Raw genomic sequence first — 109,758 nt, forward strand, 5'->3', positions numbered from 1 at the left:
CGGACCTGCTCCGCGAGCGCGGCCAGCAGCGCGTCCAGATCGTCGACGTGGTGCAGGGAGAGGCAGGCGACCACCGCGTCGAACGGCAGGTCGGCGTCCTCGGGCCGGTAGTCCTCGTAGCGGTCGCGGACGAAGCCGGGCTCCTCGGGCGCCTCCGGGTCGACGCCGACGGCGTGGTACCCCTCGGCGCGCAGCCGCGGCACGAAGCCACCCAGCGCGCCGCAGCCGATCTCCAGCACCGAACCGGGCGAGGCGGGCAGCGCGTCCCGCACGAACGGCCACACGTCCTCGATCCGCCGCCGGTCCCCCGGCCGCGGCGCGACGAACGAGGGGCCCTCACCGTCCGCGTACCCGGACCCGTGCCCGTGCTGGTGGTGCTGGTGGCCGTGGCCGTGGCCGTGGCCGTGTTCGTGGCCGTGCTGGTGCGCGCCGTGCGCCATACCGCGCCGTCCCTCGTCCGTGGGGTTCGGTTGTCGGGCTCAGCCTGCCACAGCGGCCGGCCGGCCACGGGACTACTGCGCGGTGCGCGCGATGCCGCGCAGTACCTGCGCGCAGCGCCGGGCGTAGAGGCGCTGCATCGGCGGGACCAGCGCGCCGAGGGGTCGCAGCATCCGGATACCGGGACGGCTGAACGCGGTGACGTCCAACCAGACCGCGCCGTCGTCGTCCCGGGTGAGCAGAAAGGCCTCCTCGCCGCACTCCGGGTGGCCGGGGAGGGTGCCGTAGGCCCAGGCGTAGCGGCCGGGCTCGTCGATGACGCGGACGATGCGGCACGGCGCGTGGATGCCGGCCAGCGAGACGCGCACGTCGACGCCGGGCTCGGCGCGGGCCGCCGAGGTGCGGATACCGACGGGGATGCCGCGGTGCATCCGGAAGGTCGCGAGGGCGTCGGCGGCGGCGCGGAAGGCGGCCTCCCCCTGGCCGACTCGGGACCGGTGGTGCAGGTACCAGTAGCCCCGAGGCAGGGGATCGGCGTCGAGTGTCGCGCCGACCTCCGGATAGGTGAACTCCCTCGTCATGTCGTCTCCCCCTCGTCCTCGTCCACGTCCTCATCCGCAGCCGATCGCTCGTCCGCTTCCAGCTCCGTCACGGCGGAGTCGACGCGGCGCAGCCAGTCCGTCCAGAAGCGCTCCATCTCGATCCCCGCCTCCAGCACCAGGTGCTGCAGCCGGGTCTCCGCCGTCCCCGGGCGGTCCGGCGGGAACTGACGGGTCTCCATCTCGCGGTAGGCGTCCAGCTGGGCCGCGTGCTGTTCCAGGTGCCGGCGAACCTCAGCGCCGACGTCCCCGAGGCCGACGACGCCGGCCGCGCGCAGCCGCAGTGCCAGCGGGTCCCGGAGCTGGCGGGGCGGATCGCTGCGGGAGACCCAGGCGGCCAGCTCCTCGCGGCCCTCGGGCAGCACCTCGTACTCCTTGCGCCGTCCCTGGGCGGGCGGCCCGGGGATGGCCCGGATCAACCCGGCCTGTTCCAGCTTGCCGAGCTCCCGGTAGATCTGCTGGTGCGTGGCGGCCCAGAAGAAGCCGATGGACCGGTCGAACCGCCGCGTCAGCTCCAGCCCGGAGGACGGCCTCTCCAGCAGGGCGGTGAGGATGGCGTGCGGCAGCGACATGCCCCGATCCTAGGTGGACCGGGGCATGCCGCCCGCCGTCGCGGGGTGCCGCTCACACGTCGCGGAGTGCCGCTCACACGTCGCGGCGGCGGACGATCCAGACGGCGGCGGCCACTGCCAGGACCGGCCAGGCCAGGTAGACCGGCCAGGACTCGGCGACCGTCGCCGGGTAGTAGCCGGGCTGTGCCTGTGCCGTCCAGATCTCCGTGAGGCGCTGGAAGGCGGAGACGGGGAACAGGTGCCGGATGTCGGCGGACCACTGCTTGTCCAACGAGAAGAACTGCGGCAGCAACAGCACCACGAAGGTCAGGATCCCGATCGCCCCGCCCGCGTGGCGGACCAGGGCGCCGATGCCGAGGCCGATCAGCGCGCAGACCGGCGCGATCATCGCCGCCGCGACCAGGGCCCGAGGAACGCCGGAGTAGCCGAGCGAAATCGTGGCGTGGCGTCCGCTGAGGATCCACTGCGCGATCCCGTAGGAGCCGAGCGCGGTGATCCAGCCGACCACCGTCCACACCCCCGCCTGTACGACGGCCTTGGCCAGCACCACGGAGCCACGCGCCGGGACGGCGACGGTCGTGGTGCGGATCAGCCCGCTCCCGTACTCGCCCGCCAGGGCCAGCGCGCCGAGCGCGCCGGCGGCCAGCATGATGACGAGGTAACCCTCCAGCGGCCAGGAGTCGTGGACGGCGAAGAGGTGCGGCGCCGCCTGCTGACGCGGGCCGTAGTTCGGCCAGTTGTCGTAGTCGGCCGTCGCGGCGGCCGCCGCCGCGCCCCAGGGGACCAAGATCGCGACGACCGCGGTCCACCAGGTCGAACGCAGCGACCAGAGCTTGATCCACTCGGCGGCCACCAGGTCGGTGAACCGGCTGCGGGTGCCGGCGGCCGCGGCGCCGGCCGTCGCGGCCGCGGCGCGGGACGGGAGGGAGGTGACGGTGCTCATCGACTCTGCCCTGCCAGGTACTCGACGCGGTCGGCGGTCAGTTCCATGAAGGCCTCCTCCAACGAAGCGGATCGGGTGGTCAGTTCGTGCAGCATCACGCGGTTGTCGAAGGCCAGCGCACCGATCCGCTCGGCGGCGAGCCCGGTGACCGACAGGCCCTCGCTGCCCGCGTGCCCGTCCGGCTCGACCTCGGCGCCCGCAGCGACCAGCACGGCCGTCAGCTCCGCCGCCTGCGGCGTACGGACCAGCACGCTACGGCGCGTGGAGCGGGCGGCGAACTCCCGCACCGGCTCGGCGGCCACCAGTTGGCCCCGGCCGATGACGACGAGCTGGTCGGCGGTGTTCTCCATCTCGGTCATCAGATGGCTGGAGAGGAAGACCGTGCGTCCCTCGGCGGCCAGGCGGCGGAAGAGCCGCCGCACCCACATCACGCCCTCCGGGTCCATCCCGTTGATCGGCTCGTCGAACATCAGCACCGGCGGATCGCCGAGCAGCGCGGTCGCGATACCCAGGCGCTGCTTCATGCCGAGCGAGAAGCCCCCGACCCGGCGCCGCGCGGCCTCGGTCAGACCGACCTCCTCCAGCACCTCGCCGACCCTGCGCGCCGCGATGCCGTTGCTGCGGGCCAGCGCCCGCAGGTGCGCCTCGGCGCTGCGGCCCGGGTGGACGTGGTGCGCGTCCAGCAGCGCCCCGACGTGCCGCAGACCGCGCGGGTGGTCGGCGAATCGGACCCCGCTGACCGTCGCCGCACCCGAGGTGGGCGTGTCCAGACCGAGGATCAGCCGCAGGGTGGTGGTCTTGCCGGCGCCGTTGGGCCCCAGGAAACCCGTCACCTGCCCGGGACGGACGGTGAAGGAGAGGCCGTCGACAGCGGTCTTGTCGCCGTAGCGCTTCGTCAGCTCGTGGACTTCGATCATGCCTCCACGGTGCCGGTCGGACCGCGTCATCCACATCCGGCCCACGACGACAACCGGCGGCCCCCGCACTAGCCCGTAGACGTAAGCCCGCAGGTCGATGCCGGGTCGGAGAACGGCCGTTAGGCTCGACGCCATGACCGCCGCGCCTCGCCCCCCGCTGCTCTCCCGCGTCCCACCGGGGGCCTGGACCGGCCTCGCCCAGGCAGTGGTGACGCTGATGGTCACCCTCTACGTGGTGAACGTGGGCCAGGGTGCGCTCAGCACGCGCAACGGCGTGGAGCACCAGGGCCCGATGTCGGTGTTCCTCGCGATCGCCGTCGGCTCGCTGCTGCTGCGCCGCTACCCGCGCACGAGCATGGCGATGCTGCTCGGCCTCGCCCTCTACACCGCGTCGCAGGCCGGCTACCCCCTCGAGATCCTCGGCCTGGAGAACCTGCTGCCTGCCCAGGTGGCGCTCTGCTACATCTGCGCCACCCAGCCGCGGCAGGTGGCGGTGCCGTCCGCCGTCATGGGCTACGCCACGGTGCTCTGCTACGAGATCGGCCGCCTCGGGGCGGGCCTGGCGCCCGACCGTTTCTACAACCTCACGCCGATGCTGCTGGTCTTCCTGCTCGCCCAGCTGATCGGCAACTCGATCCACACCCGGCGCATCTTCGCCGCCGCCAGCCGGGTGCAGGCCACCGAGCAGGCCATCACCGAGGAGCGGCTGCGGATCGCCCGCGAGCTGCACGACATGGTGGCGCACAGCATCGGCATCATCGCCATCCAGGCGGGCGTCGGCAGCCGCGTCCTGGACAGCCAGCCGGAGGAGGCCCGCGCCGCGCTCCAGGCCATCGAGGCGACCAGCCGGGAGACCCTCTCCGGGCTGCGCCGCACGCTGGTGGCACTGCGTCAGGCGGATCCCGAGCCCGGCAGCCTGCTCGCCCCGCTCGCCCCCGCGCCCGGCCTCGACGACATCGAACGGCTCGCCGCGACGACGACGGAGGCGGGCGTCCGCGTCGACATCACCCGGCGCGGCGAGCGCCGCCCGCTGCCCAACGACATCGACCTCTCCGCCTACCGCATCGTGCAGGAGGCGGTCACCAACGTGGTCCGGCACTCCGGCGCGCGCTCCTGCCGCGTGCTGGTCGACCACGGCGTGGACGTCCTGGCCCTGGAGGTCGTGGACGACGGGGCGCACGGGCCGGAGAAGAGCCTGCACGGGCAGCACGGCTCCGGCTTCGGGATCACCGGCATGCGCGAGCGGGTCAGCCTGCTGCACGGCGAGTTCGGCGCGGGTCCGCGCCCCGAGGGCGGCTTCCGGGTCACCGCCCGCCTCCCGCTCCCGCCCGTGAAGGCGTCCGCCTCCGCTACGACCTCCGCGTCCGCCTCCGCTACGACCTCCGCGTCCGCCTCCGCAACGGCCGAAACCACCGTGTGAGGCCCCGGCAGCTGACATGATCAACATCCCGCAGTTCGACATCGACGCCGCTACAACTGAGGACGGTATGAGCGACGCCCCAGACACCCCAGCGCAGATCCGGATCCTGCTCGCCGACGACCAGCCGCTGGTCCGCTCGGGCCTGCGCGTGCTGATCAACGACAACGCCGACCTCCGCGTCGTCGCCGAGGCCGGCAACGGCGGCGAGGCCGTCGCCCTGGCGGCGCAGGTCAAGCCCGACGTCGCTGTGCTGGACATCCGCATGCCCGGCATGGACGGCATAGAGGCGGCCCGCCGCATCGTCGAGGCACAGGACGCTCCGCGCGTGCTGATGCTGACCACCTTCGACGACGACGACTACGTCTACGGCGCGCTGCGCGCGGGCGCCTCGGGCTTCCTGGTCAAGGACATGGCCCTGGAGGAGATCCTCGGCGCGATCCGCGTCGTCGCCGCGGGCGACGCGTTGATCGCCCCGAGCGTCACCCGCCGCCTCATCGCGGAGTTCGCCAGCCGCCCCGACCACGGGGCGCCCGCAGGCGGCCCGACCCGGAAGCTGGACGGTGTCATCACCGAGCGCGAGGTGGAGGTCCTGACCCTGGTGGGGCGCGGGCTGAGCAACAGTGAGATCGCGGCGACGCTCGTCATCAGCGTGGCGACGGCGAAGTCGCACGTGGCCCGGCTGCTGACCAAGCTGGACGCCCGCGACCGGGTCCAGCTGGTCATCCTCGCCTACGAGGCGGGACTCGTCTCGACCCGCGGGTAGCGGTCGGGGCCGGGTCGGGGCCGGGTAGCGGTCGGGGCCGGGTCGAGGTCGCGTCGGGGTAGCGGTCGGGTCGGGAGGTCACCCTTGCGGGGTGACCTCGCGCAGGCCCTTCCACACCGGCTGCCGCAGGATGCCGCCCGCCGTGAGCTCCTGGTACTCCACCTCTGCGGCCAGGGCGGGCGAGGCCCAGTGGACGGTGGAGTCAGGCCGGCCGAGATCCGACGGCGTGCCCAGGAACGGGGAGACCTCCGTCTCCAGGTGCCGCAGCAGCGCCAGCAGGTCCTCGCCCTCGTGCACACCGATGCCCGAGCCCACGGCACCGAGGTAGCGCAGTCCCTCGCGCTCCGACAGGCCCACCAGCACGCTACGCAGCCGGCCCGTGGCGGGCTCGGCCAGCCATCCGCCGAGACGGACGTCCATGCTCTGGCGGTGCTTGTGCTTGATCCACGCCCGCGAGCGGCGTCCGGGCTCGTAGAGGGAGTCGAGCCGCTTGGCGACAATGCCCTCGATGCCGTAGGCCTCCGTCCACTCCACCGCGGACCGCAGATCGCCGAGCCAGGCCGGTGGCGTGCGGACGGCGCCATGCTCGTGGTCGAGCGCCAGCTCCTGCAACTGGGCGCGGCGGGAGGCGTAGGGGAGACGGGTCAGGTCGCGCCCGTCGCGGTTCAGCAGGTCGAAGACCATCAGCGTGACGGGCGTGGCGTGCCGCGCGGCCTGGATCTGGGACGGACGGCGCAGACTCATCCGTTCCTGCAACGCGCCGAAGCTGGGCGCGCCGTTCACGCCGAGGGCGACCACCTCCCCGTCCAGGACGGCGGCCCTGTCCCCCAACGCCTCGGCGACGGCGACAAGTTCGGGGAACCGCTCGGTGGCCTCCCCGCCGGTGCGGGAACGGACGTGGACGCTGCCGTCACCGGGCACGTAGACGAGGACGCGCATCCCGTCCCACTTCACCTCCGCCGCCCAGTGCGCCTCGTCGCGCGGGAGCGGCGCCGTCGTCGCGAGCATCGGGGAGTAGACGGGGAGGGCGGTCGGAGTGTGGGCACGGGACATGACGGACCGTCCGATCAGGACGCGCGCCGCGGCGCGCTCTTGCGGGCGGCCGGAGTCGCCGTCTTCTTGGCCGCGGCCTTCTTCGCGGTCGACTTCTTCGCACCCGTCTCCTTGGCGGCGGTCTCCTTGGCCGCCGTCTCCCGGCTCCCGGCCCTCGCCGTCACCTTGCCGGTGGCCGTCCTCGCCGGTGCCGCGCGCTTGCGCGCCTTCGGCGGCGCGGACTCCGCGTCGGCCCCGCCGGCCTCAGCACCCTCGCCGTCCTCGCCGTTCTCGGCGTCGTCCGGGACGGCCTCGCCGCGCTGCGCCTTCGCCGCCGCGACGCTGGAACGCAGCGCCGCCATCAGGTCGATGACCTCCGCGCCGCCCTCCGCCATCGGGACGGGCGCCGGGGTGGCGCCGTGGGACTTGGCCTCCAGCAGCGCGTCCAGCGCGACCACGTAGCCGTCCTTCTCGGAGTCCAGGTCGAACCCCTCGGAGAGGGTGTCCATCAGCGAGCGGGCCATGGCCAGCTCCTGCGGGCGCAGCGTGCTGTCCTCCTCCGGCGCCAGGCCCTCCGCCGAGCGGATCTCGTCCGGCCATCGCATGGTCTGCAGCACGAGCAGGTCGTCCTGGACCCGCAGCACGGCCAGCGACTCGCGCGAGCGCATGGTGATCTTGGTGACGGCCACCTGCCCGGAGTCGCGCAGGGCCTCGCGCAGCAGCGCGTAGGGCTTGGCGGGGGCCTTGTCGCCGAGACCCACGTAGTAGGGGCTGTCCCAGCGCAGCGGATCGATCTGCTCGGCGGGGACGAAGGCCACCACGTCGATGATCTTCTTGCTGGGCACCGGGAGCGTGGCGAGGTCCTCGTCGGTCAGCACGACCACGCCGCCGTCGGGCGCGTCCCAGCCCTTGGCGATCTCGCCGTACTCGACCTCCCGGTCCTCCGCCTCGCAGTAGCGCTTGAGCCGGACGCGTGAACCGTCCTCCCGGTGCACCTGGTGGAGCACCGGACCGGAGTGCGTCTCGGTGGCCGGGTAGAGCTTGACCGGTACGGCGACCAGGCCGAACGTGATGCTGCCCGTCCAGACGCTGCGAGGCATGGGCCGAACCTTTCGCGCCGAACTGTCACGGGATCCGCAGGGTGTTCCTCACGGTATGTCCGTTTCCCCGCGACCTCCACCCGTGCGGGGCCCGCACCCGGGTACCGCGCGGCCCAGGGGTGACCCGGGGGCGGCCCGACCGGTGGCCCGGGGGCGGCCCCCGGGCGGAACTGCCAGGCTGGAGGCATGCCCGGTACGAAGGTTCCCGTGCAGGTCGGCGGGCACGCGATCCTCCTCTCCCACCTGGACAAGCTGCTCTGGTCCGCCTGGTCCAAGGCGGAGATGCTCGACTACTACGCCCGGGTCGCCGACGCGATGGTGCCGCACCTGCGCGACCGCCCCGCGTCTTTCCTGCGCGGCCCCGAGGGCATGACGGGCCCGCTCTTCGTCGCCAAGAACCCCCCGCCGCGCACACCCGAGTGGGTCCGGATCGAGGTGATCGAGGCCAAGGAAGGCCCCCGCCCGCACCTGGTCCTGGACGACCCGGCGAGCCTGATCGCGGCCGCGAACCTGTACTGCCTGGAGATCCACGTCCCGCAGTGGACCGTCGGCTCCGGGCGGGACGGCCACGACCGGCTTGTCGTCGACCTGGACCCGGGCGAGGGGACCACCGTCGTCGAGTGCTGCGCCGCCGCCCTGCTGGTCCGCGAGGCGCTCGCCGCGGACGGCCTGCCCTGCTGGCCGGTCACCTCCGGCAACAAGGGCCTCCACCTCTACACCCCGCTGCACCCGAGCCCGGCCGACGCGACCGTCGACTACGCCCGCCGTGTCGCCGAGCGCCTCGCCGCCGCCCACCCGTCCCTGCTGGTGGCCCGGATGACCAAAGCGCTGCGCACCGGCCGGGTCTTCCTGGACTGGTCGCAGAACTCCACCTCGAAGACCACCTCCGCCCCCTACACCCTGCGCGCCACCAGGACCCCCGTCCCCGGCGTCTCCGCGCCGCTGACCTGGGCGGAGGTCGAAGCCTGCCGCTCCCCGGCCGACCTGGCCCTCCCCCCGGCCGACGTGGCCGCCCGGGTCGCGGAACTGGGCGACCTCGCCGCCCCGTTGTGCGCCCCGGAGCAGGCCCACGCCCTGCCCTCGTGACGTCGCCGGCCCACATAGCGCCCCCAGTTCGCATAGCGCCCCCAGTCCACATGACGTCCCCCGTCCACGTGACGTCGGCAGCCCGCGCGACCCCGGCGGCGCGCCGTCACAGGTGGTCGAGCACATGCCGCAGCTCCGCGATCAGCGCCGTCGCCCCCGCCTGCGCGAGGCGGTCGGCCGGCATCAGCGCGGTGTAGCCGATGACGTCCAAGCCGAGCTCGGTCAGGTAGCCGGAGAGGACCGTGTGCGCCGTGGTCTCGCTCTCGACCAGCGTGCCGTCGTTGTCGAAGATCACCAACTCGTATGCCATTCGCACTGGACTACCACCGCGACCGCCGCACGGCCAACCCCGCGCCGTGCCGCGCAGCGCTGTGCCGTACCGCGGCGTGGCTCACGAGCAACCGGGCACGGCCTTGCCGCCGTTGCTGAGTGCCACCAAGGCGCAGAGGGTCGTGTCGGAGACCTTCCAGGTGCCGTTCTCCAGCACCGCCTGCCCCTTGGCGTTCGGCAACGCCGGGGTCCCGCTCTGGCACAGGTTGTAGGTGACCTGGGCGGTGGTCGGGCTCGTGAACTGGACGGCGGTCACGGTCACGCTCGCCTTGGCCGCGAGCGGGTTCCCGGCGAAGCCCTGCAGCACGGTGGTGAGGTGCTGGCCGTTCTGCAGCAACCCGACCTTCTCACCGGCGGGGGTGGCGGGGCTGAAGAACTTGCTGAAGTCCTGGGCGACGCTGCGGCCCGCCGCCGCGGTGTCGCTGGGCCCCGTCCCGCTGACGGCGGGCGCCGCCCCGGTGGCGCACGCCTGCGCGACTGCCCCACCACTGGCCCCACCACTGGCCGCGGTGCTGCTCGCGGGCGCGCTCGACATCGAGGCCGAGGGTGAACTCGCGCTGGTACTCGTACTCGTACTGGGACTCGAACTACTGCTGCAGGCGGCCGCGACGAGCATCAGACCTGCCACCACCCCGGTCACGAGCACGGGGTGGCGCCGCTGACCGGCTGGGTTCGGGAGCATTCTCTCCACCACCTGACACCTGGTACCGACGTACATCCATCCCTATGGTCACCCCGTCGCCGGGCCGCGGCACGCCCGAAATAAAGATTTCTTAAGGACGGCCGGTGAGGGTGACGATCCGCGAGTCCCAGTCCATCCCGTGCGGGACGAGCGCGGTCAGCACCACGTCCGTGTGATGCGTCCACGCGTCCACGTCCGCCTGCACGTTCTCCCCGCAGACCTTGGCGATCGAGTCCCCACCCACGTACGTGCCCAGGTGCATGTTGACGGCCTTGAGCTCGACGCAGCCCTTCACCGACTCGACGTAGCCGCGCAGCCGGTAGCCGCCGCTCTCGCGGGTGACCGTCAGGTCCGACACCCCGTCGGCGGAGTCGTCCCCGGCGGTGGCCTGCAGGTAGATCCCTTGCTGCGGCAGCAGGTCCCGCTGCGCCCCGGGCGCCGCGACCGCTCCCCCGGCGAGGGTGAGGGCAGCGACGAAGGCATAGGCGAGATGGCGCACGACGGGACTCCTCGACTGGCGACGTGGTCGATGACTCGGTAACTCAGTGACTCAGGGGACATCGGTGGCTCAGGGGGACCGCTGTCCTAACGCCCCGACCTGCGACAACGGCCACCGGCCGGACGGGTGATCTTGATCGGAGGCGCATCTCCTTCACCCGAACGGCCCCCGCCACGCGGTGCGGCAGGGCGCACCCGGGGGACGGTTCCGTTTACTGGGACTCACCGTCTCCATCCCACCCGTCTTCACCCGTACCACCCTTCCCCCTCCTCTTTCCCGGAGGTCCGCCGGATGGCGACACCCGCGACGCCGCCGCCCGAGCGACCGTTCGGGCCCGCGTCCGCGCGTTCCCGGCACCCTCGCTCGGCCCGCCACCGGCGCCTGCAGCTCACCGCCCGCAACCAGGCCGTCGCGCTCTGCATCATCGCTGCGGGCACGCTGCTGGGCTGGGCCGTGCCGAACTCGGAGTCCTGGCTGCCCAAGGTCGGCCTGACCTACGACGCCGGCACCGCGCAGGCCGCGCTCGCAGCGATCGCGGGAGCGATGATCACCCTCTCCGGCTTCGTGATCACGGCGCTGACGCTCGTCCTGCAGACCGTGCAGAGCATGTCCCCACGTCTGGTGGGCGCGTTGCGGCACATGGGGCGCTACCTCGCCCTCTTCGCGCTGCTCGTCGCGACCGCCCTGTACGCGCTCGTCGCGCTGAGCCAGCTCGGTGGCGACACGGTCCCCCGGCTGACGGTCACCTGCGCCGTCGCCCTGGTGCTGATCGACGCGGTCGCCGTCCTCTACACGCTCGCCTCGCTGCGTTTCGCCGTGACCGGCGGCGGCCTCGCCCGCGCGGTCGGGGAACGGCTGCGCCTGGTCGTCGACGCCAGCTTCCCGACCCCGGTCGACGAACCGCCCGCCTCCGGCCCCGCCCCCGCGTCACCCGGCCTGCCCACCGAACCGCTGACCTGGCTCGACGTCCCTGGCCCCAGCCGTCCGGGCGTCCTGCAGAGCTTCGACGAACGCCGCCTCGTCCGGCTCCTTACCGAGGCCGACGCGCGGCTGGAACTGACCGTCGCCGTCGGCGAGTTCGTCAGCACCCGGACCACTCTGGGCCGCCTGGGCCTCACCGGGGCCGAAGTCCCGTCCCTCACGCTGCCCGGACTGGTCGCTGCCTGCGCCCGCTACGGACCCACCCGCACCGTCGAGCAGGACCCCTCCTACGGCTTCCGGCTGCTGGCCGACATCTCCATCCGCGCCCTGTCCCCGGCCGTCAACGACCCGACGACGGCGGTCCAGGCCCTCGACCAGATCGAGGAGGGCCTGCTCCGTGTCTGCACACGCGCGCTCGGCCCGGCCCTGCTGCTGGACACCAACGACGTCCCCCGCGTCGCCTACCCAGCTCCCGAGTGGCCGGACCTGGTGGCCCTCGCCCTCGACGAGACACTCCTCTACGGCGCGGGCAGCCCCCAAGTCGCCCGTCGCGCCCACGCCCTCCTTGACCGGGTCGAGGCAGTGGCCCCTCCCGCGCGCCGCGCCGCCCTCTCCGACCGCCGCGACCTGCTCACCCGCCTCAGCGCCGCCGCGCTGCCGGATCCCTTCCTGCGGACCCTCGCCTCCACCCCGGACCCCTTCGGCCTCGGCGGCCCGCCGAACTGATCTCCCCTACGTCCGACACGCGCGAGGGGCGCGCGGCCACTCCCCGGCCACACGCCCCTCACCTGCTCGCCCGTCCTCCGCCGGAAAGCGGACCCCGCCAAGGTTCCGCCCGGCAGGGCGGCACATCCGGCCCGTTCAGCTCCCCACAGAACCCCCGGGCCGGCCCCCTACGACGATCAAGCTAGCCCTTCCCACCTCGCGTACCGGGCCGCCCTGACGCCTCCTTGGCGTCCGTCCCGGCAACCCTGACGCCTCCTTGACGATCAACCGCCTCCGGCGGACAACTCCCCCACCACCCGCTCGGCGCGCGCGACCCGCACCGCCGCGGTCCTGGCCTTCAGCACCGGCAACATCAGCTGATACCGGGCGGTCCGTCCCATCGCCTCGAACCTCGCGGCCGCCTCCGGCCACCGGGCGAGTGCCTCCGCCAGCTCGACCGGCACCTCCGCCTCCCGTTGCCCGGCGTACGCGGCCTCCCACCGCCCGTCCGCCCGCGCGGCCTCGACCTCGGCCATCCCGGCCTCCGCCATCCGCCCGTCGGCGATCAACACCCGAGCCCGCTCGACATTCGCCGCCGACCAGGGACTCCGGGGACCGCGAGGCGAGTACCGCTGGAGATAGCTGCCGGCATCGTGAGCCCACCGCACACTGTCGATCCACCCGTAGCAGAGGGCCACCTGCAACGCGTCCTCTATCGCCAGGGCCGCGACGCGGGAGCCCCTCTTCGCGATCAGCAACCATGCCTCCGCCTCACTCCCGTGATGCGCGGCCAGCCACCCCTCCCACGCCCGGGCATCCTCGAAGTGCAGCATCCTCTCCCCGCCTTCCTCCCCTACCCACCTCACCAGTCTCCGCCCCTCCCCACCCCTCCGCGAGGCCCCCACCCACTTACCCGCAGCAAGCCCAGCCAGGAACCAGGTACTCTTAGCCCTTGTCCCGGCCCACACCGGGACTCCCGGGGCATGCCCCGAGGGCGCATAGCTCAGCGGTAGAGCGCTGCTCTTACAAAGCAGATGTCGGCGGTTCGAATCCGTCTGTGCCCACCAGCCAAAAGGCCCCGCAGCGATCAAGCTGCGGGGCCTTTGACATCCAGATCCGACATCACCGGGTACGGTGCCGCCGCTTCAACAGGCGGTCCATGTTGCCCATCGCTTCGCGGGACGTGTCCGTCGTGACGTGCGCGTACACGTTCATCGTGACCGCGATCTGGGAGTGCCCCAGGACCTCCATCACGACACGGGCAGGGACACCCGCGGCGATGAGCAGCGTGGCGCAGCCGTGCCGGGTGTCGTGCAGGCGGATCCGGCGGAGGCCGGCGTCCGAGGAGATCCGGGCGAAGGAGCGGGCCAGGTTCGTCGGCTCGACCGAGTGACCCGTCCGGGTCGTGAACACGTAGTCGCTCGCGTGCCAGGAGGCGCCGGCCGCGGTCCGCTGCTCCGCCTGGCGGATGCGCTGCCACCGGAGCGGGGCGATGCACATGAGCGGCAGCGGGATCATCCGGGTGCGTCGGTTCTTGGTCGAGTCCTCGTACAGCTCCCCGCCGACGCGCTGGATCTGGTTGCGGACGGTGAGGGTGCGGGCGTCAAGGTCAATGTCCGACCAGCGGAGTCCGACGATCTCACCGCGCCGCAGGCCCAGCGCCACGGCGAGGACGAAGGCCGTGTAGAGCGGGTCCGTGCGCGCGGCTTCCAGGAAGTCGAGCGTCTCATCCAGCTTCCAGGGGCGAGCCTCGCGCACCTGAACGCGCGGGGCGGGCACGAGCTTGGCGACGTTGCGCGTGATCAGTTCCTCTCGACAAGCGGCCGACAACGCGGTCCGCAGGACGCGGTGGGATTCCTTGGCGGTGGCGGTCGAAGCCGAGCGCGTCACCGCGGCGACCATCTGCCGGACGTCCCGGACGCTCAGCGACTCCAGGCTCTTGGTCCCGATGTTGGGCACCAGGTAGCGCCGGATGTGCGTCTCGTACTTCGCGTAGGTGGTCCGTTTCCGCTCAGGCCGGATGTACTGCTCGACCCAGTAAGGCAGCCACTCCGACAACTTGGCCGACCGGGTGGGCGTCGGGACGCCCTCCCGGTTGCGGGCAACCAGCTCCGCACGCTTCCGGTCGCACTCGTCCCAGGTCTTCCCGTAGACGTACTTGCGGGCCCGGGTGCCGTCCGGCTGGAGCACATACACGGCCGCCTGATACCTGCCGTCCGCGCGCTTGGTGACCGTACCTGCGCCGTTGGGGTTGCGCTTCTTGGCCATCAGACCGCCTCTGCCAGTTGCTCGGCGAGGTAGCTGTTCAGGCTGGCGGCGGGGATGCGACGGCAGCGGCCGATCTTGATGGACTTCAACCGGCGCGAGCGAATGAGGTCGTACACCGTGGAGCGGCCGACCTTGAGGCGGGCCATCACCTCCGGCACGGTGAGCACTTCATCGGACATGGGTGGGATCTCCTTCCAGTTGGGCGAGTTCTTCGCGGGCGGTGCGACGGTTCTCGGCGATGTCGCGGGCGATGGTCTGGGCGAGCAGGGATTCGCCGGGGCTGAGTCCTTGGCCGGCGTAGATCCAGTGCGCGAGGACGAGCGTTTCGGACTCTTCCTCCATCTCCTCCAGGTCGATGCCGGCGTCGAGGAGGCGAGTCCGTAGCTCGGCGTGGGCCTGTTCGGCGCGGTAGTCGGCACGTGCCTGCCGGAGTGCTCCGAGGGTGGTGGAGTAGGTCGGGGATTTAGACGAGAAGTGCCCCCGGAAGCCGAGCATGTGAGACCACTGCGCGAGCCGGCGGCCTGGATAGGCGCGGTCTAGCTCCCAGCAGGTCTCGATCAGACGGCGGGTGTGGTCGGGCAAGTCGTGAACGTCCAGGTCTTCGACCGCGTGGAGTCGCCGGTCCACGCTCTGCGTGGCTTCGGCCGCTTTGGTGGCGTACTTGGCCACGTAGGAGGCCACCGCCTGCTCGGTGATCTCGGAGCCGTCCCCGAATGCGCGGATCGGCCGAACGTCGACCTGCTCGCCCCACTCCAGGTCCCGGGCGGGCTGGGCGGGGACAGCGGGGATGCGCTTGGCGCCCTCACGGCGGGCCGGCTTGGCGTCGACCGGATCCAGGGACACGGTGACGCGGCGAACCGCTGCACGGATGGCACGCTCCAGCAGGGCGACTGTCGCCCAACGGGGCGGGGTGGTGCCGGGGCCGGCCCAGCCATCGAGGCGGATCACGGCGTGGAAGTGGACCGCACCGCGCTTTTGGTACTCGGCGACTTTGCCGAACGCCAGCTTGGCCGTGGCCTTGAACTCCTTCTGCGTGAGCCCCGACATGCGTGCCATGACCCGGAACAGGTAGATCGTGAAGCGGCGCCACAGCTCGGGGGCGTAGTTGTTCCACAGCACGGCGCCCGCGTAGTCGTACCGGTCGGGGTCGAGCGGGGTACCTAGCAGCGCGTCACCCTCGGGGTGCTGACGCCCGCAGCGGCACCGACCGTGCTCGGGGCGGTTGTGGACCGGTCCGAACGACGGCGCCGTCAGGGTGGCGAAGACGCGGGGGCAGTCCCGGACCGTGGCGGACACGTCCTTCGAATCGTCGCCCACGAGGCCGGCGCGGATGAGGTGGTAGGTGTCGGCGGAGTAGGTGCGTGAGCAGGCGGGGCAGCGGGAGGCGCGGCGGTTGCCGCAGGCGACCTTGAGCTGATGGCCCGGCTCGTCGTGGGTGCTGTAGGTGGAGAGGACCTGTCCGCCCTTGCGGTTGATCAGGGTCTTGGTGCCTTGCAGGTGGATGGGGTTGGCGCAGCCTCCGGTGCGGTGGAGCTGCTCCATCAGGCGGGGCAGGTCCCCACGTGCGGCGAGGCGGGCGAGGTCGAGGACGGCGGCGCGGTCCCGCTCGCTCCCAAAGGTGGGGGCGGGCGGGACCTGGGTCGGGGCGAACATCAGGAGCGCTCACCCTCGGGGCGGTCGGTGGCGTGCCGGTCGTTCCAGTCCTCCGCGCACACCTTGTGGACGGGCTTGCCACGGTCGGCGCGCAGGTTGGTGGGCTTGTCGCAGAGCACGCAGTCCTCGGCGGTCTTGGACCAGTGGCTGGAGTCGCGCCAGTTGAGGAGGGCCATGGCGGTCACCGGTCCTCGTGGCTGGACTGGTGGGTGAGGTACTCGCTGACCAGGGCCTTGACCTCGGTGGTGCCGGTGGCGGTGCCGGTCTGGCCGCAGTGGCAGGCGTAGTCGGCGAGCGGGAGCGGGGCCCAGGCGTCGGGGTTCATCCGGTCGGAGGGGTTGTAGGGGGCGGAGACGTGGATGCCGGGGTTGTTCTGGCTCGGCTTGGCCATCACGTCACCGCCCGACCGGGGCGAGCACGGGGGCCGGGCGGACGGTGGTACGGGTGCCGGTGCCGGCGCAGTCGAGGCAGACCACGGCGAGCGTGGGCAGGGTGCCGTCCGTCTGGCGGGCGCCGATGGAGACGGAGACGACGGGGAAGCCGTCGCAGGTCGGGCAGACGCGCGTGAGGAGCTGGTGGGCGTGCATGATGGTGGGACTCCTGTCCTGTCGGTTGATGGCGGGGCGGGGTGCTCGGGGCGACCGGTCTTCCTGCCAGGGATTCGGGCGGTCGCCCCGAGGTGGAGCTAGCGGCGCGGGCGGTTCTGGACGTCGTTCAGCAGGGACTTGAGGACGGCGGCGACGACCGCGAGGGCGAGCGCGGAGAGCGCGAACGCGAGCAGCAGCCCGATCGCGATGGCGCCGACGGTGACCACGGCGACGACGGCACCGATGCCGCCGGCGACGTAGGGGGCGATCGAGGGGCTCTGTGCGGGCGCCGAGGCGGGCGCGTAGTAGACCGGCGCGGCGGGGGTGTTGCCGTGGTCGGGGCAGGTGCATACCTGCTGGTGGGCGGGCGGGGCGACGGGGACCGGCTGGTAGGGCTGGACCGTGTAGGTCTGGTTCGAGCCGGGCGCGTAGGTCGGGCGGATTCCCATGACGGATCGTTTCCTTCCTGGTCAGTGGCGGTTGTTGACGACGCTGACGCCGGTCTTGGTGGTCTGGTCGACGGCGGGGCCGAACATGGTGTGGTTGAGGTAGAAGCCGAAGAGGATCAGGACGACGACGATCCAGGCGCGCAGCCGCAGGAACTTGACGATCACCAGGACGGCGAGGCCGAGCAGGACCACGAGCGGGACGTTGACGTTCATGCCGGGACTCCTTCGAGCTGAGCGAGGACATCGGCGGCGACCGCCGGGGGGAGGTTGAGGCGGGCCCGGAGGGTGTCTGCGTCGAGCGCGGTGCCGGTGCGGGTGTGGTGGTCGGCGGCGAGCTTGCGGGCCATGTCGAGCAGTGCGGCCGGCACGGACATGGGCGGGGCCGCGGGCGGGACCGGCGGCAGGGCAGGGGCCGGTTCCGGCTCGGGCAGTTCCGGCGCGGCGTCCACGGCGGTGGGCGGGGTGTCGTCGCGCTCCATGGCGACCACCGGGGCCGGGGCCCGGCGCTCGGGCGGTGCCGCGGGGGCGTCGGTGCGGGGGAGCGAGATGCGGCCGTGGGCGAGGAGGGTGCCGCCGAGGAACGCGGCGGCGGGCCAGCCGGCGACGAGCATCCGCAGCCAGGCGGGGGCGTTGTGCATGTCGAGGAAGCCGGCGGTGGCCACGTTCGCGCCGAGCGAGGCGGTCAGGGCGATGGCGAACCAGGCCCAGGCCAGGCGGGCGGTGCGATCGGCGCTCAGGCGTCGCCAGGCGGCGACCATGAGCAGGTCCACCGAGATGGGGTAGGCCCAGCCCTTCCAGCCGGTCTGACCGGCGGACACGGCCACGTCGTGCAGGTGGGCGAAGGACAGCGCGGCGGCGATCACGGCCTGCACGAGGACCGCGTCCACGCGGGGCAGGAGACGGCGTTTCATCGGAGGTTTCTCCGTTCGGAGTTGGTGCCGGAGGCGGGCGGGGTGCTTGGCCGTCCGCCCGGCTCCGGGGATTGGCGGAGTTGCTCAGAACGGGGCGAGGTAGCTGCCGGTGCCGAGGCAGTCCATGCAGACCGCCTCTTGGAGCGCGACCTTGTGGCGAGTGCGGCCGGTGAACATGGGGCGCGTGATCTGTCCGGTACCGGCGCAGCCCTCGCAGTTCACGAGCACGGGAGCGGGCTTCGGGGCGGACACGGCCGGCGGGCGCCTGCGGGTCGTGGCCACGGTCACGCCACCTCGGTCGAATCGGCCGTCTGCGCGGCGGCGTAGGTCTCCATCGCGGTGACGTAGCGGGCGGTGGCGTCGGCGAGCTGGCGAGCGAAGGCCAGGTGATCGGTCAAGGGCAGGTCTCCGCACGCGCTGATCATCAGGTGCTGGCCGATGTTGGTCAGGCCCAGGATCGGGGTGCGCTCGGTGCCGTAGGCGTGCAGGTCAACCCAGGTGTCAGCGTCGACGTGGTAGCTCATCGAGACGTGCACGGGGAGCCTCTTTCGGATGGTTTGGGGCATGGCTCGGGTAGGGACTTGGCGCTCAGGTGCGCCGACCAGGGGCGTTCGAGGATTGGCCGCTACGAGGCGGAGTCGGCCGGGAGGTACACCGGCAGGTCTTCCAACTCGGCGTCGATCACGGGTAGCACGGGGCGGAAGCCGTTCAGGACGGGCAGGTCCGGCACCAGGTGCGCGGTGTCGGCGCAGCGCTTGGCCGTCTCCGTGAGGGAGCGCTTGGGGGTGCGGATGCGCTGCCAGTGCCCGGAGGTGTCGCCGGCGATGGCGTAGCCGGGCAGGTCGGGGCTGATGTTCGTGGCCTGCGCGGCGGCCTCTTCGGACACGTCGCCCAAGCCCATGCGGGCCGATTCGGAGTCATTCACGCGGTGCACGACTCGGTTGGTGAGCTGCGACCGCAGCAGCGTGGCGCCCTTGCCCAGTTCCGCGCCGAAGCGCTGGCCGTTGACCTCCAGGTACATGCCGGCGGCGCGGGCGAGCTGCGCGAAGCGGACCAGCAGCGTGACGCACTGTTCGACGCGGAGCTTGTCCGTGCGGGAGGAGCCGAGGAACAGTTCCGCGATCTCGTCCACGATCAGGACCAGCGGCACGGGGCGGATGTGCTCCGGGAGTCCCCAGATGTCGGCGGTGATCTCCCCGTCCAGGACGGTGCCGGGGATGCCGAGGTAGGAGCGGACGAGCTCGTAGCGCTCGGCCATGACCTGATTGACCAGGAGGCGCAGCAGGTCCAGCGCGGCGTCCGGCTCGGTCGCCAGGGCGGACAGGCGGGGGCCGAACGGGATCTGTTCGACGCCCTTCTTGCAGTCGATTCCGCACACGGCGACGTGCTGACCGGCCAGGCCGTGGACCAGGTTGCGGGCGAACATCGACTTGCCCGACTGGTTCGCGCCCAGGTTCAGGCCGTGCGGCTTGGCCTTGTAGTCGCGCACGTAGACGGTGCCGTCGTCCGCCATCGCCACCGGTATCCGCATCTCGCCGGCGGCCCTGGCGGCGAGCCGGTCCGGCATGACCACCTTGCGGAGCACGTCGAAACCGGTGATCCGCAGATCCACGATGCCGGGCCGCACCTCGGTGACGTGCACCGAGTGGACCTGCCAGGCGTGCCGCAGCGCATCCGCCGCGCGAACGGCGGTGTCGGTCGTCATGCCCTTGGCCAGCCGCACCCGGATCCGGAGGCCACGGGTCGAGGGGCGGAGGCCGCGCACCTTCGGCGGAGCCGGACGCACCAGCGCGTCACGCTCACCGGCCCGAGCGGCGAAGACCTTCCACATCGGCGGCTCAGCCGACAGCCCGCACGCCTCCATCGTGCCCGCCCAGTCCCGGCTCATCCGGAACGCTGCGGCCGGCATCCCGACCGACGACCAGTACAGGCGCGGCGCGTGCTGGCGGGCGTAGAGAGCGCCACCCGTCGCGGTGACCGCTATCGGACCACCCGCCTCGATCAGCGGCATCAGGCCGGTCACCGCAGTCAGCCCTTGGCCGGCGCGGCGAGGGAGGTGATGGCCATGGCGCGGAACGCGATCCCGTGCCGCTTCTCCCCGTTGAACTCGTTCTCCCAGTCACGGGCCTTGAGCCCGGTCACCGCCACCGGGGTACCCACCGGGAGGCCAGCCGCCGGGATACCGGAGTCGGGGACCGTCACCGTCAGCAGGTTCCCCTCACCCTCGTCCGAGACGATCAGGCCCACCGTCGCCAGCGTCTCCCCGGTCTGGGAATCGGCCGCGAGCTCCTGGGTCTTCTTGTTCTTGTACTTCGGTGCCGGGGCGACCGCCACGAACACCATCGCGGTGGAAAGGTCGATCTTGAAGGAAGGCATCTGCCTACTCCTTGAGTCGATGCTTGAAGCACTTAGTACTTCATCTTGATTCGAGAGTGCACCTGTCCTACTTGGTATGTCAAGTGGCTTGGCGCGATTGGCTGTCGACTCGCGTCGTCCCCATGTGGTCCACTTGTTGCAACAAGTGCGGAGAGGGGACATGGCACAGTTCAGCGGGCGTGCGGCCTACCTGCAGATCGCCGACGAGATCAAGGTTCAGATCCGGAACGGCGGTCTGGAGCCGGGAGCGAAGCTCCCGTCCGAGTCCGAGATCATGCAGCTCCATGACGTGTCCCGGACTGTTGCTCGGCAGGCGATCTCTCGCCTTCGAGAGGACGGCTACGCCTATTCGCACCAGGGCAAGGGGAGCTTTGCGGCTCTGCCCGACGCCGCGAACGCCGCCAAGCACAGTCCGGAGTACGAGCAGATCAACGAAACCCTGCTCACCGTGCTGGGCGAGGTGCGTCGCCTTGCTGAGCGGCTTGACGAACTTGAGGCGGTCGTCCGTTCGGAGCCACTGCCGAAGTAGCAATCTCATCCGCGCGACGGGCCAGGTCGCGCAGCAGCTCGGCAGTGTTGTTGATCCGCAGTACGAGGTCCAGCCGTTCAGCCGGGGTCAGTGCCATCTTTCCCCCTTGACACGGTGCCAGTTCCGCTCAACCCCTTTGGGGTTGAGGAAAACGCTAGGTCCGGCCGGAACAACCACCCCGGAAAATCCTTCCGGGGTGCCGAGGATGAGCGGGGGCAGCCTCTTCACATGCGAGGAATGACGACGAATCTCACCATCGGTGAGCGCGTGGCCTGGTACCGGCGACGCCGTGGCATGTCCCAAGAGGTCTTGGCCGGCCTGGTGGGCAGGACCGTTGACTGGCTCAGCAAGGCCGAGAACAACCGGATCGAGCTTGACCGCCTCTCGGTCATCAAGTCCCTGGCCGACGCCTTGGACGTCTCCCTGGGTGACCTGCTCGCCGAGCCGAGCTTGCTGGAGTGGACCCCGGACAGCGGACAGCGGACGGTCCCCGCCCTCCGATCCGCCCTGATGAACTACCGCCAGCTCACTCCGCTGCTCGGAGTCCCGACCGAGGGCGAGCCGTCCCCACTCAGCGAACTCCGCACCAACGTCGCCGAAGTCTGGGACGCCTACCAGGAATCCAGGTACGGCTTCGCTACCCGCCGACTGCCTCTCCTGCTCGCTGACGTTCTCATCGCAGCCCAGGCGTACGAGGGACGCGACCGGGAGCGCGCGCACGAGCTGATGGCGATGACCTACCAAGGCGCGGCCATGGTCCTTACCAAGTTGGGCGAGGTCGACCTCGCGTGGATCGCGGCGGATCGTGGGCTGGCAGCCGCGCAGCAGTCGGGCAATGGCGTCGTGATCGGCTCCCTCTTCCGCTCGGTCACGCACTGCCTGCTGTCCAACGGTCGCTACGACTCGGCCATCCAACTCGTGAACGATGCCGGCGGCTACCTGCAATCGGGACTAGGCGACGCGAGCGCCGAGTACCTGTCCATCTACGGCACGCTCTTCCTGACTGGGGCCATGGCCGCCGCGCGGGCCGAAGATCGAGCCACAGCGCGAACCTTCCTCGACGAGGCGGACACGACCGCACGACGCCTCGGCGGAGACGCCAACCACATGTGGACCGCCTTCGGCCCGACCAACGTCGCGATCCACAGGGTGGCCACGGCCGGCGAACTCGGCGACATGCAGGTGGCCATCGATCTGGGCCCGCAGGTGGACACCAGTGGCCTCCCCACCGAGCGCCGGACTCGCCACAACCTGGAGATGGCCCGTGCGTTCAGCGCCAGGAACCGGATAGACGAAGCACTGGAGATGATCCTCCAGGCCGAGACATGGGCACCCGAGCAGGTCAGGAGCCACTACCTCGCGCGTGAACTCGTCCTGGGATGGGTCCGGAACCAGCGCGGTCGACCGAGCCGGCCCATGGCCGACCTGGCGCAACGGCTGCACGTCGTCTGACCGGGATAGTCTCGGGGTATGTCAGCGAACACGTCTCCGGCAGAGAGCAAGATGGCGCACCCGCGGATGGCAGCGGGTGCGCTTTTCTTTGACCCGGAGGGGCGCGTCCTCATGGTCCAGCCGTCCTACAAGGACTACTGGGAGATCCCTGGCGGGTACATCGAGACCGGCGAGTCTCCCCTACGGGCATGTGAGCGCGAGGTGTGGGAGGAACTGAGGATCACGCCTCGAATCGGTGCCTTGCTCGCGGTCGACTGGGCCCCCAGCGAGAGCGAGGGGGACAAGGTCTTGTACATCTTCGACGGCGGCGAGCTCGGGTCTGACGAGTTGGATCGGATCCAACTCCAGCCCGAGGAGCTGATCACCTTTCGGTTCGTCGAGCCGGGACGAGCGGGTGAGCTAACCATCCCCCGATTGGCAAGGCGGATCGCCGCGGCTGCGGCGGCTCGGCAGGCGGGCGAGACGGTGTATCTGGAACACGGCCAGGTTCCCGGCAGCATCGCGGCGTAGCCGCCCTCGGCGAGAGCTGTGATGACTTTCTCTACTGAGTCAAGGCGCTCGCTCCGCTCGCGCGTCACCCCTCCCCCGCTTGCCTGAGGGTTCCCGCGGAAGGCCGCAGCCAATGACCGCCGACCTACCGAGAGCGCTGCCCCGCGCGCCCAGGACGCTGCTTCGAGCCTGCCCCGTCCCGCCACGATCGGCGCCCTCTCCCCGGAGCGCTGCCGCAGCTGCGAGTAACGGAACAGATGGGTGGGCAAGCAGCGGCAGGGCACATCAGCGCGGGCAAGGTTGCCGCTCAACGATTCCCGGAACTCACGGGAGGGCGTTCAACTACGCAGAACGTGTCGCGCAGAGCGCGGGCGTCGGCCCCTCGCCGACGCCCGCCCGCCCCCATATGTCTTCGCCGGGGCGGGCGAACGCCGGCGGTGGCCGTGCCCCGCAGGAGCGGGGGCGTAAAGCAGTCCGGGGCTGGGAGCGAAGCTCACCGATAGATTTGATCAACCACACCCACCGTCCGGGCCGGCGGGGGCACGTCCAGGGCGCCGGTCGCACCGGGGCGGGACAGGCCCGGAGCCACTACCAGGGACAGGCCGAGCAACGCGTTCAGCGGGTGGACGGCCATGGGGCTCTGCCCCATACCCCGGCCCTCTCAAGGAGCCATCTGCATTAGCCAGAGTGAGTGATGAGCTGGGAGTTGCGGCCCGTTCTCCTCGATCAGGCCCCGGAGGCGTACTGGGAACCTCCCAGGGCCGCCAGGCCAAGCCCAAGGGTCACACAGTGAGCCTGGCGGCCCTGGGAGAACCCCAGTTCGGCAAAGCTGCCCGATCGAGGAGAACACGCCTTACGTCTGAGCTCTGTCAGCGCGATTGCGCTCCAATACGGCAAGCCCCATGCCCAAGCCTCCAAGCAAGAGCCCGATCGCCGCCGAGCAAGCAGCACAGAATGCGAGATTGGAGATAACGAGATTTCCATATCGCTTCGAATCCGCGGCGATACCAATCGTAGAGACAACCAGCACTATCAGCAGCATTAGACTTGACGAGAGAAAGGTGCCAATCACATTCATTCGCGCATTGGCTAGATCTTCCTCTCGCCTCTTCGCAGCTTGACCCTCAACGCTTCGCTGCCCAAAGACGGCCAAGATTGCAACCGCAGCAAGGGCAAAGCCAAGCAACCCGCTGGACGAGCCAGTTAGGGACGAGTACACCTGCTGCCTTACGTCCGGCTCAGAGTGCTCCAACAACCCCCGCCAGTGAGCAAAGCGGCGAAGCGAAATCATGACGACTTCGAAAAACAGAAACACGAAGAACGGCATGAGCCACAAATGGTGATCGCACCATTTGATTGCCCGTTTCGGTAGCGACAACACGGTACCAAGCTGCATCTTCCCCCCTAGTCGCCCCGCAACAGCTGAGCGTGAACAGAGCGCTCCAGAATGCCCGTGTTTCGAAAGTTTTTATAGGCACTTTCGATAGCACCGAAGACGTCCGCGCTGCGGGGCGCGGATGGCATTGCCGGATTCGGAGTGAACTGCGCATCCGTATGCAGTCGCTCGCTAAGGAGGTTCACCTCCTCCACGCGATTGCTCGCAGGATTCTTCCCCCGAATCACCAGCTTTTCAATTAGATCGTTGCTATTCTCCGCGAGTTCAAATACGGCATCATCAACAGCCTGGTCGAGGAACCTGTCTCGCGGCCCCGTCTTGCCCATGCTCAGCGCAAGCCGGACAATCGGCACCTTCTCGCGTAGCGCCTGAGGCCAGAGGACACCGATCGTTCCACCGGAACTCGGCGAATATTCAGCGCGAGTGAATGCAATCTCGGCACTTCGAAGCCGGCCCTTCAGCGGCTTCATTCTCTCGATCATATTCGGCGTGAATAGCGGCTCGAAGCTAATATTCTCGTGCAGCTTCTTCCTCAGAAAATGCGATAGGCGGCCCGGTCGAGGCGCGTTTCCATGGGCATCCTGCGCCGCGTACCCATCAGGGAAGATCATGACGTGAGTAAGGTCAACCGGATACTGGTCGTCATCCATCTGGATTGCAGTCACAGGCTGCCCCGGGGACCACTGCAGCGGTCGATTCTCCGGCAACCTCAGGGCATAGAGGTTGATGCGCGTGGGCTTGTCCGAGTCTCCAACTTCTAGGACCTCTACCGCCGTTGCAAAGTCACCCTGCTCCAGAACGGCAAAGTTGCTATCCGCCGCAATCTGACCGGCCAGCTCAGCCATGACGCGATGGAGATCAAAGCTCGCCTGGGCGTCCGCGGCGAGCCAACGATAGAAGATGATCTTACGCTGCAGCATGATCGCATAATACTCGCAGGTCGCGGCGCCGGTCGGTCGATCCCGCCGAAAACCTATGAAACCAGAACCGAGCGCGACACTCGCAATCGAACTGTAGAACTACTCTCATCCAGTTGCATGCCCCCACCGTAGAGCACGCCACTGACACTGCGGGCAGACGTCATGCGCTCCGTCGCACCTCGGGAAGCGGCAGCGGCTCGTGATGATGCCAAATCAACTGTCGGTCCTCCGTCCGCAGCTCAGCAGTACCCCACTCCAGACGCATCAAGCCGTGCTCCATGGAGCAGGCGTAGGCGACGAGCACCAAGCCGACGTCGGGGTCAAGCTGACTCAGGTCCCGGTGGACATCCCCGGTATCGGCTTCGAGCTCCAGGCCAAGGTCCAACTCTCCCTGCATGGGCTCGGGGCCGTGCCGGCGGATGAGTTCAGCCCGCAAACCCGTCGCTCGTCGCAACCGTGCAGCCGTGACCGGGACATTGCTCTTGGCGTAGCGAATCGGGTAGAGCACCTGGTTCCGAATCACCATCACCGTGCGGGCTTGGAGGCGTACAGGCGTCGCGTCAGGCAACGTCTCCAATCCAGCTGCGAGTTCCTCGTACTGGACCGCATGGAGGCCGTGGCCGTACGCCTCCAAGGTCAACGTGTGAACGCCCTGGTGCCCCTCTCGTGCTCGCTCGTGAGCCCGTGCGAGGCAGCCGGGCACGAGGCGACAGAGTGGCTCTGCCAGGTCGCCAAATGTCCCCCGCGCCCATGATGAGATCGGCTGTGCTCCCCCCACGTTCGTCCTCCCCATGTCCGTTACGCTGAGGCAGACTTCCTCGAACGACGGTGAGGTCTCACGTCATGTTCTGCAAGGGGGCATGACAGGCGCAGACGGCGCACTCCATCGATGGCTCGACCTGACATCCCTCGTTGACATCAACGCTCGGACACACACGCGGTCTGCTGCGCCCTGCTGCAGCCAGTCGTTCACCCGCAGGTCCGGGATGGACTCACGTTCCAGACAGGCTCGGTCGAGCTTACAAAGCAGATGTCGGCGGTTCGAATCCGTCTGTGCCCACCAGCTCTGAACAGCAGCGGAGCCCCACACCATGATCGGCGTGAGGCTCCGCGTGCCACTTACGTGCCAGATGGGCCCGCGTCCGGCGGACCGGCTTCCCTGGCTTCTTTGATCACCTGCCCGAGCTTGTCCGCGATGAAGCGATCCCGACCGGCGGTGAACCGCTCCGGGCGTCGGTGCGGCCGTGACTGCTCAGGCAAAGCGGCTCCCGGAGGGTACTCAGTCACCCAGGCCCGTTCCGATCTGCAGGCACAGCGGCTTCCAGCAACGCCGCACGACACCGCTCGGCCTCTGCGGTCACGATCTCCATGAATCTGGCCAGGACCGCCAACGGGAGGTCGAGCTCCTTCGCATCGAAGTGAATGGTGGGCTCAAGCGAGAGATCCTCATCCGGCACGAGCGCGAAGACCACGGCGTTGCCTGGCAGCCACCCCTGCGTTGTCTGCGGATCAGGGCGCGCACGGCTCAGCTCGAAGCACCAGGCATCATCCGGCAGCGAGTAGATCGACTGAATCGCATAGCGGACCCCGCCGTGATCCCAGTAGTCAGCCATGGCCCGATGCTCCCACACCGCGCCGCGCCATCCGCGTGCCAGAAGGGGCGGGGAGCAGCAGGACATGGCGGAGATCACCGGGGGCTGAACATGCGGAAGGCCCCGGACCGACTTTGCTGGTCACAGGGCCTACCGGCTTCCACGTGGCGGGTGCAGGGTTCGAACCTGCGTAGCTTGCGCGGCAGACTTACAGCCTTTGCGGCGACTCTCAGTGCACGACGACACCCGGCATCAGGGCCACGAGTCCAGACAGGAAGCTCCCGACCGCAGCCAAGGTCACAAGACTCGCCTTGCCGTCCGAGAAGAGCCCGCTGCAGAACTCCCGCACGTGGCGACGGAGGATCAACATCTTCAACTTCTGCCACCGGTGCTGGCGTATGTGACATCCGAGCAGCAGTCCCGATGCGTTGTTTCGGCAGCCGTCTGCCCGTCCCCTCACGGGTGCACCGCAAGTCACTGGGGCCTGAAGGAGGCTCCACACCAGGCAGAGCACCGACAGGCCCACGATCACGGCCGGGCCGGCAGCCGAGTTGATCCACGCTGCGATGAGCAGCGCCGCAGACATGACGCCCCACCACTTTCCAAGGCCACCGAAAGCCCCACCCCGCCCAGTCGTCATGGGCCGATGCATGCCACGTGAGTCTCATGCTCATGCCGCCTGGCCGAACGCTTGGCTGAATGACATCCCCAGCTGTCCAAGGACCAAGCGCCGTGGAGGCCCTCTGAGCCTCTCGTACGCCCCGACACCCCCCCAGGACTCTCAGGGACGTCTGTTGGTCTCTACGGTGCGCTCCAGGCCCGCGCAAGAGGCTGGCCGCCGTGCCCCTGGCGTGCCCGTTGCAGAGGGAAGCCAAGGGAAGCAGCGGGGAATCAAGGTCAGCCTCATGAGAATGCCCACTTCAGCGGGTTGCCAGGTAGGCGGCCAGGCCGAAGCCGGGACTTCCAAACTAGGGCCCCGACGGGGAATGAGACCCGAAGCGGTGCTGCCGCCGCGAGCTACACGGGCACGTTCGTCGTGTCGACCGGCTGAGGATGATTGGAGGTGAGCTGGGCGACCGCGAGTGGCACCAAGGCGGCGACGGCGTCGTTGTCGGCCGGGTATACCGGGACCATGGGGCTGATCACGACCAGCGCGTCACCGACTCGCACGACTATTGCGTCGCTACGCTGAGCGACCCCAGGGAACCGGCTGTAGTGGGTCACCGTACGGATGACCAGGCTCTCGTCACCGAGATGCGGTCCGTCAACCGACGTAAAGGTGGAGGTATCCGTGTGGGTCCCCGAGCCTGAAAGGATCACCGTCGTGCAGTGCGTGGCGTCCGCGCGCATGGCCTGCATGGCACGATGTGCGCCGCCCGTGCGGAACGAGTAGAGCGCCTCCTCGCCGCCGCTTCCCCCACGGGCGTTGCGGGGGCCGGTGAGTTCAGCGGAGGCGGAGCCGACGGCACCGGTGGTTGTGGCGTCCACGAGGTCCTGCCCCACCATGAAGTGGCACTCCGGGGAGGAGTCAGGTCCGCCGACGAAGCCCTCCGGGAACGGCTGAGCAGTCCAGCCGTTGGCCATGCTGAAGGGGAGTAGATGCGTGCGCAGCTCCGCGTCCGATGCTGGCGGCTTGGCAGGGGCCGGCTGCTTGTCCCCGGCCTGCACGCCGCACGCGGTCACGGCAACCAGCATCGCCACGCCGGTCGACAGGGGGAGCACCCCTCTGCGCCGCACGAACACACGTCCTCCCCGATGGGTTGCATAGCGATCAAGGCGGGAACGCTAGCAGACGACTTCCGGTCAGGGCGCGCCATATGTACAGCACGGAAGTACAGCAACCGAGTCGACCACAGCCGACCGGCCCCGACCGCAGAAGCGTGCTTGACCTGGGCGGGAGTCCTCAGCGACCGAACTGCCGGTAGTTTGCATTGAGGGGGTCAGCTCTGCTGCCCAACCGGAGGGGTCCCGCGGATATCACGTGGACGCTCACCCAGGGGTCTGGCTACCTTCACTGCATGGAGCAGGAGCACCCCCTCGTGCGCGACGTCTTCCCGGAACTCATCAGCGAGCTGATGGCCCTCTTGGAGGACGAAGGGGAACGCGAACTGTCAATCTGCGCGTGGGATCTGCGCTTGTTCGGCGAGTGCGGCTGCGGTGATGACTTCTGTCAGAGCATCCGGACTTCGGACCACCCACAGGGACAGCCCTACGGAGCCGGCCATCGGTGTGTTCCCCTCTCCCCCTCCACGGGCATGCTGATCCTGGACGTCGTGGATCATCGCATCGTGTACGTGGAGGTTCTCCAGCGGCCCACCATGCGTCGGCAAGACCTCAAGTCCTGAGGTTGTCCCGGGCGCGTGCCAGAACCGTGCCAGGACGGCGGGCGGCCGGCGGGGAACAGCGGGCAGTCACGGGAACGCGCACTGCGAGAGCGCAGCTCAGAGCTTCGCAGGTCGGACGGGACCTGCCCGGGGGGCTTACAAAGCAGATGTCGGCGGTTCGAATCTCTCCGTGCCCACCAGCTCTGAACAGCAGGGGAGCTGCACGCCATGATCGGCGTGAGGCTCCGCGTGCCACTTGCGTGCCTTCGTTCCTCGAGTCGGATGACGCGGGTCGACACAGGGGCAGCCGACCTGCGGCCTCGATGTGCAGCTCTCGCACCGGAGCGGGGCCATCCGGCATCTCAAGTGATGTCTCGTCAGCTAATTGCCCGTTGTGCCGTGTAACCACTGCCGCTGACGTCGTGTCACCTCTAGCATCCGACTATGCGAACCCCCAGGACCCTCGCAGTCGCCATGGTCGTCCTCGCGCTCCCGCTCGCCGCCTGTTCCAGCGGCGGCGGCAGTGGCAGTGGTGGCACGGAGACGAGCAACCTTCCGGCGGCCGCCCAGCTGCTGAGCAGCGGTGCGACGGCGATGACAGCGGTGCAGTCGTTGCGGTTCTCCATCGACGCGAGCGGGCAGATCGCGGGGCTGGCCTTGCGCAGCGCCACCGGGCAGCTGACCCGGGCCGGGAACGCGCAGGGCCATGCCTCGGTGTCGGAGAGCGGTGCGCTGGTGGAGATCGACTTCGTCATCATCGGCTCCACCGCCTACATCAAGGGTGCGACCGGCGGGTACAGCAAGGTCCCGCTCGCGGTCGCCGCCTCGCTCTACAACCCCGCGGCGATCCTGGACCCGGACAAGGGCGTCGTGAAACTGCTCCAGACGGCGACCGCCGCGCGGACGGTGGACCGGGAGACGCTGGACGGGCAGGCGGTCTACCACGTGAAGGCGCTGCTGGCGCAGCCGGTGCTGGCCACGCTGGTGCCCGGCGACTCGCAGAGCGAGCAGGGCGACTTGTGGCTGACGGTCTCCTCCTCTCAGCTCGTGAAGGTCTCCTTCCCGGTGCAGACGGCATCGGGGGGCAGCGGCTCGGTGACGGCCTCGTTCTCCGACTTCGACGCGCCGGCCGCGATCACCGCGCCGTCGTCGTGACGGACGTCGACGGCGACGGCAACGGCAACGGCAACGGCAACGGCAACGGCAACGGCAACGGCAACGACGGCAACGCAGGGAGGGCGGCCGCCCGGCGACACGTCGTTCTGGGTGTCACCGCCGTCGTCACGCTCCTCGGGTCGCTGGACGCGTACGTCATCGTCACCCTGCTGAACCCGATCACCGATGAGCTGGGCATCCCGCTCAACCATCTGGAACGGGCCACGGCGATCGTCACCGCCTACCTGCTCGGCTACGTCGCCGCCATGCCGGTGCTGGGGCAGACCGCCGACCGGTTCGGGCCGCGGCGAGTACTGCAGTGGTGCCTCGTCGTCTTCGCGGTCGGCTCGGTGCTCACCGCGAGCGCGCACAGCCTGCCGTTGCTGATCGCGGGACGGCTGGTGCAGGGCGTCGCCGCGGGCGGGCTGCTGCCGGTCGCGCTCGCGCTGGCCGGGCGTCTGTTCCGCGGCCAGGCCAGGCCGGTGGCGCTCGGCTCCGTCGGCGCCGCGCAGGAGCTCGGGAGCGTGCTCGGCCCGCTGTACGGGGCGGGTGTCGCGGCACTGACGAACTGGCGAGGGGTGTTCTGGGTCAACGTCCCTCTCGCGCTGGTGGCGGCGGTGGTGACCTGGTTCACCGTGCCCGCCGAGGCCGCTCCCAAGCCGGGCGGGCTGGACGGACCGACCGAGCCGGACGGGAGTCGACGCGGGGACCTGGTCGGCGGGCTGCTGCTGGCGCTGGCACTCGGGCTGCTGGTAACGGCCCTGGACAACCAGGACCCGCAGCGGTCGGTGCTGCCGAGCTGGGGCCCGCCCATGCTGCTCGGCAGTGCGGTGGCGCTGGTGCTCTTCGTGCTGTGGGAGCGCCGCAGCCAGAACCGCCTGATCGACACCCGGCGGCTCCGGCGCCGCCCCTTCGCTGCCGCGCTGGTGATCAGCTTCTGCGCCGGCGTGGCGTTGCTGGTCACGCTGGTGGACGGGGAGTTCGTGGCGCAGTCGCTGCTGGGCCTGAGCTCGGTGGGCGGCGCGCTGCTGCTGATGTGGTTCCTGACGGCCCTGCCGGTGGGTGCCGTCCTCGGCGGGTTGGCCGGGCGCCGGCTGGGGCACTCGGTCGTGGCCGCGGTCGGCATGGCGATCGCGGCCGTTGGCTACGTCCTGATCGCGGCCTGGCCGCTGGCGGCGTTGAGCGCTCACGTCGGCCCGCTCCCGCTGGCGCAGACCGACCTCGTGATCGCGGGCCTGGGCCTGGGCCTGGTCATCGCGCCGACGGCGGGCGCGGTGCTGGACTCGACGGACCCGGGGCAGCACACCACGGCCTCCGCCGCGGCGGTCGTCGCCCGGACCGTCGGCATGCTGGTCGGCGTGGCCGCGCTGTCGGCGTGGGGGCTGCACCGCTTCCAGACGCTGACGGCCCACCTCGACATGCCCGTCCCGGGCACGGCCGGCTTCGGGCGGGCGTGGCCGGCCTACCAGCACGCGCTGCACGTGGCTCTGCACACCGAGTACAGCGACATCTTCCGGGCGACGGCCGTGGTCTGCGCGATCGGCGCGGCGTGCGCGCTGGGACTCGCCGGGCGGGCGTCTGCCGAGACGTCGCGGTGACTCGTCGGACACAATGAGCCTGTGGAATTCAAGGGTTCACGTCCGGTCGCCCCGCGACTCCTCCTTGCCAAGCGCGTTGGGTGGTTCGAACTGGAGCAGCCCAGGTTCATCCCCGCCGGCTGTCGCTTCTGGACCGAGTCCGACGCACTGGTGGTCGAGGAGTCCACAGGCGAGCAGCGCAGGTATCCGGGCAGCGTGATTCGCTGACGCTGCATCCGCTTGACCTGCCGATCCCCTCGGACCGCACCCGTCGATCCGGAGGCGTGCGGTCAGGGGAGGATGCGCGATTCCTCACCGTCCACGACGAGGACCTGGCCGTCACGCAAGGTGCGGTGCGGGGTGTCGGTCGAGCGGTAGTGGGCGGCGACGCGGCCACAGGCTTCGGTTTCGAAGTGGCCCGGGGAATCGACGTGGGGGACGAAGGCGTGGGGAAGGATGCCGAGGCCGTCCCAGAGCGGTTCCGCACCCCAGGTCTTCGTGACGTCGTCCGGGAAGTCGCAGAGTTCCAGGCCGTGGAGGCTGGGGGCCAGGACGCAGGGGCCGGCGCTGTAGCCGGCGTAGACGAGGGTGTCCTCGCGCACGCGTGAGGTCAGGGCGGTGTCCGCGCCGCTGCGGGACATCGCGTAGCGGAGCATGAAGGCGTTGCCGCCGCGGACCCAGACCGCCGGGAAGTCGGCGAGGGCGTGCGCGAAGTGGTCGGCGGGGCGGTCGAAGAAGTCCCGGAGGTCGAGCTCCTGCGGGCTGAGGCCGAGCTCGGTCAGGGCGTCGGTCTCACGCTCGACGCCCGCGCGGCGGACGTCGGCCGGGGCGGTGTCCATGGCGTTGGCGATGACGGCGATCCGCCCCGCCTCCGAACCGAGGAGTTCGAGCAGCCGGTCGGGGTGGGAGCCGATGCGGAAGGACGACAGGTAGAGGCGCATCCCTGGAACCTAGACCAGGTCAGGCCGCGACCGTGTGGACGAAGCCCAGCGTGGTGAGACCCTCCGACTGGCACAGGCGGTCTGACGCACTGTCGAGTGGGGTCTGCGTCAGCTGGTAGTCCGCGCCGTTGTCCTGCCCCCAGTGCATCGCCGCGCGCCACAGGCGGCGGCCGTGGCCGTGGCCGCGGTGTTCGGGGAGGACAGCGAAGTGCTGGGGCAGGAGGCGGATCGCGCCTGCCGCGTCCTTCATCGTCTCCATCGGGCCGATCGCGCCGATGACCCGCTCGCCGGAGACGAGGGTGAGGATCGGGCCGACCACCAGAGTGCGGTCGCTGAACTGGCGCCATAGGAAGGCGAAGCCGTCTGCCGCCGTCTGGTTGGCGAAGACCTCGAAGCGGGCGCGGACCGGCTCGGGCAGCGACCGCAGGTCCTCGACCCCGTCGACGGGCTGGTCCTCCCCCGGGCGGAAGGTCTTCAGTTGGATCCGGGTCGCCGTGGCGTCGGGCCAGGAGGCGGGCCGATCAGGCGCGCACCACAGCACGCGGGCGCGGTCGACGTCTTCGCGGGCGGCGAGCCTGCGGGCGAGAACGAGCAGCTCGTCGACCGGGGCCTCGGCGTGGCCGTAGTAGTGGACCTTCACCAGGCCGCGTCCCCAGCGGCTGATCGTCGGGATCACGGTCCGCTCGGGGCCGTGCTCGACGTCGCGCAGCAGGACGCTCTCGTCCTTCAGCGCCGACCACCGGTGGTCGGGGTCGTACGGCAGGAACCGGGTGGTGCCGGCCAGCGACAGCACGTCGGCCAGCAGTTCCGAGCCGAGGACGTCCGGGTGGACAGGCCCGAGGGTCGGGACGTAGGGAACGCGCATCACGGGCCGCAGCCAGTCCCACAACAGGTCCATGGCCGCACCCTACTCACCTGCGGCGCGGGGCGCAGTCCCCGACGCGGAAGTCGGTCGGGAGCCCGTCCGGAACCGGACCAGGACCAGGACCGGGCCGGACCGGGGCCGGACCAGGACCGGACCGGGGCCGGACCGGGGCCGGTCGCGGCGGCCGGCGCGGCGGCCGGCGCGGCGGCCGGCGCGGCGGTCGGCGCGGCGGCGGGCGCGGCGGCGGTGGCCGCACTGTGTGATTCACCGGTTTCTGTCCTGGCTGCCTGGGTGATCCACCGATATCTGTGCTTTCTGCCGGACCGTTACAGTCCGTTGCCGCAAGCCCTGTTGGTGTCGTTTCGTTCCGCTTTCAGACTGGAGTCCCCGATGAAGACCACGTTCCCGCCGGTGGTGGGTGCCGCGTTGCTGGCCCTGGCGCTGGCCGCCGCCGTTCCCGGGGTGGCGTATGCGAACAGCGTGAGCGTGACCGTCCGGACCCCTGGCGCCACCGCAGGGCCCACCAGCACGTTCTCCGAGATATCGACCCACGCCGACTGTGCGAGCGGCCTGGTCTCCGGTGGCGGCCTTGACCAGGCGATCGGGACCGGGACGTCGTCCAACGGCAACCACGTGATGGGCACCGAGCCCAGCGCGGACGGCTCGACCGAGTACACCGGCAGCACCGGGGTCGTCGGCACCGACAACACGCACTGGCTCGGGATCGGCGGCAGCGGCGGCGCCGTGAACAGCTCGTTCTCCACGACGCCGTACGCCGTGTGCTTCACCAGCAGCCTGATCGACCACACCCAGATCGTCATGAACAAGGCCGCCGGCCCGACGTCCGCCGCGACGCCGGTGGCGGTCACCGCGACCTGCCCGGCCGACACCGTGCTGCTCGGTGGCGGGGCCCGGACCACTCCGGCGAGCGTCGGCAGCCTCAAGGTGATCTCGAGCTTCCCCACCTTCGAGAACGCCGCCCATGACAACGGGCTGAAGGCCGCGGCCGACGGTGAGACCAACCCGGACTCCTGGACGGCGGTCGGCTGGAACGGCGGCGGTGGCGGGACCACCAACGAGACGTACGCGTACGCGATCTGCAGCGGAAGCGGCATCGACGTCAGCGGCGTGACCGTGAAGGTCCACTACAGCGAGGTCAACACCTCCTCGTCCGCCGGCGCCGACACCCTCGCGACGGTGGGCTGCGGCTCCGACGGAAACCTCGTCGGCGGCGGCGCGGGCGCGAGCGGCGGCAACGTGACGACCACGGACTACTCCGGCCCCGGCTCCGGCGGCGACCACCTCAACGGCAGCTTCCCCAGCGACTCCGGCGGCAACCCCGTCAGCGACGGCACCACCACCGCCTCGTACTGGACCACCGACGCCCACGCGGGCGGCGCGGGCTCCAGCAACACCTACGCGGACGTCTGGGCCCTCTGCGCCAACGACGGCGTGTGACGCCCGCGGCGGACCGTCACGGACCGTCGCTGACCCGATCCCCACCCTTCACCATGCCCGGAGAGAAGAAGTTGTTCAGATCCAGAGCCGCGTCGTCGGCCGCAGTCGCCGTGCTCGTCGCCGTCGCGGCGGTGCCCCTCACCACGGCCGCCGCAACCAGCGCCGACCCGACGACCACCACCGCGACGAGCGCTACCGCGACGCCGTGCGGGACCGGGGGCCTCTTCGCCGCCGCGCCACAGCCCAGTTGCTCCTACAGCGCCGTGGGCAGCGACACCTTCACGGTCCCGGACGGTGTGACCGCCGTGACCGTCGACCTGTCCGGCGCCGAGGGCGGCAGCGCCGCCGGGTACATCGACCCGCACCCGGCGGGGCCCGGCGCGCCCGGCGGACTCGGGGGCGAGACCCGGGCGACCCTGCCGGTGACACCCGGACAGACGCTGCAGATCACCCTCGGCGCGGCCGGCGTTCCCGGCTCGTCCCGGCACGGGGAGTTCGCCCGGCCCGGTGGCCCCGGTCACGGGAGAGGGGGCGGTGGCGCGCACGGCGGTGGCGGGTCGGGCGGTGGCGGGTCGGACGTCCGGGTCGGCGCGTTCGGCGGCTCCGACCGGGTGCTGGTGGCCGGTGGTGGTGGCGGGGCCGGCAACGGCGGGCCCGAGCTGCAGGGCGGCGCCGGGGGCGGCGCGGTCGGTCTGGACGGTGGGCAGAGCGACGGCCCGCTCGGTTCCGGGCTCGCGGGCGGGGGCGCCAGCCAGACCGCGGCCGGGCACGGCAGTCCCAACACCCTGTACGGAGGCCCCGGCACCCCAGGCATCGACCTCGACCCGATCACCAGTGAGCCCGACCCGGGCAGCGGCGGTACCGGCGGCAACGGCGGAGCGGGCGGCCCGGGAGGCGGCGGCGGTGGCGGCGGCTGGCACGGCGGTGGCGGCGGATCGGGCGGCGGCAACCCGGGCTACTTCCCCGGCGCGGGCGGTGGCGGCGGCAGCAGCTACGCGGAGCCGTCGGCGACGGACGTGTCGCTGCTCCAAGGCGTCAACCACGGCAACGGCAGCGCCGTCGTCACCTTCCGGTACGGGACGTCGGTCACGCTCGCCGCGGACACCGCGACCCCGCTCTTCGGTCACCCGGTGAGCGTCACCGCCACAGTGGCTCCGGGCGCCCCCGGCGCGGGCACCCCGACCGGCTCCGTCACCTTCTCCGACGGGACCACCACCCTGGCGACCGTCCCGCTCGCCAACGGCCGGGCGACCTACACGACCGCCGAGCTCCAGCCCGGGGACCATCCCGTCACCGCCACCTACGGCGGCGACCCCGCCTTCACTCCGAGCGCCTCGGCTACGCCCGCCGATGTCACCGTCGGCTTCAGCGGGCCGTGCCTGACGCACCACGACGGCCCGCTGACGGTGGCCGCCGGTCAGTCCCTGTGCATCGCTCCCGGCGGCAGGCAGAACGGGCCGGTGCAGGTGCGGCCGGGCGGCGCGCTGGCGGTGTCGGGCGCGGAGATCGACGGACCGGTGGCGTCCGACGGCGCGCTCGCCGTCACCGTCTGCGAGTCGGTCCTCGACGCCCCGGTCTCCGTCACCGGGACCAGCGGCTTCGTCCTGCTGGGCGACGCGGAGGGAGCGGGCTGCGCGGGCGACGCCTTCCACGCCCCGCTGACACTGAACGGCAACACCGGCGGGCTGGAGGTCGGCGCCGGCACGATGTCCGCGCCTGTCGGCATCGACGGCAACAGCGGCAGCGGCCTGCTGCCCGAGGACCTCGTGCCGGAGTTCGAGGGCAACCAGGTGGCCGCGCCGCTGCGCTGCGCGGGCAACACCCCTGGCCTCCAGCTGTCGGGCAACACCCTGCACGGGCCGCACACCGGTCAGTGCAGGTAGCCGCTCACCTCTCCAGGGCCGCGAGGAGCAGCGCCACGTCGTCGGCGCGGTGGCTGTGCGGCAGGGCGTCCGCGAGCAGGCGGTCCGCGAGGTCCTCGAGGGAGGCGGTGTCCGCGTGCGCGAGGGAGGCACGCAGGCGGTCGATGCCGTGGTCGATCGGCGCCCGGGGCCGTTCGACCAGGCCGTCGGTGTAGAGGGCGAGGACCGAACCCCGGGTCAGGGTGAGGTCGGTGGCCGGGTAGGTGGCGGCGGGATCCACGCCCAGCAGGGTCCCGCCGCTCAGGTTCAGGGTCTCCGTGCGGCCGTCGGGGTGACGCAGGAGCGGGGGGAGGTGGCCGGCACGGACGCCGCAGGCCCGGCCGGAGGCGGGGTCGAACTCGATCAGGCAGCAGCTGGCCAGCAGCCCCGAGTCGAGGTCGGGCAGGAGGCGGTTGAGGTGGGCGAGGACCTCGCCCGGCGGGTGGCCGCTGGCGACGAAGGCGCGGACCGCGCTGCGTAGTTGGCCCATCAGCCCGGCCGCCGCCACGCTGTGGCCCTCGACGTCGCCGACGACCAGGCAGACGCCCCGGGCGGTGACGATCGCGTCGTACCAGTCCCCGCCGATCTCCATGCCTCGGGTGCCGGGCAGGTAGCGGGCCGCGATGCCGACGCCCGGGAGGCGCGGCAACGCGCTGGGGAGCAGGGCCTGTTGGAGGCCCCGGGCGAGCACGAACTCCGCGTCGTAGAGCCGGGCCCGCTCCAGCGCCTGGGCGATGAGGCCGCCGAGCGCGGTGAGGACGCCGCGCTCCTCGGAGGTGAACGTGTGCTGTTCGTCGAAGCCGAGGATGCAGCTGCCGACCGGACGGCCGGAGGCGATCAGCGGCAGGAACGCCCAGGCGCACATCTCGTCGAGCGGGATGCCCGGGTAGGCGGTGGCCAGCTCGTCGACGGAGGCGAAGAAGATCGGGGCGCCGCTGGTCAGCGCCTCCGCTCCCGGCAGCCGGGCGCGGATGTCGGTGCCCTCGAAGGGGTCCAGGAAGCCGTCCGGATAGCCGACCTGCAGGGCCAGGTGCAGCCGGTCCTCCTCGGCCACGTAGATCGCCAGCTCCTGGCCGCCGAACGCGGGCATGATCTGCTCCGCGACAACCTCGCACACCTCGCGCACGGACACCGCCTCGGCCAGGGCACTGGCCAACTGCAGCAGGTGGTAGAGGGCACCCGCACCCGCGCCGGGCCTGGGCGGGGTGTCCGGCCGCGCGGTGTAGGGGTCGGCGCTCTCGACCGGTGCACCGTCCCGTCCGCCCGGGTGCGACCCGGCGACGACGGTTCCCGTCATGCCGTGCGCGTCGGGATAGAGGCCGAAGACCAGCCAGCGGTCGGGCGGGCGGTGCGCGAGGAACGCGGTCGGCTGACGGGTCAGCACCGCCGCCCGGTGACGGTCCTCGTAGGCGGGGTCGGCGAGCCACGGGAGCACGTCCCACAGGCGCCGGCCGAGCAGGTCCTCACGCCGGATCGCCAGCAGCAGCTCGCTGCCGAGGTTGGCGTAGTCGACGCGTCCCTCGGGGTCGAGCGAGAACACGCCGCGGCGCAGCCGCTCCACGGCCTGGGCGGCGAACGGCGCGGTCCCGAGGTCCAGGACCGCGCCGACGAGGGCTCCGTCACGCACCTGCCCCCAGACCTGGACGGGCCGTGCCCGCTTCCCCTCCCCACCCCTGACCTGCACCCGCAACGGCGGGAACCGGCCGGTGGCGGCGGCGCGGCGCAGCGCGGTGCGGATCTTGGGAAGGTCGCCGGGGTCGATCGCGCCGAGCAGCGCCTTGGGCAGGGCGGTGTCAGGCTCGACCGTTTCGGGCTCGGCGGTGCCGGACCCGGCGGTGTCGGGCTCGGCGGTGCCAGGCTCGGCGGTACGGGACCCGGCGGCGGCGTCGGGCTCGGCGGTGCGGGACCCGGCGGTGTCGGGGTGGGCAGCAGCGTCCGAACGGGGTCCACCGGGGGCCTGCGGCAGGTCGAGGATCGCCCGGACCTCGTCGTCGACCGTCAGCGCGCGCGTCTCCAGATCGAGGCCGAAGAGCCCGAGCCGGACGGTGGGGCAGGGCGGCCAGGGCAGTTCCGCCACCACACGACGGCCCTCCACCACGCCGCCCCGCGCCGTCAGGCGGTCCAGCTCCGTGCCGAGCCTGCGCGCGGTCCGACGCAGGTGGCGGCGGGCGGCCGTCGGCACGCCGTCGGGCATGGCGGGCCACAGTGCGCACAGCACGCCGTAGGTCTCCGCGGCGCCGATCACCGGCGCGTAGGCCGACGCGAAGGCGTAGGGCAGGCCGACCAGCAGTTGCGGGAAGCGCCGCATGGTCTCCTCGGCGCCGGACAGGTGCACCGTCCGCCCGGACCGGTAGGCGACCGGCGCGGGCAGCGCCCCCTGCACGGAGATGCGCCGGAACGGCTCCAGCGCGACCACGGGGACCCCGGCGACGGTGCTGAGCACCAGGGACCTTCGATCGCGGGAGAGCAGATAGACCAGAGCCCCGTAGGCGCCGGATCCGGTGAGGGCGCGCTCCGCCGCGTCCGCCTGCAGATCGTCGCAGGCGCGCTCCGTGTCGGGCGCCGCGTCGCCGGCTCCGGCCGCTGCTACCGCCGCAGCCGCACGCTGCTGACCCTCTGGCCCACCTTGGCGCATTTCTTCTCTGTACGCCCGCCCACCCCACCTGTCAAGGCGAACCCGCAGGTCGCAGCCGCCCCTTGGGCATGTGAGCGGCGAAGCGCCTCATACCTCCGGGCGGGAGCGGCGGGCGTAGGCGCGGGCGGCGCGGGCGCGGTCGCCGCAGCGGGTGGAGCACCACTGGCGGCGGCCGTGGCGGAGCAGGTAGCGGGTGCAGGGTGGAGAGCCGCAGGCGGTGAGGCGGTCGGCGTCGGGGCCGGTGAGGAGCTCGGCGGCGTTGTCCGCGAGGGACGCGAGCGCGTGGTCGAGGATCTGCGTGGTCGGGTGGGAGGCGGCCCGGTAGGGCCCGGCGGTCTGGTCCCAGTGCAGCAGCGCGACGGCCGGCGTGCGAAGCAGCGCGTCGTTGACGGCCGCCAGGACCGCGGGTGGGACGGGCAGTCCGTCCACGCGCGCCGCGAGGAGCACCCGGATCTGTTCGCGCATCGACCGCAGCTGGGCCGCGCACAGCTCCCTGATGCCGGCGTCGGCGGGCGCGAGGCCGTGCGCGGTGAGCCACTCGTTGGCGCTCTGCGGAGTGCCGAGCAGGTCGAGGACGTGGCCGCCCGGAAGCGCGAGGGCGCTGTTGGCGAAGTCCAGTGCCAGATAGGCGTCGGCCCCCGGCGCGGGCTCCGGCACGGCCCCGGATGCGGCCTCGGGCACCGCCGCGAGCGCGGGTTCGACCAGGAGGGACTCTTCCATGGTTCTCATGGTAGCGCTTGCGTCATCCGTGAGAACACGCCTACGATCAACTCACGGATAGAACGAATCCATCCATGAGAGTGGTGTGCCATGGCTTCCTCCCACAGCGACGACCAGCAGCTCTCCGTGCGCGTGCTCGGCGGCCCGACGGCCTACTTCGACTACGGCGGCCTCCGTTTCCTCACCGATCCGACCTTCGACGAGCCCGGCGAGTACCAGAACCCGGGCCGCCCGCTGCTGACCAAGACGGCCCCCGCCGCCGCGCAGGCGGCGGAGCTCGGCCGGATCGACGTCGTCCTGCTCTCCCACGACGAGCACGCCGACAACCTCGACCGTGGCGGCCGAAGCCTGCTCGCCGAGGTCCCGCTGACGCTCACCACCACCGGCGGCGCGCAGCGCCTCGGCGGGACGGCGCAGGGCCTGGGCGACTGGGAGCAGGTCACGCTCGACCGCCCCGACAGCGGCACGGTCACCGTCACCGGCGTCCCGGCGATCCACGGCCCCGGCAAGCGGGAGGAGGTCGAGCCCTTCTCCGGGCAGGTCACCGGCTTCGTGCTGACCGGGGAGGGCCTGCCGACGGTCTACGTCAGCGGCGACAACGCCTCCCTCGACGCGGTCGGCGAGATCGCCGCCCGGTTCGCGCCGGTGGACACCGCCGTGCTGTTCGCGGGCGCGCCCCGGATCCCCGTGCTGTTCGGCGGTGAGCCGCTGGTGCTGGACAGCACGCAGGCCGCGGAGGCGGCACGGGTGCTCGACGCGCGCCGGGTCGTCACCGTCCACCACGACAGCTGGGCGCACTTCACCGAGGGACGTGACGAACTCGTCGCCGCCTTCGAGGCCGCCGGGCTGGCCGACCGCCTGGTCTGACACCCCCCGCGTCGGCCCGCCCCTCCCCCGGTATCTCGTTCCGGCGACGCCTGGCGTCGCACCGGGGGGCGGGTGAGAGGATGGGCGGCATGCCTCGCTATGACTACCGCTGCCGCACCTGCGGCGCCACGTTCGAGCTGAACCGCCCGATGTCGCAGGCCAACGCGCCGGCGGTGTGCCCCGCCGGGCACGACGACGTCGCGAAGCTGATGTCGATGGTGGCCGTCACCGGTTCCGCCTCGGCCGGTGGCGCCGCGCCGCAGGCCGGGGGCGGCGGCGGATGCTGCGGGGGCGGCTGCTGCGGCTGAGGCTGAGCCGCCGGCCGCCGGCCGCCGACAGCCCGCCGGGGAATCGCGCAGGGGAGTCACGCAGGGCCGAAACGTTGCACGTGGTCGGCGTGTTGCACGTGGTCGGGCCGGGCCGGACGATGGAAGCCGGATTGCCGTCCCGCCCACGTGCACCCCTCAGGGAGGCGGCCATGAAACTCCAGGATCACCTGCCGGTCGACCACCGGCTCGGCCAGGTCTACCGGTACAGCGCCGGTGCGGTCGGCCTGTTCCTGATCGTCTTCGGCGTCCTCGGCTTCACCAACAACGTCGGGTTCTTCTCCACCACCGGTGACCACGTCGCCGGGATGACCACCAACGGCGCCCTCAGCCTGCTCTCCGTGCTGTTCGGCGCGCTGCTCGTCGGCGGCGCCGTGGTCGGCGGGAACACCGCGTCGACGCTGAACATCGGCGTGGGCATCCTCTTCATCATCAGCGGGTTCGTGAACCTGGGGCTGATCGCCGGTCCGAACAACCTGCTCAACTTCCACATGCGGAACATCATCTTCAGCTTCGCGGTGGGGTTGGCCCTGCTGCTCTTCGGCATGTACGGACGGGTGACGCTGCACCTGCCGCACGACAACCCGTACTGGCGCAGCCGGCACCCCGACGCCGCACGCGCGAACCCGCTCCCACCGCGCGCGCTGCCGCACGGCTGAACCCGCCTCCCGGTTCCGCCGCCACGCGCACGTACGGCAGGATGAGGGCATGACCGAGGTCATGCCGAAGGGCTCGAACACACAGCTCCCCGCCGAAGTGGCGGCCGTGCGGGTGGTACTGCGCTGGCAGTTGCTGCCCGGGACGCCGGACGTGGACGTGTCGGCCCTGCTGCTGACCGCACAGGGCCGCGTCCGCGAGGACGCCGACTTCGTCTTCTACAACCAGCCCCGCCACCCCAGCGGCCTGGTCCGGCACCGGGCCAAGGCGCGCCGGCCCGGGGAGGCCAGCGACACCCTGGACGTCGACCTGGACCGGCTGCCCGGCTGGGTGGACCGGGTCGTGCTCGGCGCCAGCGTCGCGGACGGGCAGGACTTCGCCGCCGTCGGCGGACTGCAACTGCTCCTCTTCGACATCGCCGGTGGACCGGGCGCGCCCGCGCTGGCCAGGTTCGACCTGTTCGACGCCCGCCAGGCCGCCGCGCTGCTCTGCGGGGAGCTCTACCGGCGCTCGGGCGCCTGGAAGTTCCGCGCGATCGGCCACGGCTACCAGTCCGGCCTGGGCGCCCTCGCGCAGGACTTCGGCGTCACGGTGGACGAGGACGAGCCTGCGGGGACCGGGCCCGCCGAGCCTGCCGGGCCCGCGCCCGGCCCGACCCCCGTCCCAGCGACGTCAGCGGAGCCGGCGCCGGCGTCGGCTCCGGTCCAGGGCGACGTCCCCGACCTCGGCTCGGGCAGCACCGCGCCGCCGCCACCGCCCCTGGAGGAGCTGCTGCCGGAGCCGGTCGGGTTCGCGCTGCCACCGCAGGGGCCGCAGTTCGCCCGCTCGTGAGCGCGCGGGCGTGAGCGCGCGGGCGTGAGCGCGCGGGCGTGAGCGTGAGCGCTGGCGGGCAAGAACAGGACGTGCGGGACGTGCGGGATCAGGTGCCGGACGGCTTGAAGCCCCGCTGCCACTGGAGCCCCCACCCGTAGAGCCGGTCCAGCTCCGCCTGGAAGCCGTAGACGTAGCGGACCTCGCGGGTGATCACGAACTCGCCGCCCTTGTTCTCCATCAGCAGCACCGCGCACGAGCGGGCCTGGGCGGCGCGCTCCTCCAGCCGCACCTCGATGCGGGGCCCGGACGTCGGGAAGAGCGTCACCACCGCGTGGGTGCGGTCGAACGCGGGAGTGTCGTCGTAGATGTAGACGAAGATGAGCAGCCGCTTGAACTGCTCGCGCTTGTCCATGTCGATGTACATCATCTCGCCCGTCGGCGCGCCGGACCGGTCGTCGCGGCTGAGCCGGATGTACGGGGAATGGTGCAGATCACCCATGTAGGAGCCGAGCGGCTGGATGACGCCCTTGGTGCCGTCGGTCATCTCGTACAGGCAGCCGAGGTCGAGGTCGACGGCCAGCGGCTCGGTCGCGGCCTGACCGAGCGTCACCGGACGGAACGGGTTCGGGTTGAACAGGGCCTTGAACTGGTCCCGGGCGGAGCGCCGGGGCGGCTCGGCCTCACGGGCCGTCCAGTGCAGATTGACCTGCATCGTCCCCGAAAGCGCGCCTTGCTCGGTCAGCGACACCGTGCGGCGCTTGCGGTCCAAAGTGATCCGCTCGATGCCCATGTCCAGGCCGCGGTCGGCCTTCCGCAACAGGTCCAGCAGTCCGGCCATCCCCAGCGCCCCCTCAGTTCACCCAGCATGTGGACCGGTTCCCCTGCCATTTCCGTGCCCCTGCCTGCGGGTATACCCGCAGGAAAGGGACGCATGCGGCGCACCGTCGCCCTGGAGCCGGTGGCGTGCCGGGACTTGGCTCCACCCGGTCGATAACACACCTGGCTCACGCGTACGATACGGAGTCTCCTGCCACACACCCAAGCCGAGGCGCCCCCGTATGAACCTCTCCTCCATACAACTGGTCTGGCTGGTCGTCGGCTGCGCTTTCGCGCTCGTCGTCGCCGTCGTCATGAGCCTGCTGCGCACGAAGAAGCCCAAGCACGCCGCGTCCGAGGACTCCTGGGAGCGCAGCGAGGAGCGCCGCCGCCGCAAGGAGGCCATTTACGGGGGCGCCTCCTACGTGCTGCTGTTCTGCTGTGCGGCGGTCGCCGCCGCGCTGTCCTTCCACGGTCTGGTCGGCTTCGGCCGCCAGAACCTGGGCCTGGCCGGTGGCTGGGAGTACCTGGTTCCGTTCGGCCTGGACGGCGCCGCCATGTTCTGCTCGGTGCTCGCGGTGCGCGAGGCCAGCCACGGTGACGCCGCGACCGGCTCGCGCCTGCTGGTCTGGCTGTTCGCGGGTGCGTCGGCCTGGTTCAACTTCGTGCACGCGCCGCGCGGTGGCGACCACAACGGTGCCCCGCAGTTCTTCGCCGGCATGTCCCTCTCCGCGGCCGTCCTGTTCGACCGCGCGCTGAAGCAGACCCGCCGCGCCGCTCTGCGCGAGCAGGGCCTGGTGCCGCGTCCGCTGCCGCAGATCCGCATGGTCCGCTGGCTGCGCGCCCCCGTCGAGACCTACAAGGCCTGGTCGCTGATGCTGTTGGAGAACGTGCGCAGCCTGGACGAGGCGGTCGACGAGGTCCGCGAGGACAAGCGCCTGCGCGAGGCCAACGCCGCCGCGCAGCGCAGCGCGCAGCGGCGCGAGCGCGCCGAACTGAAGGCGATCGCGCGCTCCGCGCCGGTCAAGGAGCTGACGACGCTGGACGCGTCGGCGACCGCCGAGGGCGCGGGCGCCTCCGCGCTGGAGCCGGCCGCGCCGCGCGGCGTCCTCCCCCGCCGCCGCAACGCCAGCGCGCTGACCGGTGGCGCGCCGTCGGTCTCGGCGGGCCGTGAGGACGAGGAGGACTCGACGATGTCCCGCCTCGACTCGCTGGACCGCAAGCTCAAGGACCTGGAGCAGCAGTTCGGCTGAGGCCGCCGGGCCCACTCAGGCCCTCCCGCACCACCAGCACACCACCGGGCCCGCCCGGGCCGCTCCGTCGCCATGACGGGGTGCCCGGGCGGGCCTTCGGCATCCGGATACCTGCCGGGAGAGCGCCGGCCGAGGCGGCGGGACGGAACGGCACCCGGCAAGGCGGCTCCGGACGCAGGCACGGAACCCAGGCGCCGGACGCAGGCACGGAACCCAGGCGCCGGACGCAGGCGCGGAACCCAGGCTCCGGACGAGGCAGCGTCGGGCGGGACGGCACCGGGCGGGGCTGCGCCGCGCTGCGCCGGGCGAGGGGTCGGCACCGCGCGGCGCGCGGCGCGCGGTCGGCTGGCCGCCGCCGCCGGCCTGGGCCCGGGCCTGAGCCCAGGCGGGCCCTTCGGCCAAGTGGCCGGGTTCGGGCCGTTTTGGGTCCGCGCGCACGGCGACGAGCTGGGGAAATGCCCCGCGGGCCCGGTCGCGGCGCGGGCGCAGACCCTACAGTGTGACCATGCTCGCCACACCGTCCGGCCCCACCGGGGCTGCTGGGCCGAACGGCCCGTCCAAGCCGGCCACCTCCGCCACGCTGCGGGAGATCAACCTCCGTACGGTCTTCGACATGATCCGGGCTCAGGCACCGGTCTCGCGCGCCGAGGTGGCCCGCCAGACCGGCATCTCCAAGCCCACCGTCTCCGCGCTGCTGCAGGACCTGCTGGACCTGGGCCTGGTGGCCGAGACACCCCGCGGCGACGAGCGGCTCGGCCCCACCTACGGCGCGCTGTTCTTCGCCCCGCGCCCCGAGGCGGCGCACGTGCTGGCGCTCGACGTCGGCGCACGCCGCCTGCGCGGCGCTGTCGCCGATCTGGAGGGCCGCCAACTGGCGCGCGAGGACGCGGACGTGACCGGCCTCGACGCACCGACGATCGTGGCGGCGGCCACGGCGCTGGCCGACCGGCTCTGCGCGAGCGCGGACATCCCGCGCGACCGGCTCCAGCACGCCGCGATCGGCGTGCCCGGCGTGGTGGACCTGCGCGAGGGCCGGATCTGGCAGGCTCTCAACATCCCCTCGCTGGACGGCTTCCCTGCCCACGAGCGGTTCGGCGCGGCCCTCGGCTGCCCGCTGACCCTGGAGAACGACATCCACCTCGCCGCGCTCGGCGAGCAGCGGGCCGGGCGGGGCAGGGACGCGACGAGCTTCTGCTTCCTCTCCGTCGGGACCGGCGTCGGCGCCGGGCTGGTGCTGCGCGGCGAGCTGCACCGCGGCTTCGCCGGAGCGGCCGGGGAGCTGGACAACGTCTTCGACCCCGACGAGATCGACGACCGCGACCCGTGCGCGGAGGCGCTGCTGCGGCACGCGGCGACGCTCTTCCCCGCGGGGGCCGCGCCCGCCTCCACCGAGGAGCTGTTCGCGCTGGCCCGCGCGGGCGAGGCCGCGGCGGTCGCCGCGGTCGACGAGGAGGCCCGCCGGATCGTCGGTTACCTCGCCCCCGTGGCGGCGGTGGTCGACGTCGAACTCGCGGTCCTGGGCGGCGGCATCGGCCTGAACGCGGACCTGCTGCTGGAACGCGTCGCTGAACGGCTGGCCGAGCGGGTGCCGTACCCGCCCCGGGTGGAGGTCTCCGCGCTGGGCGAGGCGGCGGTCCTGAACGGCGCGATCTCGGTCGCGACGCGGGCGGCCCTCGAACAGATCCTCGCCGCCCGCTTCACGGCGGGCCACCGCCGACCGTAGGTTGCACCCAGTCCAGGAGCACGGGGAACTGGGGGAACTGCGCGAGCAACCACCGGCGTGCGGATGGCCCTGCTCGTTGAGCGACTCACCACTTTGTTGGCTTGTCGCGCAGTTCCCCGCGCCCCTCGACGTGCAACCACAGGCAGGAGCGTCAACTACCGCTTCGTCGCCACGGTGATGATGCTGCGGGAGGTGTCCGTCACCGGGCCGCCGGACCAGTCGCCGTGGCGGAGGTCCACGGTGAAGCCGGCCGCCGTGAGGAGGGCGTCCAGCTGGGCCTCGCCCAGGAAGCGGAGCGTCGCGCGGCCGACGTCGAGGACCGTGCCGTCCGGGCGGGCCGTGGTCTCGGTGAAGGTGACCCTGTCGTCCTCGACGGAGAGGACCTCGTGCCACTGGCGCAGGTCCCAGCCGCCGCCGGTGATCTCGTGGACGGTGGAGGGGATCCAGCTCTCCCACGCCCGCGCAGCGGGGTTGCGGGTCTCGAAGGCGAACCCGCCGCCAACGCGCAGCGCCCCGTGGATCGCGGCGAGCGAGACCTTCAGGTCCTCGTCGGTGACCAGGCACTGGAACGCGTTGCCGGCCATGGTCGCGAGCGCGAACTCCTCGCGCCAGCGGGACGCGTCGGAGGCGACACCCTCGACCCACTCGATGTCCGTACGCCGGCGGGCGCGCCGCAGCGAGGGGAGGTCGGGGTCGAGGCCGACCAGGCGGCCGGTGTGGCCCGCGTCGCGGGCCTGGTGGAGCATCATGCCGGTGCCGCAGCCGACGTCGAGGACGGCGTCGGCGTCGTGCACCAGTCGGTCGAAGAAGCGGTCCGAGGGGACGTTCACGCCGTCCCAGCGGTACATCTCGTCGTAGAGGGCCACAGCGTCGTCAGGAGTGAAATCCACCCCGGCACGCTAGAGGCCGATCGAGCGCGAAGCAACGGATATATGGCCGGATTCCCCGCCCTCGCCGTCGCTCTCGCCGCCACCACCGGTGATCGCGCGGCGGTTGCGCAGCTCCGAGCCGAGCAGTGCCAGGGCGATGAAGGCGACCCCGATCAGGCCGGTGACGACCTCGGGGATCGTGTACTTGATCGAGGCCATGAGGATCACGGCGAGGGCGCCGATCGCGTAGTGCGCGCCGTGCTCCAGGTAGACGTAGTCCTCCAGGGTGCCCTGACGGACCAGGTAGACGGTGAGCGAGCGGATGTAGACCGCGCCGATGCCGAGACCGAGGGCGATCTGGAAGATGTCCTGACTGATGGCGAACGCGCCGACGACGCCGTCGAAGGAGAAGGAGGCGTCGAGGATCTCCAGGTAGACGAAGAGCACGAAGGCGGCCTTGCCCGCGACCTGCACGGCGGACCTTCCGGACCGCTCCGCCGCCGACGCCGTCCCCGTCCCCGCCGACGCCGCCCCCGCCGACGCCGACGCCACGACGGGGGGCGCGTCCTCGTCCGGGACGCCGGCGGACTCGAAACGGTCCGCCAGGCCGGTCGCGACCAGGTAGGTGATCAGGCCCGCGATCCCAGCCAGGAGAACCGTCTCTGCACGGTCTCCGGCAAAGAAACGCGCGGCGAGCAGCAGCGCGACGAGCGAGATCACGATCGGCAGCCGGTCCATCCGGCCGGCCCGCTCCATGCAGCGCTCCAGCGGACTGATCCAGCGGATCTCCTTCTCCCCGCAGAGGAACTCCAGGAAGATCATCAGCAGGAAGACCGCCCCGAAGGCGGCGATGGCCGGATGCGCGGCGTCCAGGTGCTCGGCGTAGCTCTGGCCGTGGTAGGTCTTCGAGGAGTCGAGGGCCAGGTCCAGGACGGTCAGTGGGGCGATGTGCGCGGTGAGGGCGACGACCACGAGCGGGAAGACCAGCCGCATGCCGAAGACGGCGACGAGCACGCCGACAGTGAGGAAGATCCGCTGCCAGAACGGGCTCATCCGGCGCAGGACGGTCGCGTTGATGACGGCGTTGTCGAAGGAGAGCGAGACCTCCAGGACCGACAGGACCAGCACGATCCCGAAGCCGTCCGCTCCCCACAGGTACGCCGCAGCGGCCAGTCCCAGCAAGGTGATCCCGAAGGACCATCCGAAGGTGCGGAGGAACACCGCGCGCCCACCCCTTTCGCGACCGCCGTCCACCGACGCTCCGCGACTCATGACGACTTCTTACGAAACGTTCACCCCGAAGTCTAGAGCGATCCCGCGCAGTCCGGTCGCGTACCCCTGGCCGACGGCTCGGAACTTCCACTCGCCGTCGTAGCGGTAGAGCTCGCCGAAGATCACGGCGGTCTCGTCCGAGGCCTCCTCGGACAGGTCGAACCGGGCGAGCTCGGTCCCGTCGGCCTCGTTGACCACCCGGATGAAGGCGCCGCGAACCTGGCCGAAACTCTGCCTGCGGCTGTCGGCGTCGTAGATGGAGACCGGGAAGACGATCTTGTCGACCTGGGTGGGCACCAGGGCGAGCTGGACCGTGATGATCTCGTCGTCCTCGGCGCCGTTGCCGCCGCTGACGTCGTCCCCGTGGTGCTCGACCGAGCCCTCCGGGCTCTTGAGGCGGTTGTAGAAGACGAAGTACTCGTCCCCGAGGACCCGCCCGCCCGCGCAGAGCAGCGCGCTGGCATCGAGGTCGAAGGACTCCCCTGTGGTCGACCGGGCCTGCCAGCCGAGCCCGATCCGGACCGCCGTCAGATGCGGCGCCGCCTTGGAGAGTGAGACGTTACCGCCCTTGGTCAGCGTGACGCCCATGGCTGTTCCCTGCCCCTCGTGCGCGCCGATCGCCCTTTCCGGCCTCGATCGTAACGGCGCATCAGCAGTCAGCACAGGGCCCGCGGGCCCGGGCGAGCCGGGACACCGCGGGCCCTTGGCCGCGTCAGGCGGACGCTCAGATGGACTGCAGCGCCTTCAGGTACTCCTGCTGGTCGCGCGCGTCCGGCAGACCGTTGACGACGGTCCAGCGGACGATGCCCTGCTTGTCGATGACGAAGGTGCCGCGCACGGCGCAGCCCTTCTCCTCGTCGAAGACGCCGTAGGCGCGGGAGACCTCGCCGTGCGGCCAGAAGTCCGAGAGCAGCGGGTACTCCAGACCCTCCTTCTCGGAGAAGACGCGCAGCGTCGGCAGCGTGTCGTTGGAGACGGCCAGGATCTGCACGTCCTCGTTCTGGAACGACGGCAGCTCGCGCTCGAGGCTGCAGAGCTCGCCGGTGCAGACGCCGGTGAAGGCGAACGGGTAGAAGACCAGCACAACGTTCTTCTCGCCACGGAAGTCCGCGAGCGAGACGAGCTCGCCGTGCTGGTTCTTGAGCGAGAACTCGGGAGCCGGAGAACCGACCTCGATAGCCATGCGAAAACCCCTCATCGTCGTAGGCCGTGCCGAGGCCATCCTAGGCACACACGGAGCTCCCGCCCTCAGGGTGGCCGTCGCACGGAACCGTTTCAGCGGAAGCCCGGCAACCGGCCCAGCACGGAGACCGCGCCCACCGCGCGGCGCAGCAGGCTGCCGCCGGGGAGGTTGGGGACCTGGTCCACGAGGGGAGCGAGGGCCAGCAGCCCGCCGACCCGCCGGAGCCGGATCTCGCCGCGGGCGAGCATCGCCGGGACGGAGCCGGTGGAGACCAGGAGGTGGCGGGCCGCGGCCTCGACGCCGGGGAGGTCGTCGGACGGCTCGCGGCGCCGGGTGCGCCAGCCGTCCGCGTCGGCGGTGAAGACCCAGCCGAGGCCGGTCAGGCCGGTCGGGCTGGTCTCGGACGGCTCCCACAGGCCCGCCGCGGCGGGCAGCCGCTGGCGCCAGGCCAGCGCGCCGACGACGTCGACCATCGCGGCGAGGCCCGCGTCGGCGAGAGGCCGCGGGACGGAGCCGGTGACGGCCAGCACCGACTGGGCGGCCTCGTGGCCGAGGGCGTGGATCTGGGTCAGGACCGGCAGCGGGCCCAGCGGGGAGTCGACGATGCGGCGGCCCAGCTCGGGCGCGGCCAGCACCTCGTCCAACGCGGCGGCGACCCGGTCCCTGGCCTCGGCGAGCGCGGCGAGAACCTCCTCGCGCGCGGGGTCGAACGGCTTGGGGCGCCGCTCGGGCACCGGCCGCCCGTGCGCCGCGGCCATCACCGCCCCGAGCACCGGCCTCCCCGGCCACGACCCGAGCTCCGCCAGCGGCCTCAGGTCCGCGCCCGCGGCCGTGGCCTCCGCCGCGGCCAGGACCGCGTCCCAGCCGGCGAGGATGCGGGCGCGCAGAGGCTCCGGGGGCTCGTCGGCGACGCCGCGGGGCCCGTGGAGGACGGGTTGGTGATCTTCTCCCATGCCGCCATTCTGCCGCCGGGCCCACAAGCCCGGCATTTCGGCCGCCCGCCGGCCGGTTTCGCGCGAAGCGAAACGCGAGCGGGCCCGGACGGAGGGTCTCCGTCCGGGCCCGCTCCACGTCAGCTCGGGCTGGGGGTTCCCGGCAAGGGCGTCAGCGCTTGCCGGCCTTCGCGGCCTTCGGCGTGGCCAGGCGGACCGCCGACCACTCCTTGCTCACCGCGGCCGTGCTGGTCTGCGAGAGGCCCGCCGTCTGCGCGGCGTCCGCGATGTCATGGGCCTCGACGTGGCCGTCACGCCCGGTCTTCGGAGTCAGCAGCCAGACCAGGCCGCCCTCCACCAGGTACTCCTGGGCATCGACGAGGGAGTCGGTGAGATCTCCGTCTTCGCTGTCCTCGCGGAACCACATCAGCACGACGTCGGCGACGTCGTCGTAGTCCTCGTCGACGAGCTCGGTGCCGGTGAGGTCCTCGATGGACTCACGCAGGTCGTGGTCGACGTCGTCGTCGTAACCGAGCTCCTGGACCACCTGTCCGGTCTCAAGACCGAGCCGACGAGCCTGGCTGGTCTTGTCCTCCGCGGGGTCCGCGGTCGCGCTCACGGGAATTGCCTCCTATATCCGACCCTGAATCTGGAACCAGGGCTGTGCCGGTAGTCCACACGGGCGGGGCGCAGAGCGCAAGTACCCGGCAGCCGATCGGGCCCTGGTCACGGTGCGTCGCGGCGCGACACGCCGTCGGGAGTGACCGGGATCACGCCCTTTTGCCCCAGTATCTCCGCCGAGCGAGGTTCCGCGCAGCGGATTGCCCATCCCCTTACCCGCTGTAGGCGATCCTCACTCCCGGTAGGGGCCCGGGTGGTGTGACGTCTCAACAGTCGACCATGTGACCGACTAGTCCTTGACCAGGCGTAGAGTCTCCTGTTGGCCCTCCCCAGCCTGCCCACTCCACAACGTTGTGGGGAACGGTCGGGCCGCCTCGTCGTGCGACACCGCGCACCGGACGGGAACCGGGTCGATTGCCCCTAAGGGATTACTCCCAAAAGGGCGCGAATCGGTTACTCATGGGTAGAGATGACGTTTCTCCCCTTGCGGTCCACGATGGAGGCGGCGCGACACCCTCCCGCAACGACCGACAAGTGAAGGAACAGCGTGGCTTCCGGATCCGATCGCAACCCGATCATCATTGGCGGCCTGCCCAGTCAGGTCCCGGACTTCGATCCCGAGGAGACCAGCGAATGGCTGGACTCCCTCGACGCCGCCGTCGACGAGCGTGGCCGTGAGCGCGCCCGGTACCTCATGCTGCGGCTGATCGAGCGCGCCCGCGAGCGGCGCGTCGCCGTGCCGGAGATGCGCAGCACGGACTACGTCAACACCATCGCCACCAAGGACGAGCCGTTCTTCCCCGGCAACGAGGAGATCGAGCGCAAGGTCCTCAACGCGACCCGCTGGAACGCGGCCGTGATGGTGTCCCGTGCGCAGCGCCCGGGCATCGGCGTCGGCGGCCACATCGCCACCTTCGCCTCCTCCGCGTCGCTGTACGACGTGGGCTTCAACTACTTCTTCAAGGGCAAGGACGCCGACGGCGCCTCCGGCGACCAGATCTACTTCCAGGGTCACGCCTCCCCGGGCATCTACGCCCGCGCGTACCTGCTGGACCGACTGAGTGAGCAGCAGCTCGACAGCTTCCGCCAGGAGCACTCGCGCGCGCCGTTCGGCCTCTCCAGCTACCCGCACCCGCGCAACATGCCGGACTTCTGGGAGTTCCCGACCGTCTCCATGGGCCTCGGCCCCCTCGGTGCCATCTACCAGGCGCGGATGAACCGCTACCTGGAGAACCACGGCATCAAGGACACCTCGGACTCCCGCGTGTGGGCCTTCCTCGGCGACGGCGAGATGGACGAGGTCGAGTCGCTCGGCCAGCTCTCCATCGCCGCGCGCGAGGGCCTGGACAACCTGACCTTCGTCGTCAACTGCAACCTGCAGCGCCTCGACGGCCCGGTCCGCGGCAACGGCAAGATCATCCAGGAGCTGGAGTCGATCTTCCGCGGCAACGGCTGGAACGTGATCAAGCTCATCTGGGACCGCAGCTGGGACCCGCTGCTGGGCCAGGACCGCGACGGCGTGCTCGTCAACAAGATGAACACCACTCCGGACGGCCAGTTCCAGACCTACGCCACCGAGTCCGGCTCGTACATCCGCGAGCACTTCTTCGGCGGCGACCTGCGCCTGCGCGCCATGGTCGAGGGCATGACGGACGAGCAGATCCAGCACCTGGGCCGCGGCGGCCACGACCACAAGAAGGTCTACGCCGCGTTCAAGGCCGCGACCGAGCACAAGGGCCAGCCGACCGTCATCCTGGCCCAGACCGTCAAGGGCTGGACGCTCGGCCCGAACTTCGAGGGCCGCAACGCGACCCACCAGATGAAGAAGCTGACGGTCGAGGACCTCAAGCGCTTCCGTGACCGGCTGCACCTGCCGATCACCGACAAGCAGCTGGACGAGGGCTACCCGCCCTACTACCACCCGGGCAAGGACTCGGAGGAGATCCAGTACATGCACGACCGCCGTGCGGAGCTCGGCGGTTACATGCCGACCCGCAAGGTCCGGCCGCGCAAGCTGGAGCTCCCCGGCGACGACGCCTACAAGGTCCTGAAGAAGGGCTCCGGCCAGCAGTCGATCGCCACCACGATGGCCTTCGTCCGCCTGCTCAAGGACCTGATGCGGGACAAGAACATCGGCAAGCGCTTCGTGACGATCGCGCCGGACGAGTACCGCACCTTCGGTATGGACTCGCTCTTCCCGTCCGCGAAGATCTACGACCCGATGGGCCAGCAGTACGAGTCGGTCGACCGTGACCTGCTGCTCGCGTACAAGACCTCGCCGCAGGGCCAGATGATCCAGGACGGCATCACCGAGGCCGGCTCGACCGCCTCGCTGATCGCCGCGGGTTCGTCCTACGCCACCCACGGCGAGCCGCTGATCCCGGTCTACGTCTTCTACTCGATGTTCGGGTTCCAGCGCACCGGTGACCAGTTCTGGCAGATGGCCGACCAGCTGGCGCGCGGCTTCGTGCTCGGCGCGACGGCCGGCCGCACCACGCTGACCGGTGAGGGCCTGCAGCACGCCGACGGTCACAGCCAGCTGCTGGCCTCGACCAACCCGGCGGCCGTCAGCTACGACCCGGCCTACGGCTACGAGATCGCCCACATCGTGCAGGACGGTCTGCGCCGCATGTACGGCAGCAGCCCGGAGCACCCGCACGGCGAGGACGTCTTCTACTACCTCACCGTGTACAACGAGCCGATCCAGATGCCGGCCGAGCCCGAGAACGTGGACGTCGAGGGCATCCTCAAGGGCGTGCACAAGATCTCGGAGGGTCAGGGCGGCCAGGTCCCGGCGCAGATCCTCGCCTCCGGCGTGGCCGTGCCGTGGGCGCTCGAGGCCCAGCGCATCCTCGCCGAGGAGTGGAACGTCAAGGCCTCGGTGTGGTCGGTGACCTCCTGGAACGAGCTGCGCCGTGAGGCCGTGGACGTCGAGGAGTTCAACCTGCTGAACCCGGACGAGGAGCAGCGCGTCCCGTTCGTGCAGCGCAAGCTCGCCGGCAGCGAGGGCCCGTTCGTGGCCGTCTCCGACTGGATGCGCGCGGTGCCGGACCAGATCTCGCGCTGGGTCCCGGGCCAGTACCAGTCGCTGGGCGCCGACGGCTTCGGCTTCGCCGACACCCGTGGCGCGGCGCGCCGCTACTTCCACATCGACGCGCAGTCGATCGTGCTGGGTGTGCTGACCGAGCTGGCCAAGCAGGGCAAGATCGACCGCACCGCGCTGAAGGCGGCCATCGACCGCTACCAGTTGCTGGACGTCACGGCCGCCCACCCGGGCAACGCCGGCGGCGACGCGTGATCGCGCAATACCTGAACAGCTGAACAGCAGAACAACAGAGGCTCGGTGACGGTTCGTCACCGAGCCTCTGTGTTTGTTCTGACTTTTTTCTGTGGATTGCGGCAAACCACTCCCCCGTGGGGTGACAGCTCCTCTACCTTGGCGGAACGCCGACAACAGTCGGCCTTCTGTGCGAGAGGAGCCCCATGCGTACGACCCGTCGCGCCACCGCTCTGTCCGCCGCACTTCTGGCCACCCTCGGGACGGCCGCCCCCGCCGTCGCGGTCGCCGCCCCCGCGATCAGCAACGGCACCGTGCACAACCTGCACATCCACCTGCGCAACAGCTCCAGCTCCAACTGGTCCGGCTTCGCCGCGACCGGCGGCAGCTTCACCAGCATCTCCGCGAGCTGGGTCGAGCCGACCGGCAAGTGCAGCAGCGCCACCACCTACTCCAGCTTCTGGGTGGGCATCGACGGCGACGGCAGCAACAGCGTCGAGCAGACCGGTTCCGAGGTCGACTGCTCGGGCGGCTCGCCGCAGTACTACTCCTGGTACGAGATGTACCCCGCCTACCCCGTGAACTTCTCCAACACCGTGCGGCCGGGCGACCACTTCACCGGCTCGGTCACCTACAACGGCTCCGGCAAGTTCACGATGAAGATCAGCGACACCACCCAGGGGTGGAGCCGCTCGGTGAGCAAGACGTACTCGCCGGCCCAGCGCTACTCGGTCGAGGTCATCGCCGAGGCCCCGTCCAGTTCCACGGGCGTGCTGCCGCTGACCGACTTCGGCACCGTCAACTTCACCAATTCGCTCGCCAACGGGCAGGCGCTCGGCAACTACAGCCCGGACCAGATCAACATGGTCTCCGGCTCCACGACGAAGGCCACGACCTCGTCGCTGTCGGGCGGCGAGAACTTCTCGGTGACCTGGAAGCACTCCTGATAGTCGCGTAGCAACGGTGGGTGACGCCCTGAGGCGTCGCCCACCGTTGTCGTGTGAACGGCTCGTAAGAATCCGGCACGAGTCATGGTCGATTGACGGCCATTGTGATGGTTGTCGCAGTTTGATCCTGCTTCGTACAGCGTACGCAGCCGGACGATGCCCTTACGCTTGCGCAGAGCGTCTCGCATGGCGGGCAGGTGGTTTCGTCGCCCCCGCGACCCGCCACCCGCATTCCGTCAGACCTCCGGGCAGTTCGACACCGCCCGCACGACGGTCACCGGCATCCAAGGAGACTCCTGCATGCGGTTCAAGCGCACCCTGGTGGCAGCACTGGTCTCCTTCACCTGTCTCGCCGGCACGGGTGCCGCGGCCGCGGGAGCTGCCGTCTCCGCCGAGCAGATCGCCGTCACCACGCCGCCGACCGGGAGCGTCGCCTGGCTGCACGACCACTCGCTGGGCCTGACCATGCCGGACCCGGCGAGCGCGTCCGCGACCGAGGTCGCCACGTTCTTCGCCGAGCTCACCGCCGCGCAGGCGCAGCGGCTCGTCCAGACCTACCCGCTGGTCGTCGGCAACCTCGACGGCGCCCCGCTCGCGCTGCGCTACCAGGCCAACCAGCTCGCCATGCGGACCGAGCTGGACCGCCTCAAGCGGGAGGACCCGCAGGCCACCGCGCAGATCGCGATGCTGAGCACGCTGACGCAGCCCGGCCACCAGGTCATCGCCTTCGACCCGCGCAGCCGCGGCCTGGTCGCGGAGGTCTTCGGCGACCTGGCGACGGCCGACAAGGTCGCCGTCCTGGTCCCCGGCTCCGACATCGACCTCGCTCACTTCGGCAAGGTCCAGACCGCGGCGCAGGCGCTGCGCGGCGAGGAGCAGCAGGTCTCCCCCGGCACCTCGACGGCCGCCATAGCCTGGGCCGACTACGTCACCCCGGTCGGCCTCGGCGCGGACGCCGCGACCTCCCGCCTGGCGGACGCGGGCGCCCCGCGCCTGACCCGCTTCCTCTCCGGGCTCGCGCTCACCTCCCACCCGAGCTCGGCGCCGGCCCTGTTCTGCCACTCCTACGGGTCGGTGGTCTGCGGGGTGGCCGCGCCCACGCTGCACGCGACGGGCGAGGTGACGGACATGGTGGTCCTCGGCAGCCCCGGCATGGACATCGACAACGCCGCCGCGCTGGGTTCGGGCGTCCGCCTGTGGGCGACCGAGCGCAACGCGACCGACTGGATCGGCAACGTTCCCTACCTGGAGTTCGCCGGCCTCGGCCACGGCCAGGACCCGACGTCGGCCGGGTTCGGCAGCCACCTGGTCGCCTCGACGGGCGCCGCCGGCCACAACGGCTACTTCGTCGAGGGCACGGCGAGCCTGCGCAACTTCGCCGACATCGCGCTCGGCCACTACGACGACGTGACCGGCTGAGCCGACGGCCTGCGGGGACTGTCGGTCGCACCCGCTAGCGTGAGCCCCCGAACACTCGCTGATCAGGGGGAGGGCGCCGCCATGGGGAACACGGTCGTCGAGGTCTCGTACGGCATCGACTGGGACGTGCGTGAGGCTCTGTTCGCTCACCCCCTGTCCGAGGCGGCGGCCCGGGAGCGGCACCGGTCGGGCGAGCCGTACTCCGTGCTGCTCCGGACGGGGCGGACGCCGCGCGCCGTCTTCCGGTCCGCCCGCACGAACGGAATCGCGTCGCTCGACCTGTTCGGCACCGAGGGCCGCCGTGAGCGGAGCTACGACTTCCGCGAGATCTGGGCGGACCGCCTGCACCTGCTGCGACTGCGCGCATGGCCGTCGGAGCTGGCGGAGCCGGCGAAGCCGTCGAAGCCGTCGAAGCCGTCGAAGCCGTCGAAGCCGTCGGAGCCGGCGAAGCCGTCGGAGCCGGCGGGCGAGGAGGGCACGCCTCACTTCACGGCCGACATATCGGCCGACGGCCGTGCCCGGATCATTCGCCGGACAGCGGCGGGTGGCAGCCTCCACAGCCGGGCCGTGGTCCCCGGCGAGCACCGCACGGTGCCGCTTCCCGCTTTCGGCGACTGGAGCGCCCTGGTCGACGCCGCGTTGTCCGCGGTCGCCGAGCTGACGACCGCTCCGGCTCCCGAGCCCGCCCGAGGGTCCGGGGCCGGGCCCCGGCCTGCCTGGGCGGAGCCCGCCGGCCTGCGGCCCGGGAACCTGGCGGCCCTGTTCGCGGCCGGCTCCCGGCTACGGGCCCACTACGGCGTCACCGAGATCCTGGAACCCGAGGACGCGGGTCTGCTGCGGCTGCCGACCGGGCGGGTCATCGCCGCCGATCCCGGCACGCTCGGCGAGTCCGACGAGCCCTTCACCGTCGCCGTCGCGCCCGGCGCCTACCCGGTGCAGATCGCGCGGATGCGGTGGGAGGCGCACCCCTGGGGCGAGACCCCGGCGGCCCGGCTGGTGATCCGGGCCGACGTGCCCACCCTCAGCTGGGAGTTGGCGCTGCGCCCGGGCCAGGACGCACGGATGCTGAACGACGGCGAGTTCTTCGGCTTCGGCGTCGACTCCGGCACCGGCTGCTTCCTGGACCTCGCCACGCGGGAGGCCCTCGTCGCGGCCGTCCAGGGCGATCCGGCGGGGGCGGTCTTCTCCGCCGAGGAGGGCGACGGGTACGCCCGCTGGCAGGACCCGGCCACGGGCTTCAACGTGGTCGCGTACCCGAGCGGCTACGGCGACGGCAGCTACCCCGTCTGGATCGGCCGCGGCGAGGACGGCGAGGTCACCTGCCTGCTCGCCGACATGCTCGTACTCAACCGCGCCGAGGCGCTGGAACCGACGCCGGCGGACGAGGCGACGTTCCGGGCCCCGGCGCCGCAGCCCCTCCCGACCGCCGAGGCGCCGACGGCCGGGACACTCGGGGCTGCGACCGCGTACCTCCTGACCCTCGGTCACCGGGGCGGGTAGGCGCGGGGGGAGCGAGCAGGGGCCTGCTACTTCGAGATGCTGCTCATGTCCGCGTAGCGCTCGCCCGCGACCTGGGAGGCGATGGGCTCCAGGGTGGCGAGCTCGGCATCGGTGAGAGTCAGGGCGGTGGCGCCGGTGTTCTCCTCCAGGCGGGTGCGCTTGCGGGTGCCCGGGATCGGGATGACCGGGAGGCCGTGGACCTGGGCGCGCTGCTGGACCCAGGCGAGGGCCACCTGGGCCGCCGTCGCGCCGCGGTCGGCGGCGATCTTGTGGACGGGCGCCAGCAGCGCCGCGTTGTGCGCGGCGTTGTCGCCGGTGAAGCGCGGCTGGTAGTGGCGGAAGTCGCCCTGCGCGAGCTCGCTCGCGTTGCTGAAGGAGCCGGTCAGGAAGCCGCGGCCCAACGGCGAGTACGGGACGAACGCGACGCCCAGCTCGGCCGCCGCCGGCACGGCGCTGCGCTCCACGTCGCGGGAGAACAGTGACCACTCCGACTGGAGCGCCGCGATCGGGTGGACCGCGTGCGCCTCCCGCAGCTCCGCGCCGTTGACCTCGGACAGGCCCAGGTAGCGGACCTTGCCCGCGGCGACCAGCTCACCCATCGCGCCGACGGACTCCGCCAGCGGGACCTCGGGGTTGCGGCGGTGCATGTAGTAGAGGTCGATGTGGTCGACGCCCAGGCGGCGCAGGCTCGCGTCGACGGCCTGGTGGATGTAGGCCGCGTCGTTGCGGACCGCTCGGTGCGCCGGGTCGTCCTCGCGGCGCTCGATCGCGAACTTCGTCGCGAGCAGCACCCGGTCGCGGTGGGCCTGGACGAACGGGCCGACGAACTCCTCGTTGCGGCCGTAGCCGTACATGTCGGCGGTGTCGAAGAGGGTGACGCCCAGCTCCAGGGCGCGCTCCAGCGTGGCGCGGGACTCGGCCTCGCCGGTGTCGCCGAACTGGTCGCTGTAGAAGTCGCTCATGCCCATGCAGCCGAGGCCCTGCACCCCGACGGCCGGGCCGTTCGCACCGAGCGTGGTGGTCCCGATGGTGCTCATGTGACTCAGTCCTGCCTCTCGTCCTACTGACGGTCTTGGCCTTGGTGACAGTCCCGGCCGTACAAGTCGATCTTGTAGTCCAGGACCAGAAGGTTGGCCTGCAGGTCGCGGATGCGCGCCAGCACCTCCTCGCGGTGCTCGATCAGCAGCTCGCGCCGTTCGGCGCGGGTGTCGTCACCCGCGCGGACCAGCTCGGTGTAGCGCAGCATCGCCGCCACCGGCATGCCGGTGGCACGCAGGTTGCCCAGGAAGGCCAGCCAGCCGAGATCCGCGTCGCTGAAGCGGCGCTGGCCGTGGTGCGAGCGGGCGGGGTGGTCCAGCAGACCGATCCGCTCGTACCAGCGCAGCGTGTGCGCACTGAGGCCGGTGCGCTCGGCGACCTCGCCGATCGTGTAGCGCGCCTCGAACTCGCTTCCCGCCACCGCTGCCTGGGACGCTGCGTGGGACATTCTGGCGGCCCCCTTCCGATCGTGTCGTGCACGACGCTACTGACTTGGAGTGCACTCTAAGCAACCGGCACTCTCTAGACTCGCCGACATGGAGAGCCTGCGCCTGATCGAACAGTGGCCCGTCACCACCGCCGCCGCGGTCGTCGTCCGCGCGGACGGCAGCGTCGCCGGGAGCCACGGCCCCCAGCGGCACCCGTTCAAGCTGGCGTCCGTGACCAAGCCGCTGACCGCGTACGCGACGCTGGTCGCGGTCGAGGAGGGCGCCCTGGAGCTGGACGACCCGGCCGGCCCCGAGGGCTCGACCGTCCGCCACCTGCTCGCGCACACCTCCGGCCTCGCCTTCGACGAGCACAAGCCGATGGCCGCGCCCGGCACCCGCCGCCTCTACTCCAACGCGGGCTTCGACGTCCTGGCCGAGGCGGTCGCCAAGGCGACGGGCATGCCGTTCCCCCAGTACGCGAAGGAGGCGGTGTTCGCGCCGCTCGGCATGGAGCAGACCTGGCTCGACGCCGCGAGCAAGTCCCCGGCCGGGGCGGGTGGCGTCTCCACCGCCGCCGACCTCGCGCGCTTCGCCGCGGAGTTGCAGGCGCCGCGCGTCCTGCACCCCGAGACCGTCGCCGCGGCGACGTCGGTCGCCTATCCCGGCCTGAACGGTGTCCTGCCGGGCTACGGTCACCAGAAGCCGAACGACTGGGGCCTCGGCTTCGACATCCGCGACCACAAGTCCCCGCACTGGACCGGCCTGACCAGCTCCCCCTCGACGTTCGGCCACTTCGGCCAGTCCGGCACGTTCCTGTGGGTCGACCCGGCGGCGGGCGCGGCCTGCGTGGTGCTGACCGACCGCGACTTCGGGCCCTGGGCGGCGGAGGTCTGGACGCCGTTCACGGACGCGGTCCTCGCCGAGCTGCGGCCTCAGCCGTAGCCGACGGGCGACTCCATCGCCCACACCAGCAGCTCGACCCCGTCCGGCCCCGCGGTCGGTTCGACCAGGGTGTCGCCCTCGGTGCACCGCACCGCGTCGCCCGTCCGCAGTTCGCGGCCGCGGCCCTTCGGGCCGCCCCGCTCGCGGAAGCCCAGGTCGCCCCGGGCGACGTGCAGGTACAGGTAGGCGGCGCGCGGCAGCTCGGGGAGGGGCGTGTAGGCCGCCGCGCGCACCAGGTGCAGAGCGGCGTCCTCGCGGCGCAGCAGCCCCGGAGGGGTCAGCACCACGGACGGCGCCTCGGCGTCCACGTCCAGGACCGTATGGGCCGGCTCCGTCCCGAAGACGCCCGGCTGAAGCCAGAACTGCAGGAAGCGGACGGGCTGCTCCCCCGCGTTGACCTCGCTGTGGCTGACACCCGAGCCCGCGCTCAGGTACTGCACCTGCCCCGGCCGGACCTCGGCCGCGTGGCCGTGGTCGTCCTGGTGGGCCAGCACGCCCTCCAGGACCCAGGTGAGGATCTCGGTGTCCCGGTGCCGGTGCGCGGCGAATCCCGCGCCCGCCTCCAGGCACTCCTCGTTGCAGGCCAGCAGCGCGCCGAAGGAGACGTTGGCCGGGTCGTAGTGCGCGGCGAAGGAGAACGCGTGGGCGGTGACGACGCCCGGTTCCGGCTCCGAGCGGTAGCGGTGTCCTGCGCGGCGGATGCTGAGGGCCATGGGGAAACTGTAGGAGTTGTGATCCGTCTCTCCCGTGCCGGGGACCTCCCCGTGCACGCGAGGGGACGGTGATGGTGCACGCTTAGTCTGTGTCAGCCCCAGTCGCAAAGAACCCCGCGAACCAGCCCGCCGATACCGCACCGGTCGCCCCGGTCGACGCCGACGCGGGGAAAACGACGCGGCGCGGCTCACGGCGCGGCACCGCGTTCGAGCGCAAGACGGTGATGGCGACCGCCGAGCAGCACGCGCAGACGCTGAAGAACCTCGAGCGCGCCGCAGGGAAGATGGCCACCGCCGCCATCGCCCGGATGGACGACAGTCTCGCCTGGTACCGCAACATGCCGCCGGAGCACCGCTCCTGGATCGGGCTGGTGGCGCAGGCCGGTATCGCCGCGTTCACCGAGTGGTTCCGCCACCCGGACGCGCCGCAGGCGATCAGCACCGACGTCTTCGGCACCGCCCCGCGCGAGCTCACCCGGGCGGTCACGCTGCGGCAGACCGTCGAGATGATCCGGACCACCATCGAGGTCGTCGAGGAGGCGATCGAGGAGGTCGCCGCCCCGGGCGCGGAGGACGCGCTGCGCGAGGCCGTGCTGGTCTACGCCCGCGAGATCGCGTTCGCCACCGCACAGGTCTACGCCCAGGCGGCGGAGGCACGCGGTGCCTGGGACGCCCGCCTCGAGGCGCTGGTGGTCAACTCGCTCCTGTCCGGCGACGCGGACGAGGGCGTGCTGTCGCGCGCCGCCGCGCTCGGCTGGGGGCAGCCGGACCGGGTCATGGTCGTCATGGGCAGCGCGCCGGCCGGCGACAGCGAGCTCGTGGTCGAGGCGATCCGCCGGGCCGCCCGGCACGCCAAGCTGCACGTGCTCACCGGGGTGCTCGGCTCGCGGCTGGTCGTGGTCGTCGGCGAGAAGAAGCCGCGGAACGGCGAGCGTCTGTGGGACCCGGTGATCGCCGCCCGCGCGCTGATCGGGCAGTTCGCGGACGGTCCCGTCGTGATCGGCCCGACCGTCTCCGACCTGCTGTCCGCGACCCGCTCCGCGCAGGCCGCCGCCGCCGGGCTGCGGGCGTGCGGGGCCTGGCCGGACGCGCCGCGCCCGGTGCTGGCCGACGACCTGCTGCCCGAGCGGGCCCTGGCCGGGGACGTGCACGCGCGCACCCAGCTCGTCGAGGAGATCTACGCGCCGCTCGACGAGGCGGGCTCGGCGCTGCTGGACACCCTCTCGGTCTACCTGGAGCAGGCCTCCTCGCTGGAGGGCGCCGCCCGCATGCTGTTCGTCCACCCGAACACGGTCCGCTATCGACTGAGGCGTGTGACTGATATCACCGGCTACGCCCCGTCGGACGTGCGTTCGGCGTTCACCCTGCGCATCGCCCTGGCCCTGGGCCGATTGCAGTAGGGGTGAGCTGCGATGATGCACGGCTGTAGGGAACCCACAACTGGGCTCGCCGTTCTTCGTCGCGGTCCTCACCCGCGCCGCACCGGCCGGACAAGAGAAGGTTGAAGACGTGCTCGTACTCGTTGCTCCCGGACAAGGCGCCCAGACGCCCGGATTCCTCGCCCCCTGGCTGGAGGTGCCCGGCGTCGCCGACAACCTGCGCCGCTGGTCCGACGTCGCCGGCCTGGACCTGGTCCACGCCGGTACCGAGGCGTCCGAGGAGGAGATCAAGGACACGGCCGTCGCCCAGCCGCTGCTGGTCGCCGCCGGGCTGGTGACCGCCGGCGCGCTGCTGGGCCCGCTGACGGACCTCCCGGCCAAGGTCGGCGCCGTCGCCGGTCACAGCGTCGGTGAGATCACCGCCGCCGTCGCCGCCGGGGTGCTGACGCCGGAGGACGGCCTGGCCTTCGTGCGCGAGCGCAGCCAGGGCATGGCCGAGGCGGCCGCCGTCACCGCGACCGGTATGACCGCCGTGCTCGGCGGGGACCCGGAGGAGGTGGCCGCGAAGCTGGCCGCCCACGGGCTGACCGCGGCCAACAACAACGGCGGCGGCCAGATCGTCGCCGCCGGCACCCTGGACCAGCTGGCCGCCCTCAAGGCCGACCCGCCGGCCGGCGCGCGGGTGATCGGGCTGAAGGTGGCCGGTGCCTTCCACACCGAGCACATGGCCCCGGGCGTGGCACGGCTGGAGAAGCTGGCGCCGACCCTGACCGTGGCCGACCCGCGCGTCTCCTACCTCTCCAACAAGGACGGCGAGCTCGTCTCCTCCGGCGCCGAGGTGCTGGCGCGTCTGGTCTCCCAGGTCTCCAACCCGGTCCGCTGGGACCTGTGCATGGAGACCCTGGGGCAGCTCGGCGCCACCGCGGTGATCGAGCTCTCCCCCGCCGGGACGCTCACCAACCTGGTCAAGCGCAACGTCAAGGGTGTCGCGACGCTGGCCCTGAAGACTCCGGCCGATCTCGACAAGGCCCTCGCGCTCGTGGCCGAGCACGGGGCCGGGGAGCAGCAGGCATGACAGAGCAGCCCCAGCCCACCATCAAGCCGGTCAGTGGCGCGCAGTTCTCGCGCATCCACGGCGTCGGCGGCTACCGTCCGGTCCGGGTCATCCCGAACTCCGAGGTGCTCGACTGGATCGAGTCCTCCGACGAGTGGATCCGCACCCGCAGCGGCATCACCGAGCGCCGCTGGGCGGGCCCGGAGGAGAGCGTCGCGGAGATGTCGGTCCAGGCCGCCAGCAAGGCGATCGCCATGGCCGGGATCGCGCCCGAGCAGGTCGGCGGCGTCATCGTGGCGACCGTCTCGCACCTGAAGCAGACGCCGGCCATCGCCACCGAGATCGCCCAGCGTCTCGGCTGCGGCACCGCGCCCGCCTTCGACATCTCCGCCGCCTGCGCCGGCTTCGGCTACGGCCTGTCGCTGGCCGACGGCATGGTGCGCGGCGGCAGCGCCGAGTACGTGGTCGTGATCGGCGTGGAGCGCCTGTCCGACCTCACCGACATCCACGACCGCTCGACCGCCTTCATCTTCGGTGACGGCGCCGGTGCGGCCGTGGTGGGTCCCTCCGACACGCCCGGCATCGGCAAGGTCGTCTGGGGTTCCGACGGCTCGCAGGCCGACGTGATCAGCCAGACCGTCGCCTGGGACACCGCGTTCGCCAAGCCCGACGCCGTCAACGGCGCGGGCGAGGAGACGAAGTGGCCGGCCCTGCGGATGGAGGGCCAGACGGTCTTCCGCTGGGCGGTGTGGGACATGGCCAAGGCCGCGCAGCAGGCCCTGGACGCCGCCGGGATCACCGCCGACCAGCTCGGCGCGTTCATCCCGCACCAGGCGAACATGCGGATCATCGACGCGATGATCAAGGCGTTGAAGCTGCCCGAGTCGGTCCCGGTGGCCCGCGACATCGCGGAGACCGGGAACACCTCGGCGGCATCCATCCCGCTGGCGATGGAGCGCATGCTCCAGTCCGGCGAGGCGAAGAGCGGCGATCTCGCCCTCATCATCGGCTTCGGGGCGGGTCTCGTCTACGCAGCCGCAGTCGTTACTCTCCCGTAGAAACACCCGTTCACCACGAAGAAGGAGCCTTCATGGCCACCCAGGAAGAGATCCTCGAAGGTCTCGCGGAGATCGTCAACGAGATCGCCGGGATCCCGACCGAGGACGTTCAGCTCGACAAGTCCTTCACGGACGACCTCGACGTCGACTCGCTGTCCATGGTCGAGGTCGTCGTCGCCGCCGAGGAGCGCTTCGACGTCAAGATCCCGGACGACGAGGTCAAGAACCTGAAGACCGTCGGCGACGCCGTGAGCTACATCGTCGCGCACAGCAGCTGAAACACCTGAGCCTTTCGGCTCGTCTCGGGGGGCGCCGCCGTCTGGCGTCGTCCCCCGACCCCCTTTGAACGACCTGATCCACCGGGTTTCCGAGCCCGGCCTTCCCTGCCAGGAGACACAGCAGTGACCAGCGACAACCGCACCGTGGTCGTCACCGGGATCGGCGCCTTCACGCCGCTCGGCGCCGACGCCACGTCCACCTGGGAGGGCCTGGTGGCGGGCCGCTCCGGCGTCTCGCTCATCGAGGAGGAGTGGGCCGAGGACCTGCCGGTCCGGATCGCCGCCCGTACCGCGGTCGACCCGGGCGACGTGCTGCCCCGTCCGCTCGCCCGCAAGCTCGACCGCTCGGCGCAGTTCGCGCTGATCGCGGCGCGCGAGGCCTGGGCCGACGCCGGTTTCACCACCGCCGCGACCGAGGAGGGCTCCCCGATCGCCCCCGAGCGGCTGGGCGCGGTCGTCGCCTCCGGCATCGGCGGCGTGACCACCCTGCTCGACCAGTACGACGTGCTGAAGGAGAAGGGCGTTCGCCGCGTCTCCCCGCACACCGTCCCCATGCTGATGCCGAACTCCCCCGCCGCCAACGTCGGCCTGGAGGTCGGCGCCCGCGCCGGCGTGCACACCCCCGTGTCCGCGTGCGCCTCCGGCGCCGAGGCCATCGGCTACGCGATCGAGATGATCCGCACGGGCCGCGCCGACGTCGTCGTCGCCGGCGGCACCGAGGCCGCGATCCACCCGCTGCCGATCGTCGCCTTCGCGAACATGATGGCGATGTCCAAGAACAACGAGCACCCGCAGGCCGCCTCGCGCCCCTACGACAAGGCCCGTGACGGCTTCGTCCTCGGCGAGGGCGCCGGCGTCGTGGTGCTGGAGTCCGCGGAGCACGCGGCCGCGCGTGGCGCCCGCGTCTACTGCGAGGCCGTCGGCCAGGGCCTGTCCTCCGACGCCCACCACATCGCCCAGCCGGAGCCGACGGGCTCGGGCGTGGCCCGCGCGATCGCCCAGCTGCTGGAGTCCTCCGACGTGGACCCGGCGGAGATCGTGCACGTCAACGCGCACGCCACGTCCACCCCGCAGGGCGACACCGCCGAGATCAAGGCGCTGCGCCGGGTCCTGGGCGACCACCTGGACCACATCGCGATCTCCGCGACCAAGTCCATGACCGGCCACCTCCTCGGCGGCGCGGGCGGCATCGAGACCGTCGCGACGGTGCTCGCCCTGCACCACCGCGTGGCCCCGCCGACCATCAACGTCGACGACCTCGACCCGGAGGTCGAGGCCGACATCGTCGTCGGCGAGCCGCGCGCCCTCCCGGCCGAGGGCCGCCTGACCGCGCTGAACAACTCCTTCGGCTTCGGCGGCCACAACGTCGTCCTGGCCTTCCGCACGGTCTGACACCTGCTCACGCTCGAAGGGCGCGGAGCCGGTCGGCTCCGCGCCCTTCGTCGTCAGCTCTGCTGGTAGACGACCGCGGTGGTCCGGCAGTCGTCCGCACAGAAGAACACGTAGTGGCAGCCCTCGGCCGACTCGCCCCACAGGTCGTCCCCGGTGAGCTGGGCCAGGAAGTACAGGGTGGTACGGCAGCGGGGGCAGGACGGATAGTCGGCGTCCTGGATCCAGTCGGGCAGACCGCCCAGCGTCGAGCCGCCGGCATTCCAGGCGATGCCTTCCACCGGCGTGCACCGGAGCGGGCCGAGGCCGAGGCGCTCCGTCGGCAGGTCGAGGTCCCACTCCCCGGCCGGCGGCAGGTAACCGGGCCTGGTGTTGGCGTCGGACCAGGTCGCCGTGCCGTCCGGGCGGTACTCACCGAGGACGTCGGTGTAGGAGCCGCAGTCGAGGCAGGTCGTCGCGACCACGCGCCCGTGCCCGGCCAGGCCGAGCGCGGCCACGCCCGGGTCGTCGAGGTCGACGTCGAGCAGGCGCAGCAGGGCGAGACCGCACCACGGGCAGCGTTCGTCGAGCGGCAGGCAGCCGGCGAGCGGCCGGTCCGCTTCGGTCGGGGTCAGCGCGTACGAGGGGAGCGAGCTCAGCGGACGGATGCCCTCCGTGCCGAGCTCCCAGCCGCCCTCGTGCGCGTACTGGGCGATCGGCACGTACAGGCTCGCGGCCACCGGTGGCGGCTCCTTGGTCCAGCGGCTCAGCGCCGCCGCGGCCGTCCGGGTCCGGCTGAGGCCCAGCGCCATCAGCCAGCGCTCGGACATGCCGGCTCCGGCGTCCACCTCCGCGACCAGGCGGGCGGCGGTCTCCTCGGTCGCGGCCACCCACAGCGGCCTCCACGGCCACACCCAGGCCTCGGCGTCGATCAACCGGTCGTGGAAGGGACGCAACGCCGACGGATCGGCCCGTGCGGCCGCCTCGATCACGGTGCTCTCGCTGTCGTCCCCGGCCAGCAGCCGGGCCATCGCCTCCCCGAGATCCATGACCGCAGAACGTAGCAGCCGAACCGGCCTGGTACGGCGTCAGAAAGGGGGCTAGGCTCTGTTTTGAGCGAGTGCTCAAAATGGGGGTGGTGCGGCGGATGGCCACGGCGGAGACGCGGGACGCGCTGGTCGCGGGGGCGATCGCGACGTTGCGGGAGAAGGGTCACGCGCACGCCAGCGCGCGGGAGATCGCGGCGCGGGCGGGGTGCAACCAGGCGCTGATCTTCTATCACTTCGGCTCCGTGGAGCGGCTGCTGCTCGCCGCCCTGGACCGGGTCGCGGAGCTGCGGCGGGAGCGGTACCAGGGGCTCGTGGACGAGAGCCGCTCGCTCAAGGAGCTGGTCGCCGCCGCGCGGACGGTGTTCGAGGAGGACCTGGAGCTCGGGCACACCGCCGTGCTCGTGGAGATGATCGCCGCGGCCCAGGCCAACGCCGCCCTGCGGCCCGAGGTGGCCGAGCGGCTGCGCCCCTGGCGGGGCTTCGCGGCGGACGCGTTGCGGGGCACACCCGCCGCGCGGCTGGGGCCGCCGGAGGAGATCGCGCACGGGGTCGTCGCGATGTACCTGGGCCTGGAGCTGCTGGCCGTGCTCGACGACGATCCCGCCCCGGCGCTCGCGCTGTTCACGCGCGCCGACTCGCTCGCATCCCTGCTCGACTTCATTCCACGACGGAGGCGGTCATGAGGCACGGTCGGCTGGACGGATGGCTCTGGTTCCTGGCCTGGGCGGCGGTCGGCGGCGGCGCGGTGACCGCGCTGCTGACGGTCCTCACCATCGGGGTGTACGTGGCGGTGCTGACCCTCGGCGCAGCCGTCCTGCTCGGCCGGACGCGGCGCTCGCACACCGGCCTGCCGGGGCTGATCGCCGGCGCGGGGGTGCTGCCGCTGGTGATCGCCTGGCTGAACCGTTCGGGGCCGGGGAACGTCTGCACGCCCGGGGAGTGCACCGAGGAGTGGAGCCCGTGGCCGTGGCTCGCCGCAGGCGTGGTGCTGATCGCGGTCGGCACGGCCGTCTGGGGAACGCAACAGGCCCGGCGGGGGACGAACTCCCCCGCCGGGCCCGGTGTGAAGCGACGCTGACTACGGCAGGAACGACCGCAGGTAGGCCGCCGTCGGCGAGCCGACGCCGGTGGCGTCGTCGTAGCCGCGGGTGGCCTGCAGGCTGGTGTCCTCACCGAAGGCGGCGAGTCGCACGCGCAGCTGACCGCCGATGACGCCGAAGTCGGCGACGTTGCTCAGCGGAGCGCGGTGGTGCAGGGCCTGCTCGTTGACCACGTCACGGAAGACGCCGAGACGGGCGCGGAGGTAGATCTCCGGGTTGGCGAAACCGATCGCCATGCCCTGGGCCTGGATCGCGTCGGCCTGGACAGCGGTGAACTCCGGCGAGGAGACGCTGGTGCCACCGTAGCCGCCCTCGCTGTAGACACCGTTGCTGGTCAGACCGACCAGGACGGAGGTGTACAGGTCACCGTTCATGGCGACGTCGGGGGTCACCCGCTGTGCGGTCTCGCTGTGCTGACCGGTCATCAGGGTGTGCGCGAGCTTGCTCGGCACGACGCGCTTCTGGTACCAGGGCTGCGCGAAGTCCTCGGAGGTACCGCCGCCGCCACCGAAGTAGAAGGTGCCGGGGAGCGGCGTCCAGGACTTGCCGTCGGTCGACAGCGACGAGCGCAGGGTGCCCATCGAGGTCTCGAAGCCGTACTTGCCGCTCTTGTCGGCAAGACCCAGCGCGGTGCCACCCACGTTGGTGACGTACGGGTCCGTGGACGGGTAGGCGGTCTGCGCACGCGCCGTGTCCGTCTGGCAGTTGACGCCCGTCTTGGCCGCAGCCGGCGACTGGTCGCCGCAGTCTCCGGCGGAGAAGTCCATGCCGATGCCCTCGACAGCGCCCTGCTCGAAGATCGCCTCGTAGGCGGCGATCTGCGCCTTGGACATGTCGCCCTGGTCGGTGGTGTGCATGATCTCGCTCCAGGAGTTGGAGACGACATCCGCCAGGTGGTTGTCGACGATGTTCGCGAGCGCGGCCGACAGGTCGTTGTCGTTGCAGGAGTTCGCGCCGACGTAGACGACGTTGGCGTCCGGGGCGAGCCCGTGCACCATCTCGACGTCGAGGGCCTCCTCGCCGGCCCAGCCGGCCGGGCCGCCGCAGGCCTGCTGCGAGTTCCACTGCGCCTGGTTGACGACCTCGCGGTACTGGCCCGTACGGAAGGCCTTGTCACCGTGGGCGGTGGAGAAGTGGTTCGCGTCGGCCAGCATGGTCGGCGAGGCGTAGGCGTCGACGATGGCGACGGTGGCGCCCTTGCCGGTCAGGTGCGAGGCCGTGATGCCGTAGGCCTTGCGCAGCTGGGCGGGCGAGAAGGAGCACTGGTCGAACGCGACCGCGCCCTTGACGTAGCCCTGCGGCGCGCCCTTGGCCATCTTCTGGCCCCAGTAGTCGGAGCAGGTCGCGGTGGTGGGCAGGCCACCGCCGGTCTTGCTGCCCGGGGCGGCGATGGTGCTGTTCACCTTGACCGAGTCCGGCTTGGCATGGTTGCCGAGCGTGGAGCTCAGGTCGGCGACACCGAGGACGTACGGGGCGACGTCGGCGGGGATCACCACGTCGGACGCGGGGGCGTGCGCCTCCTGGCCGGCGACGCGGTACTCGTGCATCGTGGTGCCGAAGGCCTTGGCCATCTGGGAGCTGGTGCCCGAGACGGTGACGGCGTGCCAGGTGTTGCTGACGACGGACAGGCCGGCGCCCTTGAGCCAGGCGTTGACCTTGGCGATCGAGGCGTCGGTCGGGCCGAAGTGGCTACGGACGAAGTCCGCGCTCTGGAACTTGCGGTACTGCGGGCTCGACGGGTCCGAGACCGCCTGCGCGTAGGCGGCGAGACCGGCCGAGTCACGCATGGCGAGGTACACCGTGCCGGTGAACGTCGCGGCGGCGGGCGCGGTGCCCTGGTCGGCGGTGTGCGTGGCCCAGAGAGGGTGGCTGCCCAGGACCGCCTTGGCGGCGGGGGCAGGCGCACTGGCCTGGGAAGGAGCAGCGAGAGCCAGCGAGCCGGAGGCCAGCGCGATCGACGCGGTGGCGATGGTGGCTATCCGGGCGCGGCTGACGCGGGAGCTGTTGTTGCGGGTGATGACGACTCCCAAGGTGAAGGTCCGTCAGGCGACGAGGGGGACGACAACAGGTGTTCGAGCGCCCCCGGCGGATATCTATCGGGATCGTGGTTTCTCGCGCAACGGCCGACTGGGGGTTGACTTCGGGACTGACACCACGGACAGGGACTACACCAACAGGACGGCGCGGCCCACCGCATCCGACTGTCCGCCAGATGAACACGGCACGCGGAATATCGGTCGGTCTGGGGGCGACGGCATCGGACATCAAGGGCATACCCGAGCAACCCGACGGGCATGACGCGTCGTGGATCACGCGCGAATGCGCGGCGCACGAACCCTCTCGCACGCCCCCCGATCGGGGGTCCCCGGATGACTGGATCCTCAGACCACCTGGTGCAGCCAGCGGACGGGGGCGCCCTCACCCGCGTAGCGGAAGGGCTCCAGCTCGTCGTCCCAGGGCTTGCCGAGCAGGCGGGTGATCTCCGACTCCAGCTCGCTCTCCCCGAGCCGGGCGCGGAGCAGCGCGGCGCGGAGCCGGTCCTCGGGGATCATGATGTCGCCGTGCAGGCCGATCACCGCATGGAAGATACCCAGGTCGGGCGTGCTGGAGAAGCGCTCCCCCTCGGTCGCGCCCACCGGCTCGGCCGTGACCTCGAAGCGCAGCAACTGCCAGCCGCGCAGCGCCGAGGCCAGGCGGGAGGCGGTGTCGGGCGCGCCCTGCCAGGACAGCTCGGCACGCCAGGTACCGGGCGCGGCCGGCTGGCGGATCCAGTCCAGGCTCACCCGCTGCCCGAGCACGCCGGCCACCGCCCACTCCACATGCGGGCAGAGCGCGCGCGGCGCGGAGTGCACGTAGAGAACTCCACGAGTCGTCACCGGACCTCCAGTGTGGTGCGAGGGGCGCCTTCCCCAGCGTTCTCGCGTCAGCATGGTGACGGTGTGTCCGGTTTGTAGTGCTTATTACTGTTATGGGCTGACGACTACCCCGCACCGGCTGCGGTAAACACACGCGAGACTGGACGCTTGAGCAGAAACGGTACCGCTCCGCCGCCCCACAGGGGCCCCTGTCCAGCACAACCACCCGGACGGCACGCTGATCCGCCCGAGTGGTCGCACGTTTCACTGACCGATCGTCAGACTAATGACCCGCTCGGACGCTCGGCCTTTTCACGAGACGCGAACGAGCATCTTGCCGGTGTTCGCACCGCGCAGCAGGCCGAGGAAGGCGTCGACGGCGTTCTCGAAGCCGTCGACCACCGTCTCCTCGAAGCGCAGCCGGCCCTCGGCGAGCCAGCCGCCGACCTCGGCGACGAACTCGCGCTGGAGGTCGTAGTGGTCGCCGACCAGCATGCCCTGGAGGGTGAGGCGCTTGCCGATCACGCTGGCCAGGTTGCGCGGCGCCGCGGGCGGGGTGGTGTCGTTGTACTGCGCGATGGCACCGCAGAGCACGGCGCGGCCGTGCAGGTGCAGGGCGCCGATCGCGGCCTCCAGGTGCTCACCGCCGACGTTGTCGAAGTAGACGTCGACGCCCTCGGGCGCGGCCTTGGCCAGCTGGCCGGCCACGTCGCCGTTCTTGTAGTTGAAGGCGGCGTCGAAGCCGTACTCCTCGACCAGCTTGCGCACCTTCTCGTCCGAGCCGGCGCTGCCGACCACCAGCGAGGCGCCGCGCAGCTTGGCCACCTGCCCGACGACGCTGCCGACCGCGCCGGCGGCGCCGGAGACGAAGACGGCCTCGCCCTCCTGGAACCGGCCGACCCGCAGCAGACCGGCGTAGGCCGTCAGCCCCGGCATACCGAGCACGCCGAGGTAGGCCTGCAACGGCGCCGCGTCCGCGTCGACCTTGAACGCCTGACCGGCGGGGACCGCGGCGTACTCGCGCCAGCCGAGCCCGTGCAGCACGGCGTCGCCGACCGCGAAGCCCTCCGCCGCGGAGGCGACCACGCGACCGACCGCGCCGCCGTGCATCGCCTCGCCGAGGGCGTACGGCGGGGCGTAGGACTTGGCGTCGTTCATCCTTCCCCTCATGTAAGGGTCGACCGAGAGGTACTCGTTGCGGACCAGGACGTGCCCGGGTGCGGGGGCGGTGACCGGGGCCTCGACGAGGGCGAAGTCGGCGGGCGTGGGCCAGCCCTGCGGGCGGGCGACCAGGTGCCACTCGCGACCGGTGGCGGGGAGGCTCTGCTGGGCCATGGCGTGATCACTTTCGACGTGGAACGTTGACCTACTCAAGTAACGGTGACCGGAAAGGTTCACCTTGTCAAATATTCAGGTAGCCTGGATGCCATGCACGAGGAACAGGAACAGCCGGATCCGCTGACGCCTGAGGTCGTCGACCTGATGGCCGCACTGGTGGGCGTCTTCCACAAGGAGTACGAGGAGGCCGCGGCCGCCCGCTCGCTCACCGGCGCCCAGGCCAAGGTGCTGGGCCTGCTGCGCCGCGGCCCGCTGCCGATGCGCCAGATCGCCCAGACCCTCGCCTGCGAGCCCTCCAACATCACCGGCATCGTCGACCGCCTGGAGGCCCGCGGCCTCGTCGAGCGCCAGGCGGACCCCGAGGACCGCCGGGTCAAGCGGGTGGCCCCCACCGAGAGCGGCAGCACCGCCACGGCGGAACTGCGGGCCTCGCTCAACTTCGCCCGCGAGCCGCTGGCCGCGCTCAGCGCGGAGGAACGACTCCAGCTCCGGGACCTCCTGCGACGGATGCTCGACCACGCACGGCGTCAGGACTGATCCCGCTCCTGAAGGATGGAACCCGCCGCGCACGGACGGCGTCTCACCAGCTATGCTGCGCGAGCGGCCCCTTCGCAGGGCCGCTCGTGCTGATGTACGAGATTCACCACCAAGCAGAACAACCGAAAAGCATGGGGCTGTAGCTCAGCCGGTTAGAGCAGGGGACTCATAATCCCTTGGTCGTGGGTTCGAGTCCCACCGGCCCCACTCCTTTGACGTACGTTAGCGAAAACGCTCCGTGGTGCCTGCACCACGGAGCGTTTTTCACTCGAACGGGGAGGTTAGGCCGGCAGCGTCCATTTCTGGTTGGCCGCGCCGGTGCAGTCCCAGATCTGCAGCCGGGTGCCGTTGGCCGAACTCGGCCCGGTGGCGTCCAGGCAGCGGCCCGACTGCGGGTTGAGCAGCGAGCCGTCGGACTGCGCGCGCCACTGCTGCGAGCCGGTCCCGTTGCAGTCGTAGAGCTGGATCTGCGTCCCGTTGGCCGTACCGCCGGAGGTGACGTCCAGGCACTTGCCGAGCGCCTGGAGCGAGCCGTCCGCCGCCACCGTCCACGCCTGCGCGCCGGTGCCGTTGCAGTCGTAGAGCTGGACGGCGGTGCCGTTGGCGCTGTTCGCGCCAGCCACGTCCACGCACTTGCCGCCGTAGCCGGTGATCTGTCCGGTCGGGGCGGACGGTGCCGTGCCCGACCAGGTGAAGGTCGCGCTGGTCTGCGCGGGCAGGGTGTAGGTGAAGGTCTGGCCGCCCCAGTTCACCGTGAACGGCTCGCTGCCGCCGGTGGCGTTGTACGCGACGACGGCCTTGGACCCGTCCGGGTTGAGCCAGGCCACGTTCGGCACCGCGGTGCTGGCGGTCGAGTCGATCCGGTACGCGCCCGGCTTCACGAACTTCGTCAGCTGGCCGAGGTCGTAGTACTCGATGTTGTAGTCGACCTGCCCGCTGCGCGAGTCGCCGTTGTGCACGGTGATCAGCCCGGTGCAGGTGCCGCAGCCACCGTTGTGCGGCCCCATGTCCTGGTCCACCGCCAGCGACCACTTGACCACCGACTTACCCCAGTTGCGGGTGTAGTCGACGATGTTCTGCATGTCCTCCTGCTGCTGGTTCGCGATCCAGGTGCCGCCGGAGTGCTCGGTGTCGAAGGCGTCCAGGTTCGGGTACTGGTTGTGGACCGTCGTCTGCTCGGTGACGTTCCCGCTGTAACCGTGCCAGGCGATGCCACCGAAGAGCGGGTCGTCGCGGACGGCGGCGTCGTTGACGGTCTGCGCGGCGTAGCTGTCGTAGGAGTCCCAGTTCCAGTCCAGCGCCAGCACCTTGGTGCTCAGCCCGGCCGCGTGGAAGGCCGGGAGCAGGTCGGTGCCGGTGAAGTAGTCGAGTCCGCTCGCGTTCCACTGCATCGAGGGGTAGCCGGAGCAGCAGGTCGGCTCGTTCTGCGGGGAGACGTAGTCGATGTGGACGCCCTGCGCCTGGTACGCCTGGATGTACTTGACGAAGTACTGCGCGTAGGCGGCGTAGTACTGGGACTGGAGCCAGCCCTGGCTGTACGCGCCGCTGTCCTTCATCCACGGCGGCGCGGTCCACGGGGTGCCCATCACCTTGAGGTTCGGGTTCAGCTGCTCGGCCTGCTTGGTGAGCGGCAGCACGTCCGCGAGGTCGTGGGAGATGGAGAAGTCCGCGAGGGACGGGTCGGTCTGACCGCTCGGCATGTCGTCGTAGGTGTAGTTGGAGCGGGCCAGGTCCGAGGCGCCCATGGGGTTGCGCAGGAAGTCCAGGCCGATGCCGTTGACGGGGTCGAACAGGTTGGTCATGACGGTGTTGCGGGTGGCGGTGCTGAGTGCGCCGCTGCTGTTCATCAGCCAGGCGGCGGTGTCGGTGAACGAGGCGCCGGCGCCGGTGAACTGCTGGTACCGGGTGCTGTCGTCGACGGAGACGGTGGCCCCGGAGTTGCCGGTACCGGAGGAGAACGCGATCGGGGTCTGCTGCTGGAGGCCCCTGGTCACCGTCCGTCCGCCGGAGTCGGAGGTGGTGGTCAGCCAGATGTTCACCGTCGGGCCGGTCGCCGCGTGGGCGAGTGGGGTGACGGGCGAGGCGAACAGCAGGCCGGAGGCCACCGCCAGGGTTCCGCAGAGCCGGGAGGTGGCGCGGTTCAGCCGCATGGGCTTCAGTCCTTCGCGTGGGGGCGGGTGGGACGCGCGCCGCATTCAACTCCCGTATGGTCTAGACCGTCAAGACCTACGAGAACGCTCTCTTGTCTCCATTTACCGAAGCGCAGGTGGGGACAGATACGTCGTCCACGGCCCCTTCGGCTGCACTTGATGAACTGTCATGGCTGCGCATCAGCACAAGGGCCGCGAGAGCGCAGACGGCGACGGCGAGCACGGCGGTGTCGAGCAGGACCATGAAGCAGGCCAGGGCGAGGCCGAGCAGGGAGCGGGACATGGACCGACCCTCTCGGCAGCAGGCGATCACCTCCACCGGCTGCGCCGCACGTACCATGCGGGATATCCGAACGATCGGGGGATCCGCCGTGGAACTGGGTCAGCTGCGCGTCTTCGAGGCCGTCGTCACGCATCGGACCGTCACCGACGCCGCAGCGGCGCTGGGGTTGGCCCCGTCCTCGGTGTCCGAGGCGATCAGGGCGCTGGAGAAGTCCTTCGACGTCCCGCTGTTCGACCGCGCCCCGCGGGGGATGACACCGACCGCCGCCGGGCGGCGGCTGCTGCCGTGGGCGCGGAGGCTGCTCGACGGCGCGGAGGAGGCCCGGCGGGAGGTCGTGACGGAGCGGCCCGAGCTGCGGCTCGGCGCGCTGGAGACCATCGCGGCCACGCATGTGCCGGGCGTGCTCGCGCGCCTCACGCAGCGGCGGCCGGACGTGCGGGTGGCGCTGCACACGGAAGCCGCGCGCGACGGGCTGCTGGGGGCGGTGGCCGCCGGGGCGCTGGAGGCGGCGATGCTGCTGGACACCGCCGGGCCGCTGGGCGAGCTCGGCTTCGCCCTGCCGCCCGCGCCGCTGGACCACCTCGACCTGCAGCAGGTACCGCTGGCGCTCGTCGCCGCGCCCGGCCACCCGCTCGGCGCGCGCAGCGAACTGGCCCGCGAGGACCTGCGCGGCGAGCGGTTGCTGGTGAACAGCCCCGCCTGCTCGTTCCACCTGGCGGGGGAGCGGCTGCTGGGCCACGAGGTCGAGCGGGTCAGGGCAGGCGGCATCGCGGTCACCCGCGCCTGCGCGGAGCGCGGCCTCGGCATCGCGCTGCTGCCGGAGTTCGCCGTGCGCGAGGAGCTCGCCTCGGGCACCCTGATCCGTCTGCCGTGGCCGGCGACGGCCACCGAGGACGAGCTCCTGCTGCGCCTGCGCGTGGTCTGGCGCGCGGACCGGGAGGCCGTGCCCGGTCTGCGCGAGATGCTCTACGCCGTCGTCTCCTGAAGGCTCCGGTCAAGGCTCCCGCGCCGCTACTCCCCGCGCAGCCAGGACTCGATGCGAGCGTACGCGTCGGCGGCCGCCGGGGTGTCGCTGCGCAGGAAGCTGTGCCCGGCGCCCGGGTAGGCGTGGAAGGCGTGCCGTGGGCCCGCCGCCGCCAGGGCCGCGGCGATCTCCCGCTGCTCGTCCGGGCCGATGACGTGGTCCTCGGCGCCGACCAGGTAGAGCAGACGGCCGGAGATCTTCGGCGTGAGAGCGAGCGTCGGCTCGGGACCGGTGACCTGGAGGTCCGGGTTGCCCGTCAGCCAACCGCCGTAACAGACAACCGCGTTGGGGATGTCGAGGGCGGTCGCGGCCAGGTACGTCAGATGCCCGCCGGCGCTCAGCCCGAGCATGCCGGTCACCCGCACGCCACGCCCGTCCAGGGCGGCCAGCGCCGCCGTGACGTCGGCAAGCACGTCGCCACGGGTCAGCTGCGGCAGCAGCTCGAAGCCGCGGGTCCGGCCGGACTCGTCGTGCGGCAGGTCGGCGCCGGGCTGGGAGCGGTGGTAGAAGTCGGGCGCGAGGGCGGTGAAGCCGCGGCGGGCCAGGTCCTCGCAGATGCCGCGCACGTGGTCGTCGACGCCGAACAGCTCCATCGCGACGACGACGCCCGGGTACTCCCCCGGCCCGGCGGGACGGGCCAGACAGCCGCCCATGGACGTGCCGTCGGCGACGGCGATCTCGATGCGCTCGGTGGTGATCTCCTCGGTGGTCATGATCCGAACGTAGGCTCCGCCGGGGGCCTGAGCCAGTAGGCCTTGATCCCGGTACCGAGCACACCCGGTACCGGGATGAGCCTCACACCCCCGACGGGATGGTCTTGGCCCGGCTGCGGATCTGGAACGCGGTCATGATCTCGATCACGCCCATCACCAGCAGCCAGATCCCGGTGAAGACGGTGAGCACGGCGATCGAGTGGAACGGCCAGACCAGCACGACGACGCCGCCGATCGCGGTCAGCACGCCCGCGAAGATCTGCCACCCGCGCGCGGGCATGTACGGGTCGGAGGCGGCGGCCACGGTGTGCGTGATGCCGCGGAAGAGCCAGCCGATACCGATCCACAGCGCCAGCAGCAGGATCGATTCGAGCGCGCCGCGGAAGCAGAACAGGCCGAGCAGGATCGACAACGCGCCGCTGATGAACGCCATCACCCGCAGCGACGTGGAGACATGCGTGCCGAACGCCGCGACCAGCTGGAACACGCCCGCGAGGACGAGGTAGAGCCCGAAGAGCACACCGACGACGGTGAGGGTGGCCTTGGGCCAGGCCAGCACCGCGACACCGAGCAGGAGCGTGAGCACGCCCAGCACCAGCACCACCTGCCACGCGCTCCGGGCGAGCTGCTGCAAAGGGCCGGGCAGGGGGTTTTCCGTCATCTGGTCCATGAGAACCAGGATCGGAGGTGTTCGCGCGCCTCGCGCGCCGAAGAGAGGCTCCCCCAATTGGACTCGAACCAATAACCTGCCGATTAACAGTCGGCTGCTCTGCCAATTGAGCTATGGGGGAATGCACTTGGGCCATGCAATGGTACTGCGCTCCCCCAATTGGACTCGAACCAATAACCTGCCGATTAACAGTCGGCTGCTCTGCCAATTGAGCTATGGGGGATCGTCTCGCCGCTGGCTCCGCCCCGGCGGACCGGCGCGGCGCTTGCTGCGGGTCATACATTAGCGCACGTGGGGGGGTGCTCCGCCAATCCATTGCGGTTCGGGGCCCGCGGCAGGGGGTAGCTGCCTGTGACGGGGCTCTCGCCGTCACCCGGCGGCGCGCCGAACGAGCAGGTCCGCGCCGCCGCGCCTAGGCTCCATCCCGGCGGCAGAGCCACTGAGCAGAAGGGCGGAGGGGTATGCGCAAGCTCACTTTCCTGGCGGGCCTGGCCATCGGTTACGTGCTGGGCACCCGTGCCGGACGGGAGCGCTACGAGCAGTTGCGCCAGGCGGCGCGGGACCTCTCGCAGACGCAGGCCGTCCAGTCGGCGACGCGCAGCGCGAAGTCCGCGGCGGGCAGCGCGGCCTCCAAGGCCGGCCAGGCCGTCGCCGACAAGGTCGGCGACCGCCTCCCGAACGCGGTCACCGACCGCATCCCGTACCTGAACGGCCGCAACACCACCCTCGACGACTGGGACAGCGCCCGCAGCTGAGCTCGCGCTCCCGCAGTCGGTTGCACCACCCCAGGGGCGCGGGGCTCTGCCCGATGACGATGAACTGCGTGCGCGGGCAACCCGCCCGAGGCGGACGGCCCTGTCCGCTCGGGATCTCAAGGCCCTGGGAGGGGGTCCCCCGGCCGAAGGCCGGGGGATTGTCGCGCCCACGCAGGGGGCACCTGCGGGGCGCCTCCCGGCCGAAGGCCGGGGAGGAGCCGCACATCGGCAGAGCCTCGCGCCCCCGGGATGTTGCAACTGAACACCCGCAGAAGAGTTGCCCGATGAGGCATGATCTCGGCATGGCCATCGCTGCGGGCATCGACTGCTCAGCACAGTTCACGAAGATCACCGTCTGCGACACCGACACCGGCGCCGTCCTGCGGGAGAACCGCGCCCCGCACCCCGGCGTGCCCGCCGGAACCTCGCCCGTCGAGATCGACCCGCAGGAGTGGCTGCGGTCGCTCGGCGCGGCAGCCGAAGGCGGGTTGCTGGAGGGGATCGCCGCGATCGGCGTCTCCGCGCAGCAGCAGGGGCTCATCGGGCTGGACGCCGGAGGCGTCCTGGTGCGGCCGGCCATGCTGCGCAACGACCCGCGGGCCGCCTCCGCGGCCGTCGCGCTGGTGGACGAGCTCGGCGGCCCGGCCGCCTGGGCGCACGCCGTCGGCGCGGTCCCGCTGGCCTCCGCGACGATCGCGAAACTGCGCTGGCTCGCGGACAACGAGCCGCAGTCCGCCAAGCGGCTCGCGGAGATCCTGATGCCGCACGACTGGTTGGTGTGGCAGCTGCTCGGTCAGTCCGCCCGCCGGACGACCGACCGCGGCGACGCCTCCGGCACGGGCTACTGGTCCACCGTCGAGGAGCGCTACCGCGGCGACCTCGCCGCGCTCGCGCTCGGGCACGAGCTGCAGCAGTTCCCGACGGTCCTCGGCCCGGCCGACGCCGCGGGACACAGCCCGGAGGGGCTGCTGATCGCGGCGGGCACGGGCACCACCATGGCCACCGCGCTCGGCCTGGGGCTGGGCATCGGCGACGCGATGATCTCGCTGGGCAGCTCCGGGACCGTCCACGCGGTCCACGACCAGGCCGTCAGCGAGCCCGCCGTCTCCACCTACGCCGACGGGACCGGGCGCTTCCTGGCGCAGGTCGTCACGCTCAACGCCGCCCGCGTCCTGCGCGCCACCGCGCTGATGCTCGGCACGGACCTCCAGGGGCTGAGCGAGCTCGCGCTGCGGTCGACGCCGGGCGCGTACGGGCTGGTGCTTCTGCCCTACCTGGAGGGCGAGCGGACGCCGCCGCTCCCCCACGCCGCGGGGACCCTCGCGGGGCTGCGGGTGGAGTCGATGAAGCCGGAGCACCTCGCCCGGGCGGCGGTCGAGGGCATGCTGTGCGGGCTCGCCGAGGCGCTGGACGTGCTGCGCGCCAACGGCGTCGCGGTGCGGCGGGTGTTCCTCACCGGTGTCGCCGGCCGCCTGCCCGCCGTCCAGGCGGCGGCGCCGGGCATTTTCGGTGTGCCGGTGGTGGTCCCCTCCCAGGCGGAGTACGCGGCGATCGGCTCCGCCCGCCAGGCCGCGTGGTCCCTCGCGGGCACCCAGGAGCCGCCGACCTGGGAGCCGCCGTCCCCGCACACCCTCCTGGAGCCCGGCGACGACGCCCCGGTCGGTGGCGCGGTCCGCGCGCAGTTCGCGGCCGTCCTCAAGCGCACCCACCCGGAGCTGGGGCGGTAGCCACACCCTGGGCGTCCAGCAGCGCCCGGCCGACGGCCGTCCGGGTGGTAGAGCACCGACCGCCCCACGCGGCGGCGACCGACCAGTCCGGCCTCGCGCAGGACGCGGAGGTGGCGACCGACGGACCCCAGCGGCAGACCGGTGAGAGCCACCAGCTGGGTGGTGCTCTTCGGCGTATCCAGAAGCGCGAACAGCCGGGCCCGACCCGGACCCAGCAGCGCGCTCAGGGCACGCGGCACGGGGCGGGCCCCGCCGTCCGCTCACCCCGGAGGAGCTCGGCGGTCAGACGCTCGGCCTGCACGGCTCCGGCATGCTCGCGATGCAGGGCACGGGTGCGGCGATGGCCGGAACACTGGCCCAACTCACCTAGCCCGTAGCCGGGATGACCTCGACCGCCACCGCCTCGCTGACGGTGACACTACTGCTGGCGAGCAGGTGCGAAGGGCCCTGTCCCGTGCCTAGACCGCGTCGGGGCCGCGTTCGCCGGTGCGGACGCGGACGACGGTGTCGACCGGGACCGCCCAGACCTTGCCGTCGCCGATCTTGCCGGTGCGGGCCGCGGTGGCGATCGCCTCCATCACCGCGTCGGCGTCGGCGTCCTCGACGACGACCTCCAGGCGGGCCTTGGGCACGAGGTCGATGCGGTACTCCGCACCGCGGTAGACCTCGGTGTGGCCGCGCTGCCGGCCGTAGCCGCTGGCCTCGGTGACCGTCAGGCCGTGGACGCCCATGCCGGTCAGCGCCTCGCGGACCGCATCGAGGCGGAACGGCTTGATGACGGCGGTGATCAGCTTCATGGCACGGGCCTTGTCGGACGGACGGGTGCGGCCCCGTGATCGTACGCGGTCCGCGACGGGACGGCCACACCCGCACCCGCCTGCCGTAACTAGTCGAGATAGCCCCGCAGTTGGTCGGCGAAGGCATGGTCGCGCAGCTTGTTCAGGGTCTTGGACTCGATCTGCCGGATGCGCTCGCGGGTGACCCCGAAGAGCCGGCCGATCTCCTCCAGCGTGCGCGGCCGGCCGTCGATCAGGCCGTAGCGCAGCTGCACCACCTTGCGCTCCCGCTCGCCCAGCGTGCTGAGCACCGCCTCCAGGTGCTCGCGCAGCAGCAGGAAGGCGGCGGACTCCACCGGGGAGGCGGCGTCGCCGTCCTCGATCAGGTCGCCGAGGGCCACGTCCTCCTCCTCGCCGACGGGGGCGTGCAGGGAGACCGGCTCCTGGGCCAGCCGCAGCACCTCGCTGACGCGCTCCTCCGGCAGCTCCAGCACCGCCCCGACCTCGGCGGTCGTCGGCTCCATGCCGCGCTCCTGGAGCAGCTGCCGCTGCACCCGCACCACGCGGTTGATCAGCTCCACGACGTGGACCGGCACCCGGATGGTGCGGGCCTGGTCCGCGAGCGCGCGGCTCATCGCCTGGCGGATCCACCAGGTGGCGTAGGTCGAGAACTTGTAGCCACGGGTGTAGTCGAACTTCTCCACCGCGCGGATCAGCCCGAGGTTGCCCTCCTGGACCAGGTCCAGCATCGTCAGGCCCCGGCCGACGTAGCGCTTGGCCACGGAGACGACCAGCCTCAGGTTCGCCTCCACCAGCCGCCGCTTGGCGATGCGGCCGCGCACGACGAGCTGGTCGAGCTCGTCGGCGAGCCGGTCCTCGACGGTCTCGTGATGGAGCGCCAGGTACTCCTCGGCGAAGAGCCCGGCCTCGACGCTGCGGGCCAGCTCGACCTCGTCGGCGGCGGTCAGCAGCGGGATCCGGCCGATCTCGCGCAGGTACTGGCGGAACAGGTCCGCCGCCGGGCCGCCGGAGTCGTCCAGGGCGGGCAGCGGCGGCTCGTCCGTCTCGACGGCCACCAGGTCGGCGGGCGTGGGCCCGGCGGGCGGCACCGGGCCCGACGTCGCCGGGTCGGGCGTGGGCTCCACGGGTGCGGACTCCGCGGAGGTGCGCTGCGTCGGCACGGTCGGGGCGAGGGAGACGGGCGAGGGCGCAGGTGCGTCGAGGGTCGATGGGTACACGGCCGTGGCGGCAAGTTCCACGTCCATCCCTTCCGGCGCCGGAGGACGCCCCGGTGAAGGGGCCGGCGCCTGCTCGGGAGCGGCTACGGGGGCACGCGGCAGCGGGACGTGGGGAGGGTTCTCGTCACCCTGCGTCCGGGAAGCCTGGGGCACGGCGCCGCCGGAGTCGGCGGGCCGCGGCTGAGAGGAGTGAGGCACCGAGAACCAGTGTGGAGCAGTCAGGGGGCGCAGGCAGAGACCCGTGCGGAGAGTTTCTGTGAAGGAGCGGTCACCGAGGGTGAGAGCGACGCACCGTCAGAGTGCGGCAGCCCCACGGGAACGCAACTCCCCCTCGTACTGCTGGAGACCCCACAGCTCCCGCTGGATCGCTTCTGTCTGCTCGTGCGACGCGTTCGGGCCCAGCCGCTGCAGCTGGACGCGGCAGGCCGCCACCCGGCGGGCCACGGCCTGGAGCCGCAGCCTGACCAGGAACTCCCCCGCGTAGACGACGTCCGGCGCGCGCCGGGTCCGGACCGGCTCGACGGCCAGCTCGGTGATCAGGCCGCGCACGGCGTCGTCCGGGGCGACCTCGCGCAGCACGTCCACCCAGATGTCGGCGGCCGCGGCGCCCGCGGTCACCCCGCCACCCGCCGTGATCGCCTCACGGACGGCGGCGTAGGGCGGCGTCATGAACTCGTCCGGCGCGAAGACGTCCAGGATCGGCGAGACCAGCACCGGGAACTGCACGGCCAGCTTCAGCAGTTCGCGCTCCACGAACTGCTGCGGGTTGCGCGCGTCCAGCCGGAACGCGGGCCGGGCGGGCGCGGCCGGCTGCGGCGGAGCCTGCCCGGGACGGAGCGGCTGCTGGCGCTGCTGCGGGCCGCGGACGTTCCGCTGGCGCTCGGCGGCCCACTGCGCGACCTGCTGCACCCGGCGCACGACGAACCGCTCGTCGAGGATGCCGAGCATGCCGGCCAGCTGCACGGCGTACTCGTGCCGGATCGAGGCGTCCTTGATCTGGGCCACGATCGGCGCGCACGCGTCCAGCGCGGCGGCCCGGCCCTCGGCGCTGTCGAGGTTGTGCCGGGCGACGGTGGAGCGGATCGCGAACTCGAACAGCGGCGAGGCGCGGTCGATCAGGTTCCGCACCGCCTCGTCGCCCTCACCGATCCGCAGCTCGCACGGGTCCATCCCGCCGGGCGAGACGGCGATGAGCGTCTGCGCGGCGAACTTCTGGTCGTCCTCGAAGGCGCGCAGCGCGGCCTTCTGTCCGGCGGCGTCACCGTCGAAGGTGAAGACGACCTTGGCGTCGCTGCCGTTGGTGTCGAGGAGGAGACGCCGAAGGATCTTGATGTGCTCCTCGCCGAAGGCCGTGCCACAGGTCGCCACGGCGGAGCTGATGCCCGCGAGATGACAGGCCATCACGTCGGTGTAGCCCTCGACGACGACGGCCCGCCCGGAGCGGGCGATCTCCTTCTTGGCGAGCTCCACCCCGTACAGGACGAGGGACTTCTTGTAGAGCGGCGTCTCGGGCGTGTTCAGGTACTTCGGCCCGTTGTCGTCCTCGCGCAGGCGGCGCGCGCCGAAACCGACGACCTCGCCGGTCAGGTCCCGGATCGGCCAGATCAGCCGGGCCCGGAACCGGTCCATCGGGCCGCGCCGGCCTTCGGAGCAGATGCCGGAGGTGAGCAGTTCCTTGTCGGTGTAGCCCTTGCCCCGAAGCAGACGGGTCAGGTTCTCGAACCCGCCGGGCGCATAGCCGACCCCGAAGTGCGCGGCGGCCTCACGCTCGAAGCCGCGTTCCTTGAGGAAGCGGCGGCCGATCTCGGCCTCGGGGCTGTTCAGCTGCTCCTGGAACCAGGCGGCCGCGAGCCGGTTGATCTCCAGCAGCCGCGTCCGCTCGCCCTGCTGCCGCCCGGGGACGTACGAGCCGCCCTCGTAGCGCAGCGTGATGCCGACCTGCGGCGCGAGGCGCTCCACCGCCTCCACGAAGGAGAGGTGCTCGATCTTCATCACGAAGCCGAGGGTGTCGCCGCTCTCCTGGCAGCCGAAGCAGTTGTAGACGCCCTTGGAGGGGTTCACGTAGAAGGAGGCGGACTTCTCGTCGTGGAAGGGGCACAGCCCCTTCATCTGCCCGCCGCCCCCGTTGGCGAGCTGGACGTAGTCCCCGACCACGGCGTCGATCCGCAGCGCGGCTTTCACCGCCTGCACGTCTTCGTCCCTGATCCGTCCCGCCACCCGTGAAGTCTACGGCCGGTTGCACTCCCCAGGGGCGCGAGGCTCTGCCGATACCCGGCTCCGCGCCCCCGGAGGGTGCCACTACAGCAGGGATTCCAGCGGAACCGTCGGATCGGCCAGGCGCTCCGGGTCGATCGGGGTGCCGGCCCTCACCAGGGCCTGGATCGGGGCCGTGACATCCCACACATTCACGTTCATCCCCGCGACCACGCGGCCCTCCGCGGTCTGCCAGAACGCGATGAACTCGCGCTTGCCCGCGTCACCGCGGACCACGACCCGCTCGTAGCCGCCGGGGGCGGCGAACCCGGAGTACTCCATGCCGAGGTCGTACTGGTCCGTGAAGAAGTAGGGCACCCGGTCGTAGACGACCTCCTGGCCCAGCATGGACCGCGCGGCGGCCGGGCCGCCGTTCTGCGCGTTGGCCCAGTGCTCGACCCGAAGGCGGCGGCCGAAGAGCGGGTTGAACGCGCAGGCGACGTCGCCCGCCGCGAAGACGTCCGGGTCGGAGGTGCGCAGGGCCGCGTCCACCGCGATGCCGCCGCCCTCCTCGCGCGGGGCCAGCTCCAGGCCCGCCTGCTCGGCGAGCGCCGTCTGCGGGACCGCGCCGACGCCGACGAGGACGGCGTGCGCGGGGTGCTCCTGGCCGTCGGCGGTGTGGGCGGCCAGCACCATGCCGTCGCGGCCCTCGATCTCGGTGACCGTCGCGCCGAAGTGGAACTTCACCCCGTGGTCCTGGTGCAGCCGGGCGAAGAACTCGCCGAGCTCGGGGCCGAGGGCCGCCTGGAGGGGCGTGCTCATCGGCTCGACGACCGTCACCTCCGCGCCGTAGCCGCGGGCCGCGGCGGCGACCTCCAGGCCGATCCAGCCCGCGCCGACGATCACCAGGGTGCCGTTCTCGCGGCCGAGCGCCTGCAGCGTCGCCCGCAGCCGCTCGGAGTCGGCGAGGCGCCGCAGGTAGTGGACGCCGCCGAGGCCGATGCCGGGGATGTCGAGGGCGCGCGGCGCGGAGCCGGTGGCCAGCAGCAGCTTGTCGTAGCCGAGGACGTCGCCGTCGCCGCCGAGACGCAGCTCGTGCGCGGCCCGGTCGATGGCGACGACGGGCTGGCCGAGGTGCAGCTCGACGTCGTGTGCCGCGTACCAGGCGGAGTCGTGGACGAAGACCTCGGCACGCTCGCTGGTGCCGTTCAGGTAGCCCTTGGAGAGAGGGGGCCGCTCGTAGGGATCGTCGCGTTCCTCGCCGATCAGTATCACCCGGCCGTCGAAGCCCTCCGCGCGCAGCGTCTCCGCCGCCTTCGCGCCGGCCAGTCCGCCTCCGACGATCGCCATCGTCGCGTGCGAGCCCACCATGTCCGCTCTCCTCCGGGGGTTCTTCGGTGGATGTGGATGTCCCAGTGAGCCTCCCGCATGCTCACCCTGAGGTGAAGAGGGCGTCACTGATCGGTCGTCAAGATCTCATGATGACTTCGTGAGCGCCCGGTGCCGGGCCAGCGCGGAGGCGTCGGTCAGGGTGGCGATCTGGTCGATCACCGCGCGCAGGCGGCCGGCGTCGTCGGACGCCTCCTCGTAGAGCGTGCGGAAGACCGGGTCGAGGCCCTCGGGCGCCATCCGGACCAGGGCCTCCGCGAGCTCGCCGATGACCACCCGCTGGCGGCGGCGCAGCTGCTCCTGGTCCTCACGCTGCATCACGTACCGGTGGGCGACGGCCTTGAGCATCGCGCACTCCAGCCGCACCTCGCGCGGGACGATCAGGTCGGCGCGGTAGCGGGTCAGCGGGCCGTCACCGAAGGCGGCGCGGGTGGCCGCCTCGGCCGAGGTGCAGAAGCGGCCGATCAGCTGGCTGGTGGCGTCCTTCAGCCGGGCCTGGGCTCGGGCCGAACCGTCGTACTGGTGCGGCCACCACTCCTCCGCGCGCAGGCGGTCCAGCGCGTCCGCGAACTCCTCCGGCTCGGCGTTGGGCGCGTAACGGGCGGCCACCGCGTACAGCTCCTCCCGCTCGCTCGGCGAGCCGAGCGCGGCGGGGCGGATGTGGCCGGCGTGCAGCCCGTCCTCGACGTCGTGGACGGAGTAGGCCACGTCGTCGGACCAGTCCATCACCTGCGCCTCGAAGCAGCGCTTGTGGCCGGGCGCGCCCTGGCGCAGCCAGGTGAAGACCGGCACGTCGTCGGCGTAGACGCCGAACTTGTGGGGCAGCTCGGGGTGTTCGCCGCGCGCCCACGGGTACTTGGTGGCGGCGTCGAGGGTGGCCCGGGTGAGGTTCAGGCCGACGCTGACCGGGCGGCCGTCGGCCTCGGCGTGCGGAACGAAGCGCTTGAACTCCAGCCGGGTCAGGATGCGCAGCGACTGGGCGTTGCCCTCGAAGCCGCCGCACGCCTGGGCGGCCTTGTCGAGTGCCTCCTCGCCGTTGTGCCCGAAGGGCGGGTGGCCGATGTCGTGGGCGAGACAGGCGGTCTCGACGAGATCCGGATCACAACCGAGCGCGGCGCCGAGCTCCCGGCCCACCTGCGCGCACTCGAGGGAGTGGGTCAGCCGGGTGCGCGGGAAGTCGCTCTCCAGTGGCGCGACCACCTGCGTCGTCCCGGCGAGCCGCCGCAGCGCGGCGGAGTGCAGGACGCGCGCGCGGTCCCGCTGGAACGCGGTGCGCCCGGGGCGCTTGTCCGGCTCCTCCACCCAACGCGCCTGCGCGGCGGGACTGTAGCTGGTGACCTGCGCGGTTTCGTCCATCCCCAGCACGGTAACGCGTGGGACCGACACGGCGGGTCAGGCTCGCACAGGGCGCTGCCAGGCGAGCAGGCGCTTCCAGCGCGGGAGCTCGGTGAAACAGGTGAGGACGGCGAGGGCGGTGACCACGACGGCGAGCCAGGGCCAGAACAACAGCCAGGCCGCGGCCACGGCGCCGCCGAGTTCGGCGAGGACCATGAGGACGGTCGCCCACCCCGGCACGGCGATATTGGTCCCCGGCTTGTCGCCGGGTGTCTGGAAGACGGCCGGGACGCCGATCAGCAGCACGTCCACGCCGATCGCGGCCGGTATCGAGTGGGGCCACAGGGCGATCGGCAGGCCGATCCAGCCCACCAGCTCCAGCCCGGCCCGCAGCGCGGTGGCGTACCAGGGCTCCTTGTACGGCTCCATCGAGACTCCCCCATCCGACGATCGCGGGGGAAGCGTAGCGTCCGAACGGCCGTACCGAGACGGGTTCTACGGACTCGCGGAGAGGGACGGCGAGGCGACCGCTCCCGAGGGCGAGGGGGAGGCGGAGGGCGACGGCGCCCCCGCCGTCACCGCCTGGCCGTACAGCGCCTGGACCCGGTCGCCGAAGTACACCGCATAGGAGACGTCGTCGTTGTCGCCGCCCTCCTGGTACCCGCCTATGACGCCGACCAGGGTGCCGAGACCGGTGCGCGGGTCGATGCCCTCCAGCAGCGGTCCGCCGCTGGTGCCGTCGGTGAAGCCGTTGCAGTCGAACTCGGACTGCGTGGCGCTGTAGGCGGTGAGGGTGTTCAGGCAGGAGATCGGCCGGTCGGTCTCACCCGGGTAGCCCACGACGCCGACGGTGGTCGGCCGGCTCACGCCGAAGGCGATCCGCTCCGCGCCGACCTGGTCCTCGATCCGGGCGGTCGGGTCGCCGTCCTTGTGGACCACGACGAAGGCGACGTCGGAGTCCGGGTCGCTGTTGGCAGCCCAGTGCGTGTCGATCATGATCGCCGTGGAGCGCCACAACCCGAACGGGTGCTGCCCGTCGTGGTAACCGGGCGCGAAGACCACGTCGGAGGGGTTGGGCGAGCCCTGCGCCGGGTCGCTCAGACAGTGGGCGGCGGTCGCCACCACGTCGCCGCCGGGCGAGTGGACGACGCTCGCGGTGCAGTAGTGGTGGCTGTAGGTGCTGTCGTCCGGATAGAACAGCACGCCCACGGCAGGCAGTCCGTCGAACGGCGTACTGTGCCCGTTCGGCGTGGCCTGCGCCCCGGCGAGCGACGCCGGGACGTTCGCGGCGGGACCCGGCAGCCCCGACGCGACCGGCATCGCCCGGCGCCCCTTGTCCGTCGGGGCGAGCGCCTGCGCGTCCCCGGCGTTCGAGCCCGAGCCGATCCCCCCGTGGACCAGGACCAGCCCGAAACAGACGGCGAATGCCAGCAGACCCAGCGCGCGGGAGGCGCCGCGCAGCTGGGCTCTGTTCGGTCCGCCGAAGTTGAGCCGCATCCGGCCGATGATAGGCAGGCCTCCCGGGGGGCTGTCGAGAGTGCGGGCGCAGGTGGCTTCGCGTGTCGCGTCGGTCACAGCGCTGCTCTCGCTCTCGCTCACAAGGTCACAGGATGCCTCACCCGTGCGACAGTTCTGTCACGAACCGCCCGGAACGGACAGGTAAGAGCTTTTCGCTCACCCGGCGCGGCTAACGTGCACGAGGGTGGGAGCGGTGCTGAGTGAACAGCCGGAACCCTCCGTAGTCTGTCCAGCAGCGTCCAGCAGTGAAGAGAGAACGGGACTGTGAGCCTCACCGGCACCGCCTTCTTCTACACCTTGATCGCGGCGACGGTGGTTGCCGTCGTGGTGACCATGGTCGCCTGGGGTGCCGTCCGTGGTCCCAAGGCCCTCCGCACGCTCACGCGGCTGGCACTGATCGGCCTGTGCCAGGTCACGGCGATCGCCGTGGTCGCGGTGTGGATCAACAACGCCAACGGCCTCTACTCCTCCTGGAGCGACCTGTTCGGCCAGCAGGACAACGCCGGCGTCGGCGTGAGCGCGGACGGTTCGACCACGCAGGTGGCCTCGTTCACCGGCGGGCCCAGCGGCTTCCAGCGCACCGTCCTGCACGGCCAGGCCTCGGGCCTGACCGGCGAGGTGCTGGTGTGGACGCCGCCGCAGTACGACGACCCGCAGTACAAGAACTACTCGTTCCCGGTCGTCGAGCTGCTGCACGGCTACCCCGGCTCCCCCGAGACGTGGCTCAAGGGCGGCGGCATGCCAGGCCCGCTGACCTACCTGATGGCGCAGGGCAAGATGAAGCCCGCGATCATCGTGGTCCCGCGGATCAACCCGAACGGCGTCAACACCGACTGCACGGACGTCGGCAAGGTCCGCAACGGCACCTGGCTGGACACGGACGTGCCGAACCTGGTGAAGAAGGACTTCCGCGTCCTCGGCGACGCCCACGGCTGGGGCCTGGTCGGCGACTCCACCGGCGGCTACTGCGCGGCCAAGCTGGTCCTGCAGCACCCCGACCGCTTCGGCGCGGCGGTCGCGCTCAGCCCCGACGACTTCCGCGGCGACCCGACGACGATCCGCGACAAGGCGGTCCTTGCGGCGCAGAACCCGATGGCGCTGATCAAGAAGGCCGGCCCGCAGGCGGACGTCTCCATCCTGATCGCCACGACGGCCCAGGACCGCTACAGCTCCCCCGCGAACGCGCAGGCGCTGCGCGCGGCGGCGAAGTTCCCGGTGACGGTGGAGGCGCCGATCGTCCTGAAGGACGGCGGCCACAACTGGGGCACCTGGGCCTCGCTCTTCCCGGTCGTCTTCCCCTGGCTGAGCCAGCAGCTGGACGCCCCGACCCTGGTCCAGCCGGCGGCGCCGAGCCCGGTCCACTCCCAGCCCGCCAAGCCCGGCTCCAAGCCCGGCCCCCAGCGCCCGGCCAAGCCGAACACCCAGCACACCGCCGTCAACGGCACCGCGACGGGCGCGCACACGCGCAACTAGCAGTTGCACCACCCAGGGGGCGCGAGGCTCTGCCGGTGTGCGGCTCCTCCCCCAGCCTTCGGCCGGGAGGTGCGCCCTGCGTGGGCGCGACAATCCCCCAGCCTTCGGCCCGAGGTGCCCCCTGCGGATGGTCCGGGGCGCGCAGGGCCATCCGCGTAGGCGGGTTTCTCGCGCCCACGCGGCGCAGCGGCATATCGGCAGAGCCCCGCGCCCCCTTGAGTGCCCTACGGGCCCTTACTCGGTGTCGCCCTGCTCGGCGAGGAACTCCTCGAAGGCGCGGCCGAGCTCGTCCGCCGAGGGCAGGTCGACCGGCTCCGCCATGAGGTTCTCGCGGTCCGCGGCCCCCGCCACCGCGTCGTACTGCTGCTCCAGCCCGCTGATCGCGGACCGCAGCTCCGCGTCGCCCTCCGCGATCTGGCGGTCGACGTCCTCGCGGACCTCGTCCGTACGCGCGCGCAGGCCCGTGCCCGGAAGAACCAGGCCCGTCGCACGCTGGATGGCCTCCAGGACCGCCACAGCGGCCTGCGGGTAGGGCGTCCGCGCCAGATAGTGCGGGACGTGCGCGGCGAAGCCCAGGACGTCGTGGCCGGCCTCGTCGAGGCGGAACTCGAGCATGCCGCCCGCGCTGCCCGGCACCTGGACCTGCTCGAACCAGCGCGGGAACGCGCCGATCAGGTCCTTGCGGTTGCCGTGCGGGGTCATCCCCGTCGGGCGGGTGTGCGGCACGCCCATCGGGACGCCATGGAAGGTGACCGCGAGGCGCACGCCCAGCCGCTCCACGACCTGGACGACGGCCGCGGCGAACCGCTCCCACTCCACGTCCGGCTCGGGGCCCGTGAGCAACAGGAAGGGCGCTCCGACGGCGTCGTGGACCAGGTGCAGGTCGAGCGCGGGGGCGTCGTAGGAGGCCCAGTGGTCGCGGTCGAAGAGCATCGTGGGCCGGCGGGCCCGGTAGTCGACCAGGCGGTCCGCGTCGAAGCGCGCGATCAGCCGGCGCTCCGGGTCCTCCAGCAGTTCGGCCACGATCTGCTCGCCGGTCTCCCCGGCGTCCATGAAGCCGTCGAAGAAGTGCAGCAGGATCGAGGCGTCCGCGGACAGCTCCTCGGCGTCCGCCTCGAACGCGTACAGCCCCTCCGGTTCCAGCACCTGGATCCCACTTCCTTGCTCAGGCTGTCGAAACAGCATCCACTACCCTGGTTCCAGCATCCCGGAACCCTGGTTCATTCCCCAATTCGGAGTGCGGAGCACGGCCATGCGCCCCGCGGACACGCCGTGCACGTCGGATTCGCGCGGCTGGGGTGACTTAGCCCCTCAGGCCGGGTATGGTCCTCTCGCTGCACTCCACTCTGGCACCAGATAGGCTGCGTGGAGAACGCCGCAGAACATTTGCAGAACCCTCGCAGAACCCCTCGCTTCGCACCTTGCCTTCACCTGGCCGCCCGCTGTCCTTCGCGCTCTCGTTCCCGCCTCGGCCATTTTCCGGACACACACTGTCCCCTCGCTCCCCGCACGCCTCACGGCGAACGCGATCCGTCGCCGTACCCACGGCTGCCGGGGCGCACCTTTCCCGACCCCACGCGCCGAAGGACATCAGGCCCCGTGCCCGTACCCGTCTTCCTCTGCGGCCGCACTGTGCGGCTGGAGCCGCTCACCGAGCAGCACATCGAGGCCCTTGCCGCGGCCGCGGCAGAGGACCGATCTAGCTATGCGTTCACGCCCGTGCCGCACGGCATCGAGGCGACGGAACGTTACGTCAGTGACGCGCTGGCCGCGCAGGCGGCGGGCCGCGCCCTCCCCTTCGCCACGGTCAGAGCGAGCGACGGTCTGGTCGTGGGGTCGACCAGATTCACCGAGCTGGACTACTGGCAGGGCCCGGTGATCTGGCCGCCGGCCCCCCGCGGCCCCGTGGGCGATCCGCTCACGGCGATCCCCGACGCGACCGAGATCGGCGCGACGTGGCTGTCCGCCCGGGCGCAGGGCACCGGCATCAACACCGAGGCCAAGCTCTTGATGCTGCGTCACGCCTTCGAGACGTGGGGCGTGCGCAGGGTCTCCATGCGCGCCGACGCCCGCAACATGCGCTCGCGCGCGGCGATCGAGCACCTCGGCGCGGTCCTGGAGGGCGTGCACCGGATGCACACCCGCGGCCTGGACGGCATGGTGCGCGGCACGGCCTTCTACTCCATCCTCGACGAGGAGTGGCCGGAGGCCCGCACGGCGCTGGAACAGCGCGTCCACCGCGGCCCCAGCACCCACCACCACGTGGCAGCCCGCCCGCTCATCTCGGCGTAGCCGAGCCCTCAGGGACGCCGGGCTCCGCCGATGTGCGGCTCCTCCCCCAGCCTTCGGCCGGGAGGTACCCCCTGCGTGGGCGCGACAAGCCACCCACGGCGGATGGTCCGGGGCGCGCAGGGCCATCCGCACGCCGGTGGTTGCTCGCGCCACGCGGCGGAGCCGCGTATCAGCAGAGCCTCGCGCCCCTTGGGTAGTGCAACGTCCCTCAGCCCTTGACGACGACGGTGACCGTCCAGCGCGCGCCGGACGGTGCCGTGCTCGTGAGCTGCGACGTGCCGTCGGCCGTGCCGACGAACATCGCCGGTGTCACGCCCAGTGGCGCGGTCATCACGCCGGTGCTCGTCGGGGCGAGGACGCTGCCGGTGGCCTGGACGGGAGTCCAGACGTCGGCGGACTTCGCCGCCGTGAGGAAGATGTCGAGGCGCTGCCCGCGCGGCAGGCAGTAGACGCCGTGCTGCTGCTCCGTCAGTTCACCGGCCGAGTGCGGAAGCACGGGATCGGGGAGCTTGGCGCACGCGGGCAGCACCGTCGGCGAGGGGTTCGCGGTGGCCGGGGACGCGGCCGGGGCGGCCGCAGGCGCCGCGGCGCCGCTGCAGGCGGCGAGAAGGACGATCGCCGCCAGCGGCAGCACACCCAGGGCTCGGTTCACGGCGGACTCCTCGGACGAAGAAGCGGCCGAAGGCCGGGCCCGCCCCGGGGAGGGGTGCGCGGACCCGGCCTTCGACGTCGGACACGACGTCAGTGCTGGTTGGTGGCGCTGGTGTAGGAGGTCACGCAGCCACCGGCGTTGCTGTTGAAGTTGTTGCTCCACAGCGACTGCACGGCGAAGTTCGCGCCGTTCAGGCCGATGATCGACGACGCGCCCTGGCCGCTGGAGATCCAGGCGCACTTGTCGCCGGTCTCGGCGCCGGTGCTGTCGACCCAGCCGCTGCTGGGCGCGGGGTCGGTCAGCGTCTCGGCGTACTCGTGGCCGCCGACGATGGTGATGCCCTCGTCCGCGCCGTTCACACCGGAGGAGCCGGTGGCGACGAAGTTCGCGCCGCAGCCGGAGCCGGCGTCGGTGATGTACGGCATGTTGGTGTAGGGCAGGTCCGCGCCGTTGCTCGCGGTGGTGTGGTCGTGCCAGGCGCAGTACTGGGTCTTGAAGCCCGAGGGCACCACGCCGTGCGGCAGGTCGACGACGACCTGGACGTTGTCGCCGGAGATCCCGAAGTGCGTCGCGGCCTTGACCGCCTCGGCGGCGATCTGCGCGGTGGACGGACGGCTCGGGGCCTTGGCAGAGCTGTCCAGCCAGGTGCCGCCGAGCGGGCTCGACGCGGGGTGGCCCACGTGCGTGCCGGAGGTGCCGCACTGGGTGGTTCCGGTGGCGACCCCCTGGCAGTACTGGGTCTGCGAGGTGAAGAAGGTGTCGCCGCTGCCGTAGGCGTGCGAGAAGAAGCTCTGCTGCAGCGCGACCTCACCCGACGGGTCGTTGGTGACGCTGGAGGTGCCCCACTGGTTGCCCCAGTAGACGTAGTAGACGGTCGGGGCGGTGACGACGTTGCCGCCGCCGTAGGCGAGGTTGCCGCCGGTGGCCGTGGCCGCCGTCTTCGCGGCGTGCGGGTTCATGTGGTGGGGGGCGAGCTCGCTGGCGCCGGCAGGAGACGCGATGGCAAGACCGGCGACGGCGAGCGCGGTAGCGGCGCCGGCGACGAGTGCGGAACGAAGCACGGTGGTGCCCTTCTCGAACGGGGGAGAACCGGAGGGCTGTGCAACGCCGCTGGCCAGGCGGCTCGTTGGTGTCACCACGAAGGGGGGTGCGCTGTTGCTTCCCGAGACGTTAGGCGATCCGACAGAGCACGTTCAAGAGGTCGTCACCATGGTCAGAGCGAACTCTGAGGTTCCGGAAATCACCTGTTGACACGGGCACACAAAAGCCCGGGCGGGAACGGACGCCGTTGTCCGTTCCCGCCCGGGCGGGTGTCCGTCGCGGCTACTCTGCGCCGAGCTCCGCGACGGAGCAGGTGCGGGCAGCGGCCCCTCCCCCTTGCATCAACGAACCGCCTTGGTCGGGGACGGTGTGACGTAGGAGGGGCGTACCTCGCGCTGGCACCCGGTGAGGTGAAGACCGGGTGAGGGTTTGTCAGCGCGAGTCGCTGCCCGCCGTCTCGATGGCGGCGCGGCCTGCCTCCAGGCGCGCCACCGGGATCCGGAAGGGCGAGCAGGACACGTAGTCCAGGCCGACCTCGTGGAAGAAGTGGACGGAGTCCGGGTCGCCGCCGTGCTCGCCGCAGACGCCGAGCTTGAGGTCCGGACGGGTCCTGCGGCCCTCGATCGCGGCGTTGCGGACGAGGGCGCCCACGCCGTCGCGGTCGATGGTCTCGAACGGGGAGACCCCGAAGATGCCCTTCTCCAGGTAGGCGGTGAAGAAGCTGGCCTCGACGTCGTCGCGGCTGAAGCCCCACACCGTCTGGGTCAGGTCGTTGGTGCCGAAGGAGAAGAACTCGGCGGCCTCGGCGATCTGACCGGCGGTCACCGCGGCGCGCGGCAGCTCGATCATGGTGCCGAGCGCGATCTTCAGGTCGACGCCGGTCTTGGCGGAGACCTCGGCGAGCACCTTCTCGGCCTCGTCGCGGACGATCTCCAGCTCCTGGACGGTGCCCACCAGCGGGATCATGATCTCGGCGCGGGGGTCGCCGGCGGCGAGCTTGCGCTCGGCCGCGGCCTCGGCGATCGCCCGGACCTGCATGGCGAACAGGCCGGGGATGACCAGGCCGAGGCGGACACCGCGCAGACCCAGCATCGGGTTCTGCTCGTGCAGGCGGTGGACCGCCTGGAGCAGGCGCAGGTCGTTCTCGTTCGGGTCCTTGCGGGCCTCGGCGAGCGCGACGCGCACCGACAGCTCGGTGATGTCGGGCAGGAACTCGTGCAGCGGCGGGTCCAGCAGGCGGACGGTGACCGGCAGGCCGTCCATGGCCGTGAAGAGCTCGACGAAGTCGGTCTTCTGCAACGGCAGCAGGACGGAGAGCGCGGCCTCGCGGTCGGCGTCGTTGTCGGCCAGGATCAGCCGCTCGACCTCCTTGCGACGCTCCTCGCCGAGGAACATGTGCTCGGTGCGGCACAGTCCGATGCCCTGGGCGCCGTAGCGGCGGGCGCGCGAGGCGTCCTCGGAGTTGTCGGCGTTGGCGCGCACCCGCAGGCGGCGGACCGAGTCGGCGTGGGAGATGATCCGGTGGACCGCCTTGACCAGGCCGCCCTCCTCGTCGGCGCCGGCGTGCAGGGTGCCCTCGAAGTACTCGACGACGGGGCTCGGTACGACCGGTACCTCGCCGAGGTACACCTTGCCGGTGGAGCCGTCGATCGAGATCAGGTCGCCCTCCTCGACGACCCGGCCGTCGGCGGTGGTGAACCGGCGCTTCTTGGTGTCGACCTCGAGCTCCTCGGCGCCGCAGACACAGGTCTTGCCCATGCCGCGGGCGACGACGGCGGCGTGCGAGGTCTTGCCACCGCGCGAGGTCAGGATGCCCTGGGCGGCGATCATGCCGTCGAGGTCGTCCGGATTGGTCTCCCGGCGGACCAGGATGACCTTCTCGCCGGAGCGGGACCACTTGACGGCGGTGTAGGAGTCGAAGACGGCCTTGCCGACCGCGGCGCCCGGCGAGGCGGCGATGCCACGCCCGATCTTCTCCACCTTCGTGTTCTCGTCGAAGCGCGGGAACATCAGCTGGGCGAGCTGCGCGCCGTTCACGCGGTGCAGCGCCTCGTCGAGGTCGATCAGGCCCTGGTCGACCAGCTGGACGGCGATGCGGAAGGCGGCGGCCGCGGTGCGCTTGCCGACGCGGGTCTGCAGCATCCAGAGCTTGCCGCGCTCGATGGTGAACTCGATGTCGCACAGGTCCCGGTAGTGGTTCTCCAGGGTCTGCATGATGGTCATGAGCTCGTCGTAGGAGTTCTTGTCCAGCTGCTCGAGCTCGGCCAGCGGCAGGGCGTTGCGGATGCCGGCGACGACGTCCTCACCCTGCGCGTTGGAGAGGTAGTCGCCGTAGACGCCCTGGTGGCCGGAGGCGGGGTCGCGGGTGAAGGCGACGCCGGTGCCGGAGTCCTCGCCCAGGTTGCCGAAGACCATGGAGCAGACGTTGACGGCCGTGGCCAGGTCGTGCGGGATGCGCTCCTGGCGGCGGTAGAGCTTGGCGCGGTCGCTGTTCCACGAGTCGAAGACCGCGTGGACGGCGAGGTCGAGCTGCTCGCGCGGGTCCTGCGGGAAGTCGCGGCCGGCGTGGTCCTTGACGATCTGCTTGAACGTCGCGACCAGGGCCTTCAGATCGGCGGCGTCCAGGTCGAGGTCGTTGACGGTGCCCTTGGCGCGCTTGGCGGAGTCCAGCGCCTCCTCGAACAGCTCACCCTCGACGCCCAGCACGGTCTTGCCGAACATCTGGACCAGGCGGCGGTAGGAGTCCCAGGCGAACCGCTCGTTGCCGGACTGCGCGACCAGGCCCTGCACGGAGGCGTCGGACAGGCCGATGTTGAGGACGGTGTCCATCATGCCGGGCATGGAGAACTTGGCGCCGGAGCGCACCGAGACGAGCAGCGGGTCGCCGGCGTCGCCGAGCTTCTTGCCCATCTGCGCCTCGAGGGCGGCGAGGTGCGCGCTGACCTCGTCCCGCAGGGAGGCCGGCTCGCTGCCGGTCTCCAGGTAGACCTTGCACGCCTCGGTGGTGATGGTGAACCCCGGAGGGACGGGGAGACCGAGGTTGGTCATCTCGGCGAGGTTCGCACCCTTTCCGCCGAGAAGGTCCTTGAGGTCCTTGTTGCCTTCAGTGAAGTCGAAGACGAACTTTTCCTGAGTGGCCACGAGCCTCTCCTGCCGCACGGTTGCCCTGATGCCGGAGAACATACCCAGATCAAAGGCTCTTGGCTGCCCCAGATAGGCCGTCAGTGGCTGGTACCGACCGGTAACCCGCGAGATCGAAAGCCCGGAATCGGGCTTTGCCTGCGAAAGTAAAATCGTCGTCCTGACGCTAGCGTGCCTTCATCTGTTGAACCCAGACAACCTCCGATCTCACACGTCCGCAACCGGACGACAGCGCAACGCTACGAACAGGTTGCATTGGCTTGATCCTTTGCACGCAAGCGGCCGGTCGCCTCGTCGGTCTCGTTCGGGAACCGTTTCACACCCCTCCCCACCTGCGGTTTTATGTCCATCTGACGCAAAGTGACCGCGAATGTGGCCGGAGTCACGCCGCACGAGGGGCTCCGTCTCACCCCTTGTCCGTATCCCGTCTCACCCTGCGTCGCCCGCTGTCCACTCTGTGCCACCGAACGGCCACGGCCCGCCTTGGAAACCAAGGCGGGCCGGTGCGGTCGTGCGCGGTCGCGGGGTCGTCACCCCCCGGAGGTGTCCAGTTCCGCGTCCGCCGAGGGGACCGCGCAGTCGTAGGGGTCGTCCAGCCAGCCCTCGGGCAGGACCACCCGGTTGGCACCGGAGGTGCGGCCGCGCGGGCCGTCGGCGCTGTCGGGCCAGGCCTGCTCCTGGTCGACGCGGGAGAGCAGCTCCTCCAGCTCGCTCAGCGAGGAGGCGGTCGCCAGGCCGTTGCGCAGCTCCGAGCCGACCGAGAAGCCCTTGGTGTACCAGGCGACGTGCTTGCGGAAGTCGACGACGCCGTGCTTCTCGTCCCCGATCCACTCCCCCAGCAGCTCCGCGTGGCGCAGCATCGTCCTGGCGACGTAGCCGAAGTCGGGGCGGGCGTAGTCGATCCTGCCCTGGAAGACCGAGACCAGCTCCTTGAACAGCCACGGGCGGCCCAGGCAGCCGCGGCCGACCACGACGCCGTCGCAGCCGGTCTCGCGGACCATGCGGGCCGCGTCGTCGGCGGACCAGATGTCTCCGTTGCCCAGCACCGGCACGTGCGCCGGGACGGCCTCGCGCAGGCGGGCGATGGCGGACCAGTCGGCCTCGCCGCTGTAGTGCTGGATGGCGGTGCGCCCGTGCAGGGCGATCGCGGCCACGCCCTCCTCCGCGCCGATGCGGCCGGCGTCGAGATAGGTGATGTGGTCCTCGTCGATGCCGATGCGCATCTTCATCGTCACCGGGAGGTCGCCCGCGTTGCCCACGGCCTGGCGCAGGATCTCGCGCAGCAGGTTGCGCTTGTACGGCAGGGCCGAGCCGCCGCCCTTGCGGGTGACCTTGGGGACCGGGCAGCCGAAGTTCAGGTCGATGTGGTCGGCCAGGTCCTCCTCGGCGATCATCCTCGCCGCGCGGCCGACGGTCTCCGGGTCCACCCCGTAGAGCTGGATCGAGCGCGGCTGCTCGCTCGGGTCGAAGTGGATCAGGTTCATGGTCTTGGCGTTGCGCTCGACCAGGGCCCGGGTGGTGATCATCTCCGAGACGAAGAGCCCCTTGCCGCCGCTCTGCTCCCGGCACAGCGTGCGGAAGGGCGCGTTGGTGATCCCCGCCATCGGCGCGAGCACGACCGGCGGCCACACCGTGAGCGCCGAGCCCAGCTTCAGCGGGGCGGCGGTGAGCGGCGCGGCGGCGACGGCGGTGTCCGTGCTGGTCATCCCGGGCAGTCCTTCGAAACGGCGGCAGGCAGAACCCCTATTGTCCCATTGCCGCCAGCTGCTCCACGCGGGCCTTGGTCACCGGGTCCGCGGGGATGTAGGTGATCATGCGGTAGCCGGGGCGCGGCCCGAGCCAGAGGTTGGTGTACTCGAAGTTCAGCAGGCCCACCTCGCTGTTGAGGAAGCGCTTGGTGCCCTCCGAGGTGCCGGTCACGTCGTGGCGCTCCCACGCCTCGGCGAACTCGGGCGAGGCCAGCAGCAGCCGCTTGAGCAGCGACTTGTAGGCGGGCTCGGCCACGTGCTCGGCCAGCGTGACCCGGAACTTGGCGGTCATGTGCCGGGCCGCCTGGTCCCAGTCCACCAGCAGCTCGCGCCAGGCCGGGTCCGTGAAGGCCAGCCAGAGGAGGTTGCGCTGGTCGGCCTCGAACCGCTCCAGTCCGCCGCACAGGCGGGAGTAGACCTCGTTCCAGCCGATGATGTCGAAGCGGGCGTTGACCACCACCGCCGGCATCGGTGCGAGCTGGTCCAGGATCGCGCGGACCGCCGGGGTCACCACCGGGCACTCCCGCGTCGCGCTGACCGGGTCGGGCACACCGGCCAGGGCGAACAGGTGCTGCCGCTCGACCTGGTCCAGCAGCAGGCCGCGCGCGATCGCGTCCAGCACCTGGCCGGAGACCTGGATGTCGCGCGCCTGCTCCAGCCACGTGTACCAGGTGACCCCGACGGCGGCGAGCTGCGCCACCTCCTCGCGGCGCAGCCCCGGCGTGCGGCGGCGGCCGACGGCGGGCAGGCCGACCTGCTCGGGCGAGATCCGCTCGCGCCGGCTGCGCAGGAACGCGCCGAGCTCACGTCGGCGCAGGTCGTCGGGCCTGCCGAGCGGGGCGACGAGTTGCAGGGTGGACGCGGGTGCCGTTGTCATGTATTCCAGAATGCGTCCGAATTGATCCCGTTGCCAGGTACTCCTGATACCTGGATAACCAGACACTGGTACCTGGCTACGGACCGGCGGACAGTAATGGACGTGACCACCAACACCACACCCCAGCAGACCGCCGGGACGCCTACCCGGGCCAACGTCCTGCCGCGTGTCACGCGCATCAACGGCAGCCCGGCCCCGGCCGCTGCTCCCGCCGCCTCCTCCGGCACGTCCGGCACGTCCGGCCGACTCAGCACCCTGGGCCTGGTCACCGTCCTGCTCGGCGCCTTCCTGCCGATGCTGGACTTCTTCATCGTCAACGTCGCCCTGCCCACCATCGACAAGGACCTGTCGGCGGGCCCGGCGACCCTGGAGCTCTTCGTCGCCGGCTACGGCATCGCCTACGCCGTGCTGCTCGTCCTCGGCGGCCGGCTCGGCGACCTCTACGGGCGCAAGAAGCTGTTCGTCGCGGGTGCGCTGCTCTTCGGCCTCACCTCACTGGCCTGCGGTTTCGCCCCCACCGCGCTGGCGCTCGTCGCCGCCCGCGTCGCCCAGGGCGCCTCGGCCGCGCTGATGCTGCCGCAGGCGCTGGCCACCATCCAGGCCGCGACCGAGGGCGAGCGCCGGGCCAAGGCCATGGGCGTCTACGGCGCGGTCGGCGGCATCGCCGTCGTCATCGGCCAGGTGCTCGGCGGCGTGCTGCTGTCGGCGAACCTGTTCGGCACCGGCTGGCGCTTCATCTTCCTGGTCAACGTGCCGGTCGCGATCGTCGCGGTGCTGCTGGCGCTGCGCACCGTCCCGGAGACCCGGTCCGCCAACCCGGCCCGCGTCGACATCCCCGGCACGGTCCTGCTGGCCGGAGCGCTGCTGTCGCTGCTGGTCCCGCTGATGGAGGGCCGCTCGCTGGGCTGGCCGGTGTGGACCTGGGTGCTGCTGGCGCTCTTCCCCTTCCTGCTCACCGCGTTCGTCGCCGTCGAGCTGCGCGGCGAGCGTCGCGGCGAGGTGCCGCTGGTCCCGATCTCGCTGCTGCGGCTGCGCGGTCTGAAGATCGGCCTGACCATGGCCGTCCCGTTCTTCGCGGGCTTCGGCGGCTTCATGATGGTGATGGCCGTGGCCCTCCAGGTCGGGCTGCACGAGGGGCCGATCGCCTCCGGCCTGGCCATGGTGCCGATGGCCGCCGGCTTCTTCGCCGCCTCGCTCGCCGGACCGCGCCTGCTCTCCCGCTTCGGCTCCCGCGTCATCGTCACCGGCACCGTCATCCAGGCCGTCGGTCTCGGGACGCTGGCCCTGACCGTCGCAGGCGACTGGTCCGGCATCAGCCCCTGGGTCCTGCTCCCCGGCATGGTGATCGCCGGCACCGGCCAGGGCCTGGTCATGCCGCCGCTCATCCGTCTGGTCCTGAGCCAGATCCCGGTCGAGCGCGCGGGCGTCGGTGGCGGCATCCTGGCCACCACCCAGCAGTCGGCCCTCGCCCTGGGTGTCGCCACCCTCGGCACGCTCTTCCTCTCCCTCTCCCCCTCGATGGGTATGCGGGACGCGCTGACTCTGGTGCTGACCCTCCAGTTCGCGGCGACCTTCCTGGTCATCGGCCTGGCGACGCGCCTGCCCCGCAAGGTCGGGTGAGCGTGGTGAGCGGCCCTGTGGATAACCCTTCGCCCGCTGTCAGTGCCGGGTGCCAGGATCACGGGCATGGACGCGAACGACATCACCACCCACGACCACCCGGCGCCGATCCACCCCGCACAGGCCCGTAGCCGGGACGCGCTGGCCGCCCTCGTGGCGGCCGGCGCGCGTCCGAAGTGGCTGATGTTCTGGGGGCATCAGCCGCAGCGGGACGGCTCGGTCGGGCAGGGATCGCTGAGCCAGTGGTGGCCGTGCCGGTTCGAGATCGACGAGGTCGAGTACGCCAGCGCCGAGCACTGGATGATGGCGGCCAAGGCCCGCCTCTTCGGTGACGAGGCGTCGGTGCCGGCGATACTCGCGGCCCGCACCCCCGCCGAGGCGAAGGTGCTGGGCCGCAAGGTCACCGGCTTCGACGAGGACCGCTGGGAGGCCGAGCGGTTCGAGCTCGTCGTCCGGGGCAACGTGGCCAAGTTCGGGCAGGACCCCGCGCTGCGGGAGTACCTGCTCGGCACGGCCAACCGCGTCCTGGTCGAGGCCAGCCCCCGCGACCGGGTCTGGGGCATCGGGCTCGGCGCCGCCAACGAGGCGGCCACCGACCCCCAGCGCTGGCGCGGCCTCAACCTGCTGGGCTTCGCGCTGATGGAGGCCCGGCAGCGGCTGGCCGCCGCCGGTTAGGTCAGCGGTAGCTCACCTCCGCCTCGCCGCTGGTCACCGACACATTGACGGTGCTGCTCGCGGAGGAGGAGGCGAGGCCGCCCTCGACGTTGCTGACGCCACTCGCCACCGAGGAGCTGACGCGGTACTGCTGCCCCCTGGGCAGCGTGATAGAGGTCTGGCCCGAGCTCACGTCCGCCGTGACCGAGGCGGGCGGGAGGGCGAAGTCCAGCTCGACCTGGCCGCTGCCTGCCTTGGCGGTGACCTGCTGGCTCCGCAGGGACGTACCGACGATCTGGCCGGAGCCGACCTGGACGTCGAGGGTGCCGCTGACGTGCTCCAGATCGATCTCGCCGGAGCCTCCCTGCGCGGTGATCGGCCCGGTCATGCCGCTGATGTCCACCGTTCCCGATCCGCCGTCGGCGTTGATCGGCACCCCGGCCGGCACCGCGACGGTCAGCTGGACGTCGCAGTGGCCGAGGATCGTCCCGCCCTCGCAGCCCGCGTCGACATGGAGGGTGCCGGTGACGGGGTCCAGCCGCTCGGTGATCGTGGGCCGGGAGAAGATCCAGCGCATGGTCTGCGTCACCGTGGCGTCGCCGCCCGATGCCGGGACGACCCGCACCGAGGCCGATCCGGTGGTCAGCTCGACCGACTTGATCGCGGCCGCCGTGTAGGTGTCCGTCTGGGTGTGGCGCTCCTGAAGGATCCCGGTCACCAGGCCGCTCACCGTCACACTCGCCGTCACCACGATGACGAGGGCCGACAGCACCCACCAGATCGTCCTCTGCCTGTTCATCGGACTCCTTCGCCTCACGCGTCGAGGAAGCGCAGCACCGCCATGACGCGGCGGTGCTCGCCCTCGGCCGGAGGCAGGTCGAGCTTCATGAAGATGTTGTTGATGTGCTTGGCCACCGCGCTCTCGCTGACCACCAGCTCCCGGGCGACCGCCGCGTTGGAACGACCCTCCGCCATCAGGCCGAGCACCTCCCGCTCACGCGGCGTCAGCAGGTCCAGCGGTCCGCTCTGGCGGCGCAGCAGCAGCTGCGAGACGACCTCCGGGTCCAGCGCGGTACCGCCCGCGGCGACGCGCTCCAGCGCGTCGAGGAAGTCGTCGACGTTGCCCACCCGCTCCTTGAGCAGGTAGCCGACGCCCCGGTTGTCGCCGGTCAGCAGGTCGGCGGCGTAGCGCTCCTCGACGTACTGCGACAGCAGCAGCACGGCGATCTCCGGCCACTGGCGGCGGATCAGCAGAGCCGCCCGTACGCCCTCGTCGGTGAAACCCGGGGGCATCCGCACGTCCGTCACCACCACGTCGGGGCGGTGCTCCTCGACGGCGGCGAGGAGCTCCTCCGCGTCGTTGACGGCGGCGACGACGGTGTACCCGACGGCCTCCAGCACCTTGACCAGTCCGGCCCGGAGGAGGACGGAGTCCTCGGCGATCACAGCACGCACGGCAGCTCCACAAGAAGAGTCGTCGGTCCCCCGAGGGGGCTGGTGATGCGCAGCGTTCCGTCCACGGACGCGGCGCGTTGGCGCAGGCCCACCAGGCCCGTGCCCTTGCCGGGATCGGCGCCGCCCACGCCGTCGTCGGTCACGGTGATGTGCAGGAGTTCGCGGCGCTGGTCGACGAGGACCTCGGCGCGCGAGGCCCGGGCGTGCTTGGCGATGTTCGCCAGCGCCTCCGACACCACGAAGTACGCGACCGCCTCCACGGCGGGCGCGGCCCTGCGCTGCATTCGCACGTCCAGCTTGACCGGCAGCGGCGCGCGGGCCGCGATGCCGGACAGGGCCGCGTCCAGACCGCGGTCCTCCAGCACCACCGGGTGCAGGCCGCGGACCAGGTCGCGCAGTTCGGCGATGGCGGCCTGCGCCTCGTCGTGCGCCTCCGCGATGACCGTCATGGCCTTGGCCGCCTGCTCCTCGGCGGGCAGGTTCCGCAGCATGCGCCTGGCCAGGCCGAGGTTCATCGCGAGCGAGACCAGCCGCTGCTGGGCGCCGTCGTGCAGGTCGCGTTCGATCCGGCGCCGCTCGGCGTCGGCGGCGTCGACCACCTCGGCCCGGCTCTCCGCCAGGTCCTCCACCCGCCGGACGAGTTCGCGGGTCCGATTCGGGCCCAGCAGTCCGGCCGCGGCCCGGGTGTCCATGGCCCGGCCGAACAGCGCCAGCCAGGGCACGGCGACGAGTGCGATCGCACCCAGCACGGCGATCCAGGTGACGCCGTGGTGGGTGACCGCCAGGACGAGCACGTCCGGTTGCTTCCCCGGCGCCGGCGCGGAGGGCGTCAGGTCGTTGGGCAGGGCGAAGTACCAGGCCGGCAGGGTCACCCCGACGAGCCCCGCGGTCGCGACGAAGACGACCCCCAGCGCGTACAGCGCCACCCCGACGTTCACCAGGACGTGGTAGAGAAACTGCCGCCAGGTCGTCTCCGCGGTGAGCGCGCGCAGGCGCGGTCGGATCGGGGGAACGACCGGGATGTCCAGTCCCAGCAGCGAACGGAAGCGACTGCGTTGAATGCGGGTCAGCAACGGGAGCAGCCCCAGCGTGGCGGGCGGCAGCAGGAACAGGGCGAAGCCGCTCGGCCAGACGAGGAGGACGAACCCCGGCAGCAGGGCCGGTGGCACGGCCGAGGCGAGGAAGACGATGTCGCGCACGCCCTGGCGCCCGTAGGGCCCGAAGACGCGGCGGATCGTCCGGTGGATGAGCATGCGCCCAGGCTAGGGGCTGATGATCACTCCGCACCATGAACCCTGAGACCGTCTCAGGGTGTATCCAGCACCACCATGAGGACGGCGACTGGCGCTACCGCGCTTCACAGGCCGATCCGGAAGGCTTGGACCCAAGAGAGCGACGACGAGGCGGGAGGGCACGGTGAACGACACCGGACTCGGCGAACCCAACGTCCTGGACCTGGAGTTCCGCGGGCTCGCGCTGCTGGACTCCCCGTGGTCCGTCCAGTTCGCGCGCGGAACGCGGGGCCGCAGGGCGCTGGAGATCTACAGCAACGGCCTGCTGCTCGACGTGATGGTCGAGACGGCGTTCTCGGCGCACCTGCTGCGGGGCGCGCGGCGCGGCTCCCGGGACGGACGCCGCAGCGTCCTCGTCTGGGGCCACGCCTGTCCCGACGGCACGGCTCCCGCGCTGGCGCTCGGCCGCGCGGGCACGCCCCTGCTCGGCGCGATCACCACTCCGGGCGGCTTCTGGCTCGCCCTCGCCGAGGGCGACACCGACCGCGTCCTCGCCCATGCTCCGGACGGCACACACGCCAAGCTCCGCGTCCGTGCGGGTTGGTCGCGGTAGCGACGTGAGGGGCGCGGGGCCCTGCTCGATCAACTGCGGGCGCGAGCAACCACCGGCGTGCGGACGGCCCTGTTCGATGAGGACCATCCGCTCGTCGGAGGGGGCACCTCCCGGCCGAAGGCTGGGGGATTGCCGCGCCCACGCAGGGGGCACCTCAGGGGCACCTCCCGGCCGAAGGCCGGGGGCGGAGCCGCACGTCGAGCACGGCCCCGCGCCCCTGGTACCGCAACTACCTGTGGGAGCGAAGAGCTCGGCTCAGCAGCCGATGAGCTTCGGGGCCAGGAACTGGGTGACCTGGTCGAGGGAGACGCGGGTCTGCTCCATGGTGTCTCGGTCGCGGATCGTCACCGCGTTGTCCTCGAGGGTGTCGAAGTCCACCGTGATGCAGAACGGCGTGCCGATCTCGTCCTGGCGGCGGTAGCGGCGCCCGATCGCGCCGGCGTCGTCGAACTCGACGTTCCAGAGCTTGCGCAGGTCGGCCGCCAGGCCGCGCGCCTTCGGGGAGAGGTCCGCGTTGCGGGAGAGCGGCAGGACCGCGACCTTGACGGGAGCCAGGCGCGGGTCGAGGCGCATGACGACGCGCTTCTCCATGACGCCCTTGGCGTTCGGCGCCTCGTCCTCGCGGTAGGCGTCCAGCATGAAGGCGAGCATCGCGCGGTTGACACCGGCCGCCGGCTCGATGACGTAGGGGTACCAGCGCTCGCCGGACTCCTGGTCGAAGTACTTGAGGTCGACGCCCGAGGCCTCGCTGTGCGAGGCGAGGTCGTAGTCGGTGCGGTTGGCGATGCCCTCCAGCTCACCGAACTCGTTGCCGCCGAAGTTGAAGCGGTACTCGATGTCCACGGTGCGCTTGGCGTAGTGGGAGAGCTTCTCCTTCGGGTGCTCGAAGAAGCGGATGTTCTCCTCGCGGATGCCGAGGTTGCGGTACCAGTCCCAGCGCTCCTGCAGCCAGTACTCGTGCCACTTCTCGTCCTCGCCCGGCTTGACGAAGAACTCCATCTCCATCTGCTCGAACTCGCGGGTGCGGAAGATGAAGTTGCCGGGGGTGATCTCGTTGCGGAAGCTCTTGCCGGTCTGCGCGATGCCGAACGGCGGCTTCTTGCGCGAGGTGGTCTGCACGGCGGCGAAGTTGATGAAGATGCCCTGCGCGGTCTCCGGACGCAGGTACGCCAGGCCGGAGGCGTCCTCGGTCACGCCCAGGTGGGTCTTGAGCATGCCGGAGAACTGCTTGGGCTCGGTGAACTGGCCCTTGGTACCGCAGTTGGGGCAGTTGACGTCGGCGAGACCGTTGGCCGGGAGCCGGCCGTGCTTGGCCTCGTACGCCTCCTCCAGGTGGTCCGCGCGGTAGCGCTTGTGACAGGAGGTGCACTCGGTCAGCGGGTCGTTGAAGGTGGCGACGTGGCCGGAGGCCTCCCAGACCTCGCGGGCCAGGATCACCGAGGAGTCGAGACCCACCACGTCCTCGCGGCCGGTGACCATCGCACGCCACCACTGGCGCTTGATGTTCTCCTTCAGCTCCACCCCGAGCGGTCCGTAGTCCCAGGCGGCACGCTGTCCGCCGTAGATCTCACTGCAGGGGTAGACGAAGCCACGGCGCTTGCTCAGGCTGACGATGGTGTCGATCTTGTCGGCGGCCACAGTGCTCTCTTCAGGTACGACGAAGCGGTCAAGGATGGATTTCCATGCACGCGGTTATCACAGGCTACCGGGCAGCGCGGGCAAGGTTTCAAATCTCCTCTCGGTTGACAATCGTTTTCATTTTATCTGAACATGGTTTTCATGAGCAGCCGATCCGTCCCTCCCCGTCACCGCCGCCGACTCCGCCTGGCCGTCGCCCTCCTCGCGGCAGCCGCCGTCGGCACGACCGCGCTCGCGCTGACCACGAACGGCAGCGCGGACGAGCGGGACGCGGACGGGAAGGTGCAGGTCGTCGCGTCGTTCTACCCGCTCGCGTACCTCGCGGGGACCATCGGCGGGGACCACGTCGACGTGACCGGGCTGACCGCGCCGGGCGTGGAGCCGCACGACCTGGAGCTCACCCCGAAGCAGGTCGGCGCCGTCGGCGCGGCCGACCTGGTGGTCTACCTCAAGGGCTTCCAGCCCGCCGTCGACACGGCCGTCGCCCAAGCCCACCCGGCCCACGTCGCCGAGGCGGGCGCCTACTCCCCGCCGGTCGAGCACGCGGACAGCGCCGAGGAGGGACACGACGGCCACGACCACGCCCACGAGGGCGCCGACCCGCACCTGTGGCTCGACCCGACCCGCTACGCACTCGTCGCGAACGGCGTCGCCGACCAGCTCGCCGCCACGGACCCGGCCCACGCCGCCGACTACCGTGCCAACGCGGCCGCACTCACCGGAAAGCTGAAGTCCCTCGACGCCGACTACCGCACCGGCCTGGCCGGCTGCGCCCGTCACGACGTCCTCACCTCCCACGCCGCCTTCGGCTACCTCGCCGGCGCCTACGGGCTGCACCAGCTCTCGGTCAGCGGCCTGGACCCGGAGGCCGAGCCGAGCGCGGCCCGGCTCGCGGCGATCAAGCAGGAGGCCAGGGAGCACGGTGTCACCACCGTCTTCACCGAGACGCTCGCCAGCCCCAGGCTGGCCGAGACCCTCGCCCGCGAGCTGGGCCTGAAGACCGCCGTCCTCGACCCGATCGAGGGGGTCACGCACGGGAACGACTACTTCTCCGTGATGCGCGCCAACCTCACCGCACTCCAGGACGCGCTCGGATGTGCCAAGTGACTCCCCTCGCCATGCGGGGCGTCCACGTCAACCGCGACGGGCGGCCGGTGCTGGGCGGGCTGGACCTGACCGTGCGGCGCGGCGAGGTCGTCGCCCTGCTCGGCGGCAACGGGTCCGGCAAGTCCACCGCCGTCCAGGCCGCCCTCGGCGCGCTGCCGCTCACCGCCGGACGGGTAGAGCTGTTCGGCACGCCGCCGGCCCGCTTCCGCGCCTGGCGGCGCGTCGGGTACGTGCCGCAGCGCTCCACCGCGACGGGCGGCGTCCCGGCCACGGTCCGCGAGGTGGCGGACGCCGGACGCCTCGCCCACCACGGGCTGCGCCCGTTCCGCCGCGACGACGCGGACTCCGTCGACGGCGCCCTCGACGCCGTCGGGCTGCTGGACCGCGCCGAGGACCCGGTCGACTCGCTCTCCGGCGGCCAGCAGCAGCGGGTGCTGATCGCCCGTGCCCTGGCCGGACGGCCGGAGCTGCTGCTGATGGACGAGCCGCTGGCTGCCGTCGACCTCGCCCAGCAGCGCGTCCTCGCGGACACGCTCGCCGCCGAGGCCGCGCGCGGGACCGCCGTGCTCCTGGTCCTGCACGAACTCGGGCCGCTCGCCGACCTGATCGACCGCTCCCTGGACCTGG

The 109,758-nt window shown here is 71.5% G+C and carries 110 protein-coding genes, 5 tRNA genes and 2 pseudogenes (2 of these 117 running past the window's edge); 45 read left to right on the forward strand and 72 right to left on the reverse strand.

The window, feature by feature from the left end:
* The 5 genes from ABH931_RS03235 to ABH931_RS03255 form a co-directional block, all read right to left on the reverse strand.
* On the reverse strand, window positions 1-440 hold the 5' portion of the coding sequence (locus ABH931_RS03235) for a class I SAM-dependent methyltransferase (RefSeq protein ID WP_370109650.1). 385 nt of this gene lie to the left of the window's left edge; only the first 440 of its 825 coding nucleotides appear in the window; its start codon is at window positions 438-440; its stop codon lies beyond the left edge, outside the window.
* A gap of 72 nt (window positions 441-512) precedes the next feature.
* The gene (locus ABH931_RS03240) at window positions 513-1,019 is read right to left on the reverse strand and encodes a DUF1990 family protein (protein ID WP_370109652.1); all 507 of its coding nucleotides are present in this window, start codon (window positions 1,017-1,019) and stop codon (window positions 513-515) included.
* The gene (locus ABH931_RS03245) at window positions 1,016-1,609 is read right to left on the reverse strand and encodes a PadR family transcriptional regulator (RefSeq protein ID WP_370109654.1); all 594 of its coding nucleotides are present in this window, start codon (window positions 1,607-1,609) and stop codon (window positions 1,016-1,018) included. The genes ABH931_RS03240 and ABH931_RS03245 overlap by 4 nt, the downstream gene beginning before the upstream one ends.
* Before the next feature lie 73 nt (window positions 1,610-1,682).
* A complete protein-coding gene (locus tag ABH931_RS03250) occupies window positions 1,683-2,552 on the reverse strand; it encodes an ABC transporter permease subunit (RefSeq protein WP_370109656.1) in 870 nt (289 codons plus the stop codon).
* Complete coding sequence (locus ABH931_RS03255; RefSeq protein WP_370109658.1) at window positions 2,549-3,469, reverse strand: ABC transporter ATP-binding protein; 921 nt, start codon at window positions 3,467-3,469, stop codon at window positions 2,549-2,551. The genes ABH931_RS03250 and ABH931_RS03255 overlap by 4 nt, the downstream gene beginning before the upstream one ends.
* 133 nt (window positions 3,470-3,602) lie before the next feature.
* Here ABH931_RS03255 and ABH931_RS03260 point away from each other — a divergent pair, with 133 nt between their 5' ends.
* Together ABH931_RS03260 and ABH931_RS03265 are read left to right on the forward strand one after the other, a co-directional pair.
* Window positions 3,603-4,889, forward strand: a complete 1,287-nt coding sequence (locus tag ABH931_RS03260; RefSeq protein WP_370109660.1) for a sensor histidine kinase — start codon at window positions 3,603-3,605, stop codon at window positions 4,887-4,889.
* A 67-nt stretch (window positions 4,890-4,956) separates the two neighbouring features.
* On the forward strand, window positions 4,957-5,652 hold the full coding sequence (locus ABH931_RS03265) for a response regulator (RefSeq protein WP_370109662.1): 696 nt from the start codon (window positions 4,957-4,959) through the stop codon (window positions 5,650-5,652).
* Window positions 5,653-5,730: 78 nt separating this feature from the next.
* Here the strand turns inward: ABH931_RS03265 and ligD (ABH931_RS03270) are convergent, their stop codons facing one another.
* Both ligD (ABH931_RS03270) and ABH931_RS03275 read right to left on the reverse strand, forming a co-directional pair.
* Window positions 5,731-6,705: a non-homologous end-joining DNA ligase gene (gene ligD, locus ABH931_RS03270; RefSeq protein WP_370109664.1), complete on the reverse strand. Its 975-nt coding sequence runs from the start codon at window positions 6,703-6,705 to the stop codon at window positions 5,731-5,733.
* Window positions 6,706-6,719: 14 nt separating this feature from the next.
* Window positions 6,720-7,784 carry a Ku protein gene (locus ABH931_RS03275; protein ID WP_370109666.1) on the reverse strand — a complete coding sequence of 355 codons (1,065 nt, stop codon included), beginning with the start codon at window positions 7,782-7,784 and terminating at the stop codon, window positions 6,720-6,722.
* A 186-nt stretch (window positions 7,785-7,970) separates the two neighbouring features.
* On the opposite strand from ABH931_RS03275, the gene ligD (ABH931_RS03280) reads away from it, so the two are divergent.
* Window positions 7,971-8,870, forward strand: a complete 900-nt coding sequence (ligD, locus tag ABH931_RS03280) for a non-homologous end-joining DNA ligase (RefSeq protein WP_370109668.1) — start codon at window positions 7,971-7,973, stop codon at window positions 8,868-8,870.
* Window positions 8,871-9,081: 211 nt separating this feature from the next.
* Here the strand turns inward: ligD (ABH931_RS03280) and ABH931_RS03285 are convergent.
* Window positions 9,082-9,180 (reverse strand): annotated as a pseudogene (locus ABH931_RS03285) (hydrolase); the annotation flags it as partial.
* An 81-nt stretch (window positions 9,181-9,261) separates the two neighbouring features.
* Window positions 9,262-9,537 carry a hypothetical protein gene (locus tag ABH931_RS03290; protein ID WP_370109670.1) on the reverse strand — a complete coding sequence of 92 codons (276 nt, stop codon included), beginning with the start codon at window positions 9,535-9,537 and terminating at the stop codon, window positions 9,262-9,264.
* Window positions 9,538-9,577: 40 nt separating this feature from the next.
* On the opposite strand from ABH931_RS03290, the gene ABH931_RS03295 reads away from it, so the two are divergent.
* A complete protein-coding gene (locus ABH931_RS03295; RefSeq protein ID WP_370109671.1) occupies window positions 9,578-9,862 on the forward strand; it encodes a hypothetical protein in 285 nt (94 codons plus the stop codon).
* Window positions 9,863-9,973: 111 nt separating this feature from the next.
* Here the strand turns inward: ABH931_RS03295 and ABH931_RS03300 are convergent, their stop codons facing one another.
* Window positions 9,974-10,381, reverse strand: coding sequence for a hypothetical protein (locus ABH931_RS03300; RefSeq protein ID WP_370109673.1), 408 nt, complete (start codon window positions 10,379-10,381; stop codon window positions 9,974-9,976).
* A 291-nt stretch (window positions 10,382-10,672) separates the two neighbouring features.
* Here ABH931_RS03300 and ABH931_RS03305 point away from each other — a divergent pair, with 291 nt between their 5' ends.
* Window positions 10,673-12,028: a DUF2254 family protein gene (locus ABH931_RS03305; protein WP_370109674.1), complete on the forward strand. Its 1,356-nt coding sequence runs from the start codon at window positions 10,673-10,675 to the stop codon at window positions 12,026-12,028.
* A 263-nt stretch (window positions 12,029-12,291) separates the two neighbouring features.
* Here the strand turns inward: ABH931_RS03305 and ABH931_RS03310 are convergent, their stop codons facing one another.
* Window positions 12,292-12,840: a YdeI family protein gene (locus ABH931_RS03310; protein ID WP_370109676.1), complete on the reverse strand. Its 549-nt coding sequence runs from the start codon at window positions 12,838-12,840 to the stop codon at window positions 12,292-12,294.
* Window positions 12,841-12,999: 159 nt separating this feature from the next.
* On the opposite strand from ABH931_RS03310, the gene ABH931_RS03315 reads away from it, so the two are divergent.
* Window positions 13,000-13,074 (forward strand) — tRNA-Val (locus tag ABH931_RS03315).
* A 55-nt stretch (window positions 13,075-13,129) separates the two neighbouring features.
* Here ABH931_RS03315 and ABH931_RS03320 read toward each other — a convergent pair.
* The 13 genes from ABH931_RS03320 to ABH931_RS03380 all read right to left on the reverse strand — a co-directional run bounded on the left by ABH931_RS03320 (window position 13,130) and on the right by ABH931_RS03380 (window position 20,251).
* A complete protein-coding gene (locus ABH931_RS03320; protein ID WP_370109678.1) occupies window positions 13,130-14,275 on the reverse strand; it encodes a tyrosine-type recombinase/integrase in 1,146 nt (381 codons plus the stop codon).
* On the reverse strand, window positions 14,275-14,454 hold the full coding sequence (locus ABH931_RS03325; RefSeq protein WP_370109680.1) for a helix-turn-helix domain-containing protein: 180 nt from the start codon (window positions 14,452-14,454) through the stop codon (window positions 14,275-14,277). The genes ABH931_RS03320 and ABH931_RS03325 overlap by 1 nt, the downstream gene beginning before the upstream one ends.
* On the reverse strand, window positions 14,444-15,928 hold the full coding sequence (locus ABH931_RS03330) for a replication initiator (protein ID WP_370109682.1): 1,485 nt from the start codon (window positions 15,926-15,928) through the stop codon (window positions 14,444-14,446). Before ABH931_RS03330 ends, ABH931_RS03325 begins: the two co-directional genes overlap by 11 nt.
* Complete coding sequence (locus ABH931_RS03335; protein ID WP_370109683.1) at window positions 15,928-16,104, reverse strand: hypothetical protein; 177 nt, start codon at window positions 16,102-16,104, stop codon at window positions 15,928-15,930. The genes ABH931_RS03330 and ABH931_RS03335 overlap by 1 nt, the downstream gene beginning before the upstream one ends.
* A 5-nt stretch (window positions 16,105-16,109) precedes the next feature.
* On the reverse strand, window positions 16,110-16,319 hold the full coding sequence (locus tag ABH931_RS03340; protein WP_370109684.1) for a hypothetical protein: 210 nt from the start codon (window positions 16,317-16,319) through the stop codon (window positions 16,110-16,112).
* A 4-nt stretch (window positions 16,320-16,323) separates the two neighbouring features.
* The gene (locus ABH931_RS03345; protein WP_370109685.1) at window positions 16,324-16,515 is read right to left on the reverse strand and encodes a hypothetical protein; all 192 of its coding nucleotides are present in this window, start codon (window positions 16,513-16,515) and stop codon (window positions 16,324-16,326) included.
* A 98-nt stretch (window positions 16,516-16,613) separates the two neighbouring features.
* Window positions 16,614-16,964 carry a hypothetical protein gene (locus ABH931_RS03350; protein WP_370109687.1) on the reverse strand — a complete coding sequence of 117 codons (351 nt, stop codon included), beginning with the start codon at window positions 16,962-16,964 and terminating at the stop codon, window positions 16,614-16,616.
* 21 nt (window positions 16,965-16,985) lie between these two features.
* Complete coding sequence (locus ABH931_RS03355; RefSeq protein WP_370109689.1) at window positions 16,986-17,177, reverse strand: hypothetical protein; 192 nt, start codon at window positions 17,175-17,177, stop codon at window positions 16,986-16,988.
* Entirely contained in the window at window positions 17,174-17,875 is a 702-nt protein-coding gene (locus ABH931_RS03360; protein WP_370109691.1) for a DUF2637 domain-containing protein, read from the reverse strand. The genes ABH931_RS03355 and ABH931_RS03360 overlap by 4 nt, the downstream gene beginning before the upstream one ends.
* 84 nt (window positions 17,876-17,959) lie before the next feature.
* On the reverse strand, window positions 17,960-18,157 hold the full coding sequence (locus ABH931_RS03365) for a hypothetical protein (protein WP_370109693.1): 198 nt from the start codon (window positions 18,155-18,157) through the stop codon (window positions 17,960-17,962).
* Between the two features lie 2 nt (window positions 18,158-18,159).
* Complete coding sequence (locus ABH931_RS03370) at window positions 18,160-18,411, reverse strand: hypothetical protein (protein WP_370109695.1); 252 nt, start codon at window positions 18,409-18,411, stop codon at window positions 18,160-18,162.
* 89 nt (window positions 18,412-18,500) lie between these two features.
* The gene (locus ABH931_RS03375; RefSeq protein WP_370109697.1) at window positions 18,501-19,898 is read right to left on the reverse strand and encodes an FtsK/SpoIIIE domain-containing protein; all 1,398 of its coding nucleotides are present in this window, start codon (window positions 19,896-19,898) and stop codon (window positions 18,501-18,503) included.
* Between the two features lie 5 nt (window positions 19,899-19,903).
* Window positions 19,904-20,251 carry a hypothetical protein gene (locus ABH931_RS03380; protein WP_370109699.1) on the reverse strand — a complete coding sequence of 116 codons (348 nt, stop codon included), beginning with the start codon at window positions 20,249-20,251 and terminating at the stop codon, window positions 19,904-19,906.
* 160 nt (window positions 20,252-20,411) lie between these two features.
* On the opposite strand from ABH931_RS03380, the gene ABH931_RS03385 reads away from it, so the two are divergent.
* From ABH931_RS03385 to ABH931_RS03395, 3 genes are all read left to right on the forward strand, one after another.
* Window positions 20,412-20,780: a winged helix-turn-helix domain-containing protein gene (locus tag ABH931_RS03385; RefSeq protein ID WP_370109701.1), complete on the forward strand. Its 369-nt coding sequence runs from the start codon at window positions 20,412-20,414 to the stop codon at window positions 20,778-20,780.
* Window positions 20,781-21,017: 237 nt separating this feature from the next.
* Window positions 21,018-22,232 carry a helix-turn-helix domain-containing protein gene (locus ABH931_RS03390; protein WP_370109703.1) on the forward strand — a complete coding sequence of 405 codons (1,215 nt, stop codon included), beginning with the start codon at window positions 21,018-21,020 and terminating at the stop codon, window positions 22,230-22,232.
* Window positions 22,233-22,250: 18 nt separating this feature from the next.
* Window positions 22,251-22,742 carry an NUDIX domain-containing protein gene (locus ABH931_RS03395; RefSeq protein ID WP_370109705.1) on the forward strand — a complete coding sequence of 164 codons (492 nt, stop codon included), beginning with the start codon at window positions 22,251-22,253 and terminating at the stop codon, window positions 22,740-22,742.
* Window positions 22,743-23,574: 832 nt separating this feature from the next.
* Here the strand turns inward: ABH931_RS03395 and ABH931_RS03400 are convergent.
* The 3 genes from ABH931_RS03400 to ABH931_RS03410 all read right to left on the reverse strand — a co-directional run bounded on the left by ABH931_RS03400 (window position 23,575) and on the right by ABH931_RS03410 (window position 25,677).
* Window positions 23,575-24,117 carry a hypothetical protein gene (locus tag ABH931_RS03400; protein ID WP_370109707.1) on the reverse strand — a complete coding sequence of 181 codons (543 nt, stop codon included), beginning with the start codon at window positions 24,115-24,117 and terminating at the stop codon, window positions 23,575-23,577.
* Window positions 24,118-24,125: 8 nt separating this feature from the next.
* A complete protein-coding gene (locus ABH931_RS03405; RefSeq protein ID WP_370109709.1) occupies window positions 24,126-25,037 on the reverse strand; it encodes a DUF6731 family protein in 912 nt (303 codons plus the stop codon).
* Between the two features lie 160 nt (window positions 25,038-25,197).
* Window positions 25,198-25,677: a hypothetical protein gene (locus ABH931_RS03410; RefSeq protein WP_370109710.1), complete on the reverse strand. Its 480-nt coding sequence runs from the start codon at window positions 25,675-25,677 to the stop codon at window positions 25,198-25,200.
* A gap of 343 nt (window positions 25,678-26,020) precedes the next feature.
* Between ABH931_RS03410 and ABH931_RS03415 the strand changes: the two genes are divergently transcribed.
* Window positions 26,021-26,100 (forward strand) — tRNA-Cys (locus tag ABH931_RS03415).
* A gap of 220 nt (window positions 26,101-26,320) precedes the next feature.
* Here the strand turns inward: ABH931_RS03415 and ABH931_RS03420 are convergent.
* The 3 genes from ABH931_RS03420 to ABH931_RS03430 form a co-directional block, all read right to left on the reverse strand.
* The gene (locus ABH931_RS03420) at window positions 26,321-26,650 is read right to left on the reverse strand and encodes a hypothetical protein (protein ID WP_370109712.1); all 330 of its coding nucleotides are present in this window, start codon (window positions 26,648-26,650) and stop codon (window positions 26,321-26,323) included.
* A 208-nt stretch (window positions 26,651-26,858) separates the two neighbouring features.
* Entirely contained in the window at window positions 26,859-26,999 is a 141-nt protein-coding gene (locus ABH931_RS03425) for a hypothetical protein (protein ID WP_370109713.1), read from the reverse strand.
* Window positions 27,000-27,646: 647 nt separating this feature from the next.
* Window positions 27,647-28,372, reverse strand: a complete 726-nt coding sequence (locus ABH931_RS03430; protein WP_370109714.1) for a hypothetical protein — start codon at window positions 28,370-28,372, stop codon at window positions 27,647-27,649.
* 275 nt (window positions 28,373-28,647) lie between these two features.
* Between ABH931_RS03430 and ABH931_RS03435 the strand changes: the two genes are divergently transcribed.
* The 3 genes from ABH931_RS03435 (at window position 28,648) to ABH931_RS03445 (ending at window position 31,706) form a co-directional block, all read left to right on the forward strand.
* On the forward strand, window positions 28,648-28,974 hold the full coding sequence (locus ABH931_RS03435; protein ID WP_370109716.1) for a hypothetical protein: 327 nt from the start codon (window positions 28,648-28,650) through the stop codon (window positions 28,972-28,974).
* Window positions 28,975-29,397: 423 nt separating this feature from the next.
* The gene (locus ABH931_RS03440) at window positions 29,398-30,108 is read left to right on the forward strand and encodes an LppX_LprAFG lipoprotein (RefSeq protein ID WP_370109718.1); all 711 of its coding nucleotides are present in this window, start codon (window positions 29,398-29,400) and stop codon (window positions 30,106-30,108) included.
* Window positions 30,105-31,706 carry an MFS transporter gene (locus ABH931_RS03445; protein WP_370109720.1) on the forward strand — a complete coding sequence of 534 codons (1,602 nt, stop codon included), beginning with the start codon at window positions 30,105-30,107 and terminating at the stop codon, window positions 31,704-31,706. The genes ABH931_RS03440 and ABH931_RS03445 overlap by 4 nt, the downstream gene beginning before the upstream one ends.
* A 269-nt stretch (window positions 31,707-31,975) precedes the next feature.
* Here the strand turns inward: ABH931_RS03445 and ABH931_RS03450 are convergent, their stop codons facing one another.
* A complete protein-coding gene (locus tag ABH931_RS03450) occupies window positions 31,976-32,626 on the reverse strand; it encodes a Type 1 glutamine amidotransferase-like domain-containing protein (RefSeq protein WP_370109722.1) in 651 nt (216 codons plus the stop codon).
* 19 nt (window positions 32,627-32,645) lie between these two features.
* Window positions 32,646-33,524, reverse strand: coding sequence for a GNAT family N-acetyltransferase (locus ABH931_RS03455; RefSeq protein WP_370109724.1), 879 nt, complete (start codon window positions 33,522-33,524; stop codon window positions 32,646-32,648).
* Window positions 33,525-33,881: 357 nt separating this feature from the next.
* On the opposite strand from ABH931_RS03455, the gene ABH931_RS03460 reads away from it, so the two are divergent.
* Both ABH931_RS03460 and ABH931_RS03465 read left to right on the forward strand, forming a co-directional pair.
* Window positions 33,882-34,949, forward strand: coding sequence for a hypothetical protein (locus tag ABH931_RS03460; protein ID WP_370109726.1), 1,068 nt, complete (start codon window positions 33,882-33,884; stop codon window positions 34,947-34,949).
* A 71-nt stretch (window positions 34,950-35,020) separates the two neighbouring features.
* Window positions 35,021-36,832 (forward strand): Ig-like domain-containing protein, encoded by a 1,812-nt coding sequence (locus ABH931_RS03465; protein ID WP_370109728.1) that lies wholly within the window; start codon window positions 35,021-35,023, stop codon window positions 36,830-36,832.
* A 4-nt stretch (window positions 36,833-36,836) separates the two neighbouring features.
* Here ABH931_RS03465 and ABH931_RS03470 read toward each other — a convergent pair whose 3' ends face one another.
* Window positions 36,837-39,485 (reverse strand): SpoIIE family protein phosphatase, encoded by a 2,649-nt coding sequence (locus ABH931_RS03470; protein WP_370109730.1) that lies wholly within the window; start codon window positions 39,483-39,485, stop codon window positions 36,837-36,839.
* Window positions 39,486-39,572: 87 nt separating this feature from the next.
* On the reverse strand, window positions 39,573-40,205 hold the full coding sequence (locus tag ABH931_RS03475; protein ID WP_370109732.1) for an ABATE domain-containing protein: 633 nt from the start codon (window positions 40,203-40,205) through the stop codon (window positions 39,573-39,575).
* A gap of 90 nt (window positions 40,206-40,295) precedes the next feature.
* Between ABH931_RS03475 and ABH931_RS03480 the strand changes: the two genes are divergently transcribed.
* From ABH931_RS03480 to ABH931_RS03495, 4 genes are all read left to right on the forward strand, one after another.
* Window positions 40,296-41,072: an MBL fold metallo-hydrolase gene (locus ABH931_RS03480; protein WP_370109734.1), complete on the forward strand. Its 777-nt coding sequence runs from the start codon at window positions 40,296-40,298 to the stop codon at window positions 41,070-41,072.
* An 89-nt stretch (window positions 41,073-41,161) separates the two neighbouring features.
* Window positions 41,162-41,380, forward strand: a complete 219-nt coding sequence (locus ABH931_RS03485; RefSeq protein ID WP_370109735.1) for a zinc ribbon domain-containing protein — start codon at window positions 41,162-41,164, stop codon at window positions 41,378-41,380.
* Window positions 41,381-41,550: 170 nt separating this feature from the next.
* Window positions 41,551-42,057: a DUF4383 domain-containing protein gene (locus tag ABH931_RS03490; protein WP_370109737.1), complete on the forward strand. Its 507-nt coding sequence runs from the start codon at window positions 41,551-41,553 to the stop codon at window positions 42,055-42,057.
* A gap of 49 nt (window positions 42,058-42,106) precedes the next feature.
* Window positions 42,107-42,886, forward strand: coding sequence for a TerD family protein (locus tag ABH931_RS03495; RefSeq protein WP_370109738.1), 780 nt, complete (start codon window positions 42,107-42,109; stop codon window positions 42,884-42,886).
* 88 nt (window positions 42,887-42,974) lie between these two features.
* Here the strand turns inward: ABH931_RS03495 and ABH931_RS03500 are convergent, their stop codons facing one another.
* A complete protein-coding gene (locus tag ABH931_RS03500; protein ID WP_370110049.1) occupies window positions 42,975-43,658 on the reverse strand; it encodes a Tellurium resistance in 684 nt (227 codons plus the stop codon).
* A 268-nt stretch (window positions 43,659-43,926) separates the two neighbouring features.
* Here ABH931_RS03500 and ABH931_RS03505 point away from each other — a divergent pair, with 268 nt between their 5' ends.
* Together ABH931_RS03505 and ABH931_RS03510 are read left to right on the forward strand one after the other, a co-directional pair.
* Window positions 43,927-44,937 (forward strand): DUF2637 domain-containing protein, encoded by a 1,011-nt coding sequence (locus tag ABH931_RS03505; protein ID WP_370109740.1) that lies wholly within the window; start codon window positions 43,927-43,929, stop codon window positions 44,935-44,937.
* Window positions 44,938-45,442: 505 nt separating this feature from the next.
* Window positions 45,443-46,660 carry an ROK family protein gene (locus tag ABH931_RS03510; RefSeq protein ID WP_370109742.1) on the forward strand — a complete coding sequence of 406 codons (1,218 nt, stop codon included), beginning with the start codon at window positions 45,443-45,445 and terminating at the stop codon, window positions 46,658-46,660.
* 155 nt (window positions 46,661-46,815) lie between these two features.
* Here the strand turns inward: ABH931_RS03510 and ABH931_RS03515 are convergent, their stop codons facing one another.
* The 6 genes from ABH931_RS03515 to ABH931_RS03540 all read right to left on the reverse strand — a co-directional run bounded on the left by ABH931_RS03515 (window position 46,816) and on the right by ABH931_RS03540 (window position 51,535).
* Window positions 46,816-47,550, reverse strand: coding sequence for a trans-aconitate 2-methyltransferase (locus ABH931_RS03515; RefSeq protein WP_370109743.1), 735 nt, complete (start codon window positions 47,548-47,550; stop codon window positions 46,816-46,818).
* A 9-nt stretch (window positions 47,551-47,559) separates the two neighbouring features.
* Complete coding sequence (locus ABH931_RS03520) at window positions 47,560-48,750, reverse strand: DUF475 domain-containing protein (protein ID WP_370110052.1); 1,191 nt, start codon at window positions 48,748-48,750, stop codon at window positions 47,560-47,562.
* A 60-nt stretch (window positions 48,751-48,810) separates the two neighbouring features.
* Window positions 48,811-49,389, reverse strand: coding sequence for a TerD family protein (locus ABH931_RS03525; protein ID WP_370109745.1), 579 nt, complete (start codon window positions 49,387-49,389; stop codon window positions 48,811-48,813).
* A gap of 136 nt (window positions 49,390-49,525) precedes the next feature.
* The gene (locus tag ABH931_RS03530) at window positions 49,526-49,984 is read right to left on the reverse strand and encodes a peroxiredoxin (RefSeq protein ID WP_370109747.1); all 459 of its coding nucleotides are present in this window, start codon (window positions 49,982-49,984) and stop codon (window positions 49,526-49,528) included.
* A gap of 92 nt (window positions 49,985-50,076) precedes the next feature.
* A complete protein-coding gene (locus ABH931_RS03535) occupies window positions 50,077-50,937 on the reverse strand; it encodes a hypothetical protein (RefSeq protein ID WP_370109749.1) in 861 nt (286 codons plus the stop codon).
* A gap of 151 nt (window positions 50,938-51,088) precedes the next feature.
* The gene (locus tag ABH931_RS03540; RefSeq protein ID WP_370109751.1) at window positions 51,089-51,535 is read right to left on the reverse strand and encodes a DUF3052 domain-containing protein; all 447 of its coding nucleotides are present in this window, start codon (window positions 51,533-51,535) and stop codon (window positions 51,089-51,091) included.
* Window positions 51,536-52,084: 549 nt separating this feature from the next.
* Here ABH931_RS03540 and aceE point away from each other — a divergent pair.
* The 4 genes from aceE (at window position 52,085) to ABH931_RS03560 (ending at window position 58,680) form a co-directional block, all read left to right on the forward strand.
* Window positions 52,085-54,835 carry a pyruvate dehydrogenase (acetyl-transferring), homodimeric type gene (aceE, locus tag ABH931_RS03545; protein WP_370109753.1) on the forward strand — a complete coding sequence of 917 codons (2,751 nt, stop codon included), beginning with the start codon at window positions 52,085-52,087 and terminating at the stop codon, window positions 54,833-54,835.
* Window positions 54,836-55,020: 185 nt separating this feature from the next.
* The gene (locus ABH931_RS03550; protein WP_370109755.1) at window positions 55,021-55,761 is read left to right on the forward strand and encodes a G1 family glutamic endopeptidase; all 741 of its coding nucleotides are present in this window, start codon (window positions 55,021-55,023) and stop codon (window positions 55,759-55,761) included.
* A gap of 300 nt (window positions 55,762-56,061) precedes the next feature.
* Window positions 56,062-57,180 carry an alpha/beta hydrolase gene (locus tag ABH931_RS03555; protein WP_370109757.1) on the forward strand — a complete coding sequence of 373 codons (1,119 nt, stop codon included), beginning with the start codon at window positions 56,062-56,064 and terminating at the stop codon, window positions 57,178-57,180.
* Between the two features lie 81 nt (window positions 57,181-57,261).
* Window positions 57,262-58,680 carry a DUF4241 domain-containing protein gene (locus ABH931_RS03560; protein WP_370109758.1) on the forward strand — a complete coding sequence of 473 codons (1,419 nt, stop codon included), beginning with the start codon at window positions 57,262-57,264 and terminating at the stop codon, window positions 58,678-58,680.
* A 26-nt stretch (window positions 58,681-58,706) separates the two neighbouring features.
* Here the strand turns inward: ABH931_RS03560 and ABH931_RS03565 are convergent, their stop codons facing one another.
* On the reverse strand, window positions 58,707-59,717 hold the full coding sequence (locus tag ABH931_RS03565; RefSeq protein ID WP_370109760.1) for an aldo/keto reductase: 1,011 nt from the start codon (window positions 59,715-59,717) through the stop codon (window positions 58,707-58,709).
* A 23-nt stretch (window positions 59,718-59,740) separates the two neighbouring features.
* Window positions 59,741-60,166, reverse strand: a complete 426-nt coding sequence (locus ABH931_RS03570) for a MerR family transcriptional regulator (RefSeq protein ID WP_370109762.1) — start codon at window positions 60,164-60,166, stop codon at window positions 59,741-59,743.
* Between the two features lie 88 nt (window positions 60,167-60,254).
* On the opposite strand from ABH931_RS03570, the gene ABH931_RS03575 reads away from it, so the two are divergent.
* Window positions 60,255-61,088, forward strand: a complete 834-nt coding sequence (locus ABH931_RS03575) for a serine hydrolase domain-containing protein (RefSeq protein WP_370109764.1) — start codon at window positions 60,255-60,257, stop codon at window positions 61,086-61,088.
* Here the strand turns inward: ABH931_RS03575 and ABH931_RS03580 are convergent.
* Window positions 61,079-61,801: a pirin family protein gene (locus ABH931_RS03580; RefSeq protein WP_370109766.1), complete on the reverse strand. Its 723-nt coding sequence runs from the start codon at window positions 61,799-61,801 to the stop codon at window positions 61,079-61,081. The genes ABH931_RS03575 and ABH931_RS03580 overlap by 10 nt on opposite strands.
* Window positions 61,802-62,025: 224 nt before the next feature.
* Here ABH931_RS03580 and ABH931_RS03585 point away from each other — a divergent pair, with 224 nt between their 5' ends.
* The 5 genes from ABH931_RS03585 (at window position 62,026) to fabF (ending at window position 66,962) form a co-directional block, all read left to right on the forward strand.
* A complete protein-coding gene (locus tag ABH931_RS03585; protein ID WP_370110053.1) occupies window positions 62,026-63,201 on the forward strand; it encodes a PucR family transcriptional regulator in 1,176 nt (391 codons plus the stop codon).
* 109 nt (window positions 63,202-63,310) lie between these two features.
* Window positions 63,311-64,255: an ACP S-malonyltransferase gene (locus ABH931_RS03590; RefSeq protein WP_370109768.1), complete on the forward strand. Its 945-nt coding sequence runs from the start codon at window positions 63,311-63,313 to the stop codon at window positions 64,253-64,255.
* Window positions 64,252-65,292, forward strand: coding sequence for a beta-ketoacyl-ACP synthase III (locus tag ABH931_RS03595; protein ID WP_370109770.1), 1,041 nt, complete (start codon window positions 64,252-64,254; stop codon window positions 65,290-65,292). The genes ABH931_RS03590 and ABH931_RS03595 overlap by 4 nt, the downstream gene beginning before the upstream one ends.
* Window positions 65,293-65,324: 32 nt before the next feature.
* Entirely contained in the window at window positions 65,325-65,570 is a 246-nt protein-coding gene (locus tag ABH931_RS03600) for an acyl carrier protein (RefSeq protein WP_370109772.1), read from the forward strand.
* A gap of 123 nt (window positions 65,571-65,693) precedes the next feature.
* Window positions 65,694-66,962, forward strand: coding sequence for a beta-ketoacyl-ACP synthase II (gene fabF / locus ABH931_RS03605; RefSeq protein WP_370109774.1), 1,269 nt, complete (start codon window positions 65,694-65,696; stop codon window positions 66,960-66,962).
* Between the two features lie 53 nt (window positions 66,963-67,015).
* Here the strand turns inward: fabF and ABH931_RS03610 are convergent, their stop codons facing one another.
* A complete protein-coding gene (locus ABH931_RS03610; RefSeq protein WP_370109776.1) occupies window positions 67,016-67,987 on the reverse strand; it encodes a hypothetical protein in 972 nt (323 codons plus the stop codon).
* A 98-nt stretch (window positions 67,988-68,085) separates the two neighbouring features.
* Between ABH931_RS03610 and ABH931_RS03615 the strand changes: the two genes are divergently transcribed.
* Together ABH931_RS03615 and ABH931_RS03620 are read left to right on the forward strand one after the other, a co-directional pair.
* A complete protein-coding gene (locus ABH931_RS03615; protein WP_370109778.1) occupies window positions 68,086-68,670 on the forward strand; it encodes a TetR/AcrR family transcriptional regulator in 585 nt (194 codons plus the stop codon).
* Window positions 68,667-69,065, forward strand: coding sequence for a hypothetical protein (locus ABH931_RS03620; RefSeq protein ID WP_370109779.1), 399 nt, complete (start codon window positions 68,667-68,669; stop codon window positions 69,063-69,065). Before ABH931_RS03615 ends, ABH931_RS03620 begins: the two co-directional genes overlap by 4 nt.
* Here the strand turns inward: ABH931_RS03620 and ABH931_RS03625 are convergent, their stop codons facing one another.
* The 3 genes from ABH931_RS03625 to ABH931_RS03635 form a co-directional block, all read right to left on the reverse strand.
* Window positions 69,066-71,117 carry a protease pro-enzyme activation domain-containing protein gene (locus tag ABH931_RS03625; RefSeq protein ID WP_370109781.1) on the reverse strand — a complete coding sequence of 684 codons (2,052 nt, stop codon included), beginning with the start codon at window positions 71,115-71,117 and terminating at the stop codon, window positions 69,066-69,068. It abuts the gene before it with no gap.
* A gap of 351 nt (window positions 71,118-71,468) precedes the next feature.
* Entirely contained in the window at window positions 71,469-71,963 is a 495-nt protein-coding gene (locus tag ABH931_RS03630; RefSeq protein ID WP_370109782.1) for a DUF3145 domain-containing protein, read from the reverse strand.
* 291 nt (window positions 71,964-72,254) lie between these two features.
* Window positions 72,255-73,277: an NADP-dependent oxidoreductase gene (locus ABH931_RS03635; RefSeq protein WP_370109784.1), complete on the reverse strand. Its 1,023-nt coding sequence runs from the start codon at window positions 73,275-73,277 to the stop codon at window positions 72,255-72,257.
* Window positions 73,278-73,370: 93 nt separating this feature from the next.
* Between ABH931_RS03635 and ABH931_RS03640 the strand changes: the two genes are divergently transcribed.
* Entirely contained in the window at window positions 73,371-73,817 is a 447-nt protein-coding gene (locus tag ABH931_RS03640) for a MarR family winged helix-turn-helix transcriptional regulator (protein ID WP_370109786.1), read from the forward strand.
* A 133-nt stretch (window positions 73,818-73,950) separates the two neighbouring features.
* A tRNA-Ile gene (locus ABH931_RS03645) sits at window positions 73,951-74,024 on the forward strand.
* 74 nt (window positions 74,025-74,098) lie between these two features.
* Here the strand turns inward: ABH931_RS03645 and ABH931_RS03650 are convergent.
* A complete protein-coding gene (locus ABH931_RS03650) occupies window positions 74,099-75,967 on the reverse strand; it encodes a ricin-type beta-trefoil lectin domain protein (protein ID WP_370109788.1) in 1,869 nt (622 codons plus the stop codon).
* 76 nt (window positions 75,968-76,043) lie between these two features.
* On the reverse strand, window positions 76,044-76,250 hold the full coding sequence (locus tag ABH931_RS03655) for a hypothetical protein (RefSeq protein WP_370109789.1): 207 nt from the start codon (window positions 76,248-76,250) through the stop codon (window positions 76,044-76,046).
* Between the two features lie 88 nt (window positions 76,251-76,338).
* Here ABH931_RS03655 and ABH931_RS03660 point away from each other — a divergent pair, with 88 nt between their 5' ends.
* Entirely contained in the window at window positions 76,339-77,235 is an 897-nt protein-coding gene (locus tag ABH931_RS03660) for a LysR family transcriptional regulator (RefSeq protein ID WP_370109791.1), read from the forward strand.
* A gap of 26 nt (window positions 77,236-77,261) precedes the next feature.
* Here ABH931_RS03660 and ABH931_RS03665 read toward each other — a convergent pair whose 3' ends face one another.
* From ABH931_RS03665 to ABH931_RS03680, 4 genes are all read right to left on the reverse strand, one after another.
* Entirely contained in the window at window positions 77,262-77,987 is a 726-nt protein-coding gene (locus ABH931_RS03665; RefSeq protein ID WP_370109792.1) for a dienelactone hydrolase family protein, read from the reverse strand.
* A gap of 82 nt (window positions 77,988-78,069) precedes the next feature.
* The gene (locus ABH931_RS03670) at window positions 78,070-78,657 is read right to left on the reverse strand and encodes an HdeD family acid-resistance protein (RefSeq protein WP_370109794.1); all 588 of its coding nucleotides are present in this window, start codon (window positions 78,655-78,657) and stop codon (window positions 78,070-78,072) included.
* 48 nt (window positions 78,658-78,705) lie between these two features.
* Window positions 78,706-78,778: transfer RNA gene (locus ABH931_RS03675), tRNA-Asn, on the reverse strand.
* Window positions 78,779-78,807: 29 nt separating this feature from the next.
* Window positions 78,808-78,880 (reverse strand) — tRNA-Asn (locus ABH931_RS03680).
* Window positions 78,881-79,118: 238 nt separating this feature from the next.
* On the opposite strand from ABH931_RS03680, the gene ABH931_RS03685 reads away from it, so the two are divergent.
* Both ABH931_RS03685 and ABH931_RS03690 read left to right on the forward strand, forming a co-directional pair.
* A complete protein-coding gene (locus ABH931_RS03685) occupies window positions 79,119-79,412 on the forward strand; it encodes a hypothetical protein (protein WP_370109796.1) in 294 nt (97 codons plus the stop codon).
* A gap of 302 nt (window positions 79,413-79,714) precedes the next feature.
* Entirely contained in the window at window positions 79,715-81,139 is a 1,425-nt protein-coding gene (locus ABH931_RS03690) for an FGGY family carbohydrate kinase (protein WP_370109798.1), read from the forward strand.
* Here ABH931_RS03690 and ABH931_RS03695 read toward each other — a convergent pair.
* From ABH931_RS03695 to ABH931_RS03730, 8 genes and pseudogenes are all read right to left on the reverse strand, one after another.
* A pseudogene (locus tag ABH931_RS03695) lies at window positions 81,108-81,399 on the reverse strand (ArsR/SmtB family transcription factor); the annotation flags it as partial. The gene ABH931_RS03690 and the pseudogene ABH931_RS03695 overlap by 32 nt on opposite strands.
* A 198-nt stretch (window positions 81,400-81,597) precedes the next feature.
* Window positions 81,598-81,936 (reverse strand): P-II family nitrogen regulator, encoded by a 339-nt coding sequence (locus tag ABH931_RS03700; protein WP_370109800.1) that lies wholly within the window; start codon window positions 81,934-81,936, stop codon window positions 81,598-81,600.
* An 89-nt stretch (window positions 81,937-82,025) separates the two neighbouring features.
* Window positions 82,026-83,180 carry a sigma-70 family RNA polymerase sigma factor gene (locus tag ABH931_RS03705; RefSeq protein WP_370109802.1) on the reverse strand — a complete coding sequence of 385 codons (1,155 nt, stop codon included), beginning with the start codon at window positions 83,178-83,180 and terminating at the stop codon, window positions 82,026-82,028.
* Window positions 83,181-83,447: 267 nt separating this feature from the next.
* Entirely contained in the window at window positions 83,448-85,370 is a 1,923-nt protein-coding gene (dnaG, locus tag ABH931_RS03710; RefSeq protein WP_370109804.1) for a DNA primase, read from the reverse strand.
* An 81-nt stretch (window positions 85,371-85,451) separates the two neighbouring features.
* The gene (locus ABH931_RS03715; protein ID WP_370109806.1) at window positions 85,452-86,717 is read right to left on the reverse strand and encodes an NAD(P)/FAD-dependent oxidoreductase; all 1,266 of its coding nucleotides are present in this window, start codon (window positions 86,715-86,717) and stop codon (window positions 85,452-85,454) included.
* A 105-nt stretch (window positions 86,718-86,822) separates the two neighbouring features.
* On the reverse strand, window positions 86,823-88,091 hold the full coding sequence (locus tag ABH931_RS03720; protein WP_370109807.1) for a deoxyguanosinetriphosphate triphosphohydrolase: 1,269 nt from the start codon (window positions 88,089-88,091) through the stop codon (window positions 86,823-86,825).
* 36 nt (window positions 88,092-88,127) lie between these two features.
* Window positions 88,128-88,499 (reverse strand): hypothetical protein, encoded by a 372-nt coding sequence (locus ABH931_RS03725; RefSeq protein ID WP_370109809.1) that lies wholly within the window; start codon window positions 88,497-88,499, stop codon window positions 88,128-88,130.
* 66 nt (window positions 88,500-88,565) lie between these two features.
* Window positions 88,566-89,567 (reverse strand): serine protease, encoded by a 1,002-nt coding sequence (locus ABH931_RS03730; protein ID WP_370109811.1) that lies wholly within the window; start codon window positions 89,565-89,567, stop codon window positions 88,566-88,568.
* A 285-nt stretch (window positions 89,568-89,852) separates the two neighbouring features.
* Between ABH931_RS03730 and ABH931_RS03735 the strand changes: the two genes are divergently transcribed.
* Window positions 89,853-91,061, forward strand: a complete 1,209-nt coding sequence (locus tag ABH931_RS03735; protein ID WP_370109813.1) for an alpha/beta hydrolase — start codon at window positions 89,853-89,855, stop codon at window positions 91,059-91,061.
* Between the two features lie 234 nt (window positions 91,062-91,295).
* On the opposite strand, the gene ABH931_RS03740 is transcribed toward ABH931_RS03735, so the two are convergent.
* On the reverse strand, window positions 91,296-92,207 hold the full coding sequence (locus ABH931_RS03740) for a proteasome assembly chaperone family protein (RefSeq protein WP_370109815.1): 912 nt from the start codon (window positions 92,205-92,207) through the stop codon (window positions 91,296-91,298).
* Between the two features lie 453 nt (window positions 92,208-92,660).
* Here ABH931_RS03740 and ABH931_RS03745 point away from each other — a divergent pair, with 453 nt between their 5' ends.
* Entirely contained in the window at window positions 92,661-93,353 is a 693-nt protein-coding gene (locus tag ABH931_RS03745) for a GNAT family N-acetyltransferase (RefSeq protein WP_370109816.1), read from the forward strand.
* A gap of 208 nt (window positions 93,354-93,561) precedes the next feature.
* Here the strand turns inward: ABH931_RS03745 and ABH931_RS03750 are convergent, their stop codons facing one another.
* From ABH931_RS03750 to ABH931_RS03770, 5 genes are all read right to left on the reverse strand, one after another.
* Window positions 93,562-94,005: a hypothetical protein gene (locus ABH931_RS03750; protein ID WP_370109818.1), complete on the reverse strand. Its 444-nt coding sequence runs from the start codon at window positions 94,003-94,005 to the stop codon at window positions 93,562-93,564.
* Window positions 94,006-94,094: 89 nt separating this feature from the next.
* Window positions 94,095-95,066, reverse strand: a complete 972-nt coding sequence (locus ABH931_RS03755) for a hypothetical protein (protein WP_370109820.1) — start codon at window positions 95,064-95,066, stop codon at window positions 94,095-94,097.
* Window positions 95,067-95,478: 412 nt separating this feature from the next.
* The gene (gene ppdK / locus ABH931_RS03760; protein ID WP_370109822.1) at window positions 95,479-98,229 is read right to left on the reverse strand and encodes a pyruvate, phosphate dikinase; all 2,751 of its coding nucleotides are present in this window, start codon (window positions 98,227-98,229) and stop codon (window positions 95,479-95,481) included.
* A gap of 488 nt (window positions 98,230-98,717) precedes the next feature.
* Window positions 98,718-99,893 carry a tRNA dihydrouridine synthase DusB gene (gene dusB / locus ABH931_RS03765; RefSeq protein WP_370109824.1) on the reverse strand — a complete coding sequence of 392 codons (1,176 nt, stop codon included), beginning with the start codon at window positions 99,891-99,893 and terminating at the stop codon, window positions 98,718-98,720.
* 37 nt (window positions 99,894-99,930) lie between these two features.
* Entirely contained in the window at window positions 99,931-100,812 is an 882-nt protein-coding gene (locus ABH931_RS03770) for a helix-turn-helix transcriptional regulator (protein WP_370109825.1), read from the reverse strand.
* A 96-nt stretch (window positions 100,813-100,908) separates the two neighbouring features.
* On the opposite strand from ABH931_RS03770, the gene ABH931_RS03775 reads away from it, so the two are divergent.
* Together ABH931_RS03775 and ABH931_RS03780 are read left to right on the forward strand one after the other, a co-directional pair.
* The gene (locus ABH931_RS03775) at window positions 100,909-102,432 is read left to right on the forward strand and encodes an MFS transporter (RefSeq protein ID WP_370109826.1); all 1,524 of its coding nucleotides are present in this window, start codon (window positions 100,909-100,911) and stop codon (window positions 102,430-102,432) included.
* A 66-nt stretch (window positions 102,433-102,498) separates the two neighbouring features.
* Window positions 102,499-103,107: an NADAR family protein gene (locus tag ABH931_RS03780; RefSeq protein WP_370109828.1), complete on the forward strand. Its 609-nt coding sequence runs from the start codon at window positions 102,499-102,501 to the stop codon at window positions 103,105-103,107.
* A gap of 1 nt (window position 103,108) precedes the next feature.
* Here ABH931_RS03780 and ABH931_RS03785 read toward each other — a convergent pair whose 3' ends face one another.
* From ABH931_RS03785 to ABH931_RS03795, 3 genes are read right to left on the reverse strand one after another with little or no spacing between them, the layout of a single operon-like run.
* A complete protein-coding gene (locus ABH931_RS03785) occupies window positions 103,109-103,885 on the reverse strand; it encodes a DUF4097 family beta strand repeat-containing protein (protein ID WP_370109830.1) in 777 nt (258 codons plus the stop codon).
* 14 nt (window positions 103,886-103,899) lie between these two features.
* Complete coding sequence (locus tag ABH931_RS03790; RefSeq protein ID WP_370109832.1) at window positions 103,900-104,541, reverse strand: response regulator; 642 nt, start codon at window positions 104,539-104,541, stop codon at window positions 103,900-103,902.
* Window positions 104,529-105,794 (reverse strand): histidine kinase, encoded by a 1,266-nt coding sequence (locus tag ABH931_RS03795; protein WP_370109834.1) that lies wholly within the window; start codon window positions 105,792-105,794, stop codon window positions 104,529-104,531. The genes ABH931_RS03790 and ABH931_RS03795 overlap by 13 nt, the downstream gene beginning before the upstream one ends.
* 163 nt (window positions 105,795-105,957) lie before the next feature.
* Here ABH931_RS03795 and ABH931_RS03800 point away from each other — a divergent pair, with 163 nt between their 5' ends.
* Window positions 105,958-106,386, forward strand: coding sequence for a hypothetical protein (locus tag ABH931_RS03800; RefSeq protein ID WP_370109836.1), 429 nt, complete (start codon window positions 105,958-105,960; stop codon window positions 106,384-106,386).
* A gap of 255 nt (window positions 106,387-106,641) precedes the next feature.
* Here the strand turns inward: ABH931_RS03800 and ABH931_RS03805 are convergent, their stop codons facing one another.
* Window positions 106,642-108,024, reverse strand: coding sequence for a glycine--tRNA ligase (locus ABH931_RS03805; RefSeq protein ID WP_042444631.1), 1,383 nt, complete (start codon window positions 108,022-108,024; stop codon window positions 106,642-106,644).
* A gap of 141 nt (window positions 108,025-108,165) precedes the next feature.
* Here ABH931_RS03805 and ABH931_RS03810 point away from each other — a divergent pair, with 141 nt between their 5' ends.
* Together ABH931_RS03810 and ABH931_RS03815 are read left to right on the forward strand one after the other, a co-directional pair.
* Window positions 108,166-109,131 carry a metal ABC transporter solute-binding protein, Zn/Mn family gene (locus ABH931_RS03810; protein WP_370109838.1) on the forward strand — a complete coding sequence of 322 codons (966 nt, stop codon included), beginning with the start codon at window positions 108,166-108,168 and terminating at the stop codon, window positions 109,129-109,131.
* A protein-coding gene (locus ABH931_RS03815; RefSeq protein ID WP_370109840.1) for a metal ABC transporter ATP-binding protein crosses the window boundary here: on the forward strand, window positions 109,119-109,758 show its 5' portion. It continues 14 nt past the right edge of the window; the window shows 640 of its 654 coding nt (coding positions 1-640); its start codon is at window positions 109,119-109,121; its stop codon lies off the right edge, out of view. Before ABH931_RS03810 ends, ABH931_RS03815 begins: the two co-directional genes overlap by 13 nt.

This window comes from Streptacidiphilus sp. MAP12-33 (assembly GCF_041261265.1).
In the GTDB taxonomy this organism is placed as follows: Bacteria; Actinomycetota; Actinomycetes; order Streptomycetales; family Streptomycetaceae; genus Streptacidiphilus.

Excerpts from the sequence above, each read along its gene's own strand:
- ABH931_RS03240 (WP_370109652.1), bottom strand. The coding sequence starts at position 1,019 with ATGACGAGGGAGTTCACCTATCCGGAGGTCGGCGCGACACTCGACGCC.
- ABH931_RS03245 (WP_370109654.1), bottom strand. The coding sequence starts at position 1,609 with ATGTCGCTGCCGCACGCCATCCTCACCGCCCTGCTGGAGAGGCCGTCC.
- ABH931_RS03250 (WP_370109656.1), bottom strand. The coding sequence starts at position 2,552 with ATGAGCACCGTCACCTCCCTCCCGTCCCGCGCCGCGGCCGCGACGGCC.
- ABH931_RS03255 (WP_370109658.1), bottom strand. The coding sequence starts at position 3,469 with ATGATCGAAGTCCACGAGCTGACGAAGCGCTACGGCGACAAGACCGCT.
- ABH931_RS03260 (WP_370109660.1), top strand. The coding sequence starts at position 3,603 with ATGACCGCCGCGCCTCGCCCCCCGCTGCTCTCCCGCGTCCCACCGGGG.
- ABH931_RS03265 (WP_370109662.1), top strand. The coding sequence starts at position 4,957 with ATGAGCGACGCCCCAGACACCCCAGCGCAGATCCGGATCCTGCTCGCC.
- ligD (WP_370109664.1), bottom strand. The coding sequence starts at position 6,705 with ATGTCCCGTGCCCACACTCCGACCGCCCTCCCCGTCTACTCCCCGATG.
- ABH931_RS03275 (WP_370109666.1), bottom strand. The coding sequence starts at position 7,784 with ATGCCTCGCAGCGTCTGGACGGGCAGCATCACGTTCGGCCTGGTCGCC.
- ligD (WP_370109668.1), top strand. The coding sequence starts at position 7,971 with ATGCCCGGTACGAAGGTTCCCGTGCAGGTCGGCGGGCACGCGATCCTC.
- ABH931_RS03305 (WP_370109674.1), top strand. The coding sequence starts at position 10,673 with ATGGCGACACCCGCGACGCCGCCGCCCGAGCGACCGTTCGGGCCCGCG.
- ABH931_RS03310 (WP_370109676.1), bottom strand. The coding sequence starts at position 12,840 with ATGCTGCACTTCGAGGATGCCCGGGCGTGGGAGGGGTGGCTGGCCGCG.
- ABH931_RS03320 (WP_370109678.1), bottom strand. The coding sequence starts at position 14,275 with ATGGCCAAGAAGCGCAACCCCAACGGCGCAGGTACGGTCACCAAGCGC.
- ABH931_RS03325 (WP_370109680.1), bottom strand. The coding sequence starts at position 14,454 with ATGTCCGATGAAGTGCTCACCGTGCCGGAGGTGATGGCCCGCCTCAAG.
- ABH931_RS03330 (WP_370109682.1), bottom strand. The coding sequence starts at position 15,928 with ATGTTCGCCCCGACCCAGGTCCCGCCCGCCCCCACCTTTGGGAGCGAG.
- ABH931_RS03335 (WP_370109683.1), bottom strand. The coding sequence starts at position 16,104 with ATGGCCCTCCTCAACTGGCGCGACTCCAGCCACTGGTCCAAGACCGCC.
- ABH931_RS03340 (WP_370109684.1), bottom strand. The coding sequence starts at position 16,319 with ATGGCCAAGCCGAGCCAGAACAACCCCGGCATCCACGTCTCCGCCCCC.
- ABH931_RS03345 (WP_370109685.1), bottom strand. The coding sequence starts at position 16,515 with ATGCACGCCCACCAGCTCCTCACGCGCGTCTGCCCGACCTGCGACGGC.
- ABH931_RS03350 (WP_370109687.1), bottom strand. The coding sequence starts at position 16,964 with ATGGGAATCCGCCCGACCTACGCGCCCGGCTCGAACCAGACCTACACG.
- ABH931_RS03355 (WP_370109689.1), bottom strand. The coding sequence starts at position 17,177 with ATGAACGTCAACGTCCCGCTCGTGGTCCTGCTCGGCCTCGCCGTCCTG.
- ABH931_RS03360 (WP_370109691.1), bottom strand. The coding sequence starts at position 17,875 with ATGAAACGCCGTCTCCTGCCCCGCGTGGACGCGGTCCTCGTGCAGGCC.
- ABH931_RS03380 (WP_370109699.1), bottom strand. The coding sequence starts at position 20,251 with ATGCCTTCCTTCAAGATCGACCTTTCCACCGCGATGGTGTTCGTGGCG.
- ABH931_RS03385 (WP_370109701.1), top strand. The coding sequence starts at position 20,412 with ATGGCACAGTTCAGCGGGCGTGCGGCCTACCTGCAGATCGCCGACGAG.
- ABH931_RS03390 (WP_370109703.1), top strand. The coding sequence starts at position 21,018 with ATGACGACGAATCTCACCATCGGTGAGCGCGTGGCCTGGTACCGGCGA.
- ABH931_RS03395 (WP_370109705.1), top strand. The coding sequence starts at position 22,251 with ATGTCAGCGAACACGTCTCCGGCAGAGAGCAAGATGGCGCACCCGCGG.
- ABH931_RS03400 (WP_370109707.1), bottom strand. The coding sequence starts at position 24,117 with ATGCAGCTTGGTACCGTGTTGTCGCTACCGAAACGGGCAATCAAATGG.
- ABH931_RS03405 (WP_370109709.1), bottom strand. The coding sequence starts at position 25,037 with ATGCTGCAGCGTAAGATCATCTTCTATCGTTGGCTCGCCGCGGACGCC.
- ABH931_RS03420 (WP_370109712.1), bottom strand. The coding sequence starts at position 26,650 with ATGGCTGACTACTGGGATCACGGCGGGGTCCGCTATGCGATTCAGTCG.
- ABH931_RS03425 (WP_370109713.1), bottom strand. The coding sequence starts at position 26,999 with ATGTTGATCCTCCGTCGCCACGTGCGGGAGTTCTGCAGCGGGCTCTTC.
- ABH931_RS03435 (WP_370109716.1), top strand. The coding sequence starts at position 28,648 with ATGGAGCAGGAGCACCCCCTCGTGCGCGACGTCTTCCCGGAACTCATC.
- ABH931_RS03440 (WP_370109718.1), top strand. The coding sequence starts at position 29,398 with ATGCGAACCCCCAGGACCCTCGCAGTCGCCATGGTCGTCCTCGCGCTC.
- ABH931_RS03450 (WP_370109722.1), bottom strand. The coding sequence starts at position 32,626 with ATGCGCCTCTACCTGTCGTCCTTCCGCATCGGCTCCCACCCCGACCGG.
- ABH931_RS03455 (WP_370109724.1), bottom strand. The coding sequence starts at position 33,524 with ATGGACCTGTTGTGGGACTGGCTGCGGCCCGTGATGCGCGTTCCCTAC.
- ABH931_RS03460 (WP_370109726.1), top strand. The coding sequence starts at position 33,882 with ATGAAGACCACGTTCCCGCCGGTGGTGGGTGCCGCGTTGCTGGCCCTG.
- ABH931_RS03470 (WP_370109730.1), bottom strand. The coding sequence starts at position 39,485 with ATGCGCCAAGGTGGGCCAGAGGGTCAGCAGCGTGCGGCTGCGGCGGTA.
- ABH931_RS03475 (WP_370109732.1), bottom strand. The coding sequence starts at position 40,205 with ATGGAAGAGTCCCTCCTGGTCGAACCCGCGCTCGCGGCGGTGCCCGAG.
- ABH931_RS03480 (WP_370109734.1), top strand. The coding sequence starts at position 40,296 with ATGGCTTCCTCCCACAGCGACGACCAGCAGCTCTCCGTGCGCGTGCTC.
- ABH931_RS03485 (WP_370109735.1), top strand. The coding sequence starts at position 41,162 with ATGCCTCGCTATGACTACCGCTGCCGCACCTGCGGCGCCACGTTCGAG.
- ABH931_RS03490 (WP_370109737.1), top strand. The coding sequence starts at position 41,551 with ATGAAACTCCAGGATCACCTGCCGGTCGACCACCGGCTCGGCCAGGTC.
- ABH931_RS03495 (WP_370109738.1), top strand. The coding sequence starts at position 42,107 with ATGACCGAGGTCATGCCGAAGGGCTCGAACACACAGCTCCCCGCCGAA.
- ABH931_RS03500 (WP_370110049.1), bottom strand. The coding sequence starts at position 43,658 with ATGGGCATCGAGCGGATCACTTTGGACCGCAAGCGCCGCACGGTGTCG.
- ABH931_RS03505 (WP_370109740.1), top strand. The coding sequence starts at position 43,927 with ATGAACCTCTCCTCCATACAACTGGTCTGGCTGGTCGTCGGCTGCGCT.
- ABH931_RS03510 (WP_370109742.1), top strand. The coding sequence starts at position 45,443 with ATGCTCGCCACACCGTCCGGCCCCACCGGGGCTGCTGGGCCGAACGGC.
- ABH931_RS03525 (WP_370109745.1), bottom strand. The coding sequence starts at position 49,389 with ATGGGCGTCACGCTGACCAAGGGCGGTAACGTCTCACTCTCCAAGGCG.
- ABH931_RS03530 (WP_370109747.1), bottom strand. The coding sequence starts at position 49,984 with ATGGCTATCGAGGTCGGTTCTCCGGCTCCCGAGTTCTCGCTCAAGAAC.
- ABH931_RS03535 (WP_370109749.1), bottom strand. The coding sequence starts at position 50,937 with ATGGGAGAAGATCACCAACCCGTCCTCCACGGGCCCCGCGGCGTCGCC.
- ABH931_RS03550 (WP_370109755.1), top strand. The coding sequence starts at position 55,021 with ATGCGTACGACCCGTCGCGCCACCGCTCTGTCCGCCGCACTTCTGGCC.
- ABH931_RS03555 (WP_370109757.1), top strand. The coding sequence starts at position 56,062 with ATGCGGTTCAAGCGCACCCTGGTGGCAGCACTGGTCTCCTTCACCTGT.
- ABH931_RS03560 (WP_370109758.1), top strand. The coding sequence starts at position 57,262 with ATGGGGAACACGGTCGTCGAGGTCTCGTACGGCATCGACTGGGACGTG.
- ABH931_RS03565 (WP_370109760.1), bottom strand. The coding sequence starts at position 59,717 with ATGAGCACCATCGGGACCACCACGCTCGGTGCGAACGGCCCGGCCGTC.
- ABH931_RS03570 (WP_370109762.1), bottom strand. The coding sequence starts at position 60,166 with ATGTCCCACGCAGCGTCCCAGGCAGCGGTGGCGGGAAGCGAGTTCGAG.
- ABH931_RS03575 (WP_370109764.1), top strand. The coding sequence starts at position 60,255 with ATGGAGAGCCTGCGCCTGATCGAACAGTGGCCCGTCACCACCGCCGCC.
- ABH931_RS03580 (WP_370109766.1), bottom strand. The coding sequence starts at position 61,801 with ATGGCCCTCAGCATCCGCCGCGCAGGACACCGCTACCGCTCGGAGCCG.
- ABH931_RS03585 (WP_370110053.1), top strand. The coding sequence starts at position 62,026 with ATGGCGACCGCCGAGCAGCACGCGCAGACGCTGAAGAACCTCGAGCGC.
- ABH931_RS03595 (WP_370109770.1), top strand. The coding sequence starts at position 64,252 with ATGACAGAGCAGCCCCAGCCCACCATCAAGCCGGTCAGTGGCGCGCAG.
- ABH931_RS03600 (WP_370109772.1), top strand. The coding sequence starts at position 65,325 with ATGGCCACCCAGGAAGAGATCCTCGAAGGTCTCGCGGAGATCGTCAAC.
- ABH931_RS03610 (WP_370109776.1), bottom strand. The coding sequence starts at position 67,987 with ATGGATCTCGGGGAGGCGATGGCCCGGCTGCTGGCCGGGGACGACAGC.
- ABH931_RS03615 (WP_370109778.1), top strand. The coding sequence starts at position 68,086 with ATGGCCACGGCGGAGACGCGGGACGCGCTGGTCGCGGGGGCGATCGCG.
- ABH931_RS03620 (WP_370109779.1), top strand. The coding sequence starts at position 68,667 with ATGAGGCACGGTCGGCTGGACGGATGGCTCTGGTTCCTGGCCTGGGCG.
- ABH931_RS03635 (WP_370109784.1), bottom strand. The coding sequence starts at position 73,277 with ATGGCCCAGCAGAGCCTCCCCGCCACCGGTCGCGAGTGGCACCTGGTC.
- ABH931_RS03640 (WP_370109786.1), top strand. The coding sequence starts at position 73,371 with ATGCACGAGGAACAGGAACAGCCGGATCCGCTGACGCCTGAGGTCGTC.
- ABH931_RS03650 (WP_370109788.1), bottom strand. The coding sequence starts at position 75,967 with ATGCGGCTGAACCGCGCCACCTCCCGGCTCTGCGGAACCCTGGCGGTG.
- ABH931_RS03655 (WP_370109789.1), bottom strand. The coding sequence starts at position 76,250 with ATGTCCCGCTCCCTGCTCGGCCTCGCCCTGGCCTGCTTCATGGTCCTG.
- ABH931_RS03665 (WP_370109792.1), bottom strand. The coding sequence starts at position 77,987 with ATGACCACCGAGGAGATCACCACCGAGCGCATCGAGATCGCCGTCGCC.
- ABH931_RS03670 (WP_370109794.1), bottom strand. The coding sequence starts at position 78,657 with ATGGACCAGATGACGGAAAACCCCCTGCCCGGCCCTTTGCAGCAGCTC.
- ABH931_RS03685 (WP_370109796.1), top strand. The coding sequence starts at position 79,119 with ATGCGCAAGCTCACTTTCCTGGCGGGCCTGGCCATCGGTTACGTGCTG.
- ABH931_RS03690 (WP_370109798.1), top strand. The coding sequence starts at position 79,715 with ATGGCCATCGCTGCGGGCATCGACTGCTCAGCACAGTTCACGAAGATC.
- ABH931_RS03700 (WP_370109800.1), bottom strand. The coding sequence starts at position 81,936 with ATGAAGCTGATCACCGCCGTCATCAAGCCGTTCCGCCTCGATGCGGTC.
- ABH931_RS03705 (WP_370109802.1), bottom strand. The coding sequence starts at position 83,180 with ATGGACGTGGAACTTGCCGCCACGGCCGTGTACCCATCGACCCTCGAC.
- ABH931_RS03715 (WP_370109806.1), bottom strand. The coding sequence starts at position 86,717 with ATGGTGGGCTCGCACGCGACGATGGCGATCGTCGGAGGCGGACTGGCC.
- ABH931_RS03720 (WP_370109807.1), bottom strand. The coding sequence starts at position 88,091 with ATGGACGAAACCGCGCAGGTCACCAGCTACAGTCCCGCCGCGCAGGCG.
- ABH931_RS03725 (WP_370109809.1), bottom strand. The coding sequence starts at position 88,499 with ATGGAGCCGTACAAGGAGCCCTGGTACGCCACCGCGCTGCGGGCCGGG.
- ABH931_RS03730 (WP_370109811.1), bottom strand. The coding sequence starts at position 89,567 with ATGCGGCTCAACTTCGGCGGACCGAACAGAGCCCAGCTGCGCGGCGCC.
- ppdK (WP_370109822.1), bottom strand. The coding sequence starts at position 98,229 with ATGTTCTCCGGCATCAGGGCAACCGTGCGGCAGGAGAGGCTCGTGGCC.
- dusB (WP_370109824.1), bottom strand. The coding sequence starts at position 99,893 with ATGACCAGCACGGACACCGCCGTCGCCGCCGCGCCGCTCACCGCCGCC.
- ABH931_RS03770 (WP_370109825.1), bottom strand. The coding sequence starts at position 100,812 with ATGACAACGGCACCCGCGTCCACCCTGCAACTCGTCGCCCCGCTCGGC.
- ABH931_RS03775 (WP_370109826.1), top strand. The coding sequence starts at position 100,909 with ATGGACGTGACCACCAACACCACACCCCAGCAGACCGCCGGGACGCCT.
- ABH931_RS03780 (WP_370109828.1), top strand. The coding sequence starts at position 102,499 with ATGGACGCGAACGACATCACCACCCACGACCACCCGGCGCCGATCCAC.
- ABH931_RS03785 (WP_370109830.1), bottom strand. The coding sequence starts at position 103,885 with ATGAACAGGCAGAGGACGATCTGGTGGGTGCTGTCGGCCCTCGTCATC.
- ABH931_RS03795 (WP_370109834.1), bottom strand. The coding sequence starts at position 105,794 with ATGCTCATCCACCGGACGATCCGCCGCGTCTTCGGGCCCTACGGGCGC.
- ABH931_RS03810 (WP_370109838.1), top strand. The coding sequence starts at position 108,166 with ATGAGCAGCCGATCCGTCCCTCCCCGTCACCGCCGCCGACTCCGCCTG.